At 72.5% G+C, this 115,343-nt stretch carries 96 protein-coding genes and 1 pseudogene (1 of these 97 running past the window's edge); 70 read left to right on the top strand and 27 right to left on the bottom strand.

What is annotated here, in order from left to right; translation table 11 throughout:
- Positions 1–574: the 3' portion of an IclR family transcriptional regulator gene (locus tag ACGFI7_RS36930; RefSeq protein ID WP_393413058.1), read on the top strand. The gene continues 197 nt to the left of window position 1, outside the view; only the last 574 of its 771 coding nucleotides appear in the window; the start codon falls outside the window, past its left edge; its stop codon occupies positions 572–574.
- A gap of 7 nt (positions 575–581) precedes the next feature.
- On the opposite strand, the gene ACGFI7_RS36925 is transcribed toward ACGFI7_RS36930, so the two are convergent.
- Complete coding sequence (locus ACGFI7_RS36925; protein WP_393413056.1) at positions 582–2,630, bottom strand: prolyl oligopeptidase family serine peptidase; 2,049 nt, start codon at positions 2,628–2,630, stop codon at positions 582–584.
- 218 nt (positions 2,631–2,848) lie between these two features.
- On the opposite strand from ACGFI7_RS36925, the gene ACGFI7_RS36920 reads away from it, so the two are divergent.
- The 4 genes from ACGFI7_RS36920 to ACGFI7_RS36905 all read left to right on the top strand — a co-directional run bounded on the left by ACGFI7_RS36920 (position 2,849) and on the right by ACGFI7_RS36905 (position 6,775).
- Positions 2,849–3,823 (top strand): threonine/serine dehydratase, encoded by a 975-nt coding sequence (locus ACGFI7_RS36920; protein ID WP_393413054.1) that lies wholly within the window; start codon positions 2,849–2,851, stop codon positions 3,821–3,823.
- Positions 3,824–3,893: 70 nt separating this feature from the next.
- Positions 3,894–4,589 carry a hypothetical protein gene (locus tag ACGFI7_RS36915; protein ID WP_393413052.1) on the top strand — a complete coding sequence of 232 codons (696 nt, stop codon included), beginning with the start codon at positions 3,894–3,896 and terminating at the stop codon, positions 4,587–4,589.
- Positions 4,586–5,473 (top strand): LysR family transcriptional regulator, encoded by an 888-nt coding sequence (locus ACGFI7_RS36910; protein ID WP_393413050.1) that lies wholly within the window; start codon positions 4,586–4,588, stop codon positions 5,471–5,473. The genes ACGFI7_RS36915 and ACGFI7_RS36910 overlap by 4 nt, the downstream gene beginning before the upstream one ends.
- 156 nt (positions 5,474–5,629) lie before the next feature.
- Positions 5,630–6,775 carry an ArgE/DapE family deacylase gene (locus ACGFI7_RS36905; RefSeq protein WP_393413048.1) on the top strand — a complete coding sequence of 382 codons (1,146 nt, stop codon included), beginning with the start codon at positions 5,630–5,632 and terminating at the stop codon, positions 6,773–6,775.
- 11 nt (positions 6,776–6,786) lie between these two features.
- Here ACGFI7_RS36905 and ACGFI7_RS36900 read toward each other — a convergent pair whose 3' ends face one another.
- Positions 6,787–8,061, bottom strand: coding sequence for an ATP-binding protein (locus tag ACGFI7_RS36900; RefSeq protein WP_393413046.1), 1,275 nt, complete (start codon positions 8,059–8,061; stop codon positions 6,787–6,789).
- Between the two features lie 176 nt (positions 8,062–8,237).
- Here ACGFI7_RS36900 and ACGFI7_RS36895 point away from each other — a divergent pair, with 176 nt between their 5' ends.
- The 3 genes from ACGFI7_RS36895 to ACGFI7_RS36885 are packed head-to-tail and all read left to right on the top strand — an operon-like array spanning position 8,238 to position 14,940.
- Positions 8,238–11,795 (top strand): NACHT and WD repeat domain-containing protein, encoded by a 3,558-nt coding sequence (locus ACGFI7_RS36895; RefSeq protein WP_393413044.1) that lies wholly within the window; start codon positions 8,238–8,240, stop codon positions 11,793–11,795.
- A 26-nt stretch (positions 11,796–11,821) separates the two neighbouring features.
- On the top strand, positions 11,822–12,469 hold the full coding sequence (locus ACGFI7_RS36890) for a hypothetical protein (protein WP_393413042.1): 648 nt from the start codon (positions 11,822–11,824) through the stop codon (positions 12,467–12,469).
- Positions 12,466–14,940, top strand: coding sequence for an NACHT domain-containing protein (locus tag ACGFI7_RS36885; RefSeq protein WP_393413040.1), 2,475 nt, complete (start codon positions 12,466–12,468; stop codon positions 14,938–14,940). The genes ACGFI7_RS36890 and ACGFI7_RS36885 overlap by 4 nt, the downstream gene beginning before the upstream one ends.
- Positions 14,941–15,046: 106 nt before the next feature.
- Here ACGFI7_RS36885 and ACGFI7_RS36880 read toward each other — a convergent pair whose 3' ends face one another.
- Entirely contained in the window at positions 15,047–15,739 is a 693-nt protein-coding gene (locus ACGFI7_RS36880; RefSeq protein WP_393413038.1) for a CBS domain-containing protein, read from the bottom strand.
- Between the two features lie 175 nt (positions 15,740–15,914).
- On the opposite strand from ACGFI7_RS36880, the gene ACGFI7_RS36875 reads away from it, so the two are divergent.
- Together ACGFI7_RS36875 and ACGFI7_RS36870 are read left to right on the top strand one after the other, a co-directional pair.
- Positions 15,915–16,313, top strand: a complete 399-nt coding sequence (locus ACGFI7_RS36875) for an ATP-binding protein (RefSeq protein ID WP_393413036.1) — start codon at positions 15,915–15,917, stop codon at positions 16,311–16,313.
- A gap of 415 nt (positions 16,314–16,728) precedes the next feature.
- On the top strand, positions 16,729–17,100 hold the full coding sequence (locus ACGFI7_RS36870) for a MerR family transcriptional regulator (protein ID WP_393413034.1): 372 nt from the start codon (positions 16,729–16,731) through the stop codon (positions 17,098–17,100).
- Positions 17,101–17,133: 33 nt separating this feature from the next.
- On the opposite strand, the gene ACGFI7_RS36865 is transcribed toward ACGFI7_RS36870, so the two are convergent.
- The gene (locus ACGFI7_RS36865) at positions 17,134–19,941 is read right to left on the bottom strand and encodes an ATP-binding protein (RefSeq protein WP_393413032.1); all 2,808 of its coding nucleotides are present in this window, start codon (positions 19,939–19,941) and stop codon (positions 17,134–17,136) included.
- Positions 19,942–20,092: 151 nt separating this feature from the next.
- On the opposite strand from ACGFI7_RS36865, the gene ACGFI7_RS36860 reads away from it, so the two are divergent.
- The 6 genes from ACGFI7_RS36860 to ACGFI7_RS36835 all read left to right on the top strand — a co-directional run bounded on the left by ACGFI7_RS36860 (position 20,093) and on the right by ACGFI7_RS36835 (position 24,121).
- Positions 20,093–20,449: a VOC family protein gene (locus ACGFI7_RS36860; RefSeq protein ID WP_393413030.1), complete on the top strand. Its 357-nt coding sequence runs from the start codon at positions 20,093–20,095 to the stop codon at positions 20,447–20,449.
- Between the two features lie 35 nt (positions 20,450–20,484).
- The gene (locus ACGFI7_RS36855) at positions 20,485–21,093 is read left to right on the top strand and encodes a glyoxalase (RefSeq protein ID WP_393413028.1); all 609 of its coding nucleotides are present in this window, start codon (positions 20,485–20,487) and stop codon (positions 21,091–21,093) included.
- 38 nt (positions 21,094–21,131) lie between these two features.
- Entirely contained in the window at positions 21,132–21,584 is a 453-nt protein-coding gene (locus tag ACGFI7_RS36850; protein WP_393413027.1) for an iron chaperone, read from the top strand.
- Positions 21,585–21,667: 83 nt separating this feature from the next.
- The gene (locus ACGFI7_RS36845) at positions 21,668–22,342 is read left to right on the top strand and encodes an SDR family NAD(P)-dependent oxidoreductase (RefSeq protein WP_393413025.1); all 675 of its coding nucleotides are present in this window, start codon (positions 21,668–21,670) and stop codon (positions 22,340–22,342) included.
- Positions 22,343–22,401: 59 nt separating this feature from the next.
- Complete coding sequence (locus ACGFI7_RS36840) at positions 22,402–23,145, top strand: hypothetical protein (protein WP_393413023.1); 744 nt, start codon at positions 22,402–22,404, stop codon at positions 23,143–23,145.
- Between the two features lie 133 nt (positions 23,146–23,278).
- Positions 23,279–24,121 carry an alpha/beta fold hydrolase gene (locus ACGFI7_RS36835; protein WP_393413021.1) on the top strand — a complete coding sequence of 281 codons (843 nt, stop codon included), beginning with the start codon at positions 23,279–23,281 and terminating at the stop codon, positions 24,119–24,121.
- Positions 24,122–24,190: 69 nt separating this feature from the next.
- Here the strand turns inward: ACGFI7_RS36835 and ACGFI7_RS36830 are convergent, their stop codons facing one another.
- Positions 24,191–24,850: an alpha/beta fold hydrolase gene (locus tag ACGFI7_RS36830; protein WP_393413019.1), complete on the bottom strand. Its 660-nt coding sequence runs from the start codon at positions 24,848–24,850 to the stop codon at positions 24,191–24,193.
- Between the two features lie 116 nt (positions 24,851–24,966).
- On the opposite strand from ACGFI7_RS36830, the gene ACGFI7_RS36825 reads away from it, so the two are divergent.
- Complete coding sequence (locus ACGFI7_RS36825; RefSeq protein WP_393413017.1) at positions 24,967–28,071, top strand: hypothetical protein; 3,105 nt, start codon at positions 24,967–24,969, stop codon at positions 28,069–28,071.
- Positions 28,072–28,277: 206 nt separating this feature from the next.
- On the opposite strand, the gene ACGFI7_RS36820 is transcribed toward ACGFI7_RS36825, so the two are convergent.
- The 4 genes from ACGFI7_RS36820 to ACGFI7_RS36805 all read right to left on the bottom strand — a co-directional run bounded on the left by ACGFI7_RS36820 (position 28,278) and on the right by ACGFI7_RS36805 (position 31,480).
- Positions 28,278–29,192 carry a hydroxymethylglutaryl-CoA lyase gene (locus ACGFI7_RS36820; RefSeq protein WP_393413015.1) on the bottom strand — a complete coding sequence of 305 codons (915 nt, stop codon included), beginning with the start codon at positions 29,190–29,192 and terminating at the stop codon, positions 28,278–28,280.
- 2 nt (positions 29,193–29,194) lie between these two features.
- Positions 29,195–29,848, bottom strand: a complete 654-nt coding sequence (locus ACGFI7_RS36815; RefSeq protein ID WP_393413013.1) for a GntR family transcriptional regulator — start codon at positions 29,846–29,848, stop codon at positions 29,195–29,197.
- A gap of 79 nt (positions 29,849–29,927) precedes the next feature.
- Positions 29,928–30,344 (bottom strand): metal-sulfur cluster assembly factor, encoded by a 417-nt coding sequence (locus ACGFI7_RS36810; RefSeq protein ID WP_393413011.1) that lies wholly within the window; start codon positions 30,342–30,344, stop codon positions 29,928–29,930.
- 26 nt (positions 30,345–30,370) lie between these two features.
- Positions 30,371–31,480, bottom strand: a complete 1,110-nt coding sequence (locus tag ACGFI7_RS36805) for an amidohydrolase family protein (protein WP_393413010.1) — start codon at positions 31,478–31,480, stop codon at positions 30,371–30,373.
- 305 nt (positions 31,481–31,785) lie between these two features.
- Between ACGFI7_RS36805 and ACGFI7_RS36800 the strand changes: the two genes are divergently transcribed.
- The 37 genes from ACGFI7_RS36800 to ACGFI7_RS36620 all read left to right on the top strand — a co-directional run bounded on the left by ACGFI7_RS36800 (position 31,786) and on the right by ACGFI7_RS36620 (position 70,180).
- Complete coding sequence (locus ACGFI7_RS36800) at positions 31,786–32,613, top strand: ATP-binding cassette domain-containing protein (protein WP_393413008.1); 828 nt, start codon at positions 31,786–31,788, stop codon at positions 32,611–32,613.
- A 60-nt stretch (positions 32,614–32,673) separates the two neighbouring features.
- Complete coding sequence (locus tag ACGFI7_RS36795) at positions 32,674–33,795, top strand: sugar ABC transporter substrate-binding protein (RefSeq protein WP_393413006.1); 1,122 nt, start codon at positions 32,674–32,676, stop codon at positions 33,793–33,795.
- A gap of 9 nt (positions 33,796–33,804) precedes the next feature.
- A complete protein-coding gene (locus tag ACGFI7_RS36790; RefSeq protein WP_393413004.1) occupies positions 33,805–34,791 on the top strand; it encodes an ABC transporter permease in 987 nt (328 codons plus the stop codon).
- Between the two features lie 5 nt (positions 34,792–34,796).
- Positions 34,797–35,783: an ABC transporter permease gene (locus ACGFI7_RS36785; protein WP_393413002.1), complete on the top strand. Its 987-nt coding sequence runs from the start codon at positions 34,797–34,799 to the stop codon at positions 35,781–35,783.
- 35 nt (positions 35,784–35,818) lie between these two features.
- The gene (locus ACGFI7_RS36780; protein ID WP_393413000.1) at positions 35,819–37,024 is read left to right on the top strand and encodes a CaiB/BaiF CoA transferase family protein; all 1,206 of its coding nucleotides are present in this window, start codon (positions 35,819–35,821) and stop codon (positions 37,022–37,024) included.
- 27 nt (positions 37,025–37,051) lie between these two features.
- Positions 37,052–37,471 carry a heme-binding protein gene (locus ACGFI7_RS36775; RefSeq protein WP_393412998.1) on the top strand — a complete coding sequence of 140 codons (420 nt, stop codon included), beginning with the start codon at positions 37,052–37,054 and terminating at the stop codon, positions 37,469–37,471.
- An 88-nt stretch (positions 37,472–37,559) separates the two neighbouring features.
- Positions 37,560–38,723, top strand: coding sequence for an acyl-CoA dehydrogenase family protein (locus tag ACGFI7_RS36770; RefSeq protein ID WP_393412996.1), 1,164 nt, complete (start codon positions 37,560–37,562; stop codon positions 38,721–38,723).
- Positions 38,720–39,538, top strand: coding sequence for a cyclase family protein (locus ACGFI7_RS36765; RefSeq protein ID WP_393412994.1), 819 nt, complete (start codon positions 38,720–38,722; stop codon positions 39,536–39,538). The genes ACGFI7_RS36770 and ACGFI7_RS36765 overlap by 4 nt, the downstream gene beginning before the upstream one ends.
- A 15-nt stretch (positions 39,539–39,553) precedes the next feature.
- Positions 39,554–40,195 carry a TetR family transcriptional regulator gene (locus tag ACGFI7_RS36760; RefSeq protein WP_393412992.1) on the top strand — a complete coding sequence of 214 codons (642 nt, stop codon included), beginning with the start codon at positions 39,554–39,556 and terminating at the stop codon, positions 40,193–40,195.
- Between the two features lie 2 nt (positions 40,196–40,197).
- Positions 40,198–41,523, top strand: a complete 1,326-nt coding sequence (locus ACGFI7_RS36755; RefSeq protein ID WP_393412990.1) for a phenylacetate--CoA ligase family protein — start codon at positions 40,198–40,200, stop codon at positions 41,521–41,523.
- Positions 41,524–41,538: 15 nt separating this feature from the next.
- Positions 41,539–42,717 carry a thiolase family protein gene (locus tag ACGFI7_RS36750; protein WP_393412988.1) on the top strand — a complete coding sequence of 393 codons (1,179 nt, stop codon included), beginning with the start codon at positions 41,539–41,541 and terminating at the stop codon, positions 42,715–42,717.
- A complete protein-coding gene (locus tag ACGFI7_RS36745) occupies positions 42,714–43,523 on the top strand; it encodes an SDR family NAD(P)-dependent oxidoreductase (protein ID WP_393412986.1) in 810 nt (269 codons plus the stop codon). The genes ACGFI7_RS36750 and ACGFI7_RS36745 overlap by 4 nt, the downstream gene beginning before the upstream one ends.
- Positions 43,520–44,341 (top strand): CoA transferase subunit A, encoded by an 822-nt coding sequence (locus ACGFI7_RS36740; RefSeq protein ID WP_393412984.1) that lies wholly within the window; start codon positions 43,520–43,522, stop codon positions 44,339–44,341. The genes ACGFI7_RS36745 and ACGFI7_RS36740 overlap by 4 nt, the downstream gene beginning before the upstream one ends.
- Complete coding sequence (locus ACGFI7_RS36735; protein WP_393412982.1) at positions 44,334–45,086, top strand: hypothetical protein; 753 nt, start codon at positions 44,334–44,336, stop codon at positions 45,084–45,086. Before ACGFI7_RS36740 ends, ACGFI7_RS36735 begins: the two co-directional genes overlap by 8 nt.
- An 11-nt stretch (positions 45,087–45,097) precedes the next feature.
- Positions 45,098–47,302 carry an acyl-CoA dehydrogenase family protein gene (locus tag ACGFI7_RS36730; RefSeq protein WP_393412981.1) on the top strand — a complete coding sequence of 735 codons (2,205 nt, stop codon included), beginning with the start codon at positions 45,098–45,100 and terminating at the stop codon, positions 47,300–47,302.
- Between the two features lie 10 nt (positions 47,303–47,312).
- Positions 47,313–48,098, top strand: a complete 786-nt coding sequence (locus ACGFI7_RS36725) for an enoyl-CoA hydratase (RefSeq protein ID WP_393412979.1) — start codon at positions 47,313–47,315, stop codon at positions 48,096–48,098.
- Positions 48,099–48,268: 170 nt separating this feature from the next.
- Positions 48,269–49,027: a FadR/GntR family transcriptional regulator gene (locus ACGFI7_RS36720; RefSeq protein WP_393412977.1), complete on the top strand. Its 759-nt coding sequence runs from the start codon at positions 48,269–48,271 to the stop codon at positions 49,025–49,027.
- A gap of 98 nt (positions 49,028–49,125) precedes the next feature.
- Positions 49,126–49,989, top strand: coding sequence for a TIGR03619 family F420-dependent LLM class oxidoreductase (locus tag ACGFI7_RS36715; protein ID WP_393412975.1), 864 nt, complete (start codon positions 49,126–49,128; stop codon positions 49,987–49,989).
- 490 nt (positions 49,990–50,479) lie between these two features.
- Positions 50,480–51,559, top strand: coding sequence for an ABC transporter substrate-binding protein (locus tag ACGFI7_RS36710; RefSeq protein ID WP_393412973.1), 1,080 nt, complete (start codon positions 50,480–50,482; stop codon positions 51,557–51,559).
- A 15-nt stretch (positions 51,560–51,574) separates the two neighbouring features.
- Positions 51,575–52,408, top strand: a complete 834-nt coding sequence (locus ACGFI7_RS36705; RefSeq protein WP_393412971.1) for an ABC transporter ATP-binding protein — start codon at positions 51,575–51,577, stop codon at positions 52,406–52,408.
- On the top strand, positions 52,408–53,301 hold the full coding sequence (locus tag ACGFI7_RS36700) for an ABC transporter permease (protein WP_393412969.1): 894 nt from the start codon (positions 52,408–52,410) through the stop codon (positions 53,299–53,301). Before ACGFI7_RS36705 ends, ACGFI7_RS36700 begins: the two co-directional genes overlap by 1 nt.
- Complete coding sequence (locus ACGFI7_RS36695; protein ID WP_393412967.1) at positions 53,256–53,888, top strand: hypothetical protein; 633 nt, start codon at positions 53,256–53,258, stop codon at positions 53,886–53,888. Before ACGFI7_RS36700 ends, ACGFI7_RS36695 begins: the two co-directional genes overlap by 46 nt.
- Positions 53,881–54,678 carry an SDR family NAD(P)-dependent oxidoreductase gene (locus ACGFI7_RS36690; RefSeq protein WP_393412965.1) on the top strand — a complete coding sequence of 266 codons (798 nt, stop codon included), beginning with the start codon at positions 53,881–53,883 and terminating at the stop codon, positions 54,676–54,678. Before ACGFI7_RS36695 ends, ACGFI7_RS36690 begins: the two co-directional genes overlap by 8 nt.
- A gap of 9 nt (positions 54,679–54,687) precedes the next feature.
- Positions 54,688–55,923: a cytochrome P450 gene (locus tag ACGFI7_RS36685; RefSeq protein WP_393412963.1), complete on the top strand. Its 1,236-nt coding sequence runs from the start codon at positions 54,688–54,690 to the stop codon at positions 55,921–55,923.
- Between the two features lie 56 nt (positions 55,924–55,979).
- Positions 55,980–57,557 (top strand): MFS transporter, encoded by a 1,578-nt coding sequence (locus tag ACGFI7_RS36680; protein ID WP_393412961.1) that lies wholly within the window; start codon positions 55,980–55,982, stop codon positions 57,555–57,557.
- A gap of 63 nt (positions 57,558–57,620) precedes the next feature.
- Entirely contained in the window at positions 57,621–58,370 is a 750-nt protein-coding gene (locus ACGFI7_RS36675; RefSeq protein WP_393412959.1) for an SDR family NAD(P)-dependent oxidoreductase, read from the top strand.
- A gap of 10 nt (positions 58,371–58,380) precedes the next feature.
- Positions 58,381–59,556, top strand: coding sequence for an acyl-CoA dehydrogenase family protein (locus ACGFI7_RS36670; RefSeq protein ID WP_393412957.1), 1,176 nt, complete (start codon positions 58,381–58,383; stop codon positions 59,554–59,556).
- A complete protein-coding gene (locus tag ACGFI7_RS36665) occupies positions 59,553–60,695 on the top strand; it encodes an acyl-CoA dehydrogenase family protein (RefSeq protein ID WP_393412955.1) in 1,143 nt (380 codons plus the stop codon). Before ACGFI7_RS36670 ends, ACGFI7_RS36665 begins: the two co-directional genes overlap by 4 nt.
- A complete protein-coding gene (locus ACGFI7_RS36660) occupies positions 60,692–61,480 on the top strand; it encodes an amidohydrolase family protein (protein WP_393412953.1) in 789 nt (262 codons plus the stop codon). The genes ACGFI7_RS36665 and ACGFI7_RS36660 overlap by 4 nt, the downstream gene beginning before the upstream one ends.
- Positions 61,481–61,651: 171 nt before the next feature.
- Entirely contained in the window at positions 61,652–62,992 is a 1,341-nt protein-coding gene (locus ACGFI7_RS36655) for an acyclic terpene utilization AtuA family protein (RefSeq protein WP_393412951.1), read from the top strand.
- A 1-nt stretch (position 62,993) separates the two neighbouring features.
- Complete coding sequence (locus tag ACGFI7_RS36650; protein WP_393412949.1) at positions 62,994–63,359, top strand: hypothetical protein; 366 nt, start codon at positions 62,994–62,996, stop codon at positions 63,357–63,359.
- A complete protein-coding gene (locus tag ACGFI7_RS36645; RefSeq protein ID WP_393412947.1) occupies positions 63,356–65,494 on the top strand; it encodes an acetate--CoA ligase family protein in 2,139 nt (712 codons plus the stop codon). Before ACGFI7_RS36650 ends, ACGFI7_RS36645 begins: the two co-directional genes overlap by 4 nt.
- Complete coding sequence (locus ACGFI7_RS36640) at positions 65,491–66,306, top strand: enoyl-CoA hydratase/isomerase family protein (RefSeq protein WP_393412945.1); 816 nt, start codon at positions 65,491–65,493, stop codon at positions 66,304–66,306. Before ACGFI7_RS36645 ends, ACGFI7_RS36640 begins: the two co-directional genes overlap by 4 nt.
- Positions 66,303–67,484: a thiolase family protein gene (locus ACGFI7_RS36635; RefSeq protein WP_393412943.1), complete on the top strand. Its 1,182-nt coding sequence runs from the start codon at positions 66,303–66,305 to the stop codon at positions 67,482–67,484. The genes ACGFI7_RS36640 and ACGFI7_RS36635 overlap by 4 nt, the downstream gene beginning before the upstream one ends.
- Positions 67,485–67,500: 16 nt before the next feature.
- On the top strand, positions 67,501–68,259 hold the full coding sequence (locus ACGFI7_RS36630) for an SDR family NAD(P)-dependent oxidoreductase (protein ID WP_393412941.1): 759 nt from the start codon (positions 67,501–67,503) through the stop codon (positions 68,257–68,259).
- Complete coding sequence (locus tag ACGFI7_RS36625) at positions 68,256–69,020, top strand: crotonase/enoyl-CoA hydratase family protein (protein WP_393412939.1); 765 nt, start codon at positions 68,256–68,258, stop codon at positions 69,018–69,020. The genes ACGFI7_RS36630 and ACGFI7_RS36625 overlap by 4 nt, the downstream gene beginning before the upstream one ends.
- Positions 69,021–69,031: 11 nt before the next feature.
- A complete protein-coding gene (locus tag ACGFI7_RS36620) occupies positions 69,032–70,180 on the top strand; it encodes an acetyl-CoA C-acyltransferase (RefSeq protein ID WP_393412937.1) in 1,149 nt (382 codons plus the stop codon).
- A 3-nt stretch (positions 70,181–70,183) separates the two neighbouring features.
- On the opposite strand, the gene ACGFI7_RS36615 is transcribed toward ACGFI7_RS36620, so the two are convergent.
- The 11 genes from ACGFI7_RS36615 to ACGFI7_RS36565 all read right to left on the bottom strand — a co-directional run bounded on the left by ACGFI7_RS36615 (position 70,184) and on the right by ACGFI7_RS36565 (position 84,349).
- On the bottom strand, positions 70,184–72,676 hold the full coding sequence (locus ACGFI7_RS36615) for a GH116 family glycosyl-hydrolase (protein ID WP_393412935.1): 2,493 nt from the start codon (positions 72,674–72,676) through the stop codon (positions 70,184–70,186).
- Positions 72,673–73,491 (bottom strand): carbohydrate ABC transporter permease, encoded by an 819-nt coding sequence (locus tag ACGFI7_RS36610; protein WP_393412933.1) that lies wholly within the window; start codon positions 73,489–73,491, stop codon positions 72,673–72,675. Before ACGFI7_RS36610 ends, ACGFI7_RS36615 begins: the two co-directional genes overlap by 4 nt.
- Positions 73,488–74,420 (bottom strand): carbohydrate ABC transporter permease, encoded by a 933-nt coding sequence (locus ACGFI7_RS36605; RefSeq protein WP_393412931.1) that lies wholly within the window; start codon positions 74,418–74,420, stop codon positions 73,488–73,490. Before ACGFI7_RS36605 ends, ACGFI7_RS36610 begins: the two co-directional genes overlap by 4 nt.
- Positions 74,421–74,476: 56 nt before the next feature.
- Positions 74,477–75,796: an ABC transporter substrate-binding protein gene (locus ACGFI7_RS36600; RefSeq protein ID WP_393412929.1), complete on the bottom strand. Its 1,320-nt coding sequence runs from the start codon at positions 75,794–75,796 to the stop codon at positions 74,477–74,479.
- Positions 75,797–75,833: 37 nt separating this feature from the next.
- Entirely contained in the window at positions 75,834–76,907 is a 1,074-nt protein-coding gene (locus ACGFI7_RS36595) for a glycoside hydrolase family 172 protein (protein ID WP_393412927.1), read from the bottom strand.
- A gap of 101 nt (positions 76,908–77,008) precedes the next feature.
- Positions 77,009–78,505 carry a DUF4185 domain-containing protein gene (locus tag ACGFI7_RS36590; RefSeq protein WP_393412925.1) on the bottom strand — a complete coding sequence of 499 codons (1,497 nt, stop codon included), beginning with the start codon at positions 78,503–78,505 and terminating at the stop codon, positions 77,009–77,011.
- Between the two features lie 12 nt (positions 78,506–78,517).
- A complete protein-coding gene (locus ACGFI7_RS36585) occupies positions 78,518–80,140 on the bottom strand; it encodes a hypothetical protein (RefSeq protein WP_393412923.1) in 1,623 nt (540 codons plus the stop codon).
- A 9-nt stretch (positions 80,141–80,149) separates the two neighbouring features.
- Positions 80,150–81,607 (bottom strand): FGGY-family carbohydrate kinase, encoded by a 1,458-nt coding sequence (locus ACGFI7_RS36580; RefSeq protein ID WP_393412921.1) that lies wholly within the window; start codon positions 81,605–81,607, stop codon positions 80,150–80,152.
- A gap of 70 nt (positions 81,608–81,677) precedes the next feature.
- Positions 81,678–82,670, bottom strand: coding sequence for a LacI family DNA-binding transcriptional regulator (locus ACGFI7_RS36575; RefSeq protein ID WP_393412919.1), 993 nt, complete (start codon positions 82,668–82,670; stop codon positions 81,678–81,680).
- A gap of 96 nt (positions 82,671–82,766) precedes the next feature.
- On the bottom strand, positions 82,767–83,990 hold the full coding sequence (locus ACGFI7_RS36570) for an RNA polymerase sigma factor (protein ID WP_393412917.1): 1,224 nt from the start codon (positions 83,988–83,990) through the stop codon (positions 82,767–82,769).
- Positions 83,978–84,349 (bottom strand): YciI family protein, encoded by a 372-nt coding sequence (locus ACGFI7_RS36565; protein ID WP_393412915.1) that lies wholly within the window; start codon positions 84,347–84,349, stop codon positions 83,978–83,980. Before ACGFI7_RS36565 ends, ACGFI7_RS36570 begins: the two co-directional genes overlap by 13 nt.
- A 251-nt stretch (positions 84,350–84,600) precedes the next feature.
- On the opposite strand from ACGFI7_RS36565, the gene ACGFI7_RS36560 reads away from it, so the two are divergent.
- Together ACGFI7_RS36560 and ACGFI7_RS36555 are read left to right on the top strand one after the other, a co-directional pair.
- Entirely contained in the window at positions 84,601–88,809 is a 4,209-nt protein-coding gene (locus ACGFI7_RS36560) for a HAMP domain-containing protein (protein WP_393413418.1), read from the top strand.
- A 36-nt stretch (positions 88,810–88,845) separates the two neighbouring features.
- Positions 88,846–91,209 carry a SpoIIE family protein phosphatase gene (locus tag ACGFI7_RS36555; RefSeq protein WP_393412913.1) on the top strand — a complete coding sequence of 788 codons (2,364 nt, stop codon included), beginning with the start codon at positions 88,846–88,848 and terminating at the stop codon, positions 91,207–91,209.
- A gap of 3 nt (positions 91,210–91,212) precedes the next feature.
- Here ACGFI7_RS36555 and ACGFI7_RS36550 read toward each other — a convergent pair whose 3' ends face one another.
- The gene (locus ACGFI7_RS36550) at positions 91,213–91,674 is read right to left on the bottom strand and encodes an Lrp/AsnC family transcriptional regulator (RefSeq protein ID WP_393412911.1); all 462 of its coding nucleotides are present in this window, start codon (positions 91,672–91,674) and stop codon (positions 91,213–91,215) included.
- Positions 91,675–91,767: 93 nt separating this feature from the next.
- Between ACGFI7_RS36550 and ACGFI7_RS36545 the strand changes: the two genes are divergently transcribed.
- The 3 genes from ACGFI7_RS36545 to ACGFI7_RS36535 are packed head-to-tail and all read left to right on the top strand — an operon-like array spanning position 91,768 to position 93,181.
- Complete coding sequence (locus ACGFI7_RS36545) at positions 91,768–92,199, top strand: rhodanese-like domain-containing protein (RefSeq protein ID WP_393412909.1); 432 nt, start codon at positions 91,768–91,770, stop codon at positions 92,197–92,199.
- A 52-nt stretch (positions 92,200–92,251) separates the two neighbouring features.
- Positions 92,252–92,473, top strand: coding sequence for a cell division protein CrgA (locus tag ACGFI7_RS36540; protein ID WP_393412907.1), 222 nt, complete (start codon positions 92,252–92,254; stop codon positions 92,471–92,473).
- A gap of 45 nt (positions 92,474–92,518) precedes the next feature.
- Positions 92,519–93,181 carry a class I SAM-dependent methyltransferase gene (locus tag ACGFI7_RS36535; RefSeq protein WP_393412905.1) on the top strand — a complete coding sequence of 221 codons (663 nt, stop codon included), beginning with the start codon at positions 92,519–92,521 and terminating at the stop codon, positions 93,179–93,181.
- Positions 93,182–93,266: 85 nt separating this feature from the next.
- Here the strand turns inward: ACGFI7_RS36535 and ACGFI7_RS36530 are convergent, their stop codons facing one another.
- Positions 93,267–93,947: a DUF998 domain-containing protein gene (locus ACGFI7_RS36530; protein WP_393412903.1), complete on the bottom strand. Its 681-nt coding sequence runs from the start codon at positions 93,945–93,947 to the stop codon at positions 93,267–93,269.
- A gap of 134 nt (positions 93,948–94,081) precedes the next feature.
- On the opposite strand from ACGFI7_RS36530, the gene ACGFI7_RS36525 reads away from it, so the two are divergent.
- Positions 94,082–94,783, top strand: coding sequence for a hypothetical protein (locus tag ACGFI7_RS36525; RefSeq protein ID WP_393412902.1), 702 nt, complete (start codon positions 94,082–94,084; stop codon positions 94,781–94,783).
- Positions 94,780–96,288, top strand: a complete 1,509-nt coding sequence (locus ACGFI7_RS36520) for an MFS transporter (protein WP_393412900.1) — start codon at positions 94,780–94,782, stop codon at positions 96,286–96,288. The genes ACGFI7_RS36525 and ACGFI7_RS36520 overlap by 4 nt, the downstream gene beginning before the upstream one ends.
- 420 nt (positions 96,289–96,708) lie before the next feature.
- Here ACGFI7_RS36520 and ACGFI7_RS36515 read toward each other — a convergent pair whose 3' ends face one another.
- Complete coding sequence (locus tag ACGFI7_RS36515; RefSeq protein ID WP_393412898.1) at positions 96,709–97,056, bottom strand: Lsr2 family protein; 348 nt, start codon at positions 97,054–97,056, stop codon at positions 96,709–96,711.
- A gap of 727 nt (positions 97,057–97,783) precedes the next feature.
- On the opposite strand from ACGFI7_RS36515, the gene ACGFI7_RS36510 reads away from it, so the two are divergent.
- Positions 97,784–98,977: an ROK family protein gene (locus ACGFI7_RS36510; RefSeq protein WP_393412896.1), complete on the top strand. Its 1,194-nt coding sequence runs from the start codon at positions 97,784–97,786 to the stop codon at positions 98,975–98,977.
- Between the two features lie 125 nt (positions 98,978–99,102).
- Positions 99,103–100,401 (top strand): MFS transporter, encoded by a 1,299-nt coding sequence (locus ACGFI7_RS36505; RefSeq protein ID WP_393412894.1) that lies wholly within the window; start codon positions 99,103–99,105, stop codon positions 100,399–100,401.
- Here the strand turns inward: ACGFI7_RS36505 and ACGFI7_RS36500 are convergent.
- The gene (locus tag ACGFI7_RS36500) at positions 100,398–101,591 is read right to left on the bottom strand and encodes an erythromycin esterase family protein (RefSeq protein ID WP_393412892.1); all 1,194 of its coding nucleotides are present in this window, start codon (positions 101,589–101,591) and stop codon (positions 100,398–100,400) included. The two genes, ACGFI7_RS36505 and ACGFI7_RS36500, sit on opposite strands and share 4 nt — an antisense overlap.
- Positions 101,592–101,901: 310 nt before the next feature.
- On the opposite strand from ACGFI7_RS36500, the gene ACGFI7_RS36495 reads away from it, so the two are divergent.
- The 4 genes from ACGFI7_RS36495 to ACGFI7_RS36480 all read left to right on the top strand — a co-directional run bounded on the left by ACGFI7_RS36495 (position 101,902) and on the right by ACGFI7_RS36480 (position 106,666).
- Positions 101,902–103,329 carry a family 43 glycosylhydrolase gene (locus tag ACGFI7_RS36495; protein WP_393412890.1) on the top strand — a complete coding sequence of 476 codons (1,428 nt, stop codon included), beginning with the start codon at positions 101,902–101,904 and terminating at the stop codon, positions 103,327–103,329.
- Positions 103,330–103,553: 224 nt separating this feature from the next.
- Positions 103,554–104,750: an acyl-CoA dehydrogenase family protein gene (locus ACGFI7_RS36490; protein WP_393412888.1), complete on the top strand. Its 1,197-nt coding sequence runs from the start codon at positions 103,554–103,556 to the stop codon at positions 104,748–104,750.
- Between the two features lie 23 nt (positions 104,751–104,773).
- Complete coding sequence (locus tag ACGFI7_RS36485; RefSeq protein WP_393412886.1) at positions 104,774–105,883, top strand: acyl-CoA dehydrogenase family protein; 1,110 nt, start codon at positions 104,774–104,776, stop codon at positions 105,881–105,883.
- 24 nt (positions 105,884–105,907) lie between these two features.
- Complete coding sequence (locus ACGFI7_RS36480) at positions 105,908–106,666, top strand: SDR family NAD(P)-dependent oxidoreductase (protein ID WP_393412884.1); 759 nt, start codon at positions 105,908–105,910, stop codon at positions 106,664–106,666.
- 8 nt (positions 106,667–106,674) lie between these two features.
- On the opposite strand, the gene ACGFI7_RS36475 is transcribed toward ACGFI7_RS36480, so the two are convergent.
- The gene (locus ACGFI7_RS36475) at positions 106,675–107,307 is read right to left on the bottom strand and encodes a TetR family transcriptional regulator (protein ID WP_393412882.1); all 633 of its coding nucleotides are present in this window, start codon (positions 107,305–107,307) and stop codon (positions 106,675–106,677) included.
- Between the two features lie 319 nt (positions 107,308–107,626).
- Here ACGFI7_RS36475 and ACGFI7_RS36470 point away from each other — a divergent pair, with 319 nt between their 5' ends.
- Entirely contained in the window at positions 107,627–108,544 is a 918-nt protein-coding gene (locus ACGFI7_RS36470) for an SDR family NAD(P)-dependent oxidoreductase (RefSeq protein WP_393412880.1), read from the top strand.
- Positions 108,545–108,572: 28 nt separating this feature from the next.
- Here the strand turns inward: ACGFI7_RS36470 and ACGFI7_RS36465 are convergent, their stop codons facing one another.
- Positions 108,573–109,730, bottom strand: coding sequence for a low temperature requirement protein A (locus tag ACGFI7_RS36465; RefSeq protein WP_393412878.1), 1,158 nt, complete (start codon positions 109,728–109,730; stop codon positions 108,573–108,575).
- A 100-nt stretch (positions 109,731–109,830) separates the two neighbouring features.
- Here ACGFI7_RS36465 and ACGFI7_RS36460 point away from each other — a divergent pair, with 100 nt between their 5' ends.
- Positions 109,831–112,392 carry an ATP-dependent Clp protease ATP-binding subunit gene (locus ACGFI7_RS36460; RefSeq protein ID WP_393412876.1) on the top strand — a complete coding sequence of 854 codons (2,562 nt, stop codon included), beginning with the start codon at positions 109,831–109,833 and terminating at the stop codon, positions 112,390–112,392.
- Between the two features lie 144 nt (positions 112,393–112,536).
- Complete coding sequence (locus tag ACGFI7_RS36455) at positions 112,537–114,840, top strand: hypothetical protein (RefSeq protein WP_393412874.1); 2,304 nt, start codon at positions 112,537–112,539, stop codon at positions 114,838–114,840.
- Positions 114,841–114,852: 12 nt separating this feature from the next.
- On the opposite strand, the pseudogene ACGFI7_RS36450 reads toward ACGFI7_RS36455, so the two are convergent.
- Positions 114,853–115,343 (bottom strand): annotated as a pseudogene (locus ACGFI7_RS36450) (2-oxoacid:ferredoxin oxidoreductase subunit beta); the annotation flags it as partial.

Raw genomic sequence — 115,343 nt, 5'->3', positions numbered from 1 at the left:
GCGCGTCTACCACGCCGGCCCGGTCCTGGAGCTCGCCGCCCACTCGCCCTCGCGCGCGTCCCGGCTGCGCGCCGCCACCCTGCCCCACCTGCACCGGCTGGTCGACGCGCTCGACGAGTCCGCCAACCTGGCCGTGCGCACCGGCGACACGGTCCGGTTCATCGCCAGCGTCGAATGCTTCCAGGCACTGCGGGTCAGCTCCCGCGAGGGCATGGTGTTCCCCGCCCACCGCACCACGGCCGGGCTGCTCCTGCTGGCCGAGCTGACCGACGAGGAACTGGAGGCGGTCTATCCGGCCGGGCGCTACGCCGACCGCCCCGCGGACCGGCCCGACCTCGGCCGCCTCCGCGCCGAGCTGGCCCGGGTGCGGCGCAACGGCTTCGTGCTGAACCAGGGCCGGTCCGAGCGCGGCGTGGTGGCCGTCGGCGTCCCGCTCCGCGCCCCGGACGGGGAGGCCCTGGCCGGCCTGTCGGTGTCGATGCCGAGCGCCCGCTACCACCGCCACCGGCTGCCGTCGCTGGTCGAGGCGCTCTCCCGGGTCGCGGGCGCCATCGAGGCCGACCTCGCCACCTGAACGGTTCTCACTCCCGGGCCAGGGCGCGGCGCAGGAAGTCCAGTTCGAGCAGGAGCAGGTTCTCGGCGACCTCCTCCTGGGCGGCCATGTGGGAGACGCCCGCCAGCGGCAGGACGGTGTGCGGGCGGCCCGCGGCCAGCAGCGCGGCGGACAGCCTCAGGGTGTGCGCGGCGAAGACGTTGTCGTCCGCCAGGCCGTGCACGAGCATGAGCGGGCGGCGCAGGTTGGGCGCGTCGGCCAGGATGGAGCTGCGGTCGTAGGCCTCGGGGTGCCGGTCGGGGTGGCCGAGGTAGCGTTCCTGCCAGTGGGTGTCGTACAGGCGGGCGTCGGTGACGGGCGCGCCCGCGACGGCGGCGTGGAAGACCTCCGGGTGGCGCAGGACGGCCGCGGCCGCCAGATAGCCGCCGTACGACCAGCCGCGGATCGCCACCCGGTCCAGGTCCAGATCGGGGAAGCGGGCGGCGGCCGCGCGCAGCGCGTCGGCCTGGTCCTCCAGCGCCGCGCTCAGCTTGTCGAGGTGGATGGCCCGCTCCCAGGCCGGACCCCGGCCCGGGGTGCCGCGCCCGTCGACGACCAGCACGGCGAAGCCCTGGTCGGCGAACCACTGCGGGACCGCGTAGTCGTCCAGCCAGCGCAGGACCAGCGCGCCGCCCGGCCCCGCGTACGGGCAGAGCAGGACGGGCAGCCGCCGGGAGCCCGGCACGTGGCCGGCCGGGAACAGGAGCGCGCCCCGCAGCTCCCGCTCGCCCAGCGTCACCAGCTCCACCGCCGGGCGCACCACCGGCGTCGCGCCGTTCGAGCCGATCGGCGTGGCCGCCCGCCCGTCGGTCACCGTGACCCGGACGCCGTGCTCTTCCAGGGTGCGGCTGACGACCAGGGTGACGCCGCCGCCGCGCGTCCCGGTGTGCACCCCCGGCCCGGAGGTCACCGCGCGCAGCCCCTCGGCCCTGGAGTAGCTGAACAGGTGGCGTTCGGTCGGCTCGTCGCAGCCCTGGACGAGCACGGTGTCGCCGTCCACCGCCAGCACCTGGAGCACCTGCAGGCCGGGCGGCGTGACGAGGTCGTCGCCGACCATCAGGCGGCGGGTGTCGTCGCGGTCCACGGTCCTGACCAGCTCCCCGGCCGCCGTCCTGGCGGGGGCGCCGGGCACCAGTTCCAGCCAGGCGTCGTCGGTGTCCTCGCACAGCGTCGTCGTGACGCCGGTGACGGGGTCGGCCTCCAGGACGCGGGTGGTGCGCTGGTCGCGGCTCTGCACCAGGATCAGCGGGCGGGGCCCGGTCCACGACACCGCCGCGACGTACTCGAACGCGGCCCGGTCCCAGACCACCTCGGTACGCTCCCCGTCCGGCGTGGTCAGCCAGAGCGTCACGCCGGCGTTGGCGGTGCCCGCCGCCGGATAGGCCATGGTCCTGGGCGGCCTGCCCGGATCGGCGGGCTCCGACAGGTGCCACCTGCTCACTCCGGAGTCGTCCACCCGCGCCACCAGCAGGCGGGCGCCGTCGGGCGCCCACCAGTAGCCGCGGTGCCGGCCCATCGACTCGGCCGCCACGTGCTCGGGCAGCCCCCAGGTCACCTCGGGGCCGTCGGGGGTCAGCAGCGGCTCGCCGTCGAGATGCAGCGCGCCGCCGGACACGTGGGCGACGCGCCGCCCGGCCGGGTCGAGGCGCGGGTCGGCGCCGGTCGTGCCGAGCGCGGTGATCGCGCCGGTCAGCAGGTCGACGGTGTGGAGCGCGCCGTCGAGCGCGTAGACGGCCGTGGTGACGGCGGCGTCGGTCGCGTAGGCGACGATGCCTCTCGCGCGCTCGCGGGTGCGTTCCCTGCGCGCGCGTTCCGCCTCGGGCAACGGGCCGCCCGACGGGGCGCCGGGGTCCACCAGCAGCCGCTCCTCACCGGTGGCCACGGTCAGCGTCCACAGCCCGTTGACCGGGTCGTCACCGGCCGACGACCGGAGGAACACCACCCGCGCGCCGTCAGGGGAGATCGTGAAGTCCCGGGGGACGCCGAGCTTGAACCGGGCCGTACGGGCATGCTGACGCGGAAGTGTGAGAGGAGGCATGAGGCGGATCATACGCACGGCCGCCGAACCGCCCGCAAGGCGTTTTGCCGGCCCGCTCGTCGGAGCCGCGTGCCAGGTATTGCGCCACCTCCCCCGACAGCCCAGAGCACCTGTACCGGCTCTGGGACGACGCGGTCGCCCGCTCCCGCCCTCCGGCTGGCGCCCGGTGAGCTGAACCCCGGCGGGACGGGCCCGGCGGATGGTGGAATCATGAGCTCATGAAGCCGATCTTGCTCGACACGCGCCTCCGTCTCGACCGGATCCGTGCGGCACGCCAGGTGATCGACCCGATCTACCTGGACACGCCGCAGTACGAGTGCGACGCGCTGGGGCGGCGGCTCGGCTGCGCCGTGACGGTCAAACTGGAGACGGCGAACCCGGTCCGCAGCTTCAAGGGCCGGGGCACCGAGCTCGTCGCGAGCCAGTTGACCGAGCAGGGCCGGACGGCCGTGGTGTGCGCCAGCGCGGGCAACCTCGGGCAGGCGCTCGCCTGGTCGGGACGCCGCCGCGGCCTGGAGGTGACGGTCGTGGCGCCGCGCTCGGCGCCCGCCGCCAAACTCGACCGGATCCGCGCGCTCGGCGCCGAGCTGGAGCTGGTCGCGGGTGACTTCGAAGCGGCCCGCGAACGGGCCGTGAGCCTCGCGCGGGAGCGCGACGTCCGGCTGGTCGAGGACAGCCTGGACATCGAGACGTGCGAAGGCGCGGCGACCATCGGCCTGGAGCTGGCGAGCCGGGCGGCCCCGGTCGACGCCGTCCTGATCGCCCTGGGCGGCGGCGCGATGGCCACCGGCGTCGGCTTCGTCGTGAAGAGCCTGCTGCCCGGGGTCGAGGTGATCTGCGTGCAGCCCGCCGGCGCCCCCGCGATGACCCGTTCGTGGCACGAGCGCCGGGTCGTCACCACCGAGTCCGCCGACACCATCGCCGACGGCGTCGCCGGCCGGTACCCCATCGCCGCGGTCCTGGACGACCTCCTGGAGGTGGCCGACGACGCCGTCCTCGTCCAGGAGGAGTCGATCGTCGCGGGGATGCGGCTGCTCCTGGAGCACGCCGGGCTCGTCGTCGAACCGTCGGCGGCGCTCGGCGTCGCCGCCGTGCTGGAGGACCGCGACCGGTTCGCCGGGCGGCACGTGGCCACCGTCGTCTGCGGCAGCAACGTCGACATGGACGCCTACCGCCGCTGGGTCCGCGTATGAGCGGTCGCTCATGGGGGGCGCGGGGCCCGGCATGGCGCGCAGGCCCGCGCCCGCAGCATAGTGAGGGCTCATGAAGCGATCCCTACGCGTCGCGGTCATCGGCGACCACGACCCCGCGGCCCTCACGCACCAGGCCACCGACGAGGCGCTCCGGCACACCGCCGCGCACCTCGGCGTCGAGGTGGACGTCCGCTGGCTGGCCACCGAGCCGCTCGCCGCCGACCTGACCGAGGTCGAGGCCGCCGACGTGCTGTGGTGCGCGCCGGGCAGCCCGTACCGCAGCCTGCGCGGCGCGCTCGCGGCGCTCCGGCACGGCAGGGAGCACGGCGTGCCCACGCTCGGGACGTGCGGCGGCTGCCAGCACATGGTCATCGAGTACGCCCGGCACGTGCTGGGCGTCGAGGACGCCCAGCACGCCGAGTACGACCCGTACGCCTCCACCCTGTTCGTGTCGGCCCTGACCTGCTCGCTCGCGGGCAAGACCATGCCCGTCAAGCTGGTCGCCGGCTCCCGGGTGGCGGCGCTGTACGGGCGGACCGAGGCGGAGGAGGAGTACTACTGCAACTTCGGCATCGCCCCCGACCGGCGGGCGGCCCTGCACGAAGGCGGCTTCGCGGTCACCGGCGTGGACGACGACGGCGAGCCCCGGGTGCTGGAGATCCCCGATCACCCGTACTACGTGGCCACCCTCTACGTGCCGCAGGCCCGCTCCCGTCCAGAGGCCCCGCACCCGCTGGTCGCCGGCCTGCTGCGGGCCGCGCTGTGACGCTCGCCCAGCTCCGCATCCTGCGGGCGGTGGCGCGGATCGGCAGCATGACCAGGGCCGCCGAGGAGCTCGGCACCACCCAGTCGGCGGTGAGCCACGCGCTGCGCGCACTGGAGAGCGAGCTCGGGGTCCCACTGCTGGTACGGGGCAACCACGGGGTGAGCCTGACCGCGGCGGGGCGGGCCGTGTGCCGCCGCGCCACCCTCATCCTCGCCCAGGTGGAGGCGCTGGAACGGGAGGCGGCCGCGGCCCGGGAGCAGGAGCGCGGCAGCCTGCGCGTCGGCGCCATCCCCAGCGCGAACGTCCGGCTGCTGCCGCCGGTCCTGCGACGGTTCGGTGACGCGCATCCGCGGGTGCGGCTCACCGTGATGGAGGGCTCGGACGACGAGGTGCTGGAGTGGCTCGAAACGGGGGCGGCCGACATCGTGACCGTCTCCGCCGGCCCCGGGGCGGCGCTGCCCGCCGGGCCGGTGACGCGGCCGCTGGCCGAGGACCGCATGCTGGCCGTCCTGCCCGCCGGACACGAGCTGGGCACGCGTCCCGGGGTGCGGGTGGCCGAGCTGGCCCGGCATCCGTTCATCATGTCCACCGGCGGCTGCGAGCCGCTGATCACCGCGCTCGCGGGCGCGGCGGGGGTCGGCCTGAAGTGCCACTACCGGGTACGCGACGTCACCAGCATCCTCGCCATGGTCGCCGAGGGGCTGGGCGTGAGCATCATCCCCGAGCTGTCCCTGCCCGGCCACCGGGAGGGCGTGCACGTGGTCCCGCTGGACCCGGCCGCCGGGCGCACCGTCCTCCTGGCCCTGCCCGCCGACCCGCTCCCCGCGGCCGCCGCCTTCGCCGACCTGGCCGTGGCCCTGACCCCCTTCCCCGCCTCCGGGTAACACGTTCGTCACTTTGCGTGCTCACGCGAGCAACCTGGAGGCATGAGGAAGGCGACGGGGAACGGGCCGCTTCCTCGACGGCGCGCAGCACCACCTTGACCCGGTCGGAGAGTCGCGGCCTTCCGGAGTGAGCTCCGGTGCCGGTGGAATGTCCTCATGGTTACCGAGACTCCCGCCGACCTGCTGGCCCGGCTGATCGCCATCGACTCCGTCAACCCCGACCTCGTGGCCGGCGGCGCCGGTGAGTCCGCCGTCGCCGGCTTCTGTGCCGCATGGCTGGCCGCCCGCGGCTTCGAGGTGCGCCTCCTGGACAAGCGCGGCGGCCGGCCCTCGGTCGTCGCGGTCGCCCGCGGCACCGGCGGCGGCCGGTCCCTCATGCTCAACGGCCACCTCGACACGGTGGGCCTGACCGGCTACGAGGGCGACCCGCTGGAGCCGTGCGTCCGCGACGGCAAGATGTACGGCCGGGGCGCCTTCGACATGAAGAGCGGGCTGGCGGCCATGATGGTGGCGGCCGTCAGGGCCACCTCAGGCGGGCGGCCGCGCGGCGACGTGATCCTCGCCTGCGTCGCCGACGAGGAGCACGGCAGCTCCGGCACCGAGGAGGTGCTGGAGTCGTACACCGCCGACGCGGCCGTCGTCACCGAACCGTCCCATCTCGAAGTCACCCTCGCGCACAAGGGCTTCGCCTGGTTCGACGTGGAGATCGAGGGCCGCGCGGCTCACGGTTCGCGGCCCGACCTGGGCGTCGACGCCATCGCCAAGGCGGGACACTTCCTGGTCGCGCTGGAGGAACTGGGGGCGAGCCTGGCCCGGGGCCCGGCCCACCCCCTTCTCGGCACCGGCACGGTGCACGCCTCCGTGATCCACGGCGGCCAGGAGGCCTCCACCTACCCGGCGCGCTGCCGCGTCACGCTGGAGCGCCGCACGGTCCCGGGGGAGGACGCCGCCACGGTCGAGGCCGAGCTGACCGCCGTGCTCGGCCGCCTCGCCGCCACGGTGCCCGGCTTCCGTTACCGCCTGGTGCCCGGCCTGCACCGCGACCCGTTCCAGGCCGACCCGGAAGGGGAGATCGTCCGTACGCTGACCCGGCACGCCGAGGCGGTGCTCGGGCATCCGCCGGTGGTGCGCGGCGAGCCCTTCTGGACGGACGCGGCCCTGCTGGACCGCGCGGGCATCCCCAGCCTGCTGTTCGGCGTCGACGGTGAGGGCGCCCACGCGGCCTCCGAGTGCGTGGACCTGGCCTCGCTGGACCGCCTCACCGCCGTGCTCGCCGCCACCGTCACGGAGTTCTGCTCCTGACTCGGCGGGACTCAGTGGGGGACGACGCGCAGGATCCCGGCCGCCGGCCACATGGCCGCCGCGTGCTCGCGCACCAGGTCGTGCATCCGGTACCGTCCCGGCCCGGTCTCCTGCAGCAGGTGGACGTCCGTCAGCTCGTCCAGCAGCCGGGCCGCCTGCGGTGCGGGCATGCCCAGCACCGCGGCGGCCGCGCCGACGCCGAAGTCGGCCGACGTGACCGCGCCGCCGCCTGAGCCCAGCAGCCGGTACGCCCGCCGCTGCTCGTCGGGCAGCCGCTCGTACGACCGGTCCAGGGCGTCGGCGACCCCGTACCGTCCGTCGGTCAGCTCGGCCAGCCGCCCCCGCGCCAGCCGGTCGAGCAGATGCCGCACCTCCCAGGCCGGGCGCGTCCGGAGCCGGGCGGCGGCGATCCGGACGGCGAGGGGGAGCAGCCCGCAGCGCCGCACCACGTCGGCCAGGACGCTCACGGGGGCGTCCGCGCCCCGCCCGGCCACCCGGACGAACAGGTCGATCGCGTCCGCGAGCGGCAGGACCCCGAGTGTCAGGCCGCGGGCATCGCCGTGGCAGGTCAGCCGGCGACGGCTGGTGACGATCACCCGGCAGCCGGGCGCGGCGGGCAGCAGCGGCTGGATCTGGTGCTCGTCGGCGGCGTCGTCCAGCACGATCAGGAACCGGCGCCCGGCCAGCACGCTGCGGTAGAGCGCGGCGCGGTCGTCGTGATGCCACGGGATGTGCTCCCCCGGGACGCCGAGCGCGCGCAGCACGCGGGCCAGGACCGGGCCCGGCCCGACCGGCGCCGTCCCCCGCGCGTGCCCGTGCAGGTCCACGAAGAGCTGGCCGTCAGGGAACAGCGGCGCCAGCCGATGGGCGGCGTGCACGGCCAGCGCCGTCTTGCCGATCCCCGCCATGCCGTCGACGCAGACCACCGGCACGGCCGCGCCGCCGAGGCGATCCGTCATGACCGCCAGCTCCCGATCCCGCCCGACCAGCGCGACCACGTCGGCGGGCAACTGCCGGGGCACGGCCACCGGTGTCCCGGCGGGCGCCGCCGGGCCGTGGACGGCGGCGTTCAGCGTCGCCCGCTCCGCGCCGTCCAGCCCCAGCGCGTCCGCCAGCAGCAGGATGGACGCGGCGCGAGGCCGGGAAAGCCGGTCGCCCTCCATGCGGCGCACCGTTCTCACATTGAGACCGGCCCGTTCGGCGAGCCGCTCCTGGGTCAGCAGCGCCCTCAGCCGCCACCTCCGCAGCAGCGTCCCCAAGGACGGCCCGGCACAGGGATCCCCCACGGTCCCGACACCCCCGTTCGATCGCGCCGTCCTGTCGGTACGGACGGACGTGACCATCGAAGCCGCGTCCACGCTGTTCAGGCCATGGGTGGGACGACATCGGACAGAATCGGACGGACCGGCCTGCCGCCTTTCTCGATTGAGGGGATCGGTGACCCTTCGTCAGAATGAGCGTCATGGGCGAACGGGAGGAGAACGGTCATCTCCACGAGGTGTGCCCCTATCAAGGGCTCGTGCCGTTCGAGAGCGGCAAGGCGGAGCTGTTCTTCGGGCGCACCCGGGCGACCCGTAACCTCCTGGACCGCCTGGCCAGGCGGCTGACGGAGCAGGGGTCGATCCTGCTCGTCTCGGGCGCCTCCGGAGTGGGCAAGTCGTCGCTGCTGCGGGCGGGGCTGATGCCGGCGCTCGCGGACGGGACGCCGCCGCTGGCCGGGGCCCAGGGCTGGCCGCGCCTGCTCGTCACCCCGACCGCGCGGCCGTTCCGGGCCCTCGCCGAGGCCTGGGCCCGGGCGTTCGGCGGGGACGTCGAGAAGATCGACAGGACGTTACGGGACGACCCGCTGGCGGTCCTCCCGCCCCACGGCCGGCTCGTCCTGGTGGTCGACCAGTTCGAGGAGCTCTTCACCCTGGTGGGCGACGAGCGCGAGCGCGGGGGGTACGTCCGCGCCCTGCACGCCCTGACCGTCGGCCCCGCGGCCGCCGCCGTGATCATCGGGGTGCGCGCGGACCACTGGGACCGCTGCGCCGCCTATCCGCACTTCGCCGAGGCCATCCAGGACGGCCAGGTCATCGTCGAGCCGATGACCGAGCCGGACCTCCGGCTGGCCATCACCGGGCCCGCCGCCGCGGCCGGGCTGAAGCTCGAACCCGGCCTGGTGGAGATCATCCTGGACGAGCTGCGCGCCGGACCGGCGCCCGCCGACCGCTACGGGGCCGCGGCCCTGCCCCTGCTCTCGCAGGCCCTGCGCAACACCTGGGAGAGGCGCGAGGGCGGCACCCTCACCATCCGGGGCTACGAGGAGTCCGGCCGGGTCCGCGACTCCGTACGCCGCACCGCCGACGAGGCGCTCGCCGAACTGCCCCCGGACGACCGCAAGGCCGCGCTCCGGATGTTCCGGCGGATGACGGTGATCACCCCGGGTGGCGGCCTCGCCCGCCGCGGAGCCACCCTCCCCGAACTGCACGCCGCCGCGTCGCCGTACGCCACCCTCCCTCAGGGGGAGGGGCGGGAGCGGAGCGCGGCGCTGTTGTCCGCGTTCGCCGACCGCCGGCTGATCACCCTGCACGAGGACGCCGTCGAGATCGCCCACGACGCCCTCCTGACGGCCTGGCCCGCTCTGCGGCGGTGGCTGGACCCCGACCTCGCCGCCCAGGCCGTGTACGACCGGCTCCTGGACGCCGCCGAACAGTGGGCCGCCAACCACCGCGATCCCGCCTTCCTCTACCGGGGCGCCCGCCTGCTGGCCGTTCAGGACAGCAGGCCCCGATGGGACCGCGACCCCGGCAGCTTCCCCCCGCCGGGGCCGACGGCGGAGCGCTTCGTCACGGCCTCCGAGCGGGAGTCGCGGCGCGCGACCCGCCGCCGCCGGCTCGTCATGGCGGGCCTCTCGGCGCTGTCGGTGCTCGCCGTCTGCGCGGCCGGGGCCGCCGTCACCGCCGCGGACGAGGCCGTACGGCAGCGCGCGGTGGCGGTGTCACGCCAGCTCGCCGCCCAGAGCGAGGTCACCGGCGACTCCGCCCTGTCGTCCATGCTGGCCGTGGCCGCCTGGAAGATCGCCGAGACCGGCGAGGCCCGCAACCGGGTCCTGTACGCGGCGACCCGCACCAGCAGGGGAACCCTCACCGGGCACACCCGCGGCATCAGGTCGCTCGTGTTCAGCCCGGACGGCTCGGTGATCGCGACGGGCAGCGACGACGGCACCGCCCGGCTGTGGGACACGGCGACGCGGCGGCAGCTCGGCCCGCCGATCACCCGGCCGAAGTACGACTGCTCGGAGGTCAAGGTGGCCTTCAGTCCCGACGGCAGGACGCTGGCCACCGCCTGCATGGGGGTCGTCCGGTTCTACGACGTGGCCACCCGCCGCGAAGCCGGACCCCCGCTGGAGCACCAGGAGATCGTGTCGGCCCTCGTCTACCACCCCAACGGGCGGACGCTCGTGACCGGCGACTTCAAGGGCGTCGTCCGGCAGTGGGACGCGGCCACCCACCGGCCGCACGGCCCCGCCATGGGCCGCCCCGACCACGGGGTCGAGCGGGCCGAGATCGTCCGCAAGGTGACGTTCAACCGGGACGGCACGATCATGGCGGTCGCCAGAGGAGGGAGCGTACGGCTCTGGGACCCCGCTGCCGCCCGCCCCCGTGGCGCCCCGCTGGTCGACCATGGCAGCGCCCTCCTCGACGTCGCGCTCAGCCCGGACGCCACCACCCTGGCGACCGTCGGGGTCGACAGGACCGCGCGGCTGTGGGACGCGGCCACGGGCGAGCGGAAGGGCGCGCTCGACGACCGCGGCGCCGGTTTCCGCGCGATCGCCTTCAACCCGGACGGCACCCGGCTCGCCACCGCGGGAGACACCGGCCGCACCGTCCTGTGGGACGCGGTCAGCCGCCGGCCGATCCTCGCGCTCTCCGGCAGCACGGGCCTCGTCGACTGCGTGGCCTTCAGCCCGGACGGCAAGCTGCTCGCCGCGGCGGGTCACGACGGCGTGGTGCGCCTGGCTGACCCGCACATGCGCCTGCAGATCGGCACCCACATGCCCGCGCGGTCGGCCGTCGCGCCGAGCCCCGACGGGCGGACGCTGGCCACCGGGGCGTCCGGACGGAAGGATCCCGCGATCCAGCTGTGGGACGCCGCCACCCAGCGCCCCGACGGCCCGCCGCTGAGACCCCGGGGCGTCCGCGGCCTCGTCTCCACGATCGACTTCACCCCCGACGGGCGGACGCTCCTCACCTCAGGGCCGGACGGCCTGCGGCTGTGGGACGTCGCGAGCCGCCGCGAGGTCGCCCACGACGAAAGCCTCGACGGCGTGGCCGAGCTCAGCGCCGACGGCAGGTTCGTGGCCGTCGGGGTGGACGAGGCGATCGCCATCTGGGACGTCGCCCGCCGCGCGGAGACCGGGCCGCGCATCCGCGTCCCCGGCCACACCGACGTCATCACCGGGCTGGCGATCAGCCCCGACGGCACGACGCTGGCCAGCGCGGGCTTCGACAACCGGGTACGGCTCTTCGACGTGGCCACCCGCCGGGAGATCCCGGGCTCGCCGCCCTCGGCCGCCGGCGGGTTCGTCAACGACCTGGCCTTCAGCCCCGACGGCGCGACGCTGGCCTACACCGCCGCCGACGACGCCGTCCGGCTGTGGGACGTCGGACGCCGCCGGCCGGTCGGCGTCGCCCTGATCAGCGAGGACGGCCCGCCCGCCACGCTCGCGTTCAGCCCCGACGGCGGCGTCCTCGCCACCGGGTCCATGGGCGGCGGCGTGCGGCTGTGGGACCTGCGCGTGCATCGGGAGCTCGGGCCGCCGATGACCGGCCACACGGACGGTGTGGCCCACCTGGCCTTCACCTCGGACGGTGCGTCCCTGGCGACCGTGGGCGGCGACGGGACCGCGCGGCTCTGGGACGTCCGCACCCCGGCCGACCTGGTGGCCGCGGCGTGCGCCAACGCGGGCCGCGGTCTCACCCGGGAGGAATGGGAGAACCTCGTACGGGAGGAAGAGTACCGGCGGACCTGCCCATGACCCCGGGCGTCAAGGAGAGAGCGCGCATGTTCCTGCGAGGCTTGCGGCGGCGGACCGGCAGGCCCGTTCCCGACCTGGTCGCGCTGTTCCGGTCGATCATCGAGGGCGGCCGTGACGTCCACCCGATCGCGTCCGACTTCCTGGAGCACTTCATGGACGGCGCGGGCGCGTCCAGGAAGATGTCACTACGCTGGCTCCGCTCGTTCAAAGTGATCAAAAAGGCCGAGCGCAAGAACCAGCGCCGGTTCGAACGGCAGCTCATCCGGGAGGCGACGCGGTTGCGCGACGGCAGATCGAGCTGGCTGCACGACTACTGGGACGCGCGGATCAACGCGTTCATCGGCACGGAGCTGTTCTACGTCAGCAGGATGAGCCTGCTGCGCTCGCAGGGATCGTTCGTCCTGACCAGGGACGGGGCGGAGGTGCGGATGTCCGGCACGGTGCGCCACCGCTGGTTCGACCCCTACGACTGGGACCGCGGCCGATGGGTCTACATCCCCCGGCACGGGTTCGTGCCGATCGCGGTCGGCCGCGAGCTGGTGGAGGCCGACGAGGCGCGCGACTTCCTGATGGAGTCGCGGCACGTGCAGACCGTGGAAGGCCGGCACGTGCCCGGCCGGTGGCCGCGGCGCGGCGGCGCGAGCTTCACCTGGTCGACGGTGGGGAACGGATGACCACGGAGCGTCCCCGTCCGCCCGGCCCGCCCGAGGCCGCCGACACGGCCGACTTCGTGCGGTCGCTGGCCACGCTCAGGCAGTGGGCGGGCGAGCCGTCCCTGAGCAGGCTGCGCACCCTCGGCGGCCAGACGGCGACCGCCGACGGCACCAAGGTCGACGCGCTGCCGAGGAGCACGACCTCGCACGTCCTGCGCCAGGTCGACCGGCTGCCCCGGTGGGACTTCGTCCGGGCCTTCGTCACCGCCTGCCTCCACTATTGCGACTATCCGCCCGAGCTGGTCCCGTACGAGCTCGAACGCTGGCGGGCCGCCAGGACGGCCCTCGTGGAGCCCGCGGCCCCGGACCCGCCGGAGCCCCCGGCGGAGACCGCCGTGACCCTGCCGCCGGATCCGGCCGCCGAGCTGCTGGCCCGGCGTGTGCTCAGGGAGGAGGACCGGGCCCGCAAGGGGCTGCTCGGCGGCTACAACCTCGCGCCGCTGCGCTTCGGCCCGTCCGACCAGGCGGAGGAGCACGACCTGCACGCGATCGGCCGGTTCTTCGGCGGCCTGCGCCCGCAGCGCCTGCTGGTCGTGGGGGAGTCGGGGGCGGGCAAGACCGTGCTCGCCATCGAGCTGGTGCTGCAGCTGCTGGAGCCCGTGCTGGCCGCCGGACGGCCCGGCCGGGACCGGCAGGTGCCGGTGCGCCTGAACGCGGCCCGCTGGACCCTGGGCAGGCCGTTCGACGCCTGGCTGGCCGAGCAGCTCGCCCAGGAGTTCGGGCTCGCGGCCAGGGACGCGCAGCGGCTGGTGCGCGACCGCCGGGTGCTGCCCGTGGTGGACGGGCTGGACGAGCTGGACCCCGAGCCGTCGCCGGGGCCGCCACGGCGGGCGATCGGACTGCTGGCCGAGCTCAACCGCTACAGCGACTTCTCCGGGCGGCGGCCGGGCGCGGTCGTCGTGACCTGCCGCGCCGATCGCCACGCCGAGCTGCGCGCGGCCGGCGCCGGGCTGGACGACGCCATCCTGATCAGGCTGCACCACCTGAACACCGAACAGATCGGCACCTACCTGCGCGCCCGCTGGCCCGACGGCCACCCCCGCGCCGCGCACCGCGACGCCGTACGAGCGGCGCTGACCGGGCCGGAGGGCGAGGCCGTGCACGCCGCCCTCGGCACCCCCTGGCGACTGCTGCTCACCGTCACCGCCGTGGAATCCGGCGCCGACCCCGCCACCCTGCTCCGAGCGGCCCCGGAAGCCGGTCCGGGAACCGGCCCGGGTGGCGGTGCGGATCCTCGGGAGGGCGCGGCGCGGATCGCCGGGAGATTGCTGGAGGCGTACGTGCCCGCCGCGACGGCGCTCGCCCCGCGCGCGCACGGCACCCCCTACCAGCCCGACCAGGTACGGGTGTGGCTGGTGAACCTGGCCGCCCACCTCGCGTGGCAGGCCGGCCGCGAGGCCGGGAAGGGCCGGCCGCCGGGGCTGACGGCGATCGACCTCGTCCCTCACCTGCTGTGGCCGATCGGCGGCCGGCGACGGGTCCGGGTGCTGCACAGCCTCGGCTGCGCGATCTTCGCGGTGGTCGCGATGCTGGCGTTCTGGACGGGCTCGGCGGCGGGCGAGCTGGGCGACCCGGCGCTCACCTCGGGGCTCATGGCGGCCTGGGTCGCCATCGCCGTCGGCCTGTCGCTGGCGCCCTGGCCGGCCGCCGCCGGTGGGCGGGCCGAGGCGCCGCGCCGGCGCCGGGTGACAGGCGGCCTGCTGGGGGCGCTGGCGGGGGTGCCGGTCGGCGTGCTGGGCGGCCTGGCCGGGCTCGCGCTGACCGGAGGCAGGGTCTTCGGCCCGGGCTTCGCGGTCGCCGCCGGCGGCATCGGAGGGCTGGTGCTGGGCGTGGTCATCGGGCTGACGGCGGCCGGCCGGCGCGGGGCCGAGCGCATGACGGTGCCCGAGGCGATCCGCGCCGAGCCGCTCACCCTGCTCGGGTTCGGCCTGTGCGGCGCACTCACCGGGCTGCCGCCGCTGCTGATGGCCGACGCCGGCCCGGTGCCGCTGACCGTGGGACTCGCCGCCGCCTTCGGCCTCGCGTTCGCGCTGGGCGTCGCCTTCAAGATCGCGAGCGGGGGCTGGAGCAGGGACGCGGAGCTGGCCCACCCGAGGGAGGCCCTGCACCGCGACGCGGTCATCGGGCTGGCCTTCGGCCTCATCGGCGCGGTCGCCGCCTTCCTGGTGTTCGTCATGAGCCACGACGTCGCCCGGTCGCTGCTGTGCGCGCTCGTCGGCGGTGTGGCGTTCGGCCTGGCCTTCGGCGCCATCGCCTGGGCCCGGGCCATGATCGGCCTGGGCGCCGCGGCGGCGCGCGGGCTGCTGCCGCTGCGGTTGTGGGCCTTCCTCGACTGGGCCTGCGAGGCACGGCTGCTGCGCGTCAGCGGCGCCACGTACCAGTTCCGCCACCGCGAGCTCCAGGACTTCCTGACTCCACCCGGCGACAGGTGAGCCCTTCAGCGCGCCGTCGCTCCCCCGTACGGGTTCCAGCCCCGGCCCGCGCACAGCACCAGGCCGGCCGCCGCCGCCCCGGCCGGGGCGGCGTCGCACCCTGGTGTCACGCGCCGCCCCAGACGGTCATGTCGACGACGTCGTCGTGCTTCCAGGTGAGCTTGTCCACCACGTCGACCACGCCGTTGACCCGGCGGGTCATGCGGACGGCGATGGCGGTCTCGGAGCGGCGCTCCATCCAGCCGGACAGCGTCACGACGCCGTGCTCCACCTCGACCTGGACGCCCGAGGTCTCCACCCACAGGGCGCGGTCGAGGATGTCGTCGCGGACCTCGGCGGCGATCTCCCCGTCGCCGCGCAGGAACAGCTTGACCAGGTCGCGGCGGCTGACGATGCCGAGCAGCCGGTCGTCGGGGTCGACGACGGCCAGCCGCTTGACGTCGTGGGCGTCCATCAGGCGGGCGGCCGCGACCGCGGACGCCTGAGGGGACACGGTGACGGCGGGGCTGGTCATGAGCTCGGCGGCGGTGTCGCCCTCGGCCTTCTGCCTGCCCTTGGGGTGGCGCAGCCGGGCGCGCAGCGGCGGCCGGTAGCCCTCGCGGTAGAACTGCTCACGGAACTCCTCCTTGCGCAGGAGGTCGGCCTCGGACACCATGCCGAGCACGTGCCGGTCCTCGTCCACGACCGGGACGGCGCTGATGCCGCCGGTGATGAGCGCTTCGGCGATGTCCTTGAACGGGGTGGGGGCGGTGACGGCGACGACCTCGGTCGTCATCACGTCCGCGACGGTCATCCGCATCGGAGGATCTCCTTTCGGTCACCTCTATCGGACCTCGCGGGGCGGGCGCGGGGCAGGGCCGGAAGTCCTCCGCGCGGCGGCCGTTGGTCAGCGCCCCGCGGAAGGCATACGGCCGGGCTCCCGGGGCAGAGGCGGGGTACCCGTTTGCTCCTCGGTGGAAGGCAGTGGTGATCCCATGACCCCCGGCAGCCGGTCGCAGTGGCCGATCACCCATGAACTCACCGCGCTGCGCGCGCGGGTCCACGCCTTCGGCGCCGGAGCCGGTCTGAGCGGGCAGCGGTTGCAGGACCTGGCGATCGTCGCCCATGAGGCCGCCACCAACGTGCTGCGCCACGGCGGCGGCCGGGGCACGCTCATCGCCTGCAGGGACGCGTCCGGGGTGAGCCTGGAGGTCGTCGACACGGCCGGCACCCTGACCGAGGCCCATCTGCGCACCGAGCCCGACCTCGTCCACGGCGGCGGCGCCGGGCTGTTGCTGGTCCGCAGTCTGTGTGACGAGGTCAGCGTGGAGCGCGCGCCCGAGGGCGCCCGGCTGCGCCTGCGCATGCGCACCGCCGACCCTTGCGCGGCCTGACCGTCCCACTGGCGCGGCCACAGAAAATCTATACTCGCCGCAGTAGACATTCGCGGCCACGGGTGCTAATTTTTCTCGCATAGCCAAGGTACGAATCCACCGGGCAGCAGAAGCAGGACCGCACCACGACGCACTGCCCGGTACGAGGATGAAGTCGGTAGTGAAGTGAAAGGAGTGTTGAACGCCATCGGAGGATCGCCCGTCGCCGGCTGAGTCTCGCCGCACGGGTGCCGCAGTTCCACAGGATTGGAAGGTGGTTCTCGGTCACACATTCGCGATCCCCGCATCACCGCCGCAAGTCAGGGCGGTAGCGGAATACAGTGGACCGGCCTCCTGGCCGGTAGATGGTGTTGAACCTCTTCGGGCCCCGGCGCTTCAGGCGCCGGGGCCCCTGTTCGCGTGATGAAAGGCATCTATGGATCGAACTCACCCACCTCACCCCCGCCCCGGCGGGAAGCAGACGCCGCCCGCGCCTCCATCGGGCGACCGGTTCGACGATGAGGACTACCCCGCCTACAGCATGGGCGCCGCCGCCGAGCTGCTCGGCGTCACCCCCACGTTCCTGCGGGCCCTGGGCGCCGCCAAACTGATCGAGCCGAAGCGCTCCAGCGGCGGCCACCGACGCTACTCCCGCTACCAGCTCCGCCTCGCGGCCCGCGCCAGAGAGCTCGTCGACCAGGGCACTCCCGTGGAAGCCGCCTGCCGGATCATCATCTTGGAAGACCAGCTCGCCGAGGCGCTGCGCATCAACGCCGCGTACGAACGCGAGCGCGCCGCCGGAAACTGACCGGGCCACGCCGCCGGGGCGTCCGCCCGGCGGCTACCGCGGCGAGATCGGGGAAGCGTCCGCCATCGGGGCGAGGCCGAGGTCGTCGAGTGCCGCCGCGCCGCGCCGGGCCTCCTCCCCGCCGGCCAGCACCAGGGTCCGCGCCGACTGATAGCGGCAACCTGCGGCGTCGAACGCGTCCGCCGTGGCCAGCAGCGACTCCCGGTCACCGTCGAGCAGGGCCTCCGCCCGCGCCACGACGGCCCCGGCGACCGGGTTGCCCGCCACGACGGTCCGGGCCCGCGCCAGCCGGTCGCGGGCGCCGGGGCTCCCGGCCAGCACGGCCGCCTCGGCGCGCAGCGCCACGTACCAGTGCAGCCAGATCCAGGTGACCCACTGCCACACCTCGCCGGGCTCGGGCGCCAGCCGCTCCAGCGCCTCGGCCGCCCGCCCCTGGTGGAGCAGCGGCATCGCGTCGAAGATCGCCCCATAGCCGCGGGCGTTCCCCGGCGTGTCGTCGAGCCGGGCCAGCACCTCGCACCACTCACGCCGGGCAGCCTCGTCGCCGCGCAGCCCGTGGACCGCCGCCACGGCGGCCGCCGGCGGGCCGAGCACGGACCTGGCGGGACGGCCGGAACGCTGCCACGCGTCGAGGAACCGGACGCTGCCGGTGAGGATCTCCTCGACGTCGCCCGCCAGCGCGCCGGCCACCAGGAGCCAGCCGGTGGCGCGGTGCCCGACCTCCGCCAGCAGGGGATGGTCCGCGAGCCGCCGCGCCCACCGGCGGGCGCCCGGCAGGTCGCCGGTGCCGATGGCGGCCTCGGTGACCTCGCCCAGCGCCTCGACCAGCTCGTGCGTACCGGCCGGGGTGCCGGGCGCGGACGAGAGCAGCGTGATCCGGCGGCGGGCCGTGCCGGCGGCGGTGAACGCGTCACCGGCCCAGCTCTGGGCGCACGTGAGCGTGTCGAGGGCGGCGGACTCGATGACCGGGTCACCCGCGCGGCGGGCGAGCTCGACCGCCCGTTCGGCGCGCGTGATCGTCACCGGGACCGCGTCGTCCAGGCCGTCCCCGGCCCCGATCTCCGTGAGCGCCCGGCCGGCCTCGGCCACCGCCACCGCCGCCAGGGCCGCCGGGTCGTCACCGGCCAGCTCCCGCGCCCGGGTGATGAGCGCGCCCACCTCGTCGCGTGGCAGGTCCCGTACGAACTTGCCGGAGAACCGGTAGGCGTTGGACGCGGCCGTCGCCAGGTCGCAGGCGGCGCCGGCGGCGTCGCCGGACCGGAGCGCGGCGTCCGCGGCCGCGACCTGCAGGCGGTACATGTCGTCGCCGAGCATCCGGCAGCCCGCCACCGCGGCGGCCTGCCGGAGCATCGCCGCGCCGGCGGCGGCGTCGTCGGCGAGCGCCGCGGCCTGCTCGTAGCGTCCTTGGGACTCGCCGATCAGGTTGCGGGTGAAGGTCAGCCCGGCGAGCGACCGGGCGAGCAGGTGCGCGTCCGTACGCTGCTCCGGCCGGTCGGCGGCCCAGGCCAGGGCCGCGCGCAGATCGTCCGCCACCGCGTCGAACCCGGCCCGCCAGCCCTCCCGCGCCACCGCCAGGCCGGCGGCCCGGTCCAGGCACCAGCGGACGTGGCGGGACCGCGTGCCGGCCAGCTCGCCGGTCTCCGTCAGCCGTTCCAGCCCGTACTGGCGGATGGTCTCCAGCGCACGGTACTCCGTGCCGTGCGGAGACGCCGTCACCACCAGCAGGCTCTGCTCGGCGAGCCGGGCCAGGCCCTCCGCGACGATGCCCTCGTCGTCCCCGGCCACCCGCGCCGCCGCGGCGACGCTGAACGGCGCGACGAACACCGACACCCGCCGCAACAGCGTCCGGTCGGCCGGTTCCAGCAGGGCGTGGCTCCAGTCGAGCGCGCCCCGGACCGAACGGTGCCGCTCGTCGGCGCGGGAGCCGCCCGTCAGCATCCGCAGCGGGTGGGACAGGGCGGCGGTGATGCCGTCCAGCCCGAGCGTGGAACACCGGGCGGCGGCCAGCTCGATCGCCAGCGCCATCCCGTCCAGCCGCGAGCAGACCGCGGCGACCTGGTCGCGCAGCGCGGGATCGAGCGGCCCGCCCACCGCCGCGGCCCGCTCCGTGAACAGCGCGACCGCGTCCGACTCGCCGTCGAGCGACAGCGGCGGAACCGGGTACACCCGCTCGAACGGCACCATCAGCCGGGCCCGGCTGGTCGCCAGCACCGTCACCCGCGGGCAGGCTCCCAGCAGCCGTTCGAGGAAGAGCGCCACCCCGTCCACCAGGTGCTCGCAGTTGTCCAGCACCAGCAGGGCGTGCCGGTCGGCCAGCGCGGCGAGCACCGAATCGGTCAGGTCGTGGCCGGGCTGCTCGCCGAGGCCGACCGCGACGGCGACCGCGGTGGCGATCAGGTCCGGGTCGGTGACCGGCACCAGGTCGACGAACCACACGCCGTCGGCGTACGCGCCGGCCGCCTCGGCGGCCACCGCCAGCGCCAGCCTGGTCTTGCCCACCCCGCCGGGACCGACCGCGGTCACCTGGCGGTGCGCGGCGACCAGCCGGGCCAGCTCCGTCCGCTCGCCCGTCCGGCCGACGAACGAGGTCAGCGGGGCGGGCAGCACCGGGGGCGGCGCGTCCGGCACGGCCGGCCGGGGCGAACGCCTGGCCAGTGCCCGCCGGTCCGGCAGCTCCAGCTTGCGCAGCAGTGAGGACACGTGGCTCTCCACCGTACGCACCGAGATGCACAGCCGGGCCGCGATCTCGGCGTTGCTGAGATGGGCCCCGACCAGTTCGAGTACCTCGGCTTCCCGAGGTGAGATCTCCACTTCTGTCACCACCGTCCAAGTCTGCCGCATTTCCCGTCCTGGGCATCCGCAGTGGCCACGGTGGACGGTACGTGCCCGGACTCCGTGGTCAGGTTCCGTGGTCACCACGGATGTGGCCGGGCCGGGCCGCGCGACAAGCTGTGCGTACTTCGACGAACACGCCGAACCGCAAGGAGAGAACATGACCGGCTCCACCACCCAGGGCGTCAAGACCGTGCTGCACCCCGTGTCCGACCTGGGCAAGGCGAAGGCCGTCTACACCGCGCTGCTCGGCATCGAGCCGCAGGCCGACTCGCCCTACTACGTGGGCTTCGACGTCGAGGGCCAGCACATCGGGCTGGTGCCGGACGGCGGACCGCAGAACATGACCTCGCCGGTGGCCTACTGGCACGTGTCCGACATCGAGGCGAAGCTCGCCGCGCTGACCGCCGCGGGAGCCACCGTGCGCGAGGCCGCGCACGAGGTCGGCGGCGGCCGCCTGGTGGCCACCGTCACCGACACCGACGGCAACGTCCTCGGGCTGATCCAGGACCGATGAGCTCCGCGCCCTCCCCTTCTCGGAAAGGAACTGACATGACCGCCTTCGCATCCGTCACCCTGGAAGTCGCCGACCCCGCCGCCGGCGCCTTCTACCGGGCCTTCGGCCTGGAGCCGTACGTGAACGTGCGCTCCTCGGACACGCCGTCGACCGGCTTCCGCGGCTTCACGCTGTCGCTCGTGGTGTCCCAGCCGGGCGACGTCGACGCCTTCATGGCCGCCGCGCTCGACGCCGGCGCAACGTCACTGAAGCCGGCCACGAAGAGCTTCTGGGGCTACGGCGGCGTCGTCCGCGCCCCCGACGGGACCATCTGCAAGATCGCGAGCTCGAAGAAGAAGGACTCCGGCCCCGTCACCCGGCACATCGACCAGGTCGCCCTCCTGCTCGGGGTGGCGGACGTCAAGGCGAGCAAGCGGTTCTACGCCGAGCGCGGCCTGACCGTGGCCAAGAGCTACGGCGGCAAGTACGTCGAGTTCGACACCCCGGCCTCGGCCGTCACGCTGGCCCTCTATCCGCGCCGCGCCCTCGCCAAGGACGCCGGGGTCCCCCAGGACGGCACCGGCTCCCACCGGCTCGTGATCGCCGGCGAGACGGGCCCGTTCACCGACCCGGACGGGTTCGTCTGGGAAACCGCGTCCGCCTGAACCCCCTCCAGCACCGACGAGAACAAGGAAGATCCGCCATGAGCACCACCGGGAACAGCACGTACGAGGGATTCACCGCCGAGGAGCGGGCCGCGATGAAGGAGCACGCCCAGGAGCGCAAGAAGGCGGCCCGGCGCACCTCGCGCGCGGACAAGGCGGCGGAGGCGGCGCGGGACGTGCTCGCCAAGATCGCCGAGATGTCCGACCCGGACCGGGTCATGGCCGAGCGGGTGCACGCCGTCGTCCTGGCCGCCGGGCCGGAGCTGGCGCCGAGGCTCTGGTACGGGATGCCCGCCTACACGCTCAACGGGAAGATCGTCTGTCACTTCCAGCCCGCGGAGAAGTTCAAGACGCGCTACGCGACCCTCGGGTTCAGCGACCCGGCGAACCTCGACGACGGTGTCATGTGGCCGGTCGCCTACGCGCTGACCGAGGTGACACCCGAGGTGGAGGCCCGGATCGGCGCGCTGGTGAAGCAGGCGGCGAACTGACGGGGAGCGCCCGGACGGGTATCGGTGCGATCATGGTGCGAGCCCCCGATACTCGACGGCGCGGGGCCAGGGAAGGGAACCTCATGCGTACCGCTCTCGTCACCGGCGGAGCGAGCGGCCTGGGCAAGGCCGCGGCCGTCCGCCTGGAGGCCGACGGCGTCCGGGTCATCACCCTCGACCTCGCCGGCGAGGCCGACCTCGTCGTGGACGTCACGGACGCCGCCGCCGTCCAGGCGGCCGCCGCCGAGGCCGGACCGGTCGACATCCTGGTCAACTCCGCGGGCGTCGTGGGCCCCAACGTCCCGCTGTGGGAGGTTCCGCTCGACGGCTGGCGGCGCACCTTCGCGGTGAACGTCGACGGCGTCTTCCACACCTGCCGCGCGTTCGTCCCCGGCATGCGCGAGCGCGGCTGGGGACGCGTCGTCAACATCGCCAGCATGGCCGGCAAGGACGGCAACCCGAACATGTCGCCCTACTCGGCCACGAAGGCCGCCGTCATCGGGCTGACCAAGTCGCTCGGCAAGGAGCTGGCCACCAGCGGCGTGCTGGTCAACGCCATCGCCCCCGCGGTGATCGAGACCCCGATGAACGCCGACACCGGCCCCGAGGCGCTGGCGCACATCACCGGCCTCATCCCGATGCGCCGCCTGGGCCGGCCCGAGGAGGTGGCCGAGCTGATCGCCTGGCTGGCCTCCGACAAGGTCAGCTTCTCCACCGGCGCCGTCTACGACATCAGCGGCGGCCGCGCCACCTACTGACCCCACCCGATCCCCGGCCGTGCCCCGATCGTGATCATCATGCTGCAGGCTCTCCGTACATGAGGAAGATCATGATCACGGCACTGGTGGCCTGCGGCTGCCTGCTGGTGGGAACCGCGCCCGCCCAGGCCGCTCCGAAGGACCCCGTACGCGCGCTCAAGAGCAAGCTCAAGACCGGGCACGGCGTACGGTTCACCGAGACGACCGTGCTGGTGGGCGGCGGGAAGACGAAGATCCAGAGCCGCAAGGGCACGTTCCGGTTCGACGCCAAGGGCGTGGCGGCCTCCGACATCACCGCCACCGCCAGGCACCGGCCCCGCGAGCGCACGATCAGCATCGGCAAGGTCAGCTACACCTCCGGCGGCATGTGGGCCGCCCGCCTCCCGGAGGGCTCCTGGGTCAAGAGCAACGCCCTGCTCGGCGGCGGCAGCGGCTTCTACGGCCAGGTCATCAACCCCGCCGAGCCGAAGACCCTGGCGGCCCTGGTCAAGAAGGGCAAGCTGCGCGGCGGCAAGCTCACCGGGACGATCACCTTCAAGGAACTGGGGAAGGTGTCACGCTGGTTCGACGCGTCGATCCCGCTGCGCATGAACAACGGCACCAAGGTGTCCTACACGCTCACCCTGAACTCCGCCGGGCTGGTCAACCGGGTGCGGTCGTCGTACGCGGCCACCGGGGTGCTGGCCACCGACCAGCACGAAGGCAAGACGATCACGATCGACAGCCGCTTCACCGGGTGGGGCGCCAAGGTGTCCATCAAGGCGCCGCCCTCCGACCAGGTGACCACCGGCATGGACGGCTGACCCGCTCGCACCCGGCCTACGCCGGTCGCCGTGCTCCTGAGGGCCCGCTCGGATGGACGGCGAGACGGCGGATGCTCCCGCGCTCCTGGTTCAGCGGAGACATACGGTCGTGGAGCCGGGGAAGCGTGATCTCATGCTTGCCACCGATGTGAGCGGTGATGGGCCGCCTTTGGTCCTGCTGCACGGTTTTCCCGAGACCAGAACGATGTGGCGTGACGTCGTCCCGATGCTCGCGACCGAGTTCACGGTGGTGACCATGGATCTGACCGGATACGGGGACAGCCCGTGCCCGCCGTCGGACCACACCCATGCCCGCTATACGAAGCGGGCCATGGCCGCGGACGTCATTCAGACGATGGAGACTCTGGGTTACGAACAATTCGCTGTGGCGGGACACGACCGCGGCGGCCGGGTCGCCTATCGGATGGCACTGGATCATCCGGCCCGCGTCCGGAAGCTCGCCGTTCTCGACATCATCCCCGCGGCGGCGGCCTGGGAACGCTTCGACGCCGAACTCGCCCTGTCGTTCTGGCCCTGGTCGCTGCTCGCCCAACCGGCTCCGCTGCCCGAGCGTCTTCTCACGGCATGTCCCGAGGCGATCGTCGACGACGCGTTCACCCACTGGGGCTCGCCCGCCGACGCCTTTCCCGAACAGGTCCGGGACCGGTACGTCGCCCAGTTCCGCGATCCCGGCCACGCGCATGCGATCTGCGAGGAGTACCGCGCCGCCGCCACGCTTGACTGTGAACACGACGCCACCAGCCGCGCCATCGGGCAGCGCATCACCTGCCCGACCCTGGTGCTGTGGAGTGCCGAAGGCGGACTGGCCACCTGGTATGCCGACGAAGGCGGCCCCCTGGCCATCTGGCGCCAGTGGTCCGACGACGTGCGCGGCCACCCTGTCGACGGCGGTCACTTCTTCCCGGAGGTCCAGCCGACGAGGACGGCCCACGACCTGCTCGAGTTCTTCAGGTGACGACACGTTTCTGAGCCGGATGCCATTCACGTCGGCCTCCGGCCGTTGCCGAGATCTTCGGGAGGCGACTCAGCCCTTCCCGACCTGGACCAGGTAGTCGGCCAGCTCGGCCGGGCGCGACAGCATCGCCATGTGGCCGCCGGGTATCTCGTCCGGGACGATGCCGAGCCGCTCCCCGACGTGGCGGCGGACGAAATCGGGGGTGAGGAACCGGTCGTCGCGGCAGAGCAGGTATCTCGTACGGACGTCGGGCCAGGCGTCCAGGGGCCAGGGCTCGCGGCCCGCCCGGTCCATGCTCACGTTCGCGGCGAGCGCGTTGTCATGGGCCAGCACCCGCTCGGCCAGCTCGCGCGGCACGTCGTGGAAGTACAGCTCGAACTCGTCGTCGAGGCCGGACGAGGGACGGCCGCTCCGCTCCCACCAGTCGTCCGGCGCCTCACCCGGGCTGGGGATCATGGCGGTCAGCAGCACGAGCGCGGTGGCCCGGACGCGCGCGCAGACGAGCGGCGCCACGAAGCCGCCCCACGAATGCCCCACCACCACCAGGTCCCGCCGGTCTCCGACAGCCCGGACCACCGCGTCCGCGTAGTCCCAGAGCCCTTCCTCCGGGTCGGACATCGGCAGGTCCACCGTCACCGGATCATGTCCGCGAGCGCGGAGCTCGGCCGCCACCAGGTGCCAGTCGAACGAGCTTCCGCCGCCGCCGTGGATGAACGCGAAGGTCGTCATGACAGTGAGGACTCCAGACGGCGCGGAAACTCATCGGCCGCGTTCGCTGGAATGTCGGAGATGATCTCTAGGGTGCCCGGCATGACGTGTTCACCTCTTGCGACGGGGGTTCCCTCATGACGGCTTGGACGCTGGTCCGCGACCGCATCATCGGCCGTGACGCGCGAGGTCTGGCCGACCTCGTGATCACCCTGTCCGACGCCGACCGCGCCGAGGTCGCGCGCAACCTGCCGGCCCTGCGCAAGGAACTCCGCGAGACGGCCCAGCGGCGCGCGTGGGAAGGCTGGTCGCCCGACCCGGACGAGTGGGACGAGGACGCCCCCGATCCGGAGCCGTGGGACGGTGGCGACATCGGGCGTCCGCCGGGGTCGTGGGACGGTGGCGACGTCGGGCGTCGGCCGGGGTCGTGGGACGGTGGCGACGTCGGGCGTCGGCCGGAGTCGTGGGGTGGGACGGGGGACGGGGCGGGGGACGGCGTCGGTGGGTACGGGGAGATGCTGCGGATCGCCGGGGCGGGGGTGCTGGGCGGTCCCGCCGCGGCGGCCGGCTGGCTGACGCGGCGCGAGTTCGCCGGTCCTCGCGCCCGGCTGGGTGAGCTGCTCCGGGTGCTGGCCGCCCGTCCGGAAACCTGGCAGGCCGACGTGGCGACCCGCCTGGCCAGGAAGATCCGTACGGCCGACGACCGCAACGCGCCGCTGGCCCTGGCCGTACTGCGGGCCTGCGGCACACCGCCGCCGGATCACGACCCGCTGGTGACCGCCTGGCTCCGGGCCCGCCCGGTCGCCGACGACCCGCTGATCGGCCCGCTGCTGCCGAGGATCTTCGAAGCCGAGGGGGTGGGCCGGTTGCTGCGCGAGGAGCGTCTGGAACCGGTGCCCACCCGCTGGCTGTCGACGATCGGTGAGCTCATGGCCGCCGGGCGCGTGTCGCGGGCGGAGGTGCTGGACGGCTGCCTGCGCCGTTTCCTGCGCGGCGGTGACGCGATCGGCCTGCGCTTCTTCGTCCGGCTGCACCGGATGCTCGACCCCACCCCGCAGGAGGCCGCCGACCGGGTCCGCGACTACCTGCGGCTGCTGCCCGTCGCCCCCGGCCCCGTCGCCGAACTGGCGCTGGCCCAGCTCCGCCACGCCGGTCTGCTCGACCCGGCCGACACGGTCGAGGCCATCGAGGCCCTGACCTTCCGCCCCGAAGCCAAGCTGGCCTTGGAGGGCCTACGCCGCCTGGAACGCCACCTGACCCCCACCCGCCCGTCCCAGTCCCACCGACGCTCCGGGCCTGGGCATCCGGCCGAGACCCCGCAGCCGCCTGGAGCCGTGGGCCCGGCAGGGGTTCCGCCGCAGCCTGGGTCTGCGGCTGGTTTGTCGTTGTCTGGGGAGGTTGCGTTCGCGGGCGAGTTCGCGTCTGCGCTGGCTGCCGCGTTCGGGCATGCGTCGTACGAGGTGCAGGGGCGGGCGGCGAGGATCGCGCTCAAGTATGCGGACGCCTTGGCCCCGGCTGCCGGAACGTTGGCCGATGGTGTGCCTCTGTTACCGGCGGCGCTCGGTGCGAAGGTGGCAGCGGTGTACGGCGGGGAGGTGGCGGCGGGGGAGGAGCCTGGAGTGTTCACCGCGCCTCCGCCGTCGCTGCCCGAGCCGCCGGCGCCGGAGCCGTTCCCCGAGCCCACGCTGGATGTGGCCGACAGCGTCTACCGGTGGGTGGACGGCGAACGATGGCTGGCGGCGCTCGTCCGGCAGGCCGCCGTCGACCCGGAGAAGTTGCGGGCCGGGCACGTCAGCCCGCAGGTGTACGGCCACGAGGAATGGGTCGACGTCAGCCAGTGGATCGCCGCCCTGGCCGAGGCGGCGGCCGAACACGCGGGGTCTGAGCGCGCTGGGCACGGGGGTGCTGGGCACGGGGGTGCTGGGCACGGGGGTGCTGAGTCCGAGCGTGCCGGGTCCGTGCGCGCTGGGTCTGAGCGTGCCGAGCCGTGGGCTGCCGATCTGTGGGCCGCTGCGGGGGCGTGGACGGGGGGACGGGACGACGAGCACGGTGGTGGGCTGGAGCGAGCCTTCGGGAGGCTGCTGGATGCGGCATGGAAAGAGGCCGGGCGGTTGCTGGGCCTCGATGCCCCGGATGGGCGAAGGTCCGTCACGCGACCGTACCTCCCCAGGCCGGAGACCCTCCCGCCGCCGCACCTGTTTCTGCTGCGCAGGCTCGACGAGCTTCACCGGGCGCTGCGGGCCGGCACGCTGCCACCGGTGCTGCTGGCCACGCCCACGCTGATGACCGGCCACCTCGACCCCGCCGTGCTGGTGGAGCGGGTGGCCGAGTGCGCCGCCACGGGCGTCGAGCCGTTGCCTGCCGACCTGGTTCAGGCATTGCTGCGGCTGCCACGCGGACGGCATCCCGAGGCGGCCGAGGGCGCCGCGCGGATCGGCTCGGCGGCGGCCCTGACCGTGGCGCGCTGGTTGGCGGACGGCGGGCTGCCCGATCCGGAGACGGGGGTGCGCTGGTCCTATCTGGAGGGCGCCACCACCTACCTCTTCGACGAGCGCGAACCGGCGCACCGGCCGTACGACATCCGGCTGGAGCCGGTGCTGCGGCCGGCGCCGACCGGCCTCGACGTCCTCGACGAGTTGCTGGGCGAGCAGGCTCGCTGGCGCTGGGGCCACCATGACCATGGCATCCACTGGTGGCCGGCGTTGCTGCCCTCGCACCGTGAGGTCGTCGCGGCCGACTTCCTGCCGTACCTGTTCACCTCGTCCGGCCCCAGGGTGTCGATGGACACCCTGGTCGACGCCGACGGGCCAGCGGGGGAGGCGACGGCCCTCACCCTGGCCGTCCACGTCGCGCGGGCGCAGCCGGAGGCGGCGTCGCTGCTGGTGCGCATGGCGGCCAGAGGTGACCTGCCGGCCGAGGAGGTGGGTGCCCAGTTGGCGCTGCTGCTACGGCGTACGCCCTACGTCCAGGTGCGGCCGCTGGTGGGCGTGCTCGGCGAGGCCGCGCGGCAGGGCGCGTACGCGGCGGTCTGGCGCATCATGGCGAACCTGCTGCCCGCGCTGCTGCCTGACCCGGGTGAGCGGCCCGGCGTGGCGCACACCGAGGCGGTGACGCTGGCGGCGGACGTGGCCGCCTGGGCGGGCGCCCGCGGCGCGATCCCGGAGGTGTCCGCGTACGCGACAGGCGGCGGCAGGAGCAGGTTCGTACGCGAATGCGCCCGTTTGCACAACCAGCTGGGGTGAGGGGGGAGCGGGGGCAACGGTCGCGGAATGAGGGCAGCCAGGGACACGGCCTCGGTACTGGGGAACGCGGGGCGCGCCCTCAGAGGGAAGACGAGACCCGCCGGCCCCATGATCCCGAAGCACGCGATGATGGAGATCACCACGCGGGGCCTCCTGGTCGGCGCGGTGGGGTTCGAGGCGGGCCCGAATGCCCTCCCGGTGACCGGCTAGCGGGCCGGTGCCGGGAAGCTTCCGGCTCGTCCCAGCATCGCGGGTGGTTCGGACTTGCCCAGCCGTTCGCAGATCCAGGTGCCCGCCGCGGCGGTGGCGTCGAGGTCGAGGCCGGTGCGCACGCCGCTGCGGTGCAGGGCGTAGATGAGGTCCTCGGTGGCGATGTTGCCCGTGGCCGCGGGGGCGAAGGGGCAGCCGCCGATGCCGCCGGCGCTCGCGTCCAGGACGCGCACCCCGCTCTCCACCGCCGCGAGGGCGTTGGCGTACCCGGTGTTGCGGGTGTTGTGGAAGTGCATGCGCAGCGGCGTGCCGGGGGCGGTCCGCGCGACCAGGTCCGCCAGGTCGCGGACCTGGCGGGGGACGCCCACCCCGATCGTGTCCGCGAGCGCGAGCTCGTCGGCGGGCGTGGCGAGCGAACGTTCGACGATCTCCCGTACCCGCTCGGAGGGCACCTCGCCCTCGAAGGGGCAGCCGAAGGCGGCCGACACCGTGAGGCTCACCCGCACCCCGGCGGCCCGGGCGGCGGCGGCGATGTCGTGCCAGGCCGCGAGCGACGCCTCGACGCCCATGCCCTGGTTGCGACGGCTGAACGTCTCCGTGGTGATGACCACGTAGTTGACCTCGTCGACGCCGGCGGCCAGCGCTCTGTCGAGGCCGCGCCGGTTGAGCACCAGGCCGATGTACGAGACGCCGGCGTCCCTGGGCACGGCGGCCATCACGGCTTCGGCGTCGGCCATCTGCGGCACCCGCCGGGGGTGGACGAAGCTCACCGCCTCGATCCGGCGCGCGCCCGCCCGGATCAGGCGCTCGATGTACGCCACCTTCGTGCTGGTGCCGAGCACCGTGGGTTCGTTCTGCAGGCCGTCGCGCGGGCCGACCTCGACCACGTCGACGGAGGCTGTCGCTCCCAAGGTCAGTCGCTCTCCTCGTCGGGACTCTGGCTGATCAACGTCGACCGGGCGCTGTAGATGTGGGACTGCATGATGGACTGCGCCCATTCCCCGTCGCGGTGCGCGAAGGCCACCAGCACCTCGCGGTGGTGGGCCATGCTGCGCGACAGGGAGTCCCTGTCGTACTGGCGGAAGGTCCGGTAGACGAGGGGGACCTGCACCATCGCCGAGAGCAGGCTGCTGAGCCGCTGGTTGCGGCTGGCGTTCATGATGATGTGGTGGAACTGCCCGTTCAGCTCGGCGATGCGGTCGAGGTGGCCGGGCTCCGCCGCGTCGGCCAGCTCCTCCATGCGGCTGCTGAGCTCCTGGAGCCGCGCGCGCTCCTCGGCCGTGATGCGGTGCGCGGCCCGCTGGGCGACGGCTCCCTCAAGCGTGGCGCGCACGGTGAACAGGTCCCACAGGTCCTCGGCGCTCCACTCGGGGATGCGGGCCCCGATGTTGGTCTCCCACTCCACGAAGCCCTCGGTGTGCAACCGGCGCAGCGCCTCCCGGACCGGGGTGCGGCTCGCTCCCACCGCCTTGGCCAGGCTCGCCTCCGTGAGCTTGTCCCCGGGCTTGTAGGCGGAGCTCAGCAGGAGATCGCGGATGAGCTCATAGGTACGTTCAGCCTTGGCCACGCCGGCACCTCAACCTTCACGTTCGGCACAGTAGGAGCGACAGACAGGTGGCCGCCACGGCGGGCCAAGACCGGACGGCTCATCTGGCGGCGGCGGGCCGGCCAGAGCGAGTTCGCACGATGTCGACCGGCACCGGGACGGACTTCCGGTTGGCCACCAGCCGTTCCCGGCCGGCCGGGGTCATCCGGCTCTCGTCCCACTCCGTGCTGTCGCCCCACGTGATGTCGACATGCCCGAGACCGGGCATTCTGCCGGCCAACTCGCGGCGGACACTCTGTTCGAAATAAGGACTGTACATGCACATCGGAGCGGTCGTGATGAGCTTGAGCTCGACCCCGGCCGGGCGTCCGTCGGCGGTCCGGCGCACGTCGACGGACGTGACCAGACCCATGTCGACGATCCCCATCGGCTGCCCGACCCCGAGGCTGCACGGGTCCTGCACCGCGTTGCACGCCTCGAGTACCTGGGTCACCACGTCGTGCCGTTCGGCTTCCATGTCTGTCTCCTCGCGTGGGTGGGGTCTCAGGCGGCCAGCCGCTCGCGGTGCAGCCGCCACGGGTGCCCGCCGTCGGCGAGGTACGCGGCGCGCCGCTCGGCGATGCCGTCGGTGCTGATCCGCTGCTTGACCTCGGCCGCGTCCAGGCCGTGCAGCCGCAGGGCGTTGCCGCTGAAGAGCTTGGCCTTGATCTCGTCGGTGAGCTGGGGGAAGCCGTAGCCCTCGACCAGGTCCTCCGGCATGGTGAAGTCGCGCAGCGTCTCCAGGATGGGCTGCGGGTGCGCCGACGGGACTCCGGTGGCGAACAGGATCCGATCGGTGCCGCCGTGGGCCATGAGGGTGCCGACGATCTCGGCGAACTTCCGCGGCTTGCGCACGATCATGTTGGAGACCGACTCGATGGTCGCGTAGATGTTGCTGTGCGAGCGCAGCTGCAGCGCGCAGTCCTCCAGGAAGGCCCAGCCGCTGTGCACGACCTCGAAGGTCATGTCGGGGAAGGCGATGGCCGCCGTGGTCACGTCGTCGACGTGGTTGAGCACCCGGGGGCCCGCGCCGGCCGGCACCGCCTTGTGGATCGCGACGTGCCGGATGCCCAGCTCGCGCGCCTTCTCCAGGTACGGGAAGACCAGCTCGCGGTCGTTGAGCAGCATCAGCTTCGAGGAGTTGATCTCCGGGTCGATCACGCCGTTCGTCGGGTAGAACTTCAGGCCGTCGATGTCGTCCTCGCGGATGCGCTGCTCCATCAGCTCCAGCTCGGCGGGTCCGCGCAGCGGGTCGACCGGGGCGTACAGCACGACGCGGCCCGGATAGGCGCGCTTGAGCGCCTTGCCCAGCTCGTAGGGCGAGGCGCCGCCGGAGAAGAATCCGTCGATCTCGACCCCGTGGTAGAACATCATGTCCACATCGCTCTCCACGAAGACGATGTCGGCGAGCTCCTCGGCCGTCCAGCCGGCGGTGAACTCGTCCTTCGACATCAGGTAGCCGGGCTTGCTCGACTCCACCGACGTGTGTCCCACGCGGTAGAGGAAGTCGACCATCCCGTCGTACGAAGCCTGCGGGCAGTTCGGGTTCCGGTTCTCCGGGCGGAAGTCGTATCCGTGGACGACGGCGTCGATGACGAGCGTGTCGCCGATCATGGAACCTCCAGCGTTGTATACAGGCGCGGCACTTGTCACGGTCCACACCACGAAGTGTGTGCAATCTAGGCCGGACTCTTCGAGGGCGTCAAGACTGCCGGGGTGGGTGAACCCGTTCTGACAGGCGGTCGGAATGTCTCGGTTTGACAACGAAAACCGCTCTGAGCTGGGAATTTATCTTAGAATCACTGATCATAGATCTGTCCAGCTGTGAAGGTCCGAACCTTTCCGAACCTTGCTCTCCCGAGTAATATTCCGGTGACCCCTTGACAGATTGCATACGATCCAGCCGATACTCAAGCCTCATGAACGGCGACACAGCGGCTTCCCCCGCACCAACGCTGCAGGACGAGGCCCGGTCCGGCGGCAGCCCCGACAGCACGTCCGTGCTCGTCGCGACGGATCTCAGGAAGAACTTCGGGGCCGTCGCGGCGCTGGCGGGGGCGTCCCTGCACCTGCGCCGTGGTGAGGTGATGGCCCTGATGGGCGACAACGGGGCCGGCAAGTCGACCCTGGTGAAGTCCATCGCCGGCGTGGTCATCCCCGACTCCGGGGAGATCCGGATCAACGGCGAACCCACCCGGTTCGCCGGACCCGGCGACGCGCTGAAAGCCGGAATCGAGACCGTCTACCAGGATCTCGCCCTCGTCGACTCCATGTCGGCCAGCGAGAACGTGTTCCTCGGACGCGAGCCCGTCAGAACGGGCCTGCTCGGCCGGCTCTTCAAACTCGTGGACCGCCGCCGCATGGCGGACGACGCAGGCAAGGCGCTGGCCGGCATCGGGGCCAAGATCCCGTCACTCGCGGACTCCGTCTCCGCGATGTCGGGAGGTCAGCGCCAGGCGCTCGCCGTCGCGCGGGCGATGCTCTGGGGCAAGAACATCGTCATGCTCGACGAGCCCACCGCCGCTCTGGGGGTGCAGGAGTCGGAAGGCGTCCTGGAGATCATCACGGCACTCAAGTCACAGGACGTGTCCGTACTGATGATCTCGCACAACCTGGAGCACGTGTTCAAGGTCGCGGATCGGGTGACCGTGATGCGGCAGGGCCGGACGGTGGGCGAACGGCACATCCGCGATGTCGTGGCCAACGACATCGTCGGACTCATCACCGGGGGATCAGAGGTGTCCTGAGCGGCACCGATCGGGAAAACCGCGTCAAGTCCCACTGGTGTGGGCGAGATCGGAGTACGAATGTCAACGTCCAGACTACGACGATGGCCGCTGCGGGTCGCGGCCATGATGTCGCTCACCCTCGCGGTGGCGGCATGCGGCGGCTCCACGGACACCGCCGCTCCAGCCTCGGGCGACTCCCCGGCGGAGAAGAAGGTGTTCATCGGCTTCGCCAACTTCGCCGAGCCCGAGAGCCCGGTGCTCAAGGCGCTCGACACCGGCATGCGCAAGGAAGCCGCGAAGCGGAGCTGGGACCTCGTGGTCCTCAACAACGACCGGGACGGGCCCACCGCCGTCTCCAACGCGGAGACGATGGTCGCCCAGGGCGTCACGCACGTGGTGGAGTTCCAGGGTGACGGCAAGGTCGCGCCCCAGCTCATGGACACGTTCAACGCGGCGAACATCCCGGTCATCGCGATCGACATCGCGCACCCCGGGGCCCACTTCTTCGGCATCAACAACGTCGAGGCCGGCCGGCTCAGCGGGCTCGCGGGCGGCAACTACGCCAAGGAGAAGTGGGACTGCAAGCCCGACCTGGTGACCCTGCTGGAGAACGAGGCCTCCGGCGACGTGGCGCTGCTGCGCACCGAGGGGATCCTCAAGGGCCTCAAGGAGGCCTGCCCCGACATCTCCGACGACGTGATCCAGCGCCGCAACTCGCCGACCACGCCCGACGGCGCCCAGGGCGTCGCCCGCGACATCCTGGTCTCCAAGCCGGACGCCAAGAACATCCTGGCGCTGGGCGGCAACGACAACATGGTGATCGGCACCATCAACGCCGCCGAGCAGCTGGGCCGGGCCGGCAACATGTTCGGCTACGGGCTGGGCGCCGACCTCATGCTGTTCGGGGTCGACACGCCGGGCCTGGGCGGCTCGACCGCGTTCTGGTACGAGGGATACGCCAAGGAGATCTTCAAGCTCCTGGACAAGATCGTCGCGGGTGACGCTCCCGCGGTGGTCGACTCGCCGACCGACCCGAACGCGCACTTCAACCCGGCGTGCCAGTTCCCCATCGAGCACGTGAAGAGCATCCCCAGCCTCGACCAGCGGATCGAGGAACTGTACGCCGACGGCTCTGGCGACGCTTCGGCGGCCGCGAAGTACTGCCCCGAAGGCGTGGAGACGTACGGGCTCAAGGGTTAGCCGATCATCGTGTCAACTTCAGGCATCACACTGACGAACCGGTGGGCGAGGGTCTCGGCTCTCGCCCCCCGGGGGCACGGCGCCACCACGCTGGTGCTGCTGCTCACCTGGCTGGCGCTCGTCGTGGCGACCGGCCTGCGGGCCCCCGGCTTCCTGTCCGGACAGACGGTCGTGGCCGTGGCGTTCAACATGGCCTTCGTCGGAATCATGGTGACCGGTGTCGGCATCGTCATGTTGTCCGGTGCCGAGTTCGACCTCTCCGTCGGGGTCACCGCCGTCACCTCCGCGCTGATCGTGGCGCAGCTGCTCGTCGAAGGCTGGGCGTTCCCGCCCGCGATGCTGGTCGCGCTGCTGTTCGGCGTGCTGGTCGGCGCCGCCAACGCCTGGCTCGTGCTGGGGCTCGGCATCCATCCCATCGTGGCCACGCTGGGCATGATGTTCCTGGTCAGCGGGGCCACCCGGATCTTCGTGGACTTCGTCGCCATCCCGCGCGACTCGTTCCTGCGCCAGCAGGCCGCCGGAGCGCTGCTCGGCATCCCCCGGGTCTTCTGGCTGATGCTGGTGATCTTCACGATCGCCGGGCTCGTGGTCAGGAGCACCCGCCCCGGACGGCATCTCGTCGCGGTGGGCGGCAACGCCCAGGCGGCGCGGGCCCGCGGCATCAGCCCGCGCCGCGTGCAGGGCGTCGCGTTCGTCCTGTGCGGGCTCTGCGCGGGGATCGCCGGGCTGGTCCTCGCCTCCCAGGGCGACATCGTGCAGTCCAGCCTCACGGCCGGCACCGAGTTCCGGGTCATCTCGATCCTGCTGCTCGGCGGCATGGCCCTGACCGGCGGGCGCGGGCGGTTCAGCGGGGCGTTCGCGTCGCTGCTCCTGCTGAGCACGCTGCCGACGGCCATCGTCACCTGGGGCGTGTCGTCGAGCTGGCAGCCCGTCATCGAGGGTCTCGTCCTGGCCGTCGCCCTGGCGGTCAACTCGCTGCGGGAGAAGAAGAGGTGAGAGTGTTGACCAGTCGCCCGAAAGCCGGGGGAGCCGCGCTGCTGAGCCCCATGGCCACCAGTCTCGCCTTCCTCCTGATCGTGATCGGGTGCGGCATCGTGTTCGCGCCCAGCTTCCTGTCGGTGGCCAACCTGGCCAGCGTGTCGAGCGGGATCATGGCCCCGGCCATCATCCTGCTGGCGGCCTGCCTGGCGATGACGGGAGGAGTCGCGGACCTGAGCCTCGGGTCCGTGCTCGGGCTGGGCGGGGCCGTGTACGCAGCGGTGTTCCAGCTGTCGGAGTCCCCGCTCGCCGGGGTCGCCGCCGCCGTCGCGGCGGGCGTCGCCGTCGGCGTCTTCAACAGCGTGCTCTCGGTGCGGTTCCACATCTGGCCGCTGATCGCCACCCTCGGCATGCTGGTGGCGGCGCGCGGCCTGGTCAGCGTCATCAACGGCGGCAGCTCGGTGTCCGCCTACACGCCGGAACTGAGCGCGGCGCTGAAGACCGCGGTCGGCCCGGTGCCCGTCGTCCTGATCGGCGTGGTCGGCATGGCCCTGCTCGTGACCTGGGTCATCAGGAACACCCGCTGGGGCAACCACCTGCGCGCGGTCGGCGGCGACGACGTCGCGGCCCGCCGCGCCGGGATCCCGGCCGACCGCATGCGGATCTGGCTGTTCGTGGTGGTCGCCCTGGTCGCGGCGCTGGCCGGATCGCTGCAGGTGATGCGGACCGGCGCGTCCGCGGTGAACCTGGGCGAGGGCGTCGAGCTGCTCGTGTACGGAGCCCTCCTGATCTCCGGTTACCGGCTCGCCGGCGGCGGCCGGGGCAGCGCCCTGTCCGGCCTGGTGTGCCTGTTCGCCCTGGAGCTGATCAGGAACATCTTCCGGCTGCGCGGGCTGCCCCTGCCGCTGACCGACGTGCTCCTCGGTCTCACCCTCATCGGCGCGGTCTCCCTCGACCTGGTCCGCGGACGGGTGCGCCGGCCGTTGATCGCCCAGCCCGCGACCGGATGACGGCCGGACCGCATCGTGAAAGGTGAGTGAAAGACATGGAAGCGTTCTCGCACGGTCCGTTGACCGGCGTGCGCGTCATCGAGACCGGTGTCCTGGTGGCCGGCCCGTTCTGCGGCCAGCTCCTGGGCGACCTCGGCGCCGAGGTCATCAAGGTCGAGGACCCCGCCAAGGGCGACCCGATGCGGCAGTGGGGCCGCGAGCGCCCGCACGGCAAGTCGCTCTGGTTCCCCATCCTCGGCAGGAACAAGCAGTCCGTGACCTGCAACCTCCGGGTGGAGCCGGGCCAGGCGGTCTTCCGCAAGCTGATCGCGGACGCGGACGTCCTGATCGAGAACTTCCGCCCCGGCACCCTGGAGCGGTGGGGGCTCAGCCCCGAGACGCTCTGGGAGATCAACCCCCGCCTGGTGATCGTCCGGGTCTCGGCGTACGGACAGGACGGCCCCTACGCGGGCCGGGCCGGCTACGGCTCCATCGGCGAGGCCATGGGCGGCATCCGCTACATCACCGGGGACCCCAAGGCGCTGCCCAGCCGGGTCGGCATCAGCCTCGGCGACGCGCTGGCCGGCACCTTCGCGGCGCTCGGCTGCATGGGCGCGCTCCGCGTGGCGCAGGCGACCGGGCGCGGGCAGATCGTCGACAGTGCCATTTACGAGGCGGTGCTGGCGCTGATGGAGTCGACGGTGCCCGAGTACGCGATCGGCGGCTACGTCCGCGAGCGGACCGGGTCGATCCTGCCCAACGTCGCGCCGAGCAACGCGTACCGCACCAAGGACGAGGAGATGGTGCTGATCGCGGCCAACCAGGACACGGTCTTCGGCCGGCTCGCCCAGGCCATGGGCCGCCCCGAGCTCGCCGAGGAGCCGGACTTCGCCACGCACGGCGGCCGGGGGGTCAACCAGGAACGGCTCGACGGGATCATCGCCGACTGGTGCGCGACCATGCCGGCCGAGGTGCTCCTGGACCACCTGCACGGCCACGGTGTGCCGGCTGGAAAGATCTACACGGCCAGGGAGATGTTCCAGGACGAGCACTTCGCCGCACGTGAGGCCATCGTCCGGCTCCCTCACACCGAGTTCGGGGAGTTCCCCATGCAGAACGTCTTCCCGCGGCTGTCCGCCACCCCCGGCGGGATCCGTTCGCTCGGCCCCGAGATGGGCGAGCACAACGAGGCGGTGCTGACCCGGCTGGCCGGGCTGGACCCCGAGGAGCTGTCCGGCCTGCGCGCGGACGGCGTCATCTGACCCCCCAGTGAGAAAGTGAGATCCGACATGCAACCCGTCAACAAGCCGTCGATCAGCTACGAAGACGCGCAGCGGGCCGTCACCGCCGCCGTGGAGAAGGCCCGCGAGCAGGGGCTCGCCATGGTCGTGGCGGTGGTGGACGAGAGCGGCGTGCTCAAGGCGTTCGCCCGCATGGACGGCGCCCCGCTGCTGTCCGTCCAGGTCGCCAAGGACAAGGCGTACTCCGCCGCGGGCTTCGGGATGCCGACCGACGGCTGGTACGACTTCATCAAGGACGACGGGCCGCTGGCCCTCGGCGCCCCCACGGGCATCGACCGCCTGGTCGTCTTCGGCGGCGGCTACCCGATCACGGCCGACGGCCGGACCATCGGCGCCATCGGCGTCAGCGGCGGCCACTACAGCCAGGACATGACCGTCGCCCAGGCCGGGCTCGACGCGCTGGCCTAGCCCCCGGCCCGCCGGGCGGCCGCGTGCCGCCCGGCGGGCATCCGCGCGTCCTCGATCCAACCTACTCAGTAGTATGTAAGGAGTCCCCGTGGCGGTCATCTGGCAGCCGAAGCTCGACGCGGAACGGGAGAAATGGGTCGGCATCGCCGCCCGGCTCACCGACGACCACTTCGCCCCGCTGGCCGAGGAACTCGACCGTGACCAGCGCTATCCGTGGGAGAGCGTGGAGAAGCTGGTCGAGGCAGGGCTCGCCGGGCTGTTCGTGCCCCAGGAGTACGGCGGGCAGGGCGCCGACCTGCGGACCACCTGCGCCGTCATCGAGACGGTGTCGCGCGGGTGCACCTCCACCGGGTCGATCCTCGCCGCGTACGCCCTCGGCGGCACGCCGCTCCTGCTCGCCGGCACCGACCGGCAGAAGGCCACCTACCTCGGCGGCCTGGCCGCCGGCAAGGCGATAAGCTTCGCGCTCAGCGAGGAGGGCGCCGGCAGCGACGCGGCGGGCATCAGGACCACCGCCGTCCGCGAGGGCGACCGCTGGCGCCTGCGCGGCGAGAAGATCTTCATCGGCAACGGCGGGGCCTCCCAGTACTACGTGGTGTTCGCGCTGACGGACCCCGAGGCCGGCACCCGCGGCATCACCGCCTTCCTGGTCGACAAGGACGCCGACGGCGTGCTGATCGACAAGTACGAGGACAAGATGGGCATCCGCGGCACCCTGACCAGCAACCTCAAGCTGGACACCGTCGTCTCAGACGACGACATCCTCGGCGAGCTCAACCGGGGGATGCGCCTGGCCATGCGGACGCTCGACGCCGGCCGGATCTCCGTGGCGGCCCAGTCGGTCGGCGTCGGCCTGGCCGGCTACGACGCCGGCAGCAGGGAAGCCGCCCGCAGGCGGACGTTCGGCAAGGCGATCATCGACAACCAGGGCATCTCCTTCCCCCTCGCCGACGTGGCCACCCAGCTCACCGCCGCGCGCATGATGACCGCCGAGGCGGCGCGCGCGTACGACGAGGGCGAGAACGTCAGCGTGCTCGGCGCGATGGCCAAGCTCTACGCCAGCGAGGCGGCGCACCGCAGCGTCGACCTGGCGGTGCAGATCCACGGCGGCGCCGGCTACTGCAAGCCGTGCCCGGCCGAACGGCTCTACCGGGACCAGCGCATCCTGGAGATCTACGAGGGCACCTCCGAGATCCAGCGCCTCGTGCTCGGGCGGTTCATCAAGGCCGAGGCGGAGGAGGCGGACCGGTGACCTTCACCGACCACTGGACGCTCGACGTCGCGTGGCCGCAGCCCGGCCCGTCGACGGTCTACGACCTGGCGCACCGGCTGCGCACCGGGATCCCGCACCACCCCAACCACCCCCCGTACTCCTTCACTCTCACCAAGCGGCACGGCGAGGTGATGTATCCCGACGGCGTGTCCGCCGCCGCCGAGATGATCACCACAGGCGGTCACGTCGGCACCCACATGGACGGGTTCGCGCACGTCTCCAGGTTCGGCAAGATCTACGGCGGCCTCGACGTGACCGAGAACCAGTCGTACGCCGAGGGCGTCACCGCGCACTCCGTGCACGAGATGCCCCCGGTCCTGGCGCCGGGCCATCTCGTGGACGCCACCGTCGCGCTGGGCCGCGACCTCACCCCCGACGACGGGGTCGGCGCGGACCTGCTCGACGCCTGGTTCCGGACCCGCCCGCGGCCCGCTCCCGGCTCGGTCGTGCTGATCAGGACCGGCTGGGACCGGCACTGGGACGACAACGCCACCTTCCTCGGCACCTCGACCGGGGCTCCCGGGGTCACGCTGTCCGGGGCGGAATGGCTGACCGACCATGGGATCATCGCCTCCGGAACCGACACCGTCGCCTACGAGCGGATGCCGGCGGCGACGTTGCCGGTCCACTGTCATCTGCTGGTGGACCACGGCGTGCCGATCATGGAGGCGATGAACCTCGCGCCTCTCAGCGAGCGGGAGGCGTGGGAGTTCTTCTTCATCGCCGCGCCGCTGCCCATCCTGGGCGGCACCGGCTCGCCGATACGTCCACTGGCCCTCGTACCTCGGACGTAAAGGGCGGCACACCCGTTGAGCAGCAGTGAGATCGGCCGGCCGGCGCTGGGCCGGCCGGGACCCGGCGAGGACGGCCGCAAGGCGATCCTGGACGCGGCGGCGCGGGCCTTCGCTCGCAACGGCTACTTCGCGACCAGCATCGACGCGATCGCCGACGAGCTGGGCGCCACCAAGGGCCGCGTCTACCACTACTACCGGGGCAAGGCGGAGATCTTCCTCGACGTGGTGGTCACCGGGATGCGCGATCTCATCGCCGCCGTGGAGCCGATCGCCCGCCAGGACGCACCACCCGGCGAGCGCGTGTACCGGATGGCCCGTGTGCACGCGTCCCTGATGATGCTCCGCAACCACGCGCAGCGGGTCTCGGTGCAGGCTCTCGAGATGCGCTCGGTCGCCGAGATCGCCATCCACCACGAGGTGCTCGCCGACGTGTTCGCGCTGCGTCGCCGGTACGAGCAGCTCTTCATCGACGTGGTGGAGGAAGGCGTCCGGCTGGGCGACTTCGCCGCCACCGACAGCGGCCTGGTCGTCAAGTCGGTGCTCGGCGCCCTGAACTGGATTCCCATCTGGTACGCCCCCGGCCGCGGGCGGGACGACGTGGAGCACGTCGCCGACACCTTCGCCCGCTTCATCGTGAACGGTCTGAAAGGAAGCTGAAGATGGAAAGCCCGAGCTCGGCCCGATACTGGAGCGAGGTGGAGACCTGGCCCCGGGACCGCATCGCGGAGTTCCAGCTCACCGCCCTGCGGCGGCAGCTCGCCCACGTCGGGGCGAACAGCGCGTACTACAAGGCGGCCTGGGGCGAGATCGGCTTCGAGCCGGGCGACCTGCGCTCGCTCGACGACCTGCGTTCCCTGCCCTTCGTGCGCAAGGCGGACTACGTGGCCGACCTGGCCGAGCGGGAGCCGTGGGGGTCGATGCTGGCCGTGCCGCTGGAGGACGTGGCCCGGGTGCACTTCTCCTCGGGCACCACCTCCACGCCCGCGCCGGTCTGCTGGACCCGGGCCGACCTCGACCGCTGGGCGGACCTGTACGCGCGCTTCGCCTACAGCCAGGGCGTGCGCCGCACGGACGTGTACCAGGCGCTGTTCGGCTTCGCCTGGTTCGTCGGCGGGCTCGGCGTCACCTCCGCCTACACCAAGATCGGCTGTACGGTCATCCCCGGCGGCTCCGGCGACACCGAGCGCCAGATCGACGTCATGGCCAGGTACGGCACCACCGCCGTCAGCGGCACCCCGTCGTTCATGCTGCACCTCGCCGAGACCGCCGAGCGGCTCGGCCGCCCTGTCACGGGCAACCGGGTCAGCCGGATCCAGGTCGGCGGCGAGCCCGGCGGCGGCATCCCCGAGACCCGCGCCCTGATCGAGGAGCGCTGGGGCGCCAAGGTGTTCGACGGCTACGGCTCCCTGGAGTTCCAGCCGATCGCCTGGGAGTGCGAGGAGCAGGCGGGCGGCCACTTCGCCGAGGACTTCGTGCACGCCGAGGTCGTGGACGTCGAGACCGGCGCCCCGGTCCCCGACGGCAGCCCGGGCGTGCTCGTCCTCACCCACCTCGACAAGCAGGCGACGCCGTTCGTGCGCTGGTGGACGGGCGACGTGGTGGTGCGGGACCCGGACCCGTGCCCGTGCGGCCGCACCCACGGCCGCCTGCGCGGCGGCGTGCTCGGCCGGGCCGACGACATGCTGGTGGTGCGGGGCGTCAACTTCTTCCCCAGCTCGGTGGAGAGCCTGGTGCGCGGCACGCCGGGCGCCACCGGCGAGTACGTGATCGTGATCGACGAGGACGTCGTCGACCGGGCCACCGGCTACCTGACGGGCGTCAAGGTGCGGCTGGAGACCGAGGAAGGCGCCGCCGAGGCCGCCGTGGCGCGGCTCGCCCACGCCATCCGCGCCGAGCTGACGGTCCGCGCGGTGGTCGAGCCGGTGCCGTCCGGATCGCTCACCCGCAGCACGCACAAGGCCAAGCGCCTGGTACGCGAGATCTGAGGAGGAGGAGTGAACGTGGCTGACGACGTCTACATCGTGAGCGCGGTGCGCACCCCGCACGGCAGGTACGGCGGTTCCCTCCAGGACGTCCGGCTCGTCGACCTCGGCGGGCTGGCCGGGCGGGCGGCGCTCGAGCGCGCCGGGGTCCCGCCCGCCGACGTCGGCGAGCTGGTGCTCTCCACCTGCAGGCAGGCCGGCAACGGCCCCAACCCGGGCCGCCAGGTCGCGCTCAAGGCGGGCCTGCCGGAGCCGGTGCCCGCCCAGACCGTCAACATGGCGTGCGCCTCCGGGCTCAAGGCGCTCCAGCTCGCCGCGCACCCCATCCTCCTGGGCGACAGCGAGCTGACCCTCGCCGTGGCCGCTGAGAGCATGTCGACCATGCCGTACCTCGCCCCGTACACGCTGCGCTGGGGCGGCGTGCGGCGCGGGGACATCCTCCTGGCGGACGGCTGGAAGGACGGCGGCACCGATCCCATCTGCGGGATGAACATGGGCCAGACGGCCGAGAAGGTGGCGCGGGAGTACGGCGTCACCCGCGCCGACCAGGACGCCTGGTCGGCGCGGAGCCACCGGCGCCTGGCCGAGGCGTGGGAGCGGGGCCGCCTGGACGGGCAGATCGTCGAGGTGGCGCACGAGGCGGGGTCGCTCGCCAAGGACGAGACGTTCCGCCCGGGATCGACCGCCGAGAAGCTCTCGACCCTGCGGCCCGCGTTCGAGGACGGCGGCACGGTGACCGCGGGCAACTCCAGCCAGATGGCCGACGGCGCCGCCGCCGTCGTGCTCGCCGGCGGCCGGGCCGCCGCGGAGCGGGGTCTGGCCCGGCGCGCCCGGCTGGTGTCCGTGGCCGCCGTCGGCGTCGACCCCACCATGATGGGCATCGGCCCGGCGGCGGCGATCCCGCTCGCGCTGAAGAAGGCGGGCCTGTCCGTGGCCGACATCGACCTGTTCGAGATCAACGAGGCGTTCGCCGCGCAGATCGTGCAGAACGTCCGCGTCCTGGACCTCGACGAGGACCGGGTCAACGTGAACGGCGGCGGCATCGCGCTGGGCCACCCGACGGGCCAGAGCGGCCTGCGCGTCGTGGTCAGCCTGCTGCACGAGCTGGAACGGCGCGACGCCCGCTTCGGCGTCGCCAGCCTGTGCGTCGGCGGCGGCCAGGGCATCGCGGCGGTCATCGAACGGGTGTCCTCATGACCCCCGCCTCCCGGCCCGGCGTTCTGGCCGCTGATGCCTGCGCGGGATTGTCCGCGCTGGTCACCGGGGCCGGGAGCGGGATCGGGCGGGCGATCGCGCTGCGGCTGGTCGAGCTCGGCGCCCGCGTCACCGGCCTCGGCCGGCGCGCGGAGACGCTCGCCGAGACCCAATCGCTCGCCGCCGGCCGGGAACGGTTCGGCTACGAGGTGTGCGACGTGCGCGACACCGCCGCGGTGGTCGCCGCCGTCGAGCGGACCGGCGCCCGCCACGGCCTCGGCCTGCTGGTGAACAACGCGGGCGGCCAGTTCTTCGCCCGCGCCGCCGACATCTCGCCGGGCGGCTGGCGGGCGGTGATCGACCTCAACCTCACGGCCAACTTCACCGTCACCACGGCCGCGTACCCCTTCCTCGCCAGGTCCGGCGGGAGCGTCGTGAACATCTCCCTGTCCGGCGTCGAGCGGGGCGGCATGGGCCTGGCGCACTCGATCGCCGCGCGCTCCGGAGTGCTCGGCCTGACCAGGACGCTCGCCCTGGAGTGGGCCGGCGACGGCGTCCGGGTCAACTGCGTCGGCCCCGGCACCGTGCTGACCGGCGCGCTGAACGACGAGGCGGGCCGCCACGTGCTCGACAACCTGGTCGCCAAGGGCACGCCGATGCGCCGCGCCACCACCCCCGAGGAGGTGGCGGAGCTCGTCGCCTTCCTGGCCGGCCCCGCCGGTGCGATGATGACCGGCCAGCTGATCCAGATCGACGGCGGCGCGCACCTGGGCGCGGGCCTGCACATGCTCCCGGAGGCGTACCCATGACCGGCGGCAAGCTGCTCGGCCTGTCCGAGGCCGTCACCGCGCACGTCAGGCCCGGCCGCACGGTGTACCTGGGCAACTTCGGCGCTCAGCTCTTCGCCGTCGGCCACGAGATCATCCGGCAGCGCCGCACCGGGCTGCACGTGGTGATCGGCTCCGGCGGCATCCTGCTGGACCAGCTGCTCGGCGCGGGCGTCCCCGACTCTGTCACGTTCGGCCACTGCTGGAGCCCCGTCGGCCCCGGCCCCACGTGGAACTTCCGGCGCGCCGCCGAGAGCGGCGACCGCACGGTGACGCTGCACGAGCTGAGCCTCGGCCTGCTGACCGCGGCGCTGACGGCCGGCGCCTGGGGCGTGCCGTTCATGCCGGTGCCCGGGCTCCCCGGCACCGGCTACGCCGACGAGGACTGGCCGAACGGCAGGCTGTCCCGGGTGGACACCGTCTTCGGCGCCGCCGACATCGTCGCCGCGATCACGCCCGACGTCGCGTTCGTGCACGTGGACCAGGCCGATGCCGAGGGCAACGGCGTCATTCGCGGCCCGCTGGGCGAGACGCCGGTCGCCGCCCAGGCGTCCCGCGCCCTCGTCCTGGTCGCCGAGGAGATCGTCGACACCGAGACCGCCCGCCGGGCGGGCATCGCCATCCCCGGGCTGCTGACCAGCGCCGTCGTGCACCACCCCGGCGCGGTCGCCCCCGACGGCGCCATCGGCCGCTACGAGCGCGACGTCGCCGCCTACGAGCGCTACGTCGCCGGCACCGCCACCCCGGAGGGCTTCGCGGCATGGCTGACGGAGCATGTGACAGGAGGCCGCGATGCCTGACGAACCGAGCGTGATCGGCTTCCTGGTCCGCGCCGCCCGCGAGTTCCGCCGCGGCGGATGGGTGTTCACCGGCTTCCACTGGCCGGTGCTCGCCGGTCAGCTCGCGTACGAGCTGGAGGGGGAGCCGTTCACCCAGGTCTTCGAGGCGGGCGCGAGCGTGCACGGCCCCGCCGCGTCGATCCCCACGAGCACGACCGACTTCCCCTCGTACGCGGACGTGCTCGGCTTCACCGGCACCACGGCCGACGTGCTGCTGGGGATGGCCCGGCGGTTCGACCGGGTGATCCTCGACGCCGGGAACGTCGACGTGCGCGGCCGGGTCAACTCGTCCCTGATCGGCCCGTCCGGGGCGCCGAAGGTGCGCCTGCCGGGCGGGGGAGGGGCGCCCGACATCGCGGCCCGCGCCCGCGAGCTCGTCTGGCTGTCCGGCGGGGACGACCTGCGGCGCATCCAGCGGAAGGTGGAGCACGTGACCGCCGCGCCGCGGCCCGGCGCCCCCGTCCGGCTGCACACCCGGTGGGGTGTCGCCCGGCTCGGCGCCGCGCCCGTCCTGGAAGAACTGGCCGACGTCCCCGGGACCGACGCGTTCGTGCGTCACCTGACGGCGCTCGGCGTGCGTACGGACGTGCCCGTCCGGCGGCGGCGGCCCGCGACGCCGGACGAGAGCGCGGCCGCCCGGCGCGTGCTGCGCGCGGCATCGGAACGCGGCTATCAGGTGGCGAGACGAGCGCTCGCCGAGATGTAGAGGTATCAGACATGGACACCAAGGAACTCGCCGAAGCGCGAAGGACCACCCGCGAGCTGGTCGACGCATGGCTGCGGGAGGGCAGGTTCGCGCCTTCGTGCGACGCCTGGCTGCGCGGCTACGACCTGGACTTCACCCGGGCCATGGCCGCGCGCGGCCTGATCGGGATCTCCTGGCCGGCCGAGTACGGCGGCGGCGGGGGGTCGGCGCTCACCCGGCTCGTCGTGACCGAGGAGCTGCTGCGGGCCGGCGCGCCCGTCGCCGCGCACTGGATCGCCGACCGTCAGATCGGGCCGTCCATCGTGCGCCACGGCAGCGACGCCGCCAAGGCGACGTTCCTGCCCGCGATCGCGTCCGGGGCGGTCACCTTCTGCCTGGGCATGAGCGAGCCCGACTCGGGGTCCGACCTGGCCTCGGTCCGCACCACGGCCACCCGGGCCGAGGGCGGCTGGCTCGTCACCGGCAGGAAGATCTGGACCAGCCACGCGCACCGGTCGACCCACGCCTACGTGCTGGCCCGTACCGGGAAGGGGGAGCGGAAGCACGACGGGCTCACCGAGTTCATCGTCGACATGGCCGCGTCCGGGGTGGAGGTGCGGCCGATCCACGACCTGGCCGGGGAGCACCACTTCAACGAGGTCACCTTCGACGCTGTGTTCGTCCCCGACGAGCACGTGCTCGGCGCGGTCGGCGAGGGGTGGCGGCAGGTCACCGAGCAGCTCGCGCTGGAGCGCGGCGGCGTCGAGCGGGTGCTGAGCACCTACCCGCTGCTGGCCGCGGTGATCGAGACGGTGGCCGGCGGCACGGTGGGTGACGGCGCGGTGGGCGACGGCGCGGTGGGCGACGGCGCGGTGAGTGACGGCGCGGCGGAGCGGATCGGGGAGGTGCTGGCCAGGCTGGCCACCCTGCGCGCGATGGCGTTCGACGTGGCCGGCGCGATGGACGCGGGCCGGGCGCCGGTGCACGAGGCGGCCATGCTGAAGGACCTCGGCACCACGCTCGAACGCGACATCGACGAGCTGGCCAGGAACCTTCTCGACACCGAGGTCGACCCCGGCGCGCCCGGCGCCGAAGGGCTCCTGGCCCAGGGCATCCTGGCGGCGCCGGGGTTCACCATCCGCGGCGGCACCACCGAGGTGCTGCGCACGGTCATCTCGCGGGGCGCCATCGCGGCCGGGGGCGGCAGGTCCGCCGGCGGCTCCGACCTCGGCGCGGTGGTCGACGAGGTGCTCGACGGCCACGGCGGCGAGCCGGGCGACGACCTGCCCGCGATCTGGCGCACGGTGCGGGAGCTCGGCTGGCCGGCCGTCGGCGTCGACGAGGCGCGCGGCGGCGAGGGCGGCGACCTGTACGACGTGGTGACGATCGTGGAGGGGCTCGGCCGGCACCGGGTGTCCGTCCCGGTCGCCGAGACCATCCTGGCGCGGCGCGCCCTGGCCGTGGCCGGGCGGGACGCGGCCGGTGAAGTCGCCACCGTGGCCCTGCCGCCGCGCGGTCACGGCGTCCGCCTCACCGCCGACGGCCGGCTGCACGGCACCGTCCCGAAGGTGCCGTGGGGCAGGCACGCCGCCCAGCTGGTGGTGCCGGCCACGCTCGACTCCGGCGAGCAGGAGCTCGTCGAGGTCCTGGCCGGCGCGGCGGGGCTGAGCTGGACCGCGGGCGCGAACCTGGCGGGCGAGCCCCGCGACGCCCTGCACCTGGACGGGACGCCCGGCACCCCGCTCGGCGGTCCGGGGGACGTGCTCGCCGAGGCCGCGCTGCTGCGGGCCGCCGCCCTGACCGGCGCCCTGGAGACCGCGCTCGGCCAGACCGTCAGCCACGTGACCGTGCGCGAGCAGTTCGGCAGGCCGCTCGTCAAGTTCCAGGCCGTGGCCGCCCTGGTGGCGGCGATGGCGTCGGAGGCCGAATCCGCCCGGGTCGCCGTGCGCCGCGCCACCGGGGCGCTGGCCGAGGGCCGCCCCGACGCCTGGACCAGGGTCGCCGCGGCGCGCGTCATCACGGGCCGCGCCGCGACCGAGGGCGCCCGCATCGCCCACCAGCTGCACGCGGCGATGGGCATCACCCGCGAGCACCCGCTGCACCTGGCCACCCGGCGGCTGTGGGCCTGGCGCGACGAGTTCGGCACCGCCCGTCAGTGGAGCGAGCGGCTCGGCCGGACCTTCGCCGAGCGCGGGCCGGATCGGCTGTGGCGGTGGATCACCGAGGACGAGTCGTAAGGAGCACGAGATGGACAAGGTCATGGACAAGGTCATGGACAAGGTCATGGACAAGGTCATCGTGGAGTCGGACGGCGGGCTGCGCGTCCTGACGCTCAACCACCCGGACAAACGCAACATCATCGACGACGCCATGCGCACCGAGCTGGTCGAGGCCGTGACCGCGATCCGCGCCGACCCGGACGCCACCGCGCTGGTGGTCACGGGGGCGGGCTCGGCCTTCTGCGGCGGCGCCGACCTGCCCGCCCTCTTCGGCGACCGCGACCGCGACCTCGCGAGCCTGCGCGGCGACCTGCAGAAGGTGTACGAGAGCTTCCTGATCCTGCGTTCGCTGGCCATCCCCACCATCGCCGCCGTCCAGGGGCCGGCGATCGGGGCAGGGCTGAACCTGGCGATGGTGTGCGACCTGCGCGTCGCGGGCCCCCGCGCCACGTTCGGCGCCACGTTCTCGCAGATCGGCCTGCATCCCGGCGGCGGCTGCACCTGGTTCCTGGTCCAGGCGCTCGGCCGGCAGCGGGCGTTGAAGCTGCTCCTCGACGGCGGCACGCTCACGGCCGCCGAGGCGGTGGAGGCGGGCCTGGCGCTGACGGTCGAGGACGATCCGGTGGCCGCCGCGACGGAGCTGGGCCGCACGTACGCGCGGATGGACCCGCACCTGGTGAGGCACATCAAGAGCGCGGTGCGGACCGCGGCGACGGAGGGGTTCGAGGCCACGGTCGAGTTCGAGTCGTGGGCGCAGGCGTACTCGGCGACGCAGCCGCGGGTGCACGAGTTCCTCGCCCGATTCCGCAAGTGAGCCCCGTCGGGTGATCGCCTGTCCCCTCGCGGGCCCGGCCGGTCCTTACTATGATCTTGCCGGGCCCGTACCGGGGAAGCTCGCCCGCGACCTGGGGTGAGAGCCTGTATCAACCGCTATGGTTAGCATGGATTCATACCCTCGGGCGACCACTCCCACGAAGGGGCGACATGACGAACGGTACCCGGCCGCCCAAGGCCGCGATGCTCGTGGCCCAGCGGATCATGCGCGATGTCAGCCGGGACGACCTGCACCCCGGCGACATGCTCCTGCCCGAGCGCATCATGCTGGAGAAGTACGAGATCGGGCGCGGCACGCTCCGTGAGGCGCTGCGGCTGCTGGAGTTCCACGGCGTCATCGCGCTCAAGCCCGGGCCGAAGGGCGGCCCCGTGCTGCTCGACCCCGACCCGTCCCACCTGGCCAGCACGATGCTGCTGCTCATGCAGGTCAAGCAGGCCCCGTTCCGGGCGATCATGGAGGTGCGGGCCACGCTGGAGCCCAAGACGGGCGCGCTGGCCGCCGAGCGCATGAGCGACGACCAGATCGCCGAGCTCGGCCGGTGCCTGGCCGACATGCGCGACAACATGGACGACGACTACATCTTCTTCGACACCAACCAGCGCTTCCACGACCTCATCGCCTGGGGCTCGGGCAACGCGCTGTTCGGCTACATCGTCGACTCGCTCCTCGGCATCCTCGACGGCACCGTGGCCGCCGTCGACTACAGCGCCGTGGGCAGCGACTACCCGCAGCGCAGGCGCAAGGCCATCCTCAAGGCCCACGAGGAGATCTATGCCATGATCGCCAACCGCGACGCGGAGGGCGCCGAGGCCCGGATGCAGGAGCACATCGACGCTTACGTGCGCTACGTCGAGCGCAAGCACCCGAAGCTGCTGGAGCAGACCATCCGCTGGGACGCGCGCGCCTGACCCCGCCCTGGGACGTGGTCACCTTCCCCTATGGGGATAATCTGTATTCATGATTAGTATGGTAACCATCTGTCCTGTGCTGAAAGGGTGAGAGCGTCATGAAGGTGTCGGTGCGCTGCTTCGGGTTCCCGCTCACGTGGTACCGGCCCATCGCCGAGACGGCCGAGCACGAGGGGTTCCACGGGCTCTGGATCCCGGACCACGTGGTCTCGCCGACCCTGACCGACGGGAAGTATCCGTACAGCTCGCACGGCCGGCCGAGCTTCGACCCGGCGACGCCGTTCGCGGACCCGATGGTGATGGCGGGCCACCTGGCGGCCGCCACGTCCCGCATCCGGCTGGGCATCGGCGTCTACGTGCTGCCCCTGCGCCACCCGCTCGCCGCGGCGCGCTCGGTGATGTCCGCCCAGGAGCTCTCCGGGGGCAGGCTCGTGCTGGGGGTCGGCGTCGGGTGGATGCGCGCCGAGTTCGAATCCCTGGGCCAGGAGTTCTCCGGGCGCGGCGGGCGCACCGAGGAGATGCTGGGCGTGATGCGCCGGGCGTGGACCGGCGAGCCGGTGCGGCACGAGGGCCGGTGGTACTCCTTCCCCGAGCTCACCGTGGCCCCGGGGACGACCGAGCCGGTTCCGGTGCTCATCGGCGGCGCCAGTGAGCGCGCACTCGTCCGGGCCGTCCGGCACGGTGACGGCTGGTACGGCCCTCCCGGCACGGCCGACCAGACGAGCGCGTACGTCTCCGCGCTCCAGGCGGAACTGGAGCGCCAGGGCCGCGAGCGCTCCACCTTCCGCCTCGTGGCGCGGGCCCCGGAGGACGACCCGCTCGCGGGTGTCCGGGCGCTGGCCGAGCGGGACGTGGACGAGGTGGTGCTCAACCTGCCCAGGAACGTCGAGAAGCCCGGCGAGGTGACCGCCTGGATCACGGCGGCGGCGGGCCGGCTGCGCACCGAGGGCGCCCTCGGCTGAGCACTGGCTGACGTGTCGCTTGTCCATGCGCATGACGAATCATGCGAAGCAGGCGAAGCCATTGGCGGCCACCATGCCCGCGGGCGACCGGTCGCCCGCCCTCGTTATTGAAGATCACATCAACTGGGCGATAGCGTGCGGGTACCGCTCGCGCCCGCTCCGGGCGCCCGAAGGCCCGGCCGTTGGCCCGTTCCACGCCAGGGGCGAACCCCCGCATGGCCGTCGACGGGGTCTATTGATGATAACTATTTCTATCGTCGAAGGTGATCGTCCGGCTGGTGGCGCATCGACCCGGAGCATCGCCTACCCTGCCTTCATGGGAGACCTGCCAGGTCGGAGGGGTCGGATGATGATCCATAACGGCTGCTGACGGGCGTGCCGGTGATGTCGACCCGGCGCTGCGAAATCGTTGACGTTGCCTTCTACCGTCACTATCGTTATCAGGAATTATTGAGGCCTACCTGTACGCCCCCCGGAGATGAGCGCTCCTATGGTTCGTTCCACAAAACTCGTTGCCTCGGCTCTCGCGGTCCTGCTCGCGGTTCTGCTCGGCGGCTGTGCCTCGTCCGCGCCGGAAGGCGGTGACGCCGCCGCGTCCGGCGGCGACGGGCTGACCACGATCACCTACATCGACGCCGGCTCGGCCTGTCTGTGCAGCTATCCGAGGTTGCAGGCCGAGGCGCAGGGCTATTTCGCCCAGCAGGGCATCCAGCTCGACAACAAGACGTCCATCTTCAACGCCAACCAGCTCATCCAGGCCGTCGCCCAGGGGCAGGCCGACATCGCGCTCACCGGCGGGACGGCCCCGCTGGCCTCCGCCGCGGCGGGCAAGCTGGTCAAGGTCGTGGCGGTGCTCGGCGCCCCGGCGCCCGAGCAGGTCACGCTCAACAACCAGACGCTGGAGAAGCTCGCCCAGCAGGGCGTCACGCCCGAGTCGCCGTACGCGGAGAAGCTCGCCGCGCTCAAGGGTTTGAAGATCGCTTCAGCGGCCACCGGATCGACGACCGACCTGCTGTTCCGGCAGATCCTCACCCTCGGCGGCCTCAAGCCCGACAGCGACGTGACCATCCAGCCGTTCAGCGACGCCGCCGCCGGCACCGCCGCCGTCAAGCAGGGCGCCTCCGACGGGCTCGCCGGGTTCCCCAGCCAGACGACCGGCCCCGAGGCCGACGGGTGGGGCAAGGTGTTCATCGACATCGTCAAGGACGCCCCCGAAGCCGCGAACATCCCGTACATCGTGGTGGCCGTCAACCCCGACTTCCTGAAGAACCAGCCCGAAGCGGTGAAGAAGTTCCTCACGGCGCTCAAGCAGGCCCGCGACGACGCCAAGGACTTCAGCCAGGAGCACAGCGACGCCCTGCACCAGAAGTTCTTCGCGAGCACCAGCGACGCCGCCTGGAAGACCGGCATCGAGGCCATCCTGCCCGTCTTCACCGGCGACCTGGTCCCGACCCGGGAGCTCGCCGACAACCTGATCAAGGTCTACAACATCGGCAAGCCCGACCCGGTCTCGGTGCCGTTCGAGGAGCTGTACGACACCGCGCTCGTCTCCGCCCTGCCGGACGCCTGAGTGAGGGAGACCGACGTGTCCAGCATCGGAACCACGACCGAGACCGCCTCCGTCGCCGGGACCGGGGACGACGACCGGCCGATCGCGGTGAGCTACCGCCAGGTCGGCCGCACCTTCACCACCGCCAAGCGGACCTTCACCGCGGTGCAGGGGATCGACCTCGACATCCGCAAGGGCGAGTTCATCTGCATCATCGGCCCCAGCGGCTGCGGCAAGAGCACCCTGCTCAACATGGCGGCCGGCCTGCTCACCCAGAGCACCGGCGAGGTCCTCTACGACGGCAGGCCGATCCGCGGCATCAACAACGACGTCGGCTACGTCACCCAGAAGGACACCCTGCTGCCCTGGCGGACCGTGGAGAAGAACGTCTCCCTCCCGCTCGAGGTGCAGAAGGTGCCGCGCCGCGAGCGCAAGGAGCGGGTGGCCGAGGTGCTCGACCTGGTCGGCCTCGGCCAGTACGGCAACAGGTACCCGTCTCAGCTGTCCGGCGGCATGCTCAAGCGCGCCGCCCTCGCGCAGACCCTGGTCTACCGGCCCAACACGCTGCTCATGGACGAGCCCTTCGGCGCTCTCGACGCCCAGCTCCGGCTCAACCTGCAGCGCCAGACCCTGGAGATCTGGGAACGCGAGCGCAAGACCGTGCTGTTCGTGACCCACGACCTCGAAGAGGCCATCCTCATGGCCGACCGCGTCGTCGTGTTCGGCGCCAACCCGGGCCGGATCATCCACGTCGAGCCCATCACCTTCGCCCGGCCCCGCGACTTCGGATCGCTGCGCTCGGACCCCGAGTTCGCCGCGGTCTGGTCTCGGCTGTGGGCGCTGCTCAGCCCGCAGATGGAGGATCACTGATGTCCACCTCCGACACGATCGAGGCCGGCCGGGCGGACCAGGCGGGGGCCGCGCCGCGGCCGGTCGACCAGCCGGCCGTCTCGGGCGGGCTCAACCCGCGGCTGGCCCGCCGCCTGATGATCACCGTGATCCAGTGCGTGCTGCTCGTCGCCGGGCTCGTGACGTGGGAGTACTTCGCCGGCAAGCCCGGTGAGCCGCACGTCCTCATCGACCAGTACTACGTCAGCAAGCCGTCCCTCATCTGGGAGGCGATGACCCTCTGGCTCACGCAGAACCTGCTCTGGCCGAGCCTGTGGGTCACGCTGCAGACGACGGTGATCGGGTTCGTGCTGGGCGCGCTCGCCGGCCTCGTGGCCGGGTTCGTCCTCGGCGTCAGCCCGTTCCTCGCCGCCGTCTGCCAGCCCTTCGTGGACGCGATCTACGCGATCCCGCGCCTGGCCCTGGTGCCGCTGTTCATGCTCTGGTTCGGCATCGGCATCGGCTCCAAGCTGGCCCTGGTCATCAGCGTGGTCGCCTTCCTCGTCTTCTACTCGACGTACGCGGGCGTCAAGGACGTCGACCACCTCCTGGTCGACAAGCTCCGGCTCATGCGGGCCAGCCGCATGCAGGTGCACCTGAAGGCCACCCTGCCGTCCGCGATGACGTTCATCATCTCCGGCCTGAGCGTCTCGGCCCCGTACGCGCTCGTCGTCGCGGTGACCGCCGAGATGATGTCGTCCAACCGCGGGCTCGGCTACCTGCTCGTGCAGTCGGCCAACCAGTTCGACACCGCGGGCACGTTCGCCGCGATCTTCGTCCTCATGATCGTGGGCATCGTCCTGATGCTGCTGATCCGGCTCATGGAGATGTGGCTGCTCCGCTGGAAGCCCAAGCGGCCGGCCGGGCGATCCTGATGGAGACGTTCATCGCGCTCGGCCCCGCCGAGATCCTGGGCGCCGCCGGCGGGGCCGTCTGGACGCTGGCCCGCGACATCGGCGAGAACGAGAGCGTGTTCGCCGCCCTGGCGCTCACCCGCGCCGCCGACGCCGGCACGCTCGGCCACGCGCTCAGGGACGTCGCCTGGCGGGCCGTGCCGCAGACCGGCTGGGTCGGCCCCGAGGGCGCGGCCGCCGAGGTCGCGCCGGAGGACCAGCGGGAGGTCTTCGTCGTCTTCAATAACGCCGTCCCCGGCAAGGAGGACGAGTACGCCCGCTGGTACGACCAGGTGCACCTCGGCCACACCTTCGAGCACATCGGGTTCGCGGGCGCCCAGCGCTTCGCCCTGGAGCCGGTCGGCGCGCAGAGCCCGCCCTACCGGTACGTCACCGTGTACGCCGTGCCCGAGGGCGGGATCGACCGGTGCGAGGCCCGCCGGGTCGCCGTGGGGAGGCAGCGCGAGCACGCGCTCCGGGCGGGGGAGGAGCCCCAGGTGCCGGTGAGCGACGCGCTCACGGGTCCCCGTCACGCCAACTACTTCAGAAAGGCCACCGCCGATGTCTGATGTGTCCGGCCTGCGGTTCCTCATCACCGGTGGCGCGAGCGGCATCGGCGCCGAGACCGCGCGCCTGGCCGCGAGCCGGGGCGCGACCGTCGTCATCGCCGACATCGACGACGAGGCCGGCAAGCGGGTGGCCGCCGAGATCGGCCCCCGGGCCGACTACGTGCACGGTGACGTGAGCGATCCGGCGTCCATCACCGAGATGGTGGAGCGGGCCGCGGCGCTCGCCGGCGGCCTCGACGTGCTGCACAACAACGCCGGCGTGTCCGACGCCGTGGTGAGCCGCCGCCTCGGCATCGAGGAGTTCGGCGCCGAGGAGTGGGACCGGGTGCACGCGATCAACCTGCGCGCACCGTACCTCGCCGCCCGCGCCGCGCTGCCGTACCTGCGGCGCAGCGAGAACCCGTCGATCATCAACGCCGCCTCGATCGCCGCCGGTCTGGCCCGGCCGCACACGCTCGCGTACGCGGCCAGCAAGGCCGGGGTGGTCCAGCTGACCCGCAGCCTGGCCCTGGAGCTCGCCCCCGACGGCATCCGGGTCAACTGCTACGCCCCCGGCATGATCGAGACCGAGATGGCCGCCCGCTACCTCGCCTCCAGGCCCGATCCCGAGGCCACCCGCAGGGACGTCATGGCCAACTACCTGAGCCGGTCCGCCGGCCGGCCGCGGGACGTGGCCGAGGTCGTCTGCTTCCTGGCGAGCCCGGCCGCGGCGTTCGTCAACGGCGCGGCGTGGGGCGTCGACGGCGGGTTCACCGCCTGGAAGGCCACCGGGGCCGAGCTCGAATCGTGAGGAGTTGTGATGACTGATCGTGGTCTTCCGGAGCTGTTGTCCCCGGAGGTCGCCGCCGACCCGCACGCGTTCTACCGCCGGCTGCGCGCCGAGGCCCCGGTCGTCTGGGACGAGAGCGTGCGCGCCTACCTGGTCAGCAGGTACGAGGACGTCGCGCGGGTCTACAGGAACCCGGTCTTCAGCACGAAGGCGTACGAGTGGCAGCTCGAACCGGTGCACGGCAAGACGATCCTGCAGATGGACGGCACCGAGCACGCCAGGCACCGGGCCCTGGTCTCGCCCGCGTTCCGGGGCAGGAGCCTGGAGCGGCTGCACCCGATGCTGATGCGCAACGCGGCCGCCGTCATCGACGAGGTCGTGCTGCGCGCCGCCGAGGACCTCGCCGGGCCGCTGGCCGACCGTCACCGGGCCGACCTGGTGCGCGACTTCGCCAACTACTTCCCGGTGTACGTGATCGCCGACCTGCTCGGCTTCGACAAGGAGGACCACCCGCGGTTCCTGCGGTGGTACACCGCCGTCATCCGGGTCATCTCCAACCTGGGCCGCGACCCGGGGATCATCGCCGAGGCGGCGGCCGTACGAGCGGAGATCAGCGCCTTCGTCACCCCGTTCATCGCCGAGCGGCGCGCGAACCCGGGTGAGGACCTGCTCTCGGTGCTGGCGAGCGCCGAGATCGACGGCGAGCCGCTCACCGACGACGAGATCAGGGCGTACGTCAGCCTCCTGCTGACGGCCGGCGCGGAGACGACCGACAAGACGTTCGCGAGCCTGTTCCGCAACCTGCTCGCCGACCCGGACCAGTTCGAGCGCATCAGGAAGGATCGCTCGCTGGTCATCAGGGCGATCGCCGAGACGCTCCGGTTCTCCCCGCCGACGCAGATCAACACCCGGGAGACCACGGAGGACGTCGAGCTCGCCGGCGTGACCATCCCGTCGGGCTCCACGGTGCTGGTCCTCATCGGCTCGGCCAACCGGGACGACCGGCGCTACGCCGACCCGGACCGGTTCGTCCTGGAACGCGAGGACCTGGACGCCGGCAAGGCGTTCTCCGGCGCGGCTGACCACCTGGCCTTCGGCTCCGGGCGGCACTTCTGCCTGGGGGCGATGCTGGCGCGCGCCGAGCTGGAGATCGGCGTGAACCTCTTCCTCGACCGCTTCCCCGACATGCGGCTGGCCGATCCCGGCGCGGCGACCGACGTCGGGCTGAAGATGCGCGGGCCGCAGACCGTGCCCGTGACGCTGTAGCGGGCCCAGTGGAACCGGCCGCCGGGACCGTCCGGACCGTCCGGACCGTCCGGGCCGTGTGGGCCTCTCGGGCCTCACGGCCGGGAACGGCCGCGGGGCGGGCGTGGCGGGCGTGGTGGGCGGCCATCCTCATGCTCGCGGCGGTGGTGTCCACGCCGATCCTCGTGGGCGTGCTCGCCGTCCAGATCCAGGCCGGCCTCGGCATCGGCGACGCCCTGCTCGGGCTCTGCGTCACCGCCTTCTGGGCGTGCACGGGGCTCAGCGCCGTGATCGGGGGCAGGCTGATCGACCGCGCCGGCTGGCGGCGGGCGGCCCTGGCGGGGCTGACGGTGAGCCTGCTGAGCCAGATCGGCGTCGCCACCAGCGGGTCGGCTCCTGCGCTGCTGGCCTGGCTGGTCGTGGCCGGTCTGGGGTACGGGGTGGTCTCGCCCGCCAGCAACCTGGTGGTGGTGAAGGAGATCCCCGCCCGGCTGCGGGGCACGGCGCTGGGCGCCAAGCAGTCGGCGACGCCCGTCGTCGCCCGGCTGGCCGGGCTCGCCGTCCCACTGGTGGCGCTGACCATCGGCTGGCAGTGGGCCTTCGCGATGGCCACCCTCCTGACCGTGGCAGCGGCCACCGTCAGCCTCCCACCCCGCCCCGCGACCCCCACCCCGCCACCCCCGAAGGGCCCGGTGCCGGGCACCGGTGACGGGCCGGCGCCTCGCACCCCCGTCCCGGCCGGTCCCACGCCGACAGCCCCTGACGGGTCGGTGGTGGGCACCCCCGTTCCGGCCTGGCCTGCGCCCACGGACGCCGGCGGGCCGGTGGTGGGCGCTCCTGTTCCGGGCGGTCCCACCCCCACAGGCCCTGTTCCGGCCTGGCCTGCGCCCACGGACGCCGGCGGGCCGGTGGTGGGCGCTCCTGTTCCGGGCGGTCCCACCCCCACAGCCCCTGTTCCGGCCTGGCCTGCGCCCACGGCCGGTCACGGGCCGGTGGTGGGCGCTCCTGTTCCGGGCGGTCCCACCCCCACAGCCCCCGACGAGCTGAGGTCGAGGACCCGGATCCCGGGTGGGTCGGGGTCGGTGGCGGGGGGTTCCGGGCTGGGGATCTCGCTCGTGCGGGTGTCCGCGATCGCCGGGTTCGGCACGGTGGCGATCGGGTCGCTCACCACCTTCACGGTGAGCACGCTCACCCGTACCGGTATCGACGTCAGCACCGCCGGGCTGATCATCTCCGGCACGAGCCTCGCCTCGCTGGGCGTGCGGCTCGGCGCGGGACGGCTGGCCGACCGGCGCGGGTCGGACGGGTTCCGGCCCGCCGCCGCGATGATCCTGGCCTGTGCCGCGGGCACGCTGGCGATGGCGTCGGGCGTCACCGCGATCACCGTGGCCGGCGCCGTCGTCGCCTTCTGCGGGGCCTGGGGCTGGCCCGCGCTGCTGCTCATGGGCGTGCTGGGCCGGCATCCGGAACGGCCGGGGGTGGCCGGGGCGAGGTTCCAGCTGGGCACCGCGCTGGGCGCGGCCACCGGTCCGCTGCTGTTCGCCGGCGTGTCCGGCGTCGCGGGACAGCCCGCCGCCTGGCTCGCGGTGACGGCGTGCACGGTGACCTCGGCGGCTCTCGTGCCCCGGCGGGACCAGATTGGCGAAACAGGATAATCATATGCAACAATACGAATCCGCCTGAGCCGGACGTCCCCCGCCCGAACCTGGAGTGCCCGCATGAACCTGGAACTCGACGGCAAGGTCGCCATCGTCACCGGAGCGAGCCGCGGCCTGGGCGCCGCGGCCGTGCGCAGCCTGGTGGCCGAGGGCGTCAACGTGGTGGCCGCCGCCCGCTCCGGCGACGAGCTGGACAAGCTGGCCGCCGAGGCGCCGGGCCGGATCGCCGGCGTGGTGTGCGACATGCGCGACGCGGCGGGGCTGTCCGCCCTGCCGGAGCGGGCGCTGCGGGAGTTCGGCCGGCTGGACATCCTCGTCAACAACGCCGGCATCGCGCCCGCGGGGAAGTTCCTGGACGCCACCGCCGAGCTGCTGGAGGACGTCTTCGCGGTCAACGTGGTGGCCCCCGCCCTGCTCGCCCGCGCCTGCGGCGAGATCTTCGTCGGGCAGGGCGCGGGCAAGGTCATCAACGTCGCCTCCATCTCCGGGGTGCGCGGCAAGGGCAGCCTGGCGGTCTACTCGGCGTCCAAGGGCGCGCTGGTCCGGCTCACCGAGGCGCTGGCCGCCGAGTGGTCACGGCACGGCGTCCAGGTCAACGCGATCGCCCCCGGCGCGTTCGCCACCGAGGCGCAGCGCGCGGTGCTGGACGACCCCGAGACGCTGCGCCGCCGGGTCGCGAAGATCCCGGCCCGCCGGGTCGCCGACCCCGCGGAGATCGGCGCCCTGGTCTGCTACCTGGCCTCGCCGCTGAGCGGTTTCGTCAGCGGGTCCACGTACGTCATCGACGGCGGCGAGACCGCCAAGATCTGAGGAGAGTGTTGTGAACGGCTTCCGGCTCAGCGAAGAGCAACTTCACCTGCGTGAGGTCGCCGCGAAGGTGGCCAAGGAGGTGTACGCCCCCCAGGCCGCGCGGTGGGACCTCGAACGCGCGCCGCTGCCCGCCGAGGAGGTGACCCGCCTGGCCGAGCTGGGCTTCCTGGGCCTGGCCCTGCCCGAGGAGTACGGCGGCGCGGGCGGCACCCTGCTGGACGCGCTGATCGTGATCGAGGAGCTGGCCAAGGAGTGCCGCTCGGCCGCGTTCCAGGTGTTCGAGGCGAACGTGGGACCGGCCCGGGTGCTGGAGTTCTCCGGCACCGAGGAGCAGCGCAGGACTTACCTGCCGAAGGTGGCCTCCGGCGAGGTCACGATGGCGATCGGCATCTCCGAGCCCGACGCCGGCTCCGCCGCCACCGACATGACCACCCGGGCCGTGCTGGAGGGCGACGCGTACGTCATCAACGGCACCAAGCGGTGGATCTCCAACGGCGGTCACGCCGACCACTACCTGCTCTACTGCCGGCTCGATGACGAGCCGGGGTCCAAGGGCATCGGCGCGATCATCGTCCCGGCCGACACGCCGGGCCTGTCGTTCGGGCAGCGGGAGCGGCTGATGGGCTGGCGGACCATCCCGTCGGCCGACCTGATCTTCGAGGACGCCCGGGTGCCCGCCGAGAACCTGGTGGTCGGGCCCGGCGGTTTCCGCGACCTGTTCGGCGTCTTCTCCATCGAGCGGCTCGGCAACTCCACCATGAGCCTGGCCATCGGGCAGGCCGCGCTGGACCGGGCCGTCGCCTACGTGCAGGAGCGCAGGCAGTTCGGCCGGCTACTGGTCGAGTTCCAGAACGTGCAGATGACCGTCGCCGACATGGCGCTGCAGGTGGAGGCGGCGCGGCTGCTCATCTACCGGGCCGCGGCCAACGCCGGGCGCGGCCTGCCGGATCCGCTGGAGGTCTCGCTGGCCAAGTGCTTCGCCAACGAGATGGGCAAGCGGGTCTCCGACCTGGGCATGCAGATGCACGGCGGCAACGGCTACACCGAGGAGTTCGGCCTGGAGGCGCTGCACCGCGACGCGCACGGCTGGGCCATCGCCGGTGGCACGCCCGCCATCCAGCGGGTCAGGATCGCCTCAGAGCTGTTCGGCCGGGGCTTCGACCAGCGTCCGGCGGCCGTCCGATGAGCGGGGCCGAGTTCGAGCTGCCCGAGCGCTACCACGGGTTGCGCGAGGAGGCGGCGGCGCTCGCGGCGTCGGTCGCGCATCTCGCCGACGGGGCGGACGAGGCCGACGCGATCGACCCCGGCATGCGGGCGGCGCTCGCGGCGAGCGGGCTGGCCGCCGTCTGCGTGCCCGCCGCGTACGGCGGCCGGTACGAGCGGATCGACTCGCTGGCCGTGGCCGTCGTGCGCGAGCAGCTGGCCGCCGAGAGCGCCCACCTGGACTCGCTCTTCGCCATGCAGGGCATCGGCAGCTACGCGCTCGCCCAGGGCGGCGCCCCCGAGCTGCGCGAGCGGTGGCTGCCCCGGGTGGCCGCGCTGGACGCGATCGCCGCACTCGGGCTGACCGAGCCCGGCATCGGCTCCGACCTGCGCGGCACCGCCACCACCGTGGTCGAGGACGGCGACGAGCTGGTGGTCACCGGGCACAAGTCCTTCATCACCAACGGCGGCGACGCCGACTTCTACTGCGTGCTCGGCGCGGAGGACGCGGGCCTGACCATGGTGCTGGTGCCCGCGGACGCGCCCGGCCTGACCACCACCCGGCCGCACCAGATCATCGCCCCGCACGTCCTCGGCGACGTGCTGCTGGACGGGGTCCGGGTGCCGCGGGCGTGGCGGCTGGGCGAGCCGGGCAAGGGCATGAAGCTCGGCCTGGCCACGCTGGCGACCTTCCGGGTCTCGGTGGCCGCCGCCGCCGTCGGCACCGCGCAGGCGGCGCTGAAGGAGGCCACCGTGCACACCGCGAACCGCGAGCAGTTCGGCCGCCCGCTGATCCGGCTCGGCGCCGTGGCCGACCAGCTCGCCCGGTCGTGGACCGAGATCGAGATGGCCCGCTCGTTCACCTACCGTGCGGCCGCGGCGGCCTCCCGCGACCCGCTGGGCAGCCTGCACCTGTCCTCGATGGCCAAGGTGGCGGCCACGGAGACGGCCGGGCGCGTGGTGGACCGGTGCGTCCAGGTGATGGGCCGGTTCGGGCTGGTCAGGGGGTCGAAGATCGAGCGTCTCTACCGGGCGGCCCGGCCGATGCGCATCTACGAGGGAGCCACCGAGGTCATCTTCGACTCGCTCTCCCGCAAGCTGGTCAAGGAGCTCGCCACATGATCATCGACGCGCACGCGCACGTCTGGCCGGACGAGATCGCCCGCAAGGTGCTGGCCGACCGGCCGGTCGGCCTGGACCCGGTGCACGACGGCACCCTGGACGGCCTGCGGGCCACCATGGACGCGGCGGGCATCGACCTGGCGGTCTGCCTGGCCGTGGCCAACGTGGCCCGGCACGTGGCCGGCACCAACCGGTTCATCGGCGGCATCGACCGGAGCAGGTTCATCCCGTTCGGCACCGTGCACCCCGAGCTCTCGGTCGAGGAGAACCTCGCCTCGCTGAAGGACAACGGGATCCCCGGCGTGAAGCTGCACCCGCTGTTCCAGGAGCTGTCGCTGGGCGACCCGCGGGTGGTGGAGCTGCTGTCCGCGCTGGCCGAGGAGGGCATCGCCGTCATCACCCACGTGGGCGCGGGCGGCGACGAGGCGGCCAACGAGCGCGGCGCCTCGCGGCACGTGCCCGCCCTGGCCGAACGGATCCCCGGGCTGACCCTGATCGCCTGCCACTTCGGCGGCTATCACCGGCTGGAGGACGCCGAGGACGTGGTGGCCGGCTCCGGCGCGGTGCTGGAGACGTCCTGGCCGCCCAGCCTGGCGACCCTGCCGCCGGACAGGGTACGGAAGATCATCGAGAGACACGGGGCCGGCCGCGTGGTGTTCGGCTCCGACTGGCCGATGACCGACCCGGCGGCGGAGATCGCCGCGGTGCGGGCGCTGGGGCTGCCGCCGGAGGACGAGGCCGCGATCCTCGGCGGGAACCTGGCGCGGCTTCTCGGCCTCTCATGACCGTGGTGCCGCCGCGTGTCCCCCGGCCCGCGGCGGCACCACGCAACCCCGCTACCAGGAGGGATTCCCTGGGCCCGGTCGATTGACGCCACTGAATCTATGCGTAAGATTAGCATCAAGAAAGATTGTGATGGGGAGCAGCGAGTGAAGACTGTCCGGCTGGGTGCGGGAATGGCTTTCTGGGGGGACAGCGTGCTCCCCGCCGTCCAGATGGTGGAGCGCGGAGAGATCGACTACCTCTGCTGCGACCATCTGGCCGAGCTGACGATGTCGATCCTGAGCAAGCAGAGGTCCCGCAACCCCGAGTACGGCTACACCCGCGACGTGCTCGACCTGCTGCGCCTCAGCATCCGCCAGTGCGTGGCCAACGGCGTCAAGGTCATCACCGACGCCGGCGGCGCCAACCCGCGCTCGTGCGCCGAGCGGGTCGCCGAGCTGTGCAAGGACCTCGGCCTGACCGGCGTCCGCATCGCGGTGGTGACCGGCGACGACATCAGCGGCGACATCGACCGCCTGATCGCCCAAGGCGTCTCGTTCACCAACATGGACACGGGGGAGCCCTTCGCCTCGGTCCGCGACCGGCTCACCCACGCCAACGTCTACACCGGCGCCGACGGCATCGTGACAGCTCTGGAGCAGGGCGCCGACATCGTCATCTGCGGCCGGGTCACCGACATCGCGCTCTACCTGGGGCCGCTGCGGCACGAGTTCGGCTGGGCCGCCGACGACTGGGAGCGGCTCGGCATGGCCACCGTCGTCGCGCACGCCATCGAGTGCGGCGGCCAGGCCACCGGCGGCCTCTACGACGGCGGCTGGTGGAAGACCCCCGGCCTGGAGAACCTCGGCTACCCCATCGCCGACGTCAGCGAGGACGGCACCGCCGTCATCACCAAGACCCCCGGCAGCGGCGGCAGGGTCGACATCGGCACGGTCAGCGAGCAGCTCGTGTACGAGATCCTCGACCCGGCCAACTACCTCACCGCCGACGTCACCGCCGACTTCTCCGGTGTCCGGCTCACCGAGGTCGGCCCCGACCAGGTCCGCATCACCGGCGGCACCGGCCGCGCCCGGCCGGACACGCTCAAGGTCAACATGGGCTACCGGGCCGGGTTCATCGGCGAGGTGCAGTTCACCTACACCTGGCCCGACGCCTACGCCAAGGCCCGCCGCGGCATCGAGTTCCTGGAGAACCGGCTCGCCCGGGCCGGCTTCAAGGCCGACGACGTGAACATCGAGCACGTCGGGCGCAACTCCATGTGGGGCGACCGGGTGCCCGAGCCCGACCCGGCGGACGACGACCTGCTGGAGCTCGTGGTGCGCTACGCCGCCCGCTGCCCGGACGAGACAGAGGCGCGCAAGGTCTTCACCGAAAGCGTCCCGCTCTACAACAACGGCCCGGCCGGCGTGGGCGGGATCGGCACCCGCCCGCCGCTGAAGGAGCTGTTCTCGCTCTGGCCGTGCCTGATCCCGCGTGAGCACGTGACCGCGGCCGTCGACATCCTGGAGGTCTGAGATGGCGAACATCAGGGTCGCCGACATCGCCCACGGCCGCTCGGGCGACAAGGGCGACGTGTGCAACGTCGGCCTGGTCGCCTACGACGACGCCGGATACGCCACGCTGAGGAGCGAGCTCACCGAGGAACGGGTCAAGGAGCACTTCGGCTCCCTCGTCCGGGGCACCGTCACCCGCTACGAGCTGCCCGGCATCAAGGCGCTCAACTTCGTCCTCACCGGCGCGCTGGACGGCGGGGGCACCCGCTCGCTCCGCTCGGACCACCTGGGCAAGGTCATGTACGCCTGGCTGCTGCGCATGGAGATCACCGCCGCCGACGGCGTCCCCACCTACCCGACGGGACCGCGGCCGGAGGAGGTCGCGTGATCACCGTCACCGGCGCCGAGGCCGCTGTCCAGACGCTCTTCCATCCCCGGTCCGTCGCCGTGATCGGCGCGTCGAGCAAGCCCGGCACGCTCAGCTGGTGGCCGCTGCGCCTGCTCGTCCAGTACGGGTTCGCGGGCGGCGTCTACCCGGTCAACCCGTCCCGCAGCGAGATCGAGGGCGTGCCCTGCGTCGGCTCGCTCGCCGACGTCGGGGAGCCCGTCGACCTCGCGGTCATCGCGCTCAACGCCAAGAACACCGTCCAGGCGGTGCGCGACTGCGCCGCCGCCGGGGTCAAGGTCGCCGTGCTGCCCTCGCAGGGCTTCGGCGAGACCGGCGAGGACGGCCGCGCGCTCGAACGCGAGATCCTGGCCGCCGCCGGGCAGAGCGGGCTGCGCATCGTCGGCCCCAACACCGACGGCGTCGGCAACCTGGCCACCGGCGCGCTCGCCACCATCCAGCCCATCTTCGGGGAGGGCGTCCTGCCCGGTCAGGTCGCGGTGATCACGCAGAGCGGCGCCACCGCCGCCTCCCTGATCAGGCGGCTCAAGGAGGAGGGCATCGGCACCCGGCTCTACGCCAGCGCCGGCAACGAGATCGACCTGGGCCTGGCCGACTACCTGTCGGTGGCCCTGCAGGATCCCGAGGTGTCGATGGTGGTCTCGTTCGTCGAGGCCATCCGGCGCGCGGACGACTTCGTCCGGGTGGCCGAGCTGGCCGCCGAACTGGGCAAGCCGATCGTGCTCATCAAGGTCGGCAGGACCGAGCAGGCCGCCCGCCGGGCCGCCGCCCACACCGGCGCGCTGGCCGGCGCCGACGAGATCTACCAGGCGGTCTTCGACTCGCTCGGGATCATCCGGGTGGACGAGCTCGGCGAGGTCGTGGCGGTCGCCAAGTTCTACCTGTCGCGCGGGCTGCCCCAGGACGACGGCGTGGCCATCATGTCCGTCTCCGGCGGGCAGGCCGGCGCGCTCGCCGACCGCGCGGCCCGCTCCGGCGTGACCGTGCCCGACCTCGGCCCGGCGGCCACCGCCGAGCTGGAAGAGCTGCTGGACTTCGGCACCGCCATCAACCCGTGCGACCTGACCGGCGAGGTGGCCAGGAACAGCGGCCTGGCCACCGCCGCCTACACCGCCTTCGACGCCGACCCGGCCGTCTCCACCGTCGTGTACGCGCGCAAGGAGCTCACCGGCGACGCCGGGCGGCGCGCCTCCGAGCGGATCGCCAGGGCCGCCGCGCCGAAGGAACGCACCCCGCTGGCGATCTACTCCATGGACGGGCGGCTCAACGACGAGGAGAAGACCGCGTTCGCCGAAGCGGACATCCCCGTCTTCACCTCGGCCGCCGAGCTGTTCACCGCGGTCCGCACGCTGGCCGCCCACCGGCGCGCCGCCGCCCGCGCCCGCGCCAGGAAGACCGTCCGGGCGGCTCGCGGGCCCGTACCCCGCGAGCTGCCCGGCCGCTCCGGCCCGCTGGACGAGGCGGAGACCAAGGCGCTGCTCGCCGAGTACGGGATCGCCGTCCCCGCCGAGGCCCTGGCCACGACCGCGGACGACGCGGTGGCCCACGCCGGCCGGATCGGCTATCCGGTCGTGCTCAAGGTGGCCGACGCCCGCGTCCCGCACAAGACCGAGATCGGCGGCGTCGCGGTCGGCCTGGCCGACGCCGGCGCCGTCCGGGCCGCCTACGCGGGGATCGACGCCCGCGCGCGGGCGCACCTCGGCGACGCGCCCGCGGGCGTGCTGGTGCAGCAGCAGATCGTCGACGGCGTCGAGATGATCGCCGGTCTCGTGGTGGACCCCCAGTTCGGCCCGTTCGTGCTGCTGGGCAGCGGGGGAGTGCTCACCGAGCTGCTCTCCGACGCGGTGCTCAGGCCCGCGCCGGTGGAGCCGGACGAGGTGCGCGACATGCTCGGCGAGCTGCGCGGGCGCAAGCTGCTCACCGGCTTCCGCGGCTCCGCGCCCGCCGACGTGGCCGCCCTGGCCGACACCGTCAGCGCCCTGTCCAGGCTCGGCGCCGACCACGCGGGACGCATCGCGGAGCTGGACCTCAACCCCGTGCTCGTCCGCCCCGCCGGTCACGGCGCGGTCGCGGTCGACGCACTGATCATTCTCGGCGAAGCGGAGGAGAGCCGATGAGCACCGGCGAGAAGATCCTGGTGACCAGGCGCGGCAGCCTCGGGCTCGTCACGCTCAACCGCGCCGGGGAACGCAACCCCCTGGACCAGGAGACGGCGGCCGGGCTGCGCGACGCCCTGGGCGAGCTGTTCGCCGACCCGGGGGTCCGCTCGATCGCGGTGACCGGCGACGGCGACGCGTTCTGCGCCGGAGGCGATCTGCGGCAGATGCGCGCGCTCGCCGAAGGCGACGTCGAGGACGCCTACCTGTGGCCCGGCGCCATCGTCGACCTGCACCGGCTCATGCTGGAGGCGCCCAAGCCGGTGATCGCCGCGGTCGACGGCCCCGCCTACGCCGGCGGCATGGGCCTGGCCGGCATGTGCGACGTCATCCTGGCCACGCCGAAGGCCCGGTTCGCGTTGCCCGAGGTGAAGATCGGGCTCTTCCCGATGATCATCGTGGCGCACCTGGCCCGGTCGCTGCCCCGCAAGCGGCTGCTGGAGATGATGCTGACCGGCGAGAGCATCGACGCCGGCGAGGCGCACCGGCTCGGCTTCGTCAGCAAGATCTACCCCGACCGCGAGGGCCTGATGGCCGGGCTGGACGCGTACGCGGGGAAGTTCGAGGCGGTCAGCCCGGCGGCCGTCCGGCTCGGCAGGCGGGCCTTCACCCTGCTCTCCGACCTGCCCGCCGGACAGGCCCTGGACGCCGCCCAGTTCCTCAACCTGCCGTTCTTCCTCGGCGGCGACCTGCGCGAAGGCGCCCAGGCGTTCTTCGACCGGCGCCCGCCCCGCTGGACGGACACCCCCGACGAGCTGGAGAAGACCTCATGAGAACCGCTGTGGTCGTCGACGCGGTCCGTTCGCCGATGGGGAAGGGCAAGCTCGGCGGCGCGCTCGCCGAGCTGCACGCCGTCGAGCTGCTCGCCCAGGTGCTGGCCGGGCTCGTGCACCGTACCGGCATCGACCCCGGCACCGTCGAGGACGTGATCATCGGCTGCGTCAGCCAGGCGGCCGACCAGTCCGTCACCCCCGGCCGGATGGCCTGGCTGGCGGCCGGGTTCCCCGAGCACGTGCCCGCCACCACCATCGACCGCCGGTGCGGGTCCAGCCAGCAGTCCCTGCACTTCGCCGCCCAAGGGGTGCTCTCCGGCGCCTACGACGTGGTCATCGCGGGCGGCGTGGAGTCGATGAGCCGGGTGCCGATGGGCTCGGCGCGGATGGGCCGCGACCCGTACGGGCCCTCCGTGACCGAGAGGTACGCCCCCGGCCTCGTCTCCCAGGGCGTCGCGGCCGAGCTGGTGGCGGCCAGGTGGGCGCTGGAGCGCGAGGCGCTCGACGCCTACGCGGCCCGCTCGCACCAGCGGGCCGCCGCCGCGGCCGAGGCGGGACACTTCCACGACGAGATCGTGCCGATCACCGTGCCCGGCGGCACCGTCGTCGACGCCGACGAGACCATCAGGCCGGGCACCACAACCGAACGCCTGGCCGGGCTCAAGCCCGCCTTCCAGGACGAGGAGGCCGCCCGGCGCTTCCCGGAGATCGGCTGGCGGGTCACCGCGGGCAACTCCTCGCAGATCACCGACGGCGCCAGCGCCGTGCTGGTGATGAGCGAGGAGCGGGCCGAGCGGCTCGGCCTGACCCCGCTGGCACGCTTTCACGCCTTCTCGGTGTGCGGCGACGACCCGGTCATGATGCTCACCGCCCCCGTCCCGGCCACGGCCATGGTGCTGGAGCGGGCCGGGCTCGGCATCGGGGACGTCGACCACGCCGAGGTCAACGAGGCCTTCGCCTCGGTACCCCTCGCCTGGCAGGCCGAACACCCGGTCGCCGACGAGGTGCTGAACCCGGTCGGCGGCGCCATCGCGCTCGGCCACCCGCTGGGCGCCTCCGGCACCCGGCTCTTCACCAGCATGCTGTGGAACCTGCGCCGCACCGGCGGACGCTGGGGGCTGCAGACCATGTGCGAGGCCGGCGGCATGGCCAACGCGACCGTCGTCGAACGTCTGTGAACAGGAGTTCAACCCCGTGAAAGTAGAAGGATCCGTCGCGCTCGTCACCGGAGGCGCGTCCGGCCTCGGCCGGGCGACCGCCGCCCGGCTCGCCGAGGGCGGCGCGCAGGTCGTCATCGCCGACCTGCCGGGCTCGCCCGGCGAGCAGGTGGCGGCGGAGCTCGGCTGCCGGTTCGCGCCCGCCGACGTCACCGACACCGAGCAGGTGACGGCCGCCCTCGACGCCGCCGCCGGACTCGGCCCGCTCCGCGTGCTCGTGCACTGCGCGGGCCGCGGCGGCTCGGTGCGCGTCGTGGACCGGGAAGGCGCGCCCGGCTCGCTGGAGGACTACACCCGCATCGTCACCACCAACCTGATCGGCTCGTACAACGTGGTGCGGCTGGCCGCGGCCCGCATGTCCGCCGCGGAGCCGGTGGACGGCGAGCGCGGCGTGTGCGTGCTGACCGCCTCCGTCGCCGCCTACGAAGGCCAGATCGGCCAGGTCGCGTACGCCTCCTCCAAGGCCGGCGTGGTGGGCATGACGCTGGTGGCGGCCCGCGACCTGGCGCGGCGGCTGATCCGGGTGTGCAGCATCGCCCCCGGCGTGTTCGACACCCCGATGCTCGGCAGGCTGCCGGAGAACGTGCGCACCTCGCTCGCCGCGGCCGTGCCGCACCCCAGCAGGCTCGGCGACCCCGCCGACTACGCCGCCCTGGCCGAGCACATCGTCACCAACCCGATGCTGAACGGCGAGACCATCCGGCTCGACGGCGCGATCAGGATGGGCCCCCGATGAGCGCCCCCGTCCTGGTGGCCGACGAGGGCCCCGTCCGCGTGATCACCATCAACCGGCCGCAGGCGCGCAACGCCGTCGACCTCGCCGTCGCCGAGGGCATCGAGCGGGCCGTCGACACGTACGAGGAGACTCCCTCCCTGCGTGCCGCCGTCATCACCGGCGCGGGCGGCACCTTCTGCGCCGGCATGGACCTGAAGGGCTTCCTGCGCGGCGAGCGTCCCTCCACGGCCAGGAGCGGGTTCGCCGGGCTGGTCGAGCGTCCCCCGAGCAAGCCGCTCATCGCCGCGGTCGAGGGCTACGCGCTGGCCGGCGGGTTCGAGATCGTGCTCGCCTGCGACCTGATCGTGGCCTCCGAGTCGGCCGTGTTCGCGCTGCCCGAGGTGGCGCGCGGGCTCGTCGCGGCCGGGGGTGGGCTGCTGCGCCTGCAGCACCGGCTGCCCTACCACCTGGCCATGGAGCTGGCGATCACCGGCAGGCGGCTGAGCGCCGCCGACGCCGCCGCGCACGGCCTGCTCAACCGGCTGGTGCCCGAGGGCGGGGCGGCCGAGGCCGCGGTGGAGCTGGCGCACGCCGTGGCGGCGAACGGGCCGCTGGCGGTGGCGGCCAGCAAGAAGATCATGACCCAGTCGGCGTACTGGCCGCCGGAGCAGGCGTTCGACCGGCAGCGCGAGATCTCCGAACCCGTCCGGTCCTCCCAGGACGCCATCGAGGGCGCCCGCGCCTTCACCGAGAAGCGGGCCCCCGTCTGGCAGGGACGTTGACAGGAGTGACCATGCGAGAAGCCTTCATCGTCGGCGCGGTGCGGTCCGCGGTGGGCCGCCGCCGCGGTGGGCTGTCCGGCATCCATCCGGCCGACCTCGGCGCGGAGGTCGTGGCCGCGCTGCTGGAGCGCGCCGGCATCGCCGGCGAGGACGTGGACGACGTCGTGTTCGGCTGCGTCAGCCAGATCGGCGCCCAGTCGACCAACATCGCCAGGATCGTGGCGCTCTCGGCCGGACTGCCCGAGTCGGTGCCCGGCACCACCGTCGACCGGCAGTGCGGCTCCTCCCAGCAGGCCGTCCACTTCGCCGCGCAGGCCGTCGCGTCCGGCGCGCAGGACCTCGTGGTCGCGGGCGGCGTCGAGGTGATGAGCCTGATCCCGATCGCCTCCTCCGCCCTCGTCGGCGCCGACGCCGGCCTGGGCATGCCCAGGGGCGGCCGCAAGTGGGCGGAACGCTACGGCGACCAGGAGATCAGCCAGTTCCACGGCGCGGAGCTGATCGCCGCCAAGTGGGACGTGAGCCGCGCGGAGATGGAGGAGTTCGCGCTGGCCAGTCACCGGCGGGCCGCCGAGGCGGCCGGGGCCGGGCTCTTCGCCGACGAGATCGTCCCGGTCGCCGGGCTGACCGCCGACGAGGGCCCGCGTCCCGCGACCACCCTGGAGAAGATGGCCGGACTCCAGCCGCTCGTCCCCGGCGGCCGGCTGACCGCCGCCACCTCCAGCCAGATCTCCGACGGCGCCGCCGCGCTGGCCGTCGCCTCCGGCGAGGTGGTGCGCAGGCTCGGGCTCACGCCGCTGGCCCGCGTGCACAGCACGGCGGTGGTCGGCTCGGACCCGGTGCTCATGCTGACCGGCCCGATCCCGGCCACCGACGCGGTGCTGCGCCGGGCCGGGCTCCGGCTGGACGACATGGACGTCTTCGAGGTGAACGAGGCCTTCGCCTCGGTCGTCCTGGCCTGGCAGCGCGAGACCGGGGCGCCCGCCGACCGGGTCAACCCGCTCGGCGGCGCCATCGCGCTCGGCCACCCGCTCGGCGCGACCGGGGCGCGGCTGATGACCACCCTCGTCCACCACCTGCGCCGCAACGGCCTCCGTTACGGCCTGCAGACCATGTGCGAGGGCGGCGGCATGGCCAACGCCACGATCGTCGAGGCGCTCTGACGGTCATGCCTCCAGCGTGACGATCTCGCGGATCCGCAGGTCGCCGTGCGCGTCGACCACGCGGGCGCCGTCGGCGTCGCGGACCAGCGTGCCCCAGCCCGTCGGGAGCAGGAGCGGCAGGCGGCCGTGACCGCGCGGAGCCAGGGTGAGCCGCTCGCGGGTGGCGTCATAGGACGCCCCCGCGAGCGCGTCGAGCACCGACCACCCGGCCATGGCCCGCACGTAGTGGTCGCCGCACTCGACCTGGTTGTACGGGTTGCGCCGGGTGCCGTCGTAACGCCGCCAGAGCCCGTCGAGGATCGCCCGCGCCTCCTCCTCCAGCCCCTCCCAGAGGCAGTGCGCCGCGACCTGGTACTCGCTGCCGGTCCACACCTCGTCGCAGTAGCGGGTGGGCACGGCGGGCCGGCCGCCGAGCGGCCAGGTGCACATGAGCAGCCCGGTGTCGTCCTCGTCGGCGAACACCCGGTAGGGATGGTCGAAGTCGCGGAAGCCCTTGCGCAGGTTGTGCGCGACCACGGCGCGCAGCGCCGAGACGACGTGCTCGCGCGGCAGCAGGTGGCCGAGGCCGAGCTGGTGCGCCCACCACTGGCCGATGAGCTGGTCGGCCAGGCAGCCTTCGAGCCACTGGAACTCGGAGGAGTCGCCTTCCTCCAGCTTCTGCACGTAGTACGAGCCGTTGAAGAGCGCCCGGTCGTAGCCTGCGCTGCCGCGGGCGAACAGCTCGCGCAGCTCCGCGGCGAGCTCCGGCTCACCGGCGAGCACCGCCATCTCCTCGGCGGCGCGCAGCGCGGCCAGCCAGAGCGTGCCCATGAACGGGTTGAGCCCGCACAGGTCGATGTCGTGGGTGGACGGCTGGATCCCGTGCAGCGAGCCGGTGCCCTCCGGGTCCCAGGTCGTCCGCACGTGCGCCAGCAGGCGCTTCACCCCGGGCCAGTACGCGCCCGGCTCGGCGCCGTGCCGCACCTCGCGGTAGGTCTTGAGCACCGCGCCGAGCATGCCGTCGAGCGCGGGCTCGCCCGGGCCGCCGATGGGCACGCCCCACAGCTGGCGCAGGTAGGTCGGCGCGATCACCCGGTGCGGCAGATAGCCCTCCGGCGCCTGCATGACCTCGAACTCGGTGGCGCGCATGCTCCGCTCCAGCGACGGGAAGAGCTTGGCCACCGCCTGCGCGTAGTTCCAGACGTGGGTGCAGTTGAGCGGGCAGGAGCCGCCGACGTCGCCCGACCACATCACGGTCGAGGCGCCGAGCACCCCCTCGAAGCCGAAGAACGCCCCGTCGGCCGTGCGGAAGCACGACGGGCTGCGCAGGATCGACGCCTGCGCGGCCAGGTGTTCGACCGCCCCCGGCGGCAGGTCGGCGTCGGCCAGGGTGCCGGTCCAGGACAGCGAGGCGGCGCGGAGGTCGCCCCAGCGTTCGCGCACGTGCGCCGTCACGTCGAGGGCGTCGGCGAAGCGGGTGGCGTAGGCGTTGCCGAGCCAGAACCGGGTCGGCCCCCACTGCGGGTTCGGCGGGCCGAACTGCACGAAGTCCGCGTACCGGTTCGGGAAGTGCCACGCCAGGCAGAGCCGGACCTCGCGCGACTCCCCGGGCGGCAGGATCATCGGCGCGACGACGCCGCCGTTCCACGTCTGACCCGCCGGGCTCGGCCCGAACGCCTGCTGCGGCCCGCTGGCCTGGTAGTCCGCCAGCCAGGACGCGTGCCGGGCCCGCTCGGCGTCCCCGTAGACCGCGCGCCCGGCCAGGAAGCCGAGGAACTCGTCGGGATGCGTCCACTGCGGCAGCACCGCCGCGTCGGCCGCGTCCACGGTCAGCACCGCCTGCCCCGCACCGGCGGCGGCCGGGTCGGCCGCCGGGTTCTCCATGACCAGCGAGGTCCAGCCACCGGCGCGGCGCACCCGGTTGACGTTGCCGCCGTAACCGGCGGCGCGCACGCCGTCGACCGGGGTGGTGCCGTCGTGCCCGACCGGGTTCTGCACGGCCGCGGCCAGCCACACCTGCGCGGTCAGCGGACCGGGATTGGTGATCGTGAAGGTGAACAGCGCGGCCGGGATGGAGCTCTCGTCCACGTCGAGCGGGATCAGCGGGTTGAACGCCTCCAGCCCGACCTCGACGGGCAGGCCGTGGTACTCCAGGTGGGCGAACGGGTACAGGCCGCGGAACGTCGTCCCGCTCACCGCCCGCCGGGTGCGCAGCAGGTCGCGCTGCCACGCGGGCACGTGGTCGTCGTTCACCAGCGGCGTGGCCGGGCCGTCCGGGGTGCGCGCCTGCAGCACGAACAGCTCGTCGGAAGGCGGCTCCCACGTGCTGACCCGCAGTGCGAAGAAGGTGTACGGCAGCACGCCGCGATGGTTGCCGCAGTTCTGCAGCTGCCACTGGCGCAGCCCGCCGTCGGCGCAGATGGCGACGTTGCCGGTGCCGATCCCGCCCAGGGGCATGGCCACGTGCCTGCCCTCGTCGTGCGGGACGGGCCGGGCCGCGCCGAGGCCGCCGCTCACTTGAACCCCGCGATCCGCACGCCCCGGATGATGTGCCGCTGGAAGATCAGGAACAGCAGGATGACGGGCAGGGCGGCCAGCGTGGACCCGGCCATGAGCAGGCCGTGCTCGCTGCTCCGCTCCGAGCGGAAGGTCGCCAGATACTGCTGGATCGGGAAGAGCTCAGGTTCGGTGATGGTCAGCACGGGCCAGATGTAGGAGTTCCAGAACAGCAGGAACGAGGTGGCCCCGACGACCACGAACGCGCCCTTCGACAGCGGGATGAAGATGTGGCGGAAGATCCGCCACGGCCCCGCCCCGTCGAGCTGGGCCGCCTCCTCCAGCGACGCCGGCACCGCCAGGAAGAACTGGCGCAGGAAGAAGACCTGCACGCCCGCCGCCGCGCCGGGGAGCACCAGCACCGCCAGGCTGTCCAGCATGCCCAGCTGGGTGACCACGATGAACGAGGTCAGCAGGATCGCGATGCCGGGGACGAACATCGTGGTGATGACGATGACCCACACCGTGCGCTTGAAGGCGAAGTCCAGCCGGGCGAAGGCGTAGGCGCCCAGCGCGTTGACCACCAGGCTCAGCGCCGCGAACAGCGAGGCGCCGACGAACGTGAACCCCAGCGAGCGCACGAACGCCTCGTCGGCCAGCAGCTGGGCGTAGTTGTCCCAGCGCCACATCTCGGGGAAGAACTGGAACGGGGTGGCCACGACCTCGGTCTTCGCCTTGAACCCGGCCATCGCGAGCCAGGCCAGCGGGAACAACGTGGCGACGATGAAGACCACCGCCACGCCGTACCTGAGGATCCAGCCGAGCGAGCCTCTCATGCGTCCATCGCCTTCTCTGACTTGACCAGCCGGAAGATGATCGCCGACACCGTGCCGAGCACGGCGAACAGCAGCAGCGCCGCGGCGATCGAGTATCCGACGTACAGGTCGGTGTTGAAGTGCTGCAGGATGAACAGGTTCGGCAGGTTGGTGGAGTTCACCGGCCCGCCCTGCGTCATCAGCAGCGGCAGGATGAGGAACTGCAGCGACGCCGCGAACCCGGTCACCAGCAGGAACAGGATGACGTTCTTCATCAGCGGCAGCGTGATCCTGAACATCTTGGTCAGCGGGCCGGCCCCGTCCAGCGAGGCGCACTCGTAGTAGGTCTCCGGGATGTCGAGCAGGCCGGCCAGCATGATCAGGGAGGCCACGCCCATGCCGATCCAGATCGCCGGGACCGCCATCGCCGGCAGTGCGGTGGCCGTGTCGCCGAGCCAGGGGATCGCCTCGATGCCGAAGAAGTCGAGGAACCAGTTGAGCAGCCCGCCGCGGTGGGTGTAGATGAGCGTGAACACGATGGCCGCGATCACCTCGGAGATCACCGCGGGGATGTAGATCGTCACCTTCATGAGGGTGGCCATCCGCCGGCTGACCGACTTGACCAGGTTGGCGAAGATGAACGCGATCGTGATCTGGATCGGCACCACGATGGCGGAGAACAGCAGGCCGCGCGACACCGAGTTGACGAACTCCGCGTCGGTGAGCACGTTGAGGTAGTTCTCCAGCCCGACGAAGACGGCCGGGTCGTAGAAGCTCCAGGTGAAGAAGCTGATGTAGACCGCGTGGATCAGCGGCCAGATCACGAAGACGCCGAGCAGGATCAGCAGCGGGGCCAGCAGGATGAAGGCCGTCCGGTTGTTCCGCCGCGGCCGGGCGCGGGCGGCGGCGCGGTCCCTGACGCGGGTGGCCCGCAGTGACGTGACAGCCACGGGCACTCCTTTCTCCGCCGCCGGTCACGCGCTGACCGGCGGCGGGCTGTGACGGGTCAGGAATTCTGGCCGGCGAGCTTGTTCTTGGCGATCAGGTCGGTGATCTCCGCGTCGGCCTCCTTCAGGGCCTGGTCGATGTTCTTGCCCTGCAGGGCCTTCTCGATCGCCTTGCCGAAGGCCAGGCTGACGGCCCAGTCGTAGCTCGGTTCCGCCTTGGCGTACTTGACGACCTGGTCCTCGATCGTCTTGGCCCACGGGTTCTCGGCCACGGCCGGGTCGCCGGAGATCGCCTGGGCGACGGCCTCGCGCGGGGAGTACTTGGAGAACTTGGTGTTCTTGAAAAACTCGACCAGCAGGGTGGTGTCACCGGCCAGCAGCCAGGAGATGAAGTCGGCGGAGCCCTGGGCGTTCTTCGACTTGGCGTCGACGACGAGGGTCCAGCCGCCGAGCGTCGCGGTGGGCTTGGTGGCGTCGCCGTCGAAGGAGGGCAGCGGCGCCACGCCGATCTGGTCGACCAGCTTCGGGTAGTCCTGCAGCAGGACGCTCGCCGCCCACGAGCCGCAGATCATCATCGCGGTCTTGTTCTGGCCCAGCGGGTTGGCGTCGGCGTACGGCGCCAGCGGCTGCTTGGGCATGATGCCCTCCTGGTAGAGGGTCTGGTAGACCTGCAGTAACTGCTTGTACTTCGGATCGTCGGCGCGCGACTCCGACCAGTCGTCGCTGATCGGCAGATGCCCGGCCGCGTTCCACTGCAGGCCCCACGACGACCAGGCCATGTCGATCTGGTTGGCCGCGGTGACGACGCCCGCGACGTCCTTGCTGGTCAGCTTCCTGCCGTAGTCGATGAGCTCCTGCCAGCTGGCAGGCGGCCGGTTGGGGTCGAGCCCGGCCTTGGTGAACATGTCCTTGCGGTAGAACAGCACGGCCGACGGCTCGACCAGCATCGGGTAGCCGTAGCTCTTGTCCTTGTACTGCACCGACTCCAGCACCGACTCCTGCAGGCCGGTCCACTTGTCAGCCGGGATGAGCGGGTCGAGCGCCTGGATCACGCCGGTGCGGGCGAAGCCGGGCACCTTGCTGTAGTTCACCGTGTAGACGTCCGGCGCCTTGCCCGCGGCCTGGGCCGCCTTCATCTTCTGGTCCCAGGTGTCCGCCGGGACGATCACATGCTTGATCGTGACCTTGTCCTGGGCCTTGTTGAACGCCGCGACGGCCTTCTTGTACCAGGCGTCCTCCTGGTCGGTGAACTTCTGCTGCCAGAGCGTGATCTCGGCCTTGCCTCCCTGCGCGGGTCGGTCCGCGCCCGATCCGCAGCCGGCGGCCAGCACGGTCGCGCCCGCCACGGCGGCGACCAGCCGGATGAGTTGTGTGCGCACGTCGTCTCCTTAAATGACACGTCGCCGATCCCGGCGATCACACGATGGGCAGCCGGGCCCCGACCGGCGGGAGGGTGAACGGCCGGTGCGGCAGTTCCTGGTACCAGTAGGCGACGGAGGACAGGTCGTCCTGGCGGCGGTTGGCGTGGCCGTGCTCGATGGTGACCTTGATGGAGCTGGTGAAGGGCACCGGGTCCTCGATGTGGAAGCGGTACATCGAGATCTGGCCCGACCAGTTCTCGCCGCCCGGCAGCGTGAGGCCGTGGTACGGGGCGTGGTAGGACTGGCTCGGGCACCAGGCGGTGTTGAAGTAGTCCTCCGTGCCGGTGCCGTGCAGGCTCGGTGGGAACGCCTCGCCGTCGATGAAGATCATGTCGTCGCCCTCGCCGTACCAGTTCCAGTCGGAGGTGCGGCGCAGGTTGGTGACGTTCAGGACGCAGCCCACGTAGTGGCCGCGGCCCTCGGCCTCGAGGATGACGTAGTTGCCGGCCCCGTCCAGGTTGGTGCCGCCGAACAGGTACTCGGCGTTCGACATGCCGCCCTGGTCCACGCCGTCGGCGGGGTTCTCGCGCCGCCACTGGGCGTGGAAGCGGCCGAGGCCCTCACCCAGCTCGTCGAACTCGTCGTAGTCGATGTAGTAGTAGAACCAGAGCACCTCCTCCTCACACTCGCTGGTCAGCTCGAACCGCGCCCGGCTGCCGAAGGGCATGTGGAAGAAGGAGTTGAAGGCCTTGCCGTCCTGCGGGCTCATCTGCAGCGGCGCGGACACGAAGTTGGCGGTGCGGGCGTGCCCCATGCCGAAGAAGTCGCCCAGCGGCACCAGCACGCTGGGGTGCTCGTTGTCGTCCCAGAAGACCCGCAGGACGAGCTTGCGGAGGAAGTCGCGGTCGGCGGTCTCCGGCGTGCCGGGGTCGCGGGGCGCCACGGTCATCCAGATGTGGTTGACCGAGCCGGCGCCCCGGATGTCGGCCAGGGTGACCGTTTCCCCCGGCGCGACCGTGACGCGGTCGTCGTTGCCGCCCGAACGGTCCCAGCTCGACACTCTCCTGCGGCGGTGCGAGCGCAGGCGCGGAAGGTCGCGCAGGCTGCTGCCGTACTGGCCGTACGTCACGGTTCCTCCTATAGGTGAGAAATCGATTGCTGCTTCCTATCGCCCAGCCGGTGACAGGTCAATGCGTGTTACGCAATCGATGTACGGGTCTGATCCATCGGTCAGGACTTCACCAGGGCGAAGTCGTCGAGCTGCAGCCACATGTCGCCGTTGTCCGTCCAGATCCCCGCGAAGACCTCGACCGAGCTGCGGCTGCCGCTGTTGAAGGTGACGGTCTGCCTGGTCCACTGGCCCAGCGCGCGGAAGTTCCGCTCGGCGAACGGCGCGCCGCCAGGGGCCCGTACGCCGAAGAAGCCGTTGTCGTTGTTGGGCGAGGTGCGCAGCCAGCCGGTCAGGGTGTAGGCCGTGTGCGGGGTGACCTGGACGACCTGGGAGATGTCGTGCCAGCCGCGGTTGTAGCGGACGAAGGCGTTGCGGTCGGCGGTGAAGGACCAGGTGGCCTGGTCGATGCCGCCGTTGCCGCGCAGCGTCCAGGGGGCCGCGACCGCGGCGGTGCTCTGGCGCTCGAAGCTCGGGTCGCGGATCAGGTTCGGGTTGGTGATGGTGCCGTCCCGGTTCAGCCGCACCCGGATCAGGTAGACGTTGTACGGGGTCCACTCCGACAGCGCCAGATAGAGGTCGGGGCCCGACGACCAGGGATGCATGAAGCCGCCGTAGAGCCCGGGGAAGTCGGCGAAGCTGGCCACCACCGACGGGCCGCTCCACGGGCCGGTGGGCGCGTTCGCGCTCCTCAGCACGAGATCGCTGCCCTGCAGGTAGGTCATCAGCCACTTGCCGGTGTAGGCGTTGAACTGCACCGACAGCTCCGACACCGGCGCCGCGACGATCGGCGCGGCCTGTGTGTCGGAGCCCGGCCGCCAGGCGCTGCCCGTCCAGTACTGGTAGGCCGACTTGGTCAGGACCTGGGACTCGGGCACCCGGGCCAGGTAGGCGGAGCCGTTGCGGCCGTTGGGGGTGCCGAACATGTAGACGTGGCCGTCACGGCGGACGAAGGCCGCCATCTGGAAGTGGTTGTCGCCGCCCGGGTTGTCCCAGCGAGGGCCGCCGGTCACCCAGTTCTGGCCGTTGTCGTCGGAGTAGGCGATGGAGGAGTGGTTGGTGTCCCAGAAGCCCGGGGCTCCCCAGTGCCGCACCGACATGTAGGCGAGGTACTGCCGGTTCCCGACCGACACGCCGGCCGTCGGGATGACGGTGATCTCGTCACCGTCGATCTTCCTGCTCGGGATGAGCTCCTTGGCGTGGCCCGGCGCGTCGGTCGCCGCGCTGCTGAAGGACATGCCGTCGGACAGGTCGCGGTCGGTGCTGCGCAGCAGCACCTGGCTGCGCCAGTCGCCGCCGTTGGCGCCCGGCGGCTGCCAGGAGTCGCCGAACGTGTCGCCGAAGGCGGCCAGGATCTCACCCCGGCCGTTGTCCCACATGATGCCGAGGTCGGTCGCCTTGACCTTCCAGGCGGTGTCGGTGGCGCTGAGCGACCCCGGACCGGTCATCTTGCCCACCACCACGGCGGGGGAGCGGGCCGACGAGGCCTGCGTGGGCGCGGCCGGCCCGATGAGGGCCAGGCCGACGAGCGGGATCAGCGCGATGCGTAAGGGCTTCACGGGCCCCTCCTTCTAGGAGATTCCGCACAGATGCACGTGCACGCCGAGCTCGGCGAAGGCCGCCGCCTTGGCGGCGAGCGCGCGGTCGGCGCCGTCCGCGTCGTCGGCGTAGGCGACGTTGAGGTGGTTGGCCCGGTGACGGGCCATGAACTGGTTGCGGGAGACGCCGTGCAGCACCGCGTGCATGATCGGCCACTGCGGGGTGGTGGCGTCGAGCCTGCGCCGGGTCTCCTCCTCGGGCAGCTCCACGACGGTCGCCCGGCCCAGGTCGGCGTGGAGCTCGCCGTCCATGATGAACACCCGCGACCAGACGATCTCGCCCGGCTTGGAGACGCCGCTCAGCGTGCCGCCGCCGAGCGGGAAGTACATCGGCGGCTGCCGCATGCTCCACGACTGGTCGTAGCCGCCGTGGTGCGAGGCGGGCACGGATCCCGAGATCTCGAAGACCCAGACGAAACGCCCGTCGTACTCCTCGCCCCAGCGCACGTCGTGCAGCGTGGTCGCCGGGTCGAGGCCCATCGCCGTCCAGATCCGGTTGGTGATCAGCGAGTCCACGGCGACGCCCTCGTCCACCTCGTTGAAGTGGGGGAGCGGCCGTCCCGCGTAGAGCTCGCGGGAACCGTCGCGGCTGCGCACCGGCGGGCGGGAGACGTTGTTGAGCAGGCCCTCGGCCAGGTCGCTCGCCGGGACCACGTCCTTGAGCCCCTGCTGGTACTGGATGCCCACGGCGTCGAGCCCGAAGTCGTCGGAGATGCGCAGCGCGGCGATGTACATCTTGAACTGGCTGATCAGCTGCGCCTCGGTCAGCTCGGTGGCCTCGTCGTCGCCGAGATGGAAGGTCAGCCCCTCCCGGTCGAGCCAGGCGCGCACCTCCCGGGCCTCGTCGTCGGAGACCTTCCCCATCTCGGCGACGAGGGCGCTCTGCGAGAGGCGCTCCTTGTAGATGCCGAGGGGGTTGAGCAACTCGTCGTCGATGATGGCGTTGTACATCCCCATGCAGCCCTCGTCGAAGACGCCGATGATGGCCTTCTCGGTGGCGAGCTGCCGGGCGACGGCCTTGCCGAGGGCGACCTCCTGACTGTCCTCCTTCTGCCGATATTTCGTGACGTGGCTGGTGTCGTGGGTGAGCTCGCCGCTCTCCAGCCACGTCTTCAGGCCGTGCCGCGACCACTCGTCGGTGAACGTCTCGCTCCACAGCACCGAGTACGGCCGGCCCGCCTTGGTCAGGCTCCCGGCCAGGTTCAGCAGGCCGACCAGCCCGGGCCACTGGCCGCTCCAGTTGGCCACGATCAGGATCGGGCCCCGATGGCCGCGCAGCCCGGCCAGCACGTGGTGGCTGTACTGCCAGACCGCCTCGACCACGATGAGCGGCGCGTCGGGCGGCAGCGTCTTGAAGATCTCGATGCCGGCCCGCTGGCTGTCGATGAATCCGTGGCCCTTGACCGGGTCGACCTCGTGGCCCCGCCGTACCGACCAGCCGAGATCCTCGAGCGCCCGGGTGAGATCGGCCTCCAGGCGCTCCTGGACCGGCCAGCAGGTCTGGTTGGCGCTCTGCCGCAGGTCGCCGCTCGCGACCGTGTAGACGACGCCGGGTTCGGCCGCGGGCGGTTCGACGAGCTGGGGAAACTGATACATGTCTGCCCTTCAACGATGCTGACGATCGGCGAGCCCGTGGGCGAGGCTCACGGTGCTGGGGTAGAGCTGCAGGTAGAGGGGATAGAGCTCGCGGTATGCGGCGACCGCCTCAGGCCGCGGGTCGATCACCCGGCTGACCGGGTTCCAGGCGTCCACGTCCGCCTCGCCGACGAGCCCGGCGGCGAGCAGGGCGCTGCCGTACGAGGCGCCGATGGAGGTGACGCGGACCTCCTGGGGCATGCCGGTGACGTCCGAGACGATCTGGGTCCACGGGCCCCGGGTGCCGCCGCCGACGGCGACGATGCGGCGGATGTCGCCGCCCGCCGCCCGGAGCGTCTCGATGTTGTGCCGGACGGCGAAGCCGGTCGCCTCCAGCGCGGCCCGGTAGAGGTCCCCCCGGGTGTGCGACAGGGTGAGCCCGGCGATCACGCCCCTGGCCCGCGGGTCCATGACCGGGGTCCGCTCGCCGGCGAAGTAGGGCAGCATGAGCAGGCCGTTGGCCCCGACGCCCGACTCCTCGGCCTCCCGCAGCAGCTCGGCGTAGTCCGCGCCGACCAGGTCGCGCAGCCACGTGGTGATCGCGCCGGAGGTGGCCATGCCGCCGGCCAGGTTGTAGGTGCCGGGCGTCGCCCCGACCGTGCCCCACAGGCCGGGCCAGGTGCGGTGCTCGGCTGCGGTGTGGATGAGGAACATGGTCGTGCCGTACATGAGCATGAGGTCGCCGGCGTTGTGCGCGCCGACGCTCAGCGCCTCGGCCCAGGCGTCGATCGTCCCGGTGGTCACCGGCACGCCCTCGGGGAGCCCGGTCTCCGCGGCGGCCCGCCGCGTGATCGTGCCGGCCCGCTCGCCGGGCCAGCGCAGCGGCGGCAGCTCGATGCCCGGCGCCACCGCGTCGGCCCACGGCCGGTGCCAGTCGAGCCGGCCGACGTCGTAGAGCGGGGTGCACTGGCTGGCCGAGTGGTGGTCGAGCAGGTAGGCGCCGGTCAGCCGGCGCATCAGCCAGGAACTCGGCATGTACAGCCGGCGTGCCCGGACGTAGGCGTCGGGCTCCTCCTCGGCGACCCAGGCGATCTTCGGGCCGGCGGCCTGGCTCGACAGGTCGGAACCGCCCCTGCGGCGGATCTCGGCCGCGCCGAGCTCGCGTTCGAGCCTTTCCACTTGGCCGGTGGAGCGGGTGTCGACGCCGTAGAGGATCGCGGGGCGCACCGGCTCGTCCTCGGCGTCGGCGAGCAGGACGCACGGCCCCATGCCGCTCACCCCGACCGCCCCGATCTCCGCGTCCTGCCCGAGCTCGCGGGCCAGCTCGGTGAACTCCCGCCACCAGAGCCCGCCGTCCATCTCGAACCGGCCGGGCCCCGGACGGTCCACCGCGTGCTCGCGGACCGCCGACCGCTTCACCGTGCCGTCCAGGCTGACGAGCACGCCTTTGCTGCTGGAGGTCCCGATGTCGACGCCGAGAACGTGCACGGGCAACTCCTCGGGAAATCGATTGCTGACTTCGCCGACGGTAGTGAACCCGGCCGATGGAGTCAACAGCTCAGCGGCGCGAGCTCTCCCGGACGTGCAGCTGGGTGTGCAGGGTGACGCTGCTCGCCGGGCGGGCCGGCTCGATCATCCGCTCGGCCAGCAGCAGGGCGGCGGTACGGCCCAGCTCATAGGTGGGCTGGTCCACGGTGGTCAGCGACGGGCGCACCAGATGCGCCCACGGGATGTTGTCGAACCCGGCCACGCCGACCTCCCCGGGGATGCGCACTCCCTGGTCGACCAGGCATTCGACGGCCCCCACCGTCATCAGGTTGTTGGCCGCGAAGACGGCGTCCGGCCGGGGATCCTGCCGCAGCAGGTCGGCCATCGCGGCGTAGCCGCCCTCCTCGCGGAAGTCGGAGAACCTGACCAGCTCGCTCCTGACCGCGCGGCCATGGGCACGCAGCGCCCGCTGGTAGCCGCGCAGGCGCTGGGCGGCGGTCGACAGCTTGCGCGGGCCGGTGATGCAGGCGATGCGCTCGTAGCCCGCCTCGACCAGGTGCGCGGTGGCCAGCTCGGCGCCGTGCTCGTTGTCCACCAGCACGGTGTCGACGGTGACCCCGCGCGGCTGGCGGTCGATGGCCACGACCGGGACCTTGGCCTCCACCAGGCGGTTGACGTGCGTGGCCCGGCCGGACGGCGAGATGATCACTCCGGCCATCTGGCCGTCCAGCGCGGCGGTGACGTACCTGCCCTCCTTGGCGGGGTCCTCGTCGCTGTTGCACAGGACCACCGAGTAGCCCGCCTTCTGCGCGACGTCCTCCACGCCGCGGACCATCGCGGTGAAGAACGGGTTGCCGATGTCGGAGATGATGACGGCCCACAGCGTGGTCCGGCTCTTGCGCAGGCTGCGCGCCACGGCGTTGGGCCGGTACTTCAGCTCGCCCATCGCCTGCCTGACCCGCTCCGCGAGCACCGGGTCGACGCTGGAGCGGCCGTTGACCACCCGCGAAACCGTCGCCGCGGACACGCCCGCGTGGCGCGCCACGTCGTAGATCGTCGTCATCCCCGTCCTCGCTTCGGCTCGTCTGGAAGGAAGCGTAGCGGCAATCGATTCCCCGGTCCGTAGGCACCTCGGGAGACCGGCTCACCGCGACGGCGGTCAGAGCCGCACCCGGGCGGCCCTGGCCTCCAGGTAGCGCTGCTCGGCGAGGCTGGCGGTGGCCTTCGCGGCGCGCCGGTAGTGCGCGTGGGCCGCGGCCGCGTCGCCCGCCTTCTCCAGCAGGTGCGCCCGTACGGACAGCAGCCGGTGATGCCCGGCCATCCGCTCGTCGTCGTCCAGGCCCGCCAGCAGGTCCAGCCCGGCCCGCGGACCCTCGACCTCGGCGAGCGCGACGGCCCGGTTGAGCGTCACCATCGGGTTGGGCGCGATCCGTTCCAGGATCAGGTAGAGCGCGTGCACCTGCGCCCAGTCGGTCTCCTCGGCGGTGGCCGCGTCGGCGTGCGTGGCGGCGATGGCGGCCTGCAGCTGGTAGGGCCCGAGCGACGGGCCGGCCAGCGACGCCTTGACCAGCTTGGTGCCCTCGCCGATCATGCCGTGGTCCCATGTCGTCCGGTCCTGTTCGCTCAGCGGCACCAGGTCGCCGGTCGCCGTCGTGCGCGCCTCGCGGCGGGCGTCGGTCAGCAGCATAAGCGCGAGCAGCCCCGTCACCTCGTCGTCGCCGGGCAACTGGGCGTGCACCATCCGGGTCAGCCTGATCGCCTCGCGCGCCAGGTCGGGACGGTGCAGCTCGCTGCCCGACGAGGCGGTGTAGCCCTCGTTGAAGATCAGGTAGAGCACGTGCAGGACGACCCGGAGCCGCTCCTCGCGCTCCGCGCCCTCCGGCAGGGTGAAGGAGCTGCCCGCCGCCTTGATGCGCTGCTTGGCCCGGCTGATCCTGGCCGCCATCGTGGCCTCCGGCACCAGGAACGCGCGGGCGATCTCGGCGGTGGTCAGCCCGCCGACCGCGCGCAGCGTCAGAGCCGTCTGCGAGGCGGCGGTCAGCGTCGGGTGACAGCACAGGAACAGCAGGACGAGCGTGTCGTCGCTGCCGGGCACCTCGTCGCTCGGCACCTCGGCCGCCGCCAGAGCCGACTCGCGCTCGCGCCGCGCGCGGTCGCTGCGGATCCGGTCGATGAGCCGCCGCGACGCCACCGTCATCAGCCAGCCGCGCGGGTTGTCCGGCACGCCCTCGGCCGGCCACTGCAGGGTGGCGGCGAGCACGGCCTCCTGCACCGCGTCCTCGCACCCCTCGAACTGGTCGTGCCGGCGGATCAGCGCGCCGAGGACCTGCGGCGCGAGCTCGCGCAGCAGGCCCTCGAAGGAGGAGCCGGTCACGCCTCCCATTGTCCGTCAGCGAACATCACCTGCCGCACCTCGATCCCCAGCCCCTCGATCGCGGCGTCCGGGATCCGGGCCGCCAGCTCGATCGCCCGCTCCTTGCTCTCGCAGTCGACCAGGTAGTAGCCGCCCAGGTGCTCCTTCGCCTCCAGGAAAGGGCCGTCGGTCACCACCGGGCGGCCGTCACGCACGGACACCACGACGGCCTGCGACGGGTCGACCAGCGCCTGGGTCAGGACCAGCTCCCCGGACGCCTTCAGTTCCTCGATGAACCTGCCGTGGCCCGCGCCGATCGCCGCCCTCTCCTCGTCGGTCAGCGAGTCCAGCACCGCCGGGTTGATGTGCATGCTGATCTGGAACTTCATCGCGTACTCCTCCCGTTGCGGCACCCCGGCCGGGGTGCTTCGACGACAGGTCGGAGCCGCCGCCGTCGTCTTGACATGGCATCACCGCTTCCGCCCCTCCGACAGCAAAATCGAGGGCACGGTCTAGTAATCTCCAATCGGCTGTTGAAGAGGGTGATCGCTCTTTATCGCCGGACATTCGTGAGCCTGTGGGTCTCTATCGGATTCCATGCTCACGCGTACGACTAGAGCACGAGGATGACATGAGTGACATGAGGTCCCGCGGCTCGGCCGGTGCGACCCACGGCGGCGATGTCAGCGAGCCCCAGTTGCGGCAGCTGCTCGACGGCCTCACCGCGGTGCGCGACGGCGACTTCCGCACCAGGCTCCCTGAGGACGACGACGGCCTGCTCGGCGAGATCGCCTCGGTCTTCAACGGGATGGTCGACCAGCTGTCGCAGTTCACCTCCGAGGTGACCCGGGTGGCCCGCGAGGTCGGCACCGAGGGCAGGCTGGGCGGCCAGGCCGAGGTGCCGTCGGTGTCGGGCACCTGGAAGGACCTCACCGACTCGGTGAACGCCATGGCCGGCAACCTCACCGACCAGGTGCGCAGCATCGCTCAGGTCACCACCGCCGTCGCCAGGGGCGACCTGTCGCAGAAGATCACCGTGGACGCCCGGGGCGAGATCCTGGAGTTGAAGAACACGGTCAACACCATGGTCGACCAGCTGTCGTCGTTCGCCGACGAGGTGACCCGGGTGGCCCGCGAGGTCGGCACGGAGGGCCAGCTCGGCGGCCAGGCCGACGTCAAGGGCGTGGCGGGCACCTGGCGCGACCTCACCGACTCGGTCAACTTCATGGCGGGCAACCTCACCGACCAGGTGCGCAACATCTCGCAGGTGGCGACCGCGGTGGCCCGCGGCGACCTGTCGCAGAAGATCACCGTGTCCGCGCGGGGCGAGATCCTGGAGCTGAAGAACACCCTCAACACCATGGTCGACCAGCTCAGCGCGTTCGCCGCGGAGGTCACCAGGGTGGCCAGGGAGGTGGGCACCGACGGGCGGCTGGGCGGTCAGGCCGACGTCAAGGGCGTGTCCGGCACCTGGAAGGACCTGACGGAGTCGGTCAACGTGATGGCCGACAACCTCACCGCCCAGGTGCGCAGCATCGCCCAGGTCACCACCGCCGTCGCCAAGGGAGACCTGACGCAGAAGATCCGGGTGGACGCCCGCGGCGAGATCCTGGAGCTGAAGGAGACCATCAACACGATGGTCGACCAGCTCTCCGCGTTCGCCGACGAGGTGACCCGGGTGGCCCGCGAGGTCGGCACCGAGGGCAACCTGGGCGGCCAGGCCACGGTGCGGGGCGTGTCGGGCACCTGGGAGGACCTCACCGACAACGTCAACGTCATGGCCTCCAACCTGACCAGCCAGGTGCGCAGCATCGCCCAGGTGGCGACCGCGGTGGCCAAGGGCGACCTGTCGCAGAAGATCACCGTCGAGGCGAAGGGCGAGGTGGCCGCGCTGGCGCAGACCATCAACACGATGGTCGACACGCTCTCCGCGTTCGCCGACGAGGTGACCCGGGTGGCCCGCGAGGTCGGCACCGAGGGCCAGCTCGGCGGCCAGGCCCGGGTCCCGAACGTGGCGGGCACCTGGAAGAACCTCACCGACAACGTCAACTCGATGGCCGACAACCTGACCAACCAGGTGCGCAGCATCGCCCAGGTCACCACCGCGGTCGCCAAGGGAGACCTGACCCGCAAGATCGACGTCGACGCCCGGGGCGAGATCCTGGAGCTCAAGACCACGATCAACACCATGGTCGACCAGCTGAGCGCGTTCGCCGCGGAGGTCACCCGCGTCGCCCGCGAGGTGGGCAGCGAGGGCCGGCTCGGCGGCCAGGCCGAGGTCGCGGGCGTCTCGGGCACCTGGAAGCGGCTGACGGAGAACGTCAACGAGCTGGCCGGCAACCTCACCCGCCAGGTGCGCGCCATCGCCGAGGTGACCAGCGCCGTGACCTCGGGCGACCTGACCAGGTCGATCACCGTGGATGCCGAGGGCGAGCTGGCCGACCTCAAGGACAACATCAACTCGATGGTCAAGTCGCTCCGCGAGACCACCCGGGCCAACGAGGAGCAAGACTGGCTCAAGTCCAACCTGGCCCGCATGTCCAGCCTCATCCAGGGGCATCGCGACCTGTCCACGGTGGCCGAGCTGGTGCTCGACGAGCTGGCGCCGCTGGTGGCGGCCCAGTACGGGGCGTTCTTCCTGGCGGGCGACGACGAGCTGCGCCTGATCAGCGCGTACGGCTACCAGGCCGACCGGCCCACCAGCTTCCGCATGGGCGAGGCGCTGGTCGGCCAGGCCGCCAGGACCCGGCGCACGATCGCCATGACCGACATCCCGGCCGACTACCTCACGGTCGCCTCCGGGCTCGGGCGGACCGGCCCCGTCTCGGTGATCGTGCTGCCCATCGTGGTCGAGGAGCAGGTGCTCGGCGTCATCGAGCTGGCCTCGGTCTACGCCTTCACCTCGGTGCACCGGGCGTTCCTGGACCAGCTCATGGAGAGCATCGGCGTCAACCTCAACACCATCGTCGCCAACGCCCGCACCGACGAGCTGCTGGTGGAGTCGCAGCGGCTGACCGCCGAGCTGCAGACCCGCTCCGAGGAGCTGCAGAACCAGCAGGAGGAACTCCAGCGCTCCAACGCCGAGCTGGAGGAGAAGGCCCGCCTGCTGGCCAGCCAGAACCAGGACATCGAGACCAAGAACCTGGAGATCGAGCAGGCCCGCCAGGAGCTGGAGGACCGGGCCCAGCAGCTCGCCCTGGCCTCCAAGTACAAGAGCGAGTTTCTCGCCAACATGAGCCACGAGCTGCGCACCCCGCTCAACTCGCTGCTCATCCTGGCCCAGCTGCTGGCCCAGAACCACAGCCGCAACCTGACCGCCAAGCAGGTCGAGTACGCCGGCATCATCCACTCGGCCGGGTCCGACCTGCTCCAGCTCATCAACGACATCCTCGACCTGTCCAAGGTCGAGGCGGGCAAGATGGACGTCAACCCCGAACGCGTCCCGCTGCGCCGCCTCCTCGACGACATCGAGGCCACCTTCCGCCCGCTGACCACGCAGAAGGGGCTCGACTTCAGGATCGTGGCCGCTCCCGGCATCCCGCTGGAGGTCCTGACCGACGACTCGCGGCTGCGCCAGGTGCTGCGCAACCTGCTCTCCAACGCGGTCAAGTTCACCGAGACCGGCGGCGTCGAGCTGCGGATCGAGACGGCGGTGCAGTCCGAGCTGCCCGCGTCGGTGCGGGCCCACGGCGCGGCCGTCGCGCTGAGCGTGGTCGACACCGGCATCGGCATCCCGGAGCAGCAGCTCGAAGTGATCTTCGGCGCGTTCCAGCAGGCCGACGGCACCACCAGCCGCAAGTACGGCGGCACCGGGCTCGGCCTGTCGATCAGCCGCGAGATCGCCTACCTGCTGGGCGGCGCGATCACCGCGAGCAGCACCCCCGGCCAGGGCAGCACGTTCACCCTCTACCTCCCGATCGCCCGGCCCGACTTCGACGTGACGGAGCCGGCCGCCGCGCAGAGCGCCGCGCCGCAGGAGTCCGCCCCGCAGCGTCCGGCCGTCCACCGCAACCGCCGGCTCCTGGTCATCGAGGAACGGCCGCGCGGCCTGCTGTCCCTGGTGGCCGAGAGCGTGCTGACCGAGCTCACCCCCGCCGGGCACGAGGTGGAGATCGTCTCGGCCCTCGGCGCCCAGGAGGCGGCGGCCACGCTCGCGGCCGAGCCCTGCCACCTGATCGTGATCGACCTCGACATGCCCGGCCAGGCCGCCTACCAGCTCCTGGAGGCGATGGACGGCGACCCCGCCCTGCAGGCCGTGCCCGTGCTGGCCTACAACAACTGGCGGGCCAACCCGCAGCGCGAGGCGCAGCTGCAGGCCCGCGACGGCGGCCGGCCGCTGGAGCTGCTGTCCAGCCTGGACGAGCTGCGCGAACGGATCGCGCTGCACCTGACCGCCGACCAGCCGGGCGACGTGCTGCCCCTCACCCGGCCGCAGCAAGCCGGCCCGCCGGCCGCCAGGACCGCCGACGGCGCGCTGACCGGCCTCACCGTGCTGGTCGTGGACGACGACACGCGCAACCTCTACGCGCTCACCAGCATGCTGGAGATCCACGGCATGCGGGTGCTGCACGCGGAGAACGGCCGGGAGGGCATCGACACCCTGATCGCCCATCCCGAGATCGACGTGGTGCTGATGGACGTGATGATGCCGGAGATGGACGGCTATGCCGCCACCGCCCGCATCCGGGCCATGCCGCAGTACACCGGCCTGCCCATCATCGCCGTGACGGCCAAGGCGATGCCGGGCGACCAGGAGAAGAGCCTGGCGGCCGGGGCCACCGACTACGTCACCAAGCCGGTCGACGCCGATCACCTCATCACGCGCATCCGGCACTGGACCACCTCGTAAGTCAGAGTCGCGGCGCCATCGCCAAGGAGCAGCGAAGTGCACAGCCCAGAGCCGGACGACGTCTCCCGTCCGCAGGACGTACCGGAGACGCGCGTAGGCCGGCTGGCGGCCACCATCGAGCGGCTGCGTGAGGAAGTGCGGCGGGCCCAGCGGGCCGCCGAGGGACGAGCCCTGATCGAGGTGGCCAAGGGCATCTTGATCGAGCGGCTGCACTGCAGCGTGGCCGGAGCCGCCCAGCAGCTCGCCGGCCTGGCCGAACAGGCCGGGGCGTCGCAGCTGGAGCTGGCCGCCGACATCATCGACCAGGCCGCGCAGGACCGGATCAGCGAGGCCGCCCGCGCCTTCCTCGACGCGACGCGGTCGGAGGAGCCGGACCGGGAGACGGCGGACCTGTCGGTACGTCTGCGCAGCGCGGAGAGCGGGGCGCTGCGGGCCGGCGATGTCCAGGCGGTGGCCGAGTCGCTGCTGGAGCACGCGCTGACGCCGCTCGGCGCCACCGCGGTCGCCATCTGGGAGGCCGGCTCCGACGCCTCGCTCACCCTGGCCGGATGCGCCGGGCTCACGGCCGAGGAGGCCCGGCGGTGGCGGTACGTCCCCCCGGGAGTGGAGACGCCGGCCCGCCGCGCGCTGGTCGACCGGCGAAGCGTCTGGCTGCGGAGCCTGTCGGAGGCCGGGCTGCCCTCCATCGGGCAGCGGGAGACGCCCGGCGGCCGGGTCACGGTGCCGTCCGGCACCGGCGGCCAGATCTTCGCCGTCCTGGAGATCGCCTGGCCGCACGCCCTGCCGCCGCAGCCCCCGCAGATCCACAAGCAGATCGAGGCGCTCGCGGAGCTGTGCGCGGCCACCCTCGACACCCCGGACCGGCCGGCGGCGCCCTGCGGTCCGCAGGCCGTCTCCGAGCTCGTCGACCTGATCGACACCCTGCCCGACAGCGCGCTCCTGCTCCGGCCGTACCTCGACGGGGAGGGCAGGCTCCGTGACTTCCGCATCCAGCACGCCAACGCCCGCTTCGCCGACCCGGCCGGCCGGCCGCGGCACATGGTCGTCGGCTCGCTGCTGCTGGAGGCGTACCCGCTGGCGGCCGCCGACGGCGGGCTGTGGGACCGGATCGAGCGCGTGCACGCCACCGGCGAGCCGTTCCACGCCGACCAGATGGCCATGACGGCGCTGGTCGACCAGGTGCCGCTGACCAGCGTCGCCATGGTGGGCATCACCCGCCATCGCGACAGCGTGCTGCTCATCTGGCGGCTGCGCAACGAGGCCGCCCAGCTCGCCAGCCTGCTCCAGCACGCGCAGCGGCTGGGCCGCATCGGCGGGTTCGAGGAGAGCGCGGTCACCGGGCAGATCGTCTGGAACAGCCAGCTGCACGACCTGTACGGGCTCGAGGACGGCGAACGGCCCATCCCCCTGGAACGGCTCGCCGAGCACGCCCACCCGGACGACGCCGTGGCCATCGGCCGGTTCCTGCGCACGGTGCTGCACCACCGCAGGCCCGCCTCGACGGCCTTCCGCCTGCGGCGCTCCGACGGGATCGCCCGGCACATCCGGGTCGTGGCCGAGCCGGATCTCGGCCCCGACGGCCGGCTGCTCACGATCCGCGGCGCGTACCAGGACATCTCCTCCCAGCACTGGACCGAGGTGGCGCTGGCCGCGACCCGCGACCAGCTCGTCCAGAGCGAGCAGCAGGCGGCCGAGCGCAACCGGCTGGCTCTCCAGCTCCAGCAGGCGATCATGCCGCCCACCCAGGGGACGCTGGAGGTCCCCGACCTCGACATCGCCGTCCGCTACCGGCCCGCGGAGAAGGAGCACCTGGTCGGCGGCGACTGGTACGACGCCGTCATGCTGCCGAACGGGGAGGTCCTGCTGTCGGTGGGCGACGTGGCCGGTCACGGGATCGAGGCCGCCACCGGCATGGTCGTGCTGCGCAACGCGCTGCGCGGGCTGGCCGCCACCGGGGCCGGGCCGGGGCAGCTCCTGACCTGGCTCAACCTGGTCGCCCACTACCTGACGAACCGGGTGACGGCCACCGCGATCCTCGGCCTGTACGACCCGGGGACCCGGGTGCTGCGCTGGGCCAGGGCCGGGCACCTGCCGCCGATCCTGATCAGGCGGGGCGAGGTGGCGGAGCCGGACGCGGTCGGGGGAGTGCTGCTGGGCGCCCTGGCGGACGCCTCCTACGAGGAGGGGCGCATCGAGCTCGCCCCGGGCGACGTGCTCCTCATGTACACCGACGGCCTGATCGAGCGCCGCGACCGGACCCTGGACCACTCCCAGGGGCAGTTGCTGCGCATGGCGGGCCGACCGGCCGAGAGCCTGGAACACCGCCTGGACCACCTGCTGACCCACAGCCATTCCGACACCGACGACGACACCTGTCTCATCGGCATCGAGCTGCGCTGACCGTCAGGCGGGAGGCATGAGGGGCCTCGGCGGCAGCGGGGACGAGTAGACGACGCTGGTGGTGACGCCGCCCAGCGTGCCGACCCGGCCGCTGACCTGTTCGAGGTGGCGCATGTCGGTGGCGACGACCTTCAGGATGAAGCAGTCGTCGCCGGTGACGTGGTGGGCCTCGATCACCTCGGGGAGCTCGGCGAGCAGTTTGTGCAGCGGCCCGTACGTACTGCTGGGGTAGCGCAGCCGCAGGAAGGCCATGATCGTGAACCCGAGCCGCTCGGGGTCGACGTGGGCCCGGTAGCCGGTGATCACGCCGGACTGTTCGAGCCGCCGGATGCGCTCGGCCGTGGCGCTGTGGCTCATGTTGACGCCGCGCGCCACGTCCGCCACGCTCTGCCTGCCGTTCGACTGGAGGGCGTCCAGGATGGCCGTGTCGACCTTGTCGATCTCGACAGGGATATTGAAGGTCATTGCCCGGATATTGCCACAGGATAACACCCTTTGGCGAATGATGCCGTTGATCGGCTCTTCAAATCGGCTCACCGCCGTCAGTATCGTCTTCGCATGACGCTTTCGCTTTCCGCGGCGGCCCACTTCGCCGCCAGACTTCAGTTCGAGACAGACGCCTCCGACGTGCACGCCGACCAGGAGGACGGCGCGCGGTTCGTCCTCGTCGACTCCCGAGGAGACGCCGCCTGGGCGCAGGGCCGGATCGTGGGCGCGACGCACCTGCCGACCGCGGAGATCGCCCTGCGCGCGCCCCTGGAGATCCCCGCCGACATGCCGGTCGTCACCTACTGCTGGGGGCCGGGCTGCAACGGAGCCACCCGGGCCGCGCTGGAGTTCGCCAAGCTCGGTTACCAGGTGAAGGAGATGATCGGCGGCTTCGAGTACTGGGCCCGCGAGGGTTACCCGGTCGAGAACGACCACGGCCGCGTCGTGCGCGCCCTGGACCCGCTCACCGCCCCCGCCGACGCCATCGGCTGCGCCTGCTGACTCATGATCGTGGGCCGAGGTAGGATACGGAACCCGCCCTCCGGGAGTCCTCATGGCACCTCTCCGCACCCCGCGCTGGCCCGCCGTGGCGATGGTCGTCTGCTGGTTCGCCGGCATCGCGTGGATCGTGCTGTTCTACCTCGACCCCACCCTGCCCGTCCTGTCCGGGCTGCAGAACTGGAACCTCCTCGTGGGGATGTTCCTCTTCGGGCTGGGCTGGGTCTTCCTGGTGGTCTTCGTGGTGACCGCCGTCATGGCGGCGCGCCGCCGCTGACCTGGCCGCTTGCCGGTGCCGTGGAGCCTGGGTGACAGTGGGGGAATGAACCGGACGGACGCCGAGGGCCCCGACGGCCTGCTGCAGGAGCAGGTCGGCTACTACCGGGCGATCGCGGAGGAGTACGGGCACCTCGCCCTGCCCTTCCCCGGAGCCGACGAGCTGACCGCCGCGCTCGACGCGTTCCGCCCGACCGGCAGCGTGCTCGAACTCGCCTGCGGCCCCGGCCGGTGGACCGCCCAGCTGCTCGGCCACGCCGCCGACGTCACGGCCGTGGACGCGTCACCGGAGATGATCGCCCTCGCCTCGGCCCGGGTGGGCGCCGAGCGGGTGCGGTTCGTGCGGGCCGACCTGTTCCGGTGGCGGCCGGACCGCCGCTACGACGTCGTCTTCTTCGGGTTCTGGCTGTCGCACGTCCCGCATGACCGCTTCGCGGCCTTCTGGGAGCTCGTGGCCGACTGCCTGAAACCCGGTGGGCGGGTGTTCTTCGCCGACGACGCGTACCGCACCGCCGACGAGCTCATCGAGGGCGAACGGTCCACGACCATCCGCCGCCGGTCCATGGACGGGACCGCGTACCGGATCGTCAAGGTTCCGTACGAGCCCGCGGACCTCGAACGGCGGCTGGCGCGGCTGGGCTGGCGCGTCGCCGTCCGCCCGACCTCTGGGCCGTTCTTCTGGGGCTCGGGACACAAGGAAGCCGGCTGACCAGGGGAGACTGGTCAGCCGGCCTTGACGCCGGGGGAGCATGGTCGGACCCCGGGGGCGTCATGCCTGAGAGCGGTCCGCGGCGTCACACCCGGAGGGCGGAGGCCGCTTCGCGGGCTTCCGCGCCGGCCTGCCCGGCGGGCGGGACCCGCTTCGCGTGCTCCAGCGCGACCGCCGCGAGCCACAGCCAGGCCAGGACCGCCGCCGCGTAGAACGCGACGCCCGTCGGGATCAGCACCGCCATGCCCGCGACGATGAGCACCGGCAGGGCCACGCCGACGGCGATTGAGGCGATCTGCCAGGCGCGGGCACGGTCACGACCGTACGCGCGCCCGTACACGAAGGTGGCGGCGATCAGGGAGGTGAACGCGATGTTGAAGGCGACGGAGTGCATGATCGCGGTGGTGGTCATCACCGGCTGCAGGTCCTGAGGGGTGCCCGCCGGGAATCCGAGGCCGGCGGGGGCAGGGAAGATCCCGGCCAGGATCAGGCCGACGCCGAAGACCGCGGTGAGGACGGGACCGGCGACCGCGCCCGGGCGGCCGGCCCGCGCCCCGCGCAACCCGGTGGCCAGCGCGATGACCAGGATCCCGGAGACGACGAAGTCGGCCGCCATCACCCAGCCGCGGTCACCGAGGCTGAGCATGCTGATCGCGTGCCTGGTCAGGTCGAAGGCCGGCCGGGTGAACGCCTCGAACGTGGCGACGGCGATGAACAGGGCGGCCGCGAGAGGGCCGAGGGCGAGGGCGAGCCGGGGGCGGGTCATGGAGGAATCCCTTCGAGTGGGTGGTACGAGATCATGGAATCACCGACAAATCAGTTTGTCAAGGAGACGATCGTTGTCTGGACAAGATGAATCATCCGGTGCAGACTGTCCGCCATGAGAACGGAGTTCACCTCATGAGCAAGGACTTCCGGATCGAGCGGGAGAGCGACCTGCCCGCCGAACCGCAGGACGTCTGGGACGCGGTCACGCGCGACTCCGCCGCCTGGTCGATCCCGATGGACCTGTCCCGGAGCACGGTCCTGCTCTGGGAGCCGCCCCGGCGGAGCGTGGTGCGGGCGGAGATCGGCGACTGGTACAACCAGATCGAGTTCGACATCGCGCCCTCCCCGACCGGCTCGTACATCCGCTACGTGCACAGCGGGATCTTCGTCGACGACTGGGAGAACGAGTACGAGGGCGCGCGCCGCCACACCGAGCTCTACATGCACACGCTCGGCCAGTACCTCAGATACTTCCGCGGCCGCGGCCACCGCCGGTTCGAGGCGCTCGCGCCGGAGTCGTCGATCACCGCCGACGCCCTCGACAGGGTCCGCGCCGCCTGGGGTATCGCCGCGGACACGCCCGTGGGCGCCGAGATCACCCTGCCGGTGCCCGGCGCCGCCGCCAAGTCCGGCGTGCTCGACTTCCACGACGACGCCTTCATCGGCGTACGCACCGAGGACGCGCTCTACCGGGTCTTCGGCCGCAACCACTTCGGCTCCCCGGTGGCCCTCGGCGGGTACGAGTACGGCGTCCAGGCCCGCTCGGAGCAGGACTCGGCGCAGTCCTGGTCCGGCTGGCTGCGCGACCTCTACGGCGCGGTGGCCGCACCATGACGACCGAACCCCAGGTGACGGCCCGGCGCGCGCCCACCGGGAAGGACTGGCTCGGCCTCCTCGTCCTCGCCCTGCCCGCGCTGCTGCTGTCGATCGACGTGAGCGTGCTCTACCTCGGCCTGCCGACCATGACCCGCGAACTCGGCGCGACCGCGACCCAGCAACTGTGGATCCTGGACATCTACTCGTTCCTGCTCGCCGGGTTCCTCATCACGATGGGCTCGCTCGGCGACCGGATCGGCCGCCGCAAACTCATGATGATCGGCGCCGCCGCCTTCGGCGCCGCCTCCACGATCGCCGCCTTCTCCGTCAGCCCCGAGATGCTGATCGCCGGCCGGGCGCTGATGGGCGTCGCGGGCGCGACGCTGATGCCGACGACACTCGCCACGATCCGTACGATCTTCGCCGACACCGGGGCGATGCCGGCGGCGATCGGCGTCTGGTTCGGCTGCTTCATGCTCGGCATGCTCGCCGGGCCGGTCATCGGCGGCACCCTCATCGACGGCTTCGGCTGGGGCTCGGTGTTCCTCATCGGCGTGCCGGTGATGGCGCTCCTGCTCGTGGTGGGGCCGTGGCTGCTGCCCGAGTCCGGTGACGACGGACAGGGCATGATCGACCTGCCGAGTGTGGGCCTGTCCCTGCTGGCCATCCTGCCGCTCGCCTGGGGCGTCAAGGAGCTCGCCAGGGCCGGGTGGACGCCGACTCCCATCCTCGCCGTGCTCGCTGGACTGCTGGCCGGCTACGTCTTCCTCCGGCGGCAGCGGCGGCTCACCCGGCCGCTCGTCGACCTCCACCTGTTCAGGAACCCGGTGTTCAGCGGCGCGCTGGCGCTGACCGGCCTCGGCGGCATCGTCATGTCGGGCACCTCGCTGGTCGCCGCGATCTACCTGCAATCGGTGGCCCAGCTGTCGCCTCTCGAAGCGGGGCTCTGGCTCATCCCGCAGAACATCGCCATGATCCTCGGCTTCGTCGCGGCCCCGATCCTGGCCAGGGCGCTGGCTCCCGCGGTGGTGATGGCGGCCGGTCTGGTCGTGGGCGCCGTCGGATTCGTCCTGGTCGCCCAGACCGAGACCGGGGGATTCACCCCGCTGCTGATCGGGATGGGGCTGGCGGCGTTCGGGGTGGCCGCGCCGATGGCCCTCGGCGCCAACGCGCTGCTCGCCGCCGCCCCCGAGGAACGGGCCGGCTCCGCGGCGTCCATCTCCGAGACGAGCGGCGAGCTGGGCGTGGCGGTCGGCGTCGCGGTCCTCGGCAGCCTCGCCACCCTGGCGTACCGCACCCACCTATCCGGCGGGTCCCCGAGCGCGCTGGCCGGACTCGAAAGCGCCCTCGCCGAGGCCGCCACCCTGCCGGAAACCGCCGGGCAGGCGCTGGCCCAGGCCGCACGGGAAGCCTTCACCCACGCCGTGCACCTCGTGGGCTGGGTCGCCGCAGCGGTGTTCCTCGGCCTCGCCTTCCTGGCCCACCTCACCCTCCGAAACGCTCCCACCGAGGCTGACCGCTGACCGGTCGGGTGATGTCGGGTCATGTGATGGCCGGTCGGCGTCATGGCGCCCTACGGCCTTGGCCCGTCATGGCCCACCGGACCAGCATGCTCGACGTCCACCGGGGCGGCGCGCACGCCTCGTAGTCTCCTGCTGAGGTGGGCGTGTTCGCCCCGCCGCGCTGGCGGGGTGGCGCCTGGCAGGGCCGTTGGGCCAGCGCTTGCCAGATAGCGGTCAGCCGGGCAGGCTCGGCCAGGAATGTGCCGACCGGGACCGGCGTGCTGCCTGGCGGTGCCACCGGATCAGGCGCGCTCGATCGGGGCTGTTCCGACTGGGCCGTAGGCGTTGTTCGCCGGGTGGGCTTGCTTATGAGAATCGCCCGAGAACGCCGGCAGGCGGACCGCTTCTCGGGCGATGTTGGAAATCTTGTGAAAAGGCTCCCTAGTGGGCGGCCTCGTACTTCTCCACCACGGAGGAGGCGATGCGGCCGCGCTCACTCACCGGCAGGCCCTGGGTCCTGGCCCACTGCCGGATCTCGGCGGACTTCTCCCGGCTCAGGGCGCGGGCGCTGACGCCGGAACCGCGGCGGCCACGCCCGGTCCGCTCGCTCTTGACCGGCCGGGCCTTGGTGATGAAGGGCGACAGAGCCTTGCGCAAGGCTTCTTCGTTCTTCTCTCTCAGATCGATCTCATAGGAGACGCCGTCGAGGCCGAACTTGACGATGTTCTCCGAGTCCATCGGGGTTCCGTCGAGGTCGTCAATGAAAATCTCGCGAATCTGCTTTGCCATGGTGCAGCTCCATAGTCATAGGTCTACGGTCTACTGTAGCGGTCTTCAGTAGAGGAGATGTCCTCCGCGAGTATGACGTCTGCGAAACGAAGCAGGCCAACTCGTGGCGAACACGAAGTCATCCGCAGGCGCATTCAACCATGCTCGACCGTACTGACGCACCTACGGGAGAACCGGCCCGTTTCATGACCCGTGATGTCTTCGGGAAGGGGCGCGCGGCAAGGCGGCCCGAGTCCGCGGGTTCCTGGCCTCACCCGTCTCACCTGGTGATACCCGCCCATCGGCGTGACGTGTGTTTCCGGTACGGTGGCGCGCCTCGTCGTGGCAATTACCTGCCGTAATGAGAAAAGCACGGTCCCGGTGGGCGGTGGATTCGGCCGGTTCTAGGGGTGCGGTCCCGCATAGGCCCGGGCGATGGTTATGGCCGGGGAGGCCGCCGGTGGACCGGGGCGGCCGGGTCGGCGCTATCGAACTCGAATTCAGAGAGTTTTCCCGCCGGGGCCGCACATAGACGAGCCCGCCCTCGTGAAGGGCGACGCTTCCCAGCCCGGTTGGATCGTTCCCCACGGCTCGCCCGGGCCGTTCCTATGGCGATGCCGGGCCGCGGCTTGGGAATGCCTCGCCGCGGCCATGGAATGCCGGGCCGCAGGAATGACCCCAGATCGTCCGGTGCGGTGGGGCTTCATCGCATAAGGTCTCCGCGACGCAGACGATTCCGGAGGTCAGGTTGGGCCAGGAGGAGATCCGCCGGCACAACGTCGGCACCCTGCTCCGTCACGTACATCTGGGCGGGTCCGTATCCCGCACGGTGCTCACCGAGCGGATGCGGCTGAACCGGAGCACGATCATGGCGCTGATCGCGGAGCTGGCCGGGGCGGGGCTGGTCCGTGAGGAGCTTCCGCCGGGGACCGGCCGGGCGGGGCGGCCGTCGCTCGTGGTCCGGCCCGAGTCGGGCCGGGTGTACGTCCTGGCGTTCGACGTCGCGGTGGACCGGCTGGTCGCGGCCCGGGTGGCGCTGGGCGGCGGTGTCGTGGAGCGCAGGGAGGCCGTCCGTCCGCGTGCCGGGGCCGACCTCGACCGCGTGGTGGAGGTGCTCGCCCGGTTCGGCCGCCAGCTGTACCGGACGGCGCCGCGGGACTCGGTGTGCGTCGGCGTCGGCGCGTCGTACTGCGGGATGATCCGCCCCGGCGACGGCATGGTGCGCTTCGGCCCCGACATGGGCTGGGTGGACCAGGCGTTCGGCGCCGAGCTGGGCCGCCGGCTGGGGATCGGCCTGCCGGTGTCGGTCGGCAACGAGGCGCACCTGGGCGCGCTCGCCGAGCAGCGGCGTGGCGCGGGCACGGGCTTACGGAACCTCATCTACCTGCACGGCGACGTCGGGGTGGGCGGCGGCATCATCGTCGGCGGCAAGCTGCTGGACGGCGACAGCGGGTACGGCTGCGAGCTCGGCCACATGGTGGTGAACCCGTACGACGGGCGTGCCTGCGGGTGCGGCTCGCACGGTTGCCTGGAGGCGGAGGTCGGCGAGCGGGCGCTGCTCGACGCCGCCGGGCGGCCGGCGGAGTCGTTCGGCCGTGACGCCGTGCGGGCCGTGGTGGACGACGCCGATCGCGGCGATCCGGTGGCTCAGGCGGCGCTCGAACACATCGGTGACTGGCTCGGCATCGGGGTCGCCAACCTGTGCAACCTCTTCAACCCCGGCATGGTGATCTTCGGGGGCACGCTGCGCGAGATGTATCCGGGCGCAGCGGCCCAGGTACGCGCCCGGATAGCGGCCAACGTGCTGCCCGTCGCCCGGGAGCGGGTGCGGCTGCGCGTCTCGGCCCTCGGGGACGACGCCACTCTCGTCGGCGCCGCCGAACTCGGCTTCTCCGATCTGCTGGCCGACCCGCTGGGCGTGCTCGCCCGTACGGCGTCGTGATCGTCGCGTACGGGTGTCCCTACCATGGGTACGTTCGTACGCCTGGAGGCTGACCCCGACGCTCGCACGACCTGCTCGGCTCGCCGCGAGCGTGCGGTCCTCGCGCTGACCTGATCGGAAGAGAGATGTCCACCGCAGCGCCACAGACTCCGCCTGTCCGCCGGGCACGCCTGGCCCGCGTCGCCGTCGCGGCGTTGTTCCTCACCAACGGGGCCGTCTTCTTCAACGTCGTCCCGCGCTACCCGCAGATCAAGGCGGACCTGGGCGTGGGCAACGCGATCTTCGGCGCCGCGCTCGCCGCGTTCCCGCTCGGCGCGCTGCTGGCCGGGCTCCTCGCGGGCGTGGCCGTCCGGCGGTGGGGCTCCGCGCGCGTGGCGGCGTTCGGGATCGTGTTGACCACCGCCGCGACGCTGGGCATCCCCTTCGCCCCGAACTGGGTCGCGTTCGGCGGCGCGCTGTTCGTCGTGGGCGCGCTCGACGCGATCGTCGACGTCGCGCAGAACGCCCACGGCCTGCGGGTCCAGCGGCTCTACCGGCGTTCGATCCTCAACTCGCTGCACGGCGTCTGGAGTGTCGGCGCGGTGCTGGGCGGTCTCATGGGCGCGGCGGCGGCCGGTCTCCACCTGCCCCTGGAGATCCACCTGAGCATCTCGGCGGCGTTGTTCGCGGCCGTCGCCCTGGTCGCCTACCGGTTCCTGCTGCCGGGCCCGGAGGACGCCGAACGCCCCGCCGGGCCTCGGGACGCCGCGACACCGGCTGACCATCGGCCGCCCCCGCCCGCCGGTCAAGACAACCGGACACCGGACCCGCCCGCCGCTCACGACAACCCGACGGGTCCGGCCGCCGGTGCTCGCCGTCGTTCGTTCACCTGGGCGGCCGTGCGGATGCTGGCCGCGCTCGGCGGGCTGGCCGCGTGCGGCGCGCTGGTCGAGGACGCCGGCGCGTCCTGGGGCGCCCTCTACCTCAGCGGCCTGCGGGCCGACGCCGCGACCGCCGGCCTGGCCGTGGTCGTCTTCCAGATCGCCATGACCGCGGGCCGGCTCACCGGCGACCGCGTGGTGGACCGCTTCGGCCGGCGTACGGTGGCGCGCGCCGGGGGAGTGCTGGCCGCCGTCGGCATGGGGGCCGCGCTCGCCGTGCCGTCGATCGGGACCGCGCTGGCCGGGTTCGCGCTGGCCGGGCTCGGCTTCGCGACGCTCGTCCCGGCCACCATGCACACCGCCGACGAACTGCCGGGGCTGCCCGCCGGGACCGGCCTGACCGTGGTCAGCTGGCTGCTGCGCGGCGGGTTCCTGCTCTCCCCGCTCCTCGTCGGGCTGGTCGCCGACCTCGTCAGCCTGCGCGCGGGGCTGCTCTCGGTCGTCGTGGCCGGCCTGGTCACGGTCGTCCTCGCCCGGGTCCTGGTCAACCGCACCGCCGTCTAGGTACGGGACGGCATGTCCTTGACGAAGACGATCCCGTCGATCTCCGTCAGGTGGGCCGGGTCCAGCGGGGCGTACCCGAACCAGGAGGACACGCGGGGAACGGGCCGCGCGGCCGCCACCTGGCGGGCGTCGACGAGGTAACGGTCGTCCGGCAGCGCGTACAGGAGCCCTTCGAGGGTTTCGGAGGGCGGCGCGTCCACGCCCTGGTGCCGGATGGTGCCGAGGGCGGTGGACAGGAAGGCGTACTCCTCACCCAGGTGGGCGGCCGCCAGCGCGCCGGCGCTCCACCACTCCGGCCGCAGGTCGCCCATCCGCATCGAGCTCTTGCTCCGCTGGAGATGGGAGTTGTGGGCGTGGACCAGCGCCGGGCCCCGCTCGGCGACGGCGAGCAGGTTGGCGGCCATCATCGAGTCCCGTACCGCGCACAGCCGTGACATCCGGGCCGGCGACGGGTCGGCCATCCAGAAGTGGTAGCGCAGCAGGCCGGTGGCGGTGCGCCCGTACAGGCGCGCCCGGTCCCAGCTCTCCCGCGAGGACGCCGCGATCAGGTGCGGCATCTCCGCGTCGAGCAGCGCCACCAGGTCGTCGGCGAGCACCCGCAGCTCCCTGGCCGCCGCCGACTGCCCGGCGGATCGGGAGGGGTCCATCATCGCGGCGGGTTCGGTCCACCGGTCGTCGGGGCCGAGCAGGCGGTCGAGCGTCTCCTCCGAGCAGGGGAGCAGGCCCGCGCCGACGTGGGCGGCGAGATAGCGGTGGAGCGCGACGAGGACAGCCCGGGGGCTCTCGGGACCGGTGATCTCCAGCGGGCCGTCACACCCGGCGAACCGCACCTGCTCGGACGCGGGCCGGCCGTCGTTGTACGCGCGCATCCACCGGACGAGCTCGCGGTTGGCCGCGGACGAGCCGAGCCCGTGGCTGAAGCCGCGCTCCATCACCTCGTCGAGGCTGCCCGTGCCCGAGGTGACGTAGTCGTCCACGACCAGGCCGCTCAGGCAGTCGCTCTCGATCGCGATCGACCGGTAGCCCTCCTGTTCGACGAGCTGCCGGAAGAGCTCGTTCCGGAGGTCGAGCAGGAGGTCCTCGCCGTGCGTCGGCTCGCCCAGGGCGAGCAGCCGGGGCCGGGTGGGCAGCAGTCTCATGACGGCGGCCGCGTCGTAGGGGTGGGTGGCGTCCTTGATGCCAGTTGTCATGCCTTCGACGGTATCGTTGAAGGTCCGGTTGAAACCTGGGCCGATCTCCCGGCGGAGACACGGGCGAAACCCTCAAAGCAGCGGCCTACGCATACCGGTTGACCAGGCGGGGTCGTCGCCAGGTGGCCCGACGGTGAAACTTTCAAGGCCCGCCGCCGACCCGCCGCACGTCCTCAGCGTGCCGGGCGGGGGCCGTCCGGGTGCGCGCTTGACCGTCGCCGTGGCCGCGCTGACACTGGGTCGCGCATCCCACCTCCGGTCTCCCTTCCCCATCCCGCTGCGTGTTAGCGCTACCACCGAGAGGCGCCCGATGAACAGACCCCCCAACCTCCGCCGCACCGTCATGGCGGCCGTCGTGGCGCTGCTGGCGATGGCCCAGGCCCTCGTGGCCGCCGCGCCGGTGGCCGCCGCGACCATCGACACCAACGCCTCGTACGTGCTGATCAACCGGCACAGCGGCAAGGCCATGGACGTGTACGAGCGCGCCACCGCCGACGGCGCGTCCATCGTCCAGTGGGCCCGCAACGACGGCGCCTGGCAGCAGTGGCAGTTCGTGGACTCCGGCGGCGGCTACTACCGGCTGCGCTCCCGCCACAGCGGCAAGGTCCTCGACGTGTACGACCACTCCACCGCCGACGGCGCGACCATCGTCCAGTGGAGCGACCACAACGGCGCCAACCAGCAGTTCCGCGTCACCGACACCGACAACGGCCACGTCAAGCTGATCAACCGCAACAGCGGCAAGGCCCTGGAGGTCTGGGAGTGGTCCACGGCCGACGGCGGCCGGATGTCGCAGTACGCCGACCTGAACGGCGCCAACCAGCAGTGGCGGCTCGTCAAGCTCGGCGGCTCGACCGGCTACCCGAACCCCGGCCCCGTCACCGGTGACGTCAACGTGCACGACCCCGAGGTGGCCAAGACCCCCGCCGGCGGCTACCTGCTCGCCCACACCGGCGCCGGCATCCCGCTGAAGACCTCCGCCGACCGGACGGCCTGGCGCAACGCCGGGTCCGTCTTCCCCGGCGGCGCTCCGTGGGCGCACCCGTACACGAACAACAGCAACACGCTCTGGGCGCCGGACATCACCCATGTCGGCGGCCGTTACGTCATGTACTACTCGGCCTCCACCTTCGGCTCCAACCGTTCGGCGATCTTCCTGGCCACCAGCACGACCGGGGCGTCGGGGTCGTGGACCAACCAGGGCCTGGTCATCGAATCGCGCACCTCGGACAACTTCAACGCGATCGACCCCAACCTCGTCATCGACGACCAGGGCCGCTGGTGGCTGAGCTTCGGCTCGTTCTGGTCCGGCATCAAGATGGTCCAGCTCGACCCCGGCACCGGCAAGCGGCTCGACTCCACCGTCCGCGCCATCGCCGGCCGCAACGGCGGCGCCATCGAGGCCCCGACCGTCTACCGGCACGGCGGCTACTACTACCTGCTGGTCTCGTTCGACACGTGCTGCCGGGGCGCCGCCAGCACCTACCGCGTCATGGCCGGCCGTTCCACCTCGGTCACCGGACCGTACGTGGACCGCAACGGGGTGGCCATGACCGCCGGCGGCGGCACGGAGATCCTGGCCGGCCACGGCGACATCCACGGCCCCGGCCACCAGGCGGTCCTCCCCGACACCGACGGGGACGTCCTCTTCTACCACTGGTACGCCGGGGACAACTCGTCCAGGCTGGGCATCAACAGGATCGGCTACGACTCGGCCGGCTGGCCCTACGTCCACTGACCCAGCCGTAAGACGCGAGGGGTGGCCGTCCGCGTACGGCCACCCCTCACCGCTGCCGGGCAAAGAGAACCCGTTACCGTTTGGCGCCCCTTCGACGGCCGGCCAGGACCGGCAGGCATCCGCTCCACTCTTGACAGATGTCCCCGGACGGACGAGCCTTCCGTAAACAGAACGTGTTACTGAACGGTCGCGCCCGGCCGTCACCATCTCCGAGAGGAACGCGGATGACGTCGATCGATGAGTTCCGTGCCCGGGCGCGAGCCTGGCTCCGGCAACACGCCAAGCCCTTCGACGAGGCGGCCGGCGCCGATCTGGAGGGCGGCTCCGTCCCGCTCGAGGAGTCCAAGCGGTTCCAGAAGGCGCTGTGGGAGGCCGGGTTCGCCGGCATCACCTGGCCGAAGAAGTACGGCGGCCAGGGCCTGGGCGCGGAGGAGCTGATCGCCTTCAACCAGGAGGCGGCGAACTTCGAGCTGCCGACCGGCCCGTTCGTCATCGGCCTCGGCATGCCCGGCCCGACGATCCTCGAACTCGGCACCGAGGAGCAGAAGCTCCGCTACCTGCCGCCGATGCTGCGCGGCGACGAGATCTGGTGCCAGCTCTTCTCGGAGCCCGGCGCGGGCTCGGACGTCGCCGGCCTGCAGACCACGGCCACGCGGACCGAGACCGGCTGGATCATCAACGGCCAGAAGGTGTGGACCTCGGGGGCCCAGTTCAGCAGCTTCGGGACCATCATCGCCCGCACCGACCCCACGGTGGCCAAGCACCGGGGCATCACGATGTTCATCGTCGACATGCGCCACCCGGGCGTCACCGTCCGGCCCCTCGTCGTGGCCACCGGGCACGCGCCGTTCAACGAGGTGTTCTTCGACGACGTCGAGGTGCCCGCGGACGCGGTCATCGGCGAGGTCGGCGAGGGCTGGGGCGCCGCGGTGGTGATGCTCCGCAACGAGCGGGTCACCATCGGCGCCGGCGGGCGCACCCGCTCCAACCCGCTGGGCTTCGACTCGCTCGTCGAGCTGGCCCGCGCCCGCGGCCTGCACACCGACCCCGCCGTCCGCCGCAGGCTGGCGCTCCTGTACGCCCGTGAGTCCGCGCTCGGCGCGTACGCGCGAGTCCTGCACGAGGAGACCACCGCCGGCATCGAGATCGGCGCCCGCGGGTCCGCCGCCAAGCTCGCCGGGGCCGAGCTCGCCCTCTGGGCGGCCGACCTGGCCCAGGACATCATCGGCAGCGACATCGCGCTCGGCGGATCCGACCTGGAACGGGTCGTCACGGCCATCGTCGCCGCGCCCGGCGGGGCCGTCGCCGGCGGCACCAACGAGATCCAGCGCAACATCGTCGGCGAGCGCGTGCTCGGGCTGGCCAAGGATCCCGGCGTCGACCGGAACACCCCCTTCAACCAGCTGAAGCTGTCGCGCTGACCGCCCTCACCTCAGGAGCTCATGTGTCACTCATCTTCACCGGCGATCAGAAGAGCCTCGCCGAGACGGTCAGGCGCTTCGTCGCGCAGCGCACGCCCATGCCCAAGGTCCGCGAGGTCGTCGGCGGCGACCGGGCCTACGACCAGGAGGTCTGGTCGCGGCTGGCCGGCGACCTCGGCCTCGCCGGTCTGACCATCCCGGAGGAGTACGGCGGCGTGGGCGCCACCCAGGCCGACCTGTCGGCCGCGCTGCGCGAGCTGGGCGCGGGGCTCGTGCCCTCGCCGCTGGTGGCCTGCGTGCTGACGGCCGGGGCCCTGCTCGCCCTGGACGACGAGGAGGTCAAACGCGAGCTGCTGCCCCGGCTCGCCGAGGGCGCCCTGGTCGGCGCGGTGGCGGTCAGCGAGCCGGGCGACCGCCGGTGGATCCCGGCGCAGCCGGCCACCACGGCGACCGGCTCCGGCGACGGCGTCACGCTGTCGGGGGCCAAGACGGCGGTGCTGAACGGCGCCGAGGCGGACGTCCTGCTCGTGCAGGCCGCCGGCCCGGACGGCGTGGGCCTGTATCTCGTACGGAGCTCGGCGGACGGGCTCACCGTGCGCAAGGACAAGGGCGTGGACCCCACCCGCAGCTCGGCGACCGTGACGTTCGACGGCACCCCGGCCCGGCTCGTCGCGGGTGACGCGGTCGCCGCTCTCGACCACGTGGCCGACCTGGCGAACCTCGCGATCGCCGCCGAGCAGTGCGGCGCCATGCTCGCCTGCCTCACCATGACCACCGAGTTCGCCAAGGTCCGCTACACCTTCGGCCAGCCCATCGGCGCCTACCAGGGGGTCAAGCACAAGCTGGCCGACATGTACAACCTGTGGGCGCTGTCCGACGCGGCGCTGCGGGAGGCGGCGCGGGCCGCCGACGAGGAGCCGGCGAAGCTCGGCGTGGCGGCCGCGGCGGCCCGGACGCTCGCCTCGCCCGGCTATCTCGCGGCGGCCAAGAACACCATGCTCCTGCACGGCGGCATCGGCTTCACCTGGGAGCACGACGCGCACTTCTACTACAAGAACGCGATCGCCGGCAACGTGCTCGCCGGTGACGCCGATTACCAGCAGGACCGGCTCGCCGACAAGCTCGGCGTCTGACCCGTCGAAGCGAAAGGTGAGCGCATGCCGCAGATCGTCGACCTCACGGGCCAGACCGCCGTCGTGACCGGATGCTCCTCCGGTCTCGGGCGGCGGTTCGCCGTCACACTGGCCGAGCACGGGGCGCGGGTGGTGGCCGTGGCCCGGCGGGCGGACCGGCTCAAGGAGCTCGCCGGCCAGATCGAGGCGGCCGGCGGCTCCTGCCTGCCGCTCGGCGCGGACCTCACCGACGACGCCCAGCTCGGGGGCGTGCTGGACGCGGCGGAGGAGCGGTTCGGCACCGCCACGATCCTGGTCAACAACGCCGGCATCCCTGACGCCCAGTACGCCACCAAGATGCCCGTCGAGCTGGTCGACCGCGTGCTGGGCACGAACCTGCGCGCCCCCTGGCTGCTGTCCTGCGACTTCGCGCGCCGGCTGATCCGCGAGAAGACCGGCGGCCGGGTGGTGAACATCTCCTCGATCGGCGCCTTCGAGTACCGGGGCGGCGGCGCGGCGCTGTACTCGGTGACGAAGTCCGCTCTGGTCCGGATGACGGAGGTGCTCGCCGTCGAGTGGGCCAAGTTCCACATCAACGTCAACGCCATCGCGCCGGGGGCCTTCGCCTCGGAGATGATGGACGGGATGGTGCAGCGGACCGGCGACCCGACGGGCTACTTCCCGCGCGGCAGGATGGGCGACCCCGCCCAGCTCGACAGCACGCTGCTCTATCTGGTCTCGCCGCACTCCGAGTTCGTCACGGGGACGGTGATCAAGGTCGATGACGGGCAGGGCGGGCGCTGACCTGGGGCTTAGCCGCCGGCCTCCGGCTCCGGGGCCAGCAGGCGCCTGGCGGCGAACCTCAGCCGCTCCTCGACGTACTCAGGAGTCATGTGGTCGTTGAGCCAGCCGATGACGCTGCTGCTCCACAGCGACTCCAGCATGTGCAGCGCGCGGTACTCGGCGGGGGTGGTGCGGTGCGACGGGCCCCAGGCCGCGAGCGCGAGCAGGTCGGCGAGGGTGGTGGGCAGGGACGTCTGCACCAGCGGCGCCGCGTCGTCCGGCCGCTGCCCCAGCGGCTTGGGGATGTGGTAGGCGCTGAGCGCGGCGTGCGCCCAGCCGCGGTTGTACTGCATCGCGCGGAAGGCGCGGTTGAGCACCTCGGCGGCCCGGCCCTCGGGGGTGCGCTGCCGGGGCGGGCGCCTGATCACGTCCTGGCGCAGCTCGTCGAGCTGCACCGCGATGGCGGCGCTGATCAGCGCGTCCTTGGACGGGTAGTAGCGGTAGAGGGTCGACAGGGCGACGTCCGCGATGCGGGCGACCTCGCGCATCTGGACCGCTTCGTAGCCGCCTCTGGTCGCCAGCGCCATCCCGGCGTCCAGCACGCGTTCGGCCCGGAAGGCCCGGGCTTCGGGCGTACGGCCCTTCTTGCTGACACGGCCCACGTGGAACTCCCTTCCGGACGGTGAAGGACGCGACAGCAACCCCGCCGGGGTGCGGGGGCCACGGGTGGAAGCTGGAAGGAAAGAGTACACGTCATCGGCGAAGGCCCGGGGCTCCGGACGGATCCCGGCGGAACAACAACAACGTGTTTCTTTTAGCTCCAGAGTCGAAGCTGGAGCGGCCTGTGTCAAGAGCCGCCGACCCTTGTCCTGCTAGCCGTAACGTGTTCTACTTACGTCAGCCGGGATCCTGCGGTCAGATGATCGGCGCGGTGCCGCCGCGCTCACTCCTCCATCTCCTCCACACCGGGAAGGACATCCCATGGGCTCTCTCGACGGCAGAGTCGCCATCGTCACCGGCGCGGGCCGCGGCATCGGCGCCTCCATCAGCCGGGCGTTCGCGCGGCAGGGCGCACGGCTCGTGCTCAACGACCTCGGCGCGGGCCCCGACGGCACCGGCGGCGACGCCGGCCCCGCCCAGGACATCGCCAAGGAGGTGGCCGCGCTGGGCGGCGAGGCGCTCGCCGACGGCGGCGACATCGCCGACACCGCGACCGGCCGGCGCCTGGTCGACATGGCCCTGGAGGCGTACGGGCGGCTCGACGTCGTCGTCAACGTGGCCGGCATCCTCCGCGACAAGATGATCTTCAACCTGCCGGAGGAGGACTGGGACGCCGTCATCCGGGTCCACCTGCGCGGCCACTACAGCACCATCAAGCCCGCCGCCGCCCACTGGCGCGCGCAGCGCAACCCGGACGGCCACTACCGCATCATCAACTTCACCTCCGACTCCGCCCTGCAGGGATCACCGGGCCAGCCCAACTACGCGGCGGCGAAGATGGGCATCATCGGCCTGACCGCCTCCCTCGCCAACGGCCTGGCCAGGTACGGCGTGACGGCGAACGCCATCGCCCCCGGCGCGGCCACCCGGCTCACCGCCACCGTCCCCGACGACAAGAAGCTCAGCGCCGACCCCGGACGGGCCGACGTCATGTCGCCCGACAACATCGCGCCGATCGTCACCTACCTCGCCGGCACCGAGTCCGACTGGCTGTCCGGCCGCACCCTCGGCGCCGCCGGCCACGAGATCCGGCTCTGGAACAACCCCGAGGTCATCGAGACCATCACCTCCGACGGGCCATGGGACCCCCAGGACCTCGCGGCCAAGCTCACCACGTCGTTCCGCCCCAAGGCGGACGGCCTGCACCCGTCGATCTTCATGGCGCAACTTCCCAGGTGAGCCTCCGCCTCCCGGCAGGAACAGGTGGCTAGGCCGTACGCGCGCGCCGGGAGTCCAGCACGGCCACACCGCCGACGACCAGCGCGGCCAGGACGGCGAGGGCGAGCGGCGGGACCGCCGCCGGGATGACCAGCGCCACCAGGCCGGCCGCCGCGAGCAGGCCGACGGCGGCGAGCCGGCCCGCGGGCAGGACGCCGAACACCACCCGCTGGAACATCGCGTGCCCTGCCAGGAAGAGCGCAGGCCCGCCGAGCACGGTCAGCACGGTGCCGGCGGTGCTGCCGCCGAGCGGGTGCGCGATCGACAGCTCGTCGCCCACGGCCGCGACGATGACGCCGGCCACGATCGGGATGTGGCAGTAGGTGTAGGCCGACCGGCCCAGCCGCCCGGTGTCGTCGGATGCGGCCACTCGCTCGGCGGCCTCCTCCGCCGTCCGGTCGAAGTACACCCACCACATGGCCACGCTCGACAGGAACGCCACCGTGAACGCCGCCGCGGTCGCCACCGACAGGTGCTCGCCCCGGGCCAGCGTCAGCCCCGTGACCAGGATCGACTCGCCGAGGGCGAGGATCACGAAGAGCCGGACGCGTTCGGCCATGTGGTCGCTGTCGATCGCCCAGTCGGCCGTCGTCGCCCGGCCGAGGAACGGCACCCGATAGCCGAGCCACGGCGCCGCGTACTCCACCAGCAGCGCCGCCACCCAGAGCACCGCCTGGGCCGTCCCGCCGGCCAGCGCCCCGGCGATCCACAGCACGCCGCCGGCCACGTGCCAGGCCAGGATGAGCCGGAACGTCAGCCCGATCGGCGTGGCCCGGGTCGCCACCGCGACCACCGCCGACCTCCCGACCTGGATGACGACGTACGAGACCGCGAACCACAGCGCCCGGCCGCCGAACGCCTGGGCCAGCGCGGCGGCCATGGCCAGGCCCGCCAGCATCAGCACGGCCAGCGTCAGCCGCATCGCCGGATGGTCGGGGTCGCAGTAGTTGGCGGCCCAGGTCGTGTACATCCAGGCCCACCAGACGGCCAGGGTCAGCAGTAAGGTCTGGGCCGCTCCGCCCAGGTCGAGATGGTCCAGGAGCAGGTGCGACAGCTGAGTGATGGCGAACACGTACACGAGGTCGAAGAAGAGCTCGATGGGCACGACCTGAGCCGTCTGCCCCCGGGGCCGGAGTATCCCTGCCATGTCGTCCGCGCTCCTTTGATCGGTCAAGGGTGTAGGGAGGTTACCTGCGAACCCCGGGGGTAGGCGGGCCGGAACCGTCGTCACCTTCGGGGGAGGATTCATGACAACGGGTGAGTTCTGGAACTATGGCTACGGCCCCATGGACGATCTGCTCGCCAGGTTCTTCGGGTACGGCCAGCCGGCGTTCTCCCGGCGCGTGGACATCGGGAGGCTGCTCAGCGAGGACGCGATCGAGCTGCTGCGCACGGCCACGGAGCAGGCGGCCGCGTGGGGCGCCGACTACGTCGACACCGAGCACCTGCTCTGGGCGGCCGCCCAGAGCGACACCGGCCGGCGGGCGCTGGAGCAGGCCGGGGCCGACCCGGCCGCGCTGGCCGCGGAGGTCGAGCAGAACGTCGAGCAGCGCGAGCCCCGGCAGGGCCCGATGTCGCTCGCCCCGGCGGCCAAGCGCGCGCTGCTGGACGCCCGGCAGGTGGCGCACGCGACCGGCGCCTCCTACATCGACGCGCAGCACCTGATCCTCGCCCTGGCGGCGAACCCCCGGTCGGCGGCCGGACGGATGCTGCGCGAGGCGCACGTGACCCCGCAGTCGTTCGTCCAGGAAGGCGCCGCGGAGCCGCTGGCCGGGCAGCCGCCGCCCACCAGCACGCCGACGCTCGACCAGTACGGGCGCGACCTCACCGCGGCGGCCCGGGAGGGCGGCATCGACCCCGTGGTCGGCCGGGACGAGGAGATCCTGCGCGCGGTGGAGGTGCTGTCGCGGCGGACCAAGAACAACCCCGCGCTGATCGGCGAGCCGGGCGTCGGCAAGACGGCGATCGTCGAAGGGCTCGCCCAGCGGATCGTGGACGGCGAGGTGCCCGACACGCTCAAGAACAAGCGCGTGGTCCAGCTCGACCTGCCCGGCCTGCTCGCGGGCACCAAGTTCCGCGGCGAGTTCGAGGAACGCCTGACCAAGGTCATGGAAGAGATCCGCGCGCACAGCGAGGAGCTCATCGTCTTCATCGACGAGCTGCACACCGTCGTCGGCGCGGGCGGCGCCGAGGGCGCGATCGACGCCTCGAACATGCTCAAACCCGCCCTGTCCCGCGGCGAGCTGCACGTCATCGGCGCCACCACGCTCGACGAGTACCGCAGGAACGTGGAGAAGGACGCCGCACTCGAACGGCGCTTCCAGCCCATCCTGGTCCCCGAGCCGAGCGTCACGGACACCATCGAGATCCTGCGCGGCCTGCGCGACCGGTACGAGGCACACCACCAGGTCAAGTTCTCCGACGAGGCGCTGGTGGCCGCGGCCGACCTGTCCGACCGGTACATCTCCAGCCGGTTCCTGCCCGACAAGGCGATCGACCTGATGGACGAGGCCGGCGCCCGGGTGGCGCTGCAGAACGGCACCGCCCCGACCGGCACCCGCGAGCTGGAGGAGGAGCTCGACCACCGGCAGCGGGAGAAGGAGCAGGCGGTGACGCGCGAGGACTACGAGCGCGCCCGCGAGCTCCGCGACGAGATCGCCGGCCTCCAGTCGAGGATCGAGCAGACCCGGGGCGGCCGCAGGGGAGTGGCCGAGGTGACCGTGGACGACATCGCCGCGGTCGTCTCCCGCGCCACCGGCATCCCCGTCGCCCAGCTCACCCAGGAGGAACGGGACCGGCTGCTCGGTCTGGAAGAGCACCTGCACCAGCGCGTCGTCGGCCAGGACCAGGCGGTCGAGGCGGTGGCCGAGGCCGTGCGCCGCTCCCGGGCCGGCCTGAGCGACCCCGACCGGCCGATCGGCTCCTTCCTCTTCCTCGGCCCCACCGGCGTGGGCAAGACCGAGCTGGCCCGCGCCCTGGCCGAGGCGCTCTTCGGCGAGCAGGACCGGATGATCCGGCTCGACATGAGCGAGTTCCAGGAACGGCACACCGTCTCCCGGCTCGTCGGCGCGCCGCCCGGATACGTCGGCTACGAGGAGGCGGGCCAGCTCACCGAGCAGGTCCGGCGCAAGCCGTACGCGGTGGTCCTGCTGGACGAGATCGAGAAGGCCCACCCGGACGTGTTCAACCTGCTGCTGCAGGTGCTGGACGACGGGCGGCTGACCGACGGCCAGGGCCGCACGGTGGACTTCAGGAACACCGTGCTGATCATGACGTCGAACCTCGGCGCCGACGTCATCATGGCGCACCACGGCGACGACCCGCAGGGGCTGCGCGGCCAGCTCTCGCGGCTGCTGCGGATGCGGTTCCGGCCGGAGTTCCTCAACCGCGTCGACGAGATCATCGTCTTCCGGGGGCTCGACGCCGAACAGCTCCGCCAGATCACCGTACTGCTGCTGGAGGACACCCGGCGGCGGCTGCACGCCCAGGGGGTGGCCCTGGAGGCCGAACCGGCGGCCGTCGACTGGCTCGCCCAGGAGGGCTACCAGCCGCACTTCGGCGCCCGGCCGCTGCGCCGCACCATCCAGCGCAAGCTCGACAACACCCTGTCGCGGCTGCTGCTGGACGGGACGCTGCAACCGGGCCAGCGGGCACACGTCGGCGTCAGGAACGGCGACCTGGCCATCACCGTGCTCGACCCGGGCGCCGAGCCGGGACCCGACGTCGAACCGCAGGTCCTGTCCAGCCCCGAACCCCGCCCGGCCGAGGAGACCCGCCGCCGCCAGGACGACACCGGTCTCTACCTCTGACTCCGACGGCACGCCGGATGCGTGACCAGATCGTGACCATGGGTCAACGTCAGCCCGTCGATCGCCGGGATCATCCTGGGAAAGGGGAGTGAATGGGGGTTCTGCGTGGGGTCCTCGGAATCATCCACGTATCTGGTCCATCTGGTGACCTATTGGCGGGAGTGGCGCGGATGGGAGCGCGGGGGCGGTGAGGCCGACGACCGCATCATCAGGGAGCTGCTGGAGTCCAACACCGGCGCCCGGCCCGGGGTGTGGCTGACGACGTCGGCCGACGGCCTGCTCGACCAGGTCGAGTGGCGCACCGGCGACGCCGCGCTGAAGGAGCTCGGCGACGGCAACAGGGAGGTCGACGAGGCGTACCGGCGGATCGAGGCCGGCTACCTGGACGCGGCCGACAGCCTCGACTGGTACCACGTCCTGATCCACCCCGACCACGAGGTCGGCTCGTTCCGGCGGGAGGGCGCGGGCAGGAAGCCGTGGATCCTGTTCGACATCCAGTTCCGCAACCGCTGGAGCTCCCGGATGATGGTCATCGGCGTCAGCTTCTGGGTCGGCGACCCGGAGTGGGCGCCCGCCCGGGCCGGGGGCTGGACGCTGCCGGACGAGGGCGACCGCACCTGGCACGAGTGGTTCACCCGCTACGAGCGGCAGGCGCGCACCCACGTCGGCGATCACTTCCGCAAGGCCAAGCAGGACATCAGGGAGTACGAGGCGCCGGAGTGCTGGATCGCGCTCGAAGGCGACGGCGTCGTGCGCGAGCGGCGGGGCCTGCACAGCGCCCGCGACCTGTACGAGACGATGCACGGCGGCGACCCCTCCGACGGGGTGCGGAAGCGTCCCCTGCTGCGCCGGCTGTTCGGCGGCGCCGCCGACGACCCCGAGCTGAGCAGCGCCGACGTCTGCGTGGTGCCCACCCGGCGCGACGACCGGACCGTACGCGAGTGCTACGTGGTGCTGCCGGACACCCAGCACCTCAACGGCACCGTCGTCGGGGAGCGATTACGCGCCGCGGTGGCGGGGCTGCTGACCCTGGAGGCGCTGGCCGCGGCCGGCAACGACATCCGCGACCAACTGGAGGTCTGGCGCGAGCACGCCATGATCTACCAGCACGCCGCCCGCACGGCCGGCGCGCTGTGGGACGGGGTGGCCACGCATCTGCCGATCCGGCGCTGGCTCAGGCTCAACAGCACGCACCGCGCGGTGGAGCTGATCCACCTGATGCTGCTGCAGGGCATGGCCGACCTCGCCGACGTGGCGAGTCACGTGGACGAACGGGTGAGCCGGATCGAGCGGCTGGAGCACCTGGCCGACGAGCGGTTCGCCGTGACGCTCGGCTGGGCGGGCCGGGGGCTGCGGGAGGCGCTGGACGACGTCAGCCACTTCACCGACCTCAAGAGGTTCGGCACCCGGGCCAGGGACGTCGCCGACCGCGCCACGGAGCAGTACAAGAACCTGCTCGAATCGATGGCGCACGCCTTCGACGAGCGCCGCGTCCGCGAGGTCGAGGTGCTGCAGCGGGCGAGCTTCTGGCTGAGCGTGACGGTGGGCGCCTTCACCGTCTTGACGTTCATGGACTTCTTCCTGAAGGTCGAGCAATCGTCCGTGACCGAGTACTTCATGACGGGCGACCGGCGGCCGGACGGCGGGCTCGACCACGTCCGGCTGGGAGCGGGGGCCTGGGCCTTTCTCGTCCTGCTCGGTACGGGCGTGCTCGGTTCGTGGGCATACTCGCTGTATTCGCAGCGGATGGGCACCCGCTGGTACCACCGGACGTTCCGGCAGCTGGAGTGGTACCTGCGCCGCTCGTCCACCCGGGACCTGGAGCTGCTGCGCGGCCAGCTCGGCGGCCACGGCTGGGTGCCGCGGCGGAAGCCGGAAACCTGGGAGGAGCGCGACCAGGAGCTCGCCGCGCGGTTCGCGAAGCTGTGGGACGCGTCCATGAGCAGGGTCGCCCGCAGTTCCTCGGCCAGGGCCCGGCCCCCGCGCCCCGCCGACCGGCGGCCCTGGCCGCTCGGCCGGTTGGCGGCGGTCCGGGCGGCTCTATGGGGGCACTGGTGGGCGGGCCGCGACCTCAGCGCCCAGCGCAGCGACATCGAGGCGCTGATCATGCGCACGCTCCTGCTGGCCGAGCGGACGCCGACGCTGCGCAGGTACGGGCTGGCCCGGCTGGCGCTGCTGCACCGCCACTGCGGGCGGCTGCCCGGCAACTGGTTCGGCGAGTTCGACGGGGTGTCGAAGGCCGAGCTGCGGATCGTGTTCGCCACCGCCGGGCACCCGCCGGGGGCCGCGGACGAGGTCGACGGCCTGATCGCCGACCGGATCGCCTACACCGTGGCCCACGGCGCGGGCCGCACCGGGGACGAGGAACGGGCCCGGAGAGAGAACGACCTGATCACCACGGCCGCGGACCTGCTCCGGGTGATCGATGAGGCCCTGGCCCGGGCCTGATCCGGGCGGGTTTCAGCCGATGCGCCAGGTGTCGCCGCCCGTCAACAGCCCGGCCAGGTCACCCGGGCCCTGCTGCGCCACCGCCTCCTCCAACTGGGCGGCCATCAGCGAGTCGTAGGACGGCCGGTCGACCTGGCGGAAGATGCCGATCGGCACGTGCTGGAACGCGGGCTCGTCCAGGCGGGACAGGGCGAAGGCCGCTGACGGGTCGGGGCGATGCGCGTCGTGCACCAGGATCGCGCTGGGATCCACGCTGTCGCGGGCGACGACTTGCAGGCTGCCGTCGGCGGCCCGCACCACTGCCTTCGACGCCGAGGCGATCGGCCGGCCGTGTTCCAGCCGCAGCGTGATGTCGTCTCTGGTGGTGGCCTCTTTGAGAGGCTCGAAGGCGTTGTCGTTGAAGATCGGGCAGTTCTGGTAGATCTCCACCAGCGACGCACCCCGATGCGCGGTCGCCTCCCGCAACACCGCCTGCAGATGCTTACGATCCGAATCGATGGTCC

It is taken from the genome of Nonomuraea sp. NPDC048826, from assembly GCF_043198225.1.
In the GTDB taxonomy this organism is placed as follows: Bacteria; Actinomycetota; Actinomycetes; order Streptosporangiales; family Streptosporangiaceae; genus Nonomuraea.
Note: the sequence above shows the minus strand (reverse complement) of the source record. Positions and strands in the feature narration are given on the sequence as shown.

Coding starts and splice junctions, on each gene's coding strand:
- ACGFI7_RS36540 (WP_393412907.1), top strand. CDS start 92,252: ATGGCACCTCTCCGCACCCCGCGCTGGCCCGCCGTGGCGATGGTCGTC.
- ACGFI7_RS36780 (WP_393413000.1), top strand. CDS start 35,819: ATGGAAGCGTTCTCGCACGGTCCGTTGACCGGCGTGCGCGTCATCGAG.
- ACGFI7_RS36810 (WP_393413011.1), bottom strand. CDS start 30,344: ATGGAAGCCGAACGGCACGACGTGGTGACCCAGGTACTCGAGGCGTGC.
- ACGFI7_RS36865 (WP_393413032.1), bottom strand. CDS start 19,941: ATGCGGCAGACTTGGACGGTGGTGACAGAAGTGGAGATCTCACCTCGG.
- ACGFI7_RS36720 (WP_393412977.1), top strand. CDS start 48,269: ATGACGAACGGTACCCGGCCGCCCAAGGCCGCGATGCTCGTGGCCCAG.
- ACGFI7_RS36690 (WP_393412965.1), top strand. CDS start 53,881: ATGTCTGATGTGTCCGGCCTGCGGTTCCTCATCACCGGTGGCGCGAGC.
- ACGFI7_RS36610 (WP_393412933.1), bottom strand. CDS start 73,491: ATGAGAGGCTCGCTCGGCTGGATCCTCAGGTACGGCGTGGCGGTGGTC.
- ACGFI7_RS36480 (WP_393412884.1), top strand. CDS start 105,908: ATGCCGCAGATCGTCGACCTCACGGGCCAGACCGCCGTCGTGACCGGA.
- ACGFI7_RS36855 (WP_393413028.1), top strand. CDS start 20,485: ATGACCGCCTTCGCATCCGTCACCCTGGAAGTCGCCGACCCCGCCGCC.
- ACGFI7_RS36875 (WP_393413036.1), top strand. CDS start 15,915: ATGACCCCCGGCAGCCGGTCGCAGTGGCCGATCACCCATGAACTCACC.
- ACGFI7_RS36560 (WP_393413418.1), top strand. CDS start 84,601: ATGAGGTCCCGCGGCTCGGCCGGTGCGACCCACGGCGGCGATGTCAGC.
- ACGFI7_RS36805 (WP_393413010.1), bottom strand. CDS start 31,480: ATGATCGGCGACACGCTCGTCATCGACGCCGTCGTCCACGGATACGAC.
- ACGFI7_RS36625 (WP_393412939.1), top strand. CDS start 68,256: ATGAGCGCCCCCGTCCTGGTGGCCGACGAGGGCCCCGTCCGCGTGATC.
- ACGFI7_RS36565 (WP_393412915.1), bottom strand. CDS start 84,349: ATGAAGTTCCAGATCAGCATGCACATCAACCCGGCGGTGCTGGACTCG.
- ACGFI7_RS36740 (WP_393412984.1), top strand. CDS start 43,520: ATGACCGGCGGCAAGCTGCTCGGCCTGTCCGAGGCCGTCACCGCGCAC.
- ACGFI7_RS36915 (WP_393413052.1), top strand. CDS start 3,894: ATGAAGCGATCCCTACGCGTCGCGGTCATCGGCGACCACGACCCCGCG.
- ACGFI7_RS36700 (WP_393412969.1), top strand. CDS start 52,408: ATGTCCACCTCCGACACGATCGAGGCCGGCCGGGCGGACCAGGCGGGG.
- ACGFI7_RS36545 (WP_393412909.1), top strand. CDS start 91,768: ATGACGCTTTCGCTTTCCGCGGCGGCCCACTTCGCCGCCAGACTTCAG.
- ACGFI7_RS36835 (WP_393413021.1), top strand. CDS start 23,279: ATGCTTGCCACCGATGTGAGCGGTGATGGGCCGCCTTTGGTCCTGCTG.
- ACGFI7_RS36895 (WP_393413044.1), top strand. CDS start 8,238: ATGGGCGAACGGGAGGAGAACGGTCATCTCCACGAGGTGTGCCCCTAT.
- ACGFI7_RS36660 (WP_393412953.1), top strand. CDS start 60,692: ATGATCATCGACGCGCACGCGCACGTCTGGCCGGACGAGATCGCCCGC.
- ACGFI7_RS36505 (WP_393412894.1), top strand. CDS start 99,103: ATGTCCACCGCAGCGCCACAGACTCCGCCTGTCCGCCGGGCACGCCTG.
- ACGFI7_RS36575 (WP_393412919.1), bottom strand. CDS start 82,670: ATGACGACGATCTACGACGTGGCGCGCCACGCGGGCGTGTCCGCGGCG.
- ACGFI7_RS36715 (WP_393412975.1), top strand. CDS start 49,126: ATGAAGGTGTCGGTGCGCTGCTTCGGGTTCCCGCTCACGTGGTACCGG.
- ACGFI7_RS36920 (WP_393413054.1), top strand. CDS start 2,849: ATGAAGCCGATCTTGCTCGACACGCGCCTCCGTCTCGACCGGATCCGT.
- ACGFI7_RS36925 (WP_393413056.1), bottom strand. CDS start 2,630: ATGCCTCCTCTCACACTTCCGCGTCAGCATGCCCGTACGGCCCGGTTC.
- ACGFI7_RS36800 (WP_393413008.1), top strand. CDS start 31,786: ATGAACGGCGACACAGCGGCTTCCCCCGCACCAACGCTGCAGGACGAG.
- ACGFI7_RS36500 (WP_393412892.1), bottom strand. CDS start 101,591: ATGACAACTGGCATCAAGGACGCCACCCACCCCTACGACGCGGCCGCC.
- ACGFI7_RS36535 (WP_393412905.1), top strand. CDS start 92,519: ATGAACCGGACGGACGCCGAGGGCCCCGACGGCCTGCTGCAGGAGCAG.
- ACGFI7_RS36735 (WP_393412982.1), top strand. CDS start 44,334: ATGCCTGACGAACCGAGCGTGATCGGCTTCCTGGTCCGCGCCGCCCGC.
- ACGFI7_RS36490 (WP_393412888.1), top strand. CDS start 103,554: ATGACGTCGATCGATGAGTTCCGTGCCCGGGCGCGAGCCTGGCTCCGG.
- ACGFI7_RS36725 (WP_393412979.1), top strand. CDS start 47,313: ATGGACAAGGTCATGGACAAGGTCATGGACAAGGTCATGGACAAGGTC.
- ACGFI7_RS36840 (WP_393413023.1), top strand. CDS start 22,402: ATGAGGAAGATCATGATCACGGCACTGGTGGCCTGCGGCTGCCTGCTG.
- ACGFI7_RS36870 (WP_393413034.1), top strand. CDS start 16,729: ATGGATCGAACTCACCCACCTCACCCCCGCCCCGGCGGGAAGCAGACG.
- ACGFI7_RS36525 (WP_393412902.1), top strand. CDS start 94,082: ATGAGCAAGGACTTCCGGATCGAGCGGGAGAGCGACCTGCCCGCCGAA.
- ACGFI7_RS36880 (WP_393413038.1), bottom strand. CDS start 15,739: ATGCGGATGACCGTCGCGGACGTGATGACGACCGAGGTCGTCGCCGTC.
- ACGFI7_RS36640 (WP_393412945.1), top strand. CDS start 65,491: ATGAGCACCGGCGAGAAGATCCTGGTGACCAGGCGCGGCAGCCTCGGG.
- ACGFI7_RS36685 (WP_393412963.1), top strand. CDS start 54,688: ATGACTGATCGTGGTCTTCCGGAGCTGTTGTCCCCGGAGGTCGCCGCC.
- ACGFI7_RS36830 (WP_393413019.1), bottom strand. CDS start 24,850: ATGACGACCTTCGCGTTCATCCACGGCGGCGGCGGAAGCTCGTTCGAC.
- ACGFI7_RS36495 (WP_393412890.1), top strand. CDS start 101,902: ATGAACAGACCCCCCAACCTCCGCCGCACCGTCATGGCGGCCGTCGTG.
- ACGFI7_RS36665 (WP_393412955.1), top strand. CDS start 59,553: ATGAGCGGGGCCGAGTTCGAGCTGCCCGAGCGCTACCACGGGTTGCGC.
- ACGFI7_RS36570 (WP_393412917.1), bottom strand. CDS start 83,990: ATGGGAGGCGTGACCGGCTCCTCCTTCGAGGGCCTGCTGCGCGAGCTC.
- ACGFI7_RS36795 (WP_393413006.1), top strand. CDS start 32,674: ATGTCAACGTCCAGACTACGACGATGGCCGCTGCGGGTCGCGGCCATG.
- ACGFI7_RS36850 (WP_393413027.1), top strand. CDS start 21,132: ATGAGCACCACCGGGAACAGCACGTACGAGGGATTCACCGCCGAGGAG.
- ACGFI7_RS36745 (WP_393412986.1), top strand. CDS start 42,714: ATGACCCCCGCCTCCCGGCCCGGCGTTCTGGCCGCTGATGCCTGCGCG.
- ACGFI7_RS36730 (WP_393412981.1), top strand. CDS start 45,098: ATGGACACCAAGGAACTCGCCGAAGCGCGAAGGACCACCCGCGAGCTG.
- ACGFI7_RS36550 (WP_393412911.1), bottom strand. CDS start 91,674: ATGACCTTCAATATCCCTGTCGAGATCGACAAGGTCGACACGGCCATC.
- ACGFI7_RS36655 (WP_393412951.1), top strand. CDS start 61,652: ATGGCTTTCTGGGGGGACAGCGTGCTCCCCGCCGTCCAGATGGTGGAG.
- ACGFI7_RS36905 (WP_393413048.1), top strand. CDS start 5,630: ATGGTTACCGAGACTCCCGCCGACCTGCTGGCCCGGCTGATCGCCATC.
- ACGFI7_RS36460 (WP_393412876.1), top strand. CDS start 109,831: ATGACAACGGGTGAGTTCTGGAACTATGGCTACGGCCCCATGGACGAT.
- ACGFI7_RS36825 (WP_393413017.1), top strand. CDS start 24,967: ATGACGGCTTGGACGCTGGTCCGCGACCGCATCATCGGCCGTGACGCG.
- ACGFI7_RS36845 (WP_393413025.1), top strand. CDS start 21,668: ATGCGTACCGCTCTCGTCACCGGCGGAGCGAGCGGCCTGGGCAAGGCC.
- ACGFI7_RS36520 (WP_393412900.1), top strand. CDS start 94,780: ATGACGACCGAACCCCAGGTGACGGCCCGGCGCGCGCCCACCGGGAAG.
- ACGFI7_RS36710 (WP_393412973.1), top strand. CDS start 50,480: ATGGTTCGTTCCACAAAACTCGTTGCCTCGGCTCTCGCGGTCCTGCTC.
- ACGFI7_RS36650 (WP_393412949.1), top strand. CDS start 62,994: ATGGCGAACATCAGGGTCGCCGACATCGCCCACGGCCGCTCGGGCGAC.
- ACGFI7_RS36860 (WP_393413030.1), top strand. CDS start 20,093: ATGACCGGCTCCACCACCCAGGGCGTCAAGACCGTGCTGCACCCCGTG.
- ACGFI7_RS36775 (WP_393412998.1), top strand. CDS start 37,052: ATGCAACCCGTCAACAAGCCGTCGATCAGCTACGAAGACGCGCAGCGG.
- ACGFI7_RS36530 (WP_393412903.1), bottom strand. CDS start 93,947: ATGACCCGCCCCCGGCTCGCCCTCGCCCTCGGCCCTCTCGCGGCCGCC.
- ACGFI7_RS36470 (WP_393412880.1), top strand. CDS start 107,627: ATGGGCTCTCTCGACGGCAGAGTCGCCATCGTCACCGGCGCGGGCCGC.
- ACGFI7_RS36755 (WP_393412990.1), top strand. CDS start 40,198: ATGGAAAGCCCGAGCTCGGCCCGATACTGGAGCGAGGTGGAGACCTGG.
- ACGFI7_RS36885 (WP_393413040.1), top strand. CDS start 12,466: ATGACCACGGAGCGTCCCCGTCCGCCCGGCCCGCCCGAGGCCGCCGAC.
- ACGFI7_RS36635 (WP_393412943.1), top strand. CDS start 66,303: ATGAGAACCGCTGTGGTCGTCGACGCGGTCCGTTCGCCGATGGGGAAG.
- ACGFI7_RS36465 (WP_393412878.1), bottom strand. CDS start 109,730: ATGGCAGGGATACTCCGGCCCCGGGGGCAGACGGCTCAGGTCGTGCCC.
- ACGFI7_RS36675 (WP_393412959.1), top strand. CDS start 57,621: ATGAACCTGGAACTCGACGGCAAGGTCGCCATCGTCACCGGAGCGAGC.
- ACGFI7_RS36620 (WP_393412937.1), top strand. CDS start 69,032: ATGCGAGAAGCCTTCATCGTCGGCGCGGTGCGGTCCGCGGTGGGCCGC.
- ACGFI7_RS36585 (WP_393412923.1), bottom strand. CDS start 80,140: ATGTATCAGTTTCCCCAGCTCGTCGAACCGCCCGCGGCCGAACCCGGC.
- ACGFI7_RS36890 (WP_393413042.1), top strand. CDS start 11,822: ATGTTCCTGCGAGGCTTGCGGCGGCGGACCGGCAGGCCCGTTCCCGAC.
- ACGFI7_RS36515 (WP_393412898.1), bottom strand. CDS start 97,056: ATGGCAAAGCAGATTCGCGAGATTTTCATTGACGACCTCGACGGAACC.